Origin of the sequence: Acinetobacter sp. Brlt_5, assembly GCF_051949055.1 — a bacterium.
Lineage (GTDB): Bacteria > Pseudomonadota > Gammaproteobacteria > Pseudomonadales > Moraxellaceae > Acinetobacter > Acinetobacter indicus.
The window spans coordinates 1-82135 of record NZ_JAYJLP010000016.1; the positions used below are offsets into that span (position 1 = coordinate 1).

Annotated in this window: 65 protein-coding genes and 5 pseudogenes; 31 read left to right on the top strand and 39 right to left on the bottom strand. The window is 43.4% G+C overall.

The genetic code is table 11. The features are described from left to right. Positions 1-74 precede the first annotated feature (74 nt). Both VF685_RS10990 and VF685_RS10995 read left to right on the top strand, forming a co-directional pair. A protein-coding gene (locus tag VF685_RS10990; RefSeq protein WP_119285041.1) for an IS3 family transposase occupies positions 75-1240 on the top strand; the annotation gives its coding sequence in 2 pieces (ribosomal slippage) (positions 75-333 and positions 333-1240; 1167 coding nt in all). A gap of 32 nt (positions 1241-1272) precedes the next feature. After that, positions 1273-1479: pseudogene (locus VF685_RS10995) on the top strand (DUF523 domain-containing protein); the annotation flags it as partial. Positions 1480-1605: 126 nt separating this feature from the next. Here VF685_RS10995 and VF685_RS11000 read toward each other — a convergent pair. Next, complete coding sequence (locus VF685_RS11000; protein WP_038350081.1) at positions 1606-2394, bottom strand: aminoglycoside adenylyltransferase domain-containing protein; 789 nt, start codon at positions 2392-2394, stop codon at positions 1606-1608. Positions 2395-2671: 277 nt separating this feature from the next. Here VF685_RS11000 and VF685_RS11005 point away from each other — a divergent pair. Then, a protein-coding gene (locus VF685_RS11005; RefSeq protein WP_099046175.1) for an IS3-like element ISAba14 family transposase occupies positions 2672-3816 on the top strand; the annotation gives its coding sequence in 2 pieces (ribosomal slippage) (positions 2672-2936 and positions 2936-3816; 1146 coding nt in all). A gap of 64 nt (positions 3817-3880) precedes the next feature. Then, positions 3881-4384 (top strand): annotated as a pseudogene (locus tag VF685_RS11010) (IS3-like element ISAba14 family transposase); the annotation flags it as partial. Positions 4385-4659: 275 nt separating this feature from the next. On the opposite strand, the gene VF685_RS11015 reads toward VF685_RS11010, so the two are convergent. From VF685_RS11015 to VF685_RS11030, 4 genes are all read right to left on the bottom strand, one after another. Next, positions 4660-5664: a transketolase family protein gene (locus tag VF685_RS11015; RefSeq protein ID WP_100535580.1), complete on the bottom strand. Its 1005-nt coding sequence runs from the start codon at positions 5662-5664 to the stop codon at positions 4660-4662. 13 nt (positions 5665-5677) lie between these two features. Beyond that, the gene (locus tag VF685_RS11020) at positions 5678-6523 is read right to left on the bottom strand and encodes a transketolase (protein WP_104484451.1); all 846 of its coding nucleotides are present in this window, start codon (positions 6521-6523) and stop codon (positions 5678-5680) included. Positions 6524-6538: 15 nt separating this feature from the next. Beyond that, positions 6539-7837, bottom strand: coding sequence for an MFS transporter (locus tag VF685_RS11025; RefSeq protein WP_180046511.1), 1299 nt, complete (start codon positions 7835-7837; stop codon positions 6539-6541). Between the two features lie 83 nt (positions 7838-7920). Next, on the bottom strand, positions 7921-8670 hold the full coding sequence (locus VF685_RS11030; protein WP_104484449.1) for an SDR family NAD(P)-dependent oxidoreductase: 750 nt from the start codon (positions 8668-8670) through the stop codon (positions 7921-7923). A 180-nt stretch (positions 8671-8850) separates the two neighbouring features. Here VF685_RS11030 and VF685_RS11035 point away from each other — a divergent pair, with 180 nt between their 5' ends. The 15 genes and pseudogenes from VF685_RS11035 (at position 8851) to VF685_RS11105 (ending at position 27416) form a co-directional block, all read left to right on the top strand. Next, positions 8851-9738, top strand: a complete 888-nt coding sequence (locus VF685_RS11035; protein ID WP_104470991.1) for a LysR substrate-binding domain-containing protein — start codon at positions 8851-8853, stop codon at positions 9736-9738. Position 9739: 1 nt separating this feature from the next. After that, positions 9740-9853: pseudogene (locus VF685_RS11040) on the top strand (IS6 family transposase); the annotation flags it as partial. A gap of 824 nt (positions 9854-10677) precedes the next feature. Further along, on the top strand, positions 10678-11793 hold the full coding sequence (ribBA, locus tag VF685_RS11045) for a bifunctional 3,4-dihydroxy-2-butanone-4-phosphate synthase/GTP cyclohydrolase II (RefSeq protein WP_104473595.1): 1116 nt from the start codon (positions 10678-10680) through the stop codon (positions 11791-11793). 19 nt (positions 11794-11812) lie between these two features. Beyond that, positions 11813-12283: a 6,7-dimethyl-8-ribityllumazine synthase gene (ribH, locus tag VF685_RS11050; RefSeq protein WP_005181338.1), complete on the top strand. Its 471-nt coding sequence runs from the start codon at positions 11813-11815 to the stop codon at positions 12281-12283. Positions 12284-12287: 4 nt separating this feature from the next. Beyond that, positions 12288-12737, top strand: a complete 450-nt coding sequence (gene nusB, locus VF685_RS11055; RefSeq protein WP_005181335.1) for a transcription antitermination factor NusB — start codon at positions 12288-12290, stop codon at positions 12735-12737. Positions 12738-12753: 16 nt separating this feature from the next. Continuing rightward, positions 12754-13671 carry a thiamine-phosphate kinase gene (gene thiL / locus VF685_RS11060; RefSeq protein WP_286385284.1) on the top strand — a complete coding sequence of 306 codons (918 nt, stop codon included), beginning with the start codon at positions 12754-12756 and terminating at the stop codon, positions 13669-13671. Between the two features lie 22 nt (positions 13672-13693). After that, positions 13694-14170: a phosphatidylglycerophosphatase A family protein gene (locus VF685_RS11065; protein WP_162182857.1), complete on the top strand. Its 477-nt coding sequence runs from the start codon at positions 13694-13696 to the stop codon at positions 14168-14170. Positions 14171-14188: 18 nt separating this feature from the next. Further along, complete coding sequence (glmU, locus tag VF685_RS11070; protein WP_440203630.1) at positions 14189-15553, top strand: bifunctional UDP-N-acetylglucosamine diphosphorylase/glucosamine-1-phosphate N-acetyltransferase GlmU; 1365 nt, start codon at positions 14189-14191, stop codon at positions 15551-15553. A gap of 12 nt (positions 15554-15565) precedes the next feature. Continuing rightward, positions 15566-17404 (top strand): glutamine--fructose-6-phosphate transaminase (isomerizing), encoded by a 1839-nt coding sequence (gene glmS, locus VF685_RS11075; RefSeq protein WP_016658866.1) that lies wholly within the window; start codon positions 15566-15568, stop codon positions 17402-17404. Positions 17405-18193: 789 nt separating this feature from the next. Beyond that, the gene (locus tag VF685_RS11080; RefSeq protein WP_104483766.1) at positions 18194-18997 is read left to right on the top strand and encodes a TnsA endonuclease C-terminal domain-containing protein; all 804 of its coding nucleotides are present in this window, start codon (positions 18194-18196) and stop codon (positions 18995-18997) included. Next, positions 18984-21104: a Mu transposase C-terminal domain-containing protein gene (locus VF685_RS11085; RefSeq protein ID WP_205779270.1), complete on the top strand. Its 2121-nt coding sequence runs from the start codon at positions 18984-18986 to the stop codon at positions 21102-21104. Before VF685_RS11080 ends, VF685_RS11085 begins: the two co-directional genes overlap by 14 nt. Further along, a complete protein-coding gene (locus VF685_RS11090) occupies positions 21101-22783 on the top strand; it encodes an AAA family ATPase (RefSeq protein WP_104505725.1) in 1683 nt (560 codons plus the stop codon). Before VF685_RS11085 ends, VF685_RS11090 begins: the two co-directional genes overlap by 4 nt. A gap of 73 nt (positions 22784-22856) precedes the next feature. Further along, a complete protein-coding gene (locus tag VF685_RS11095) occupies positions 22857-24362 on the top strand; it encodes a TnsD family Tn7-like transposition protein (RefSeq protein WP_440203631.1) in 1506 nt (501 codons plus the stop codon). After that, positions 24359-25957 (top strand): Tn7-like element transposition protein TnsE, encoded by a 1599-nt coding sequence (locus tag VF685_RS11100; RefSeq protein WP_440203632.1) that lies wholly within the window; start codon positions 24359-24361, stop codon positions 25955-25957. The genes VF685_RS11095 and VF685_RS11100 overlap by 4 nt, the downstream gene beginning before the upstream one ends. 88 nt (positions 25958-26045) lie before the next feature. Then, positions 26046-27416 carry a phosphomannomutase CpsG gene (locus VF685_RS11105; RefSeq protein WP_104490508.1) on the top strand — a complete coding sequence of 457 codons (1371 nt, stop codon included), beginning with the start codon at positions 26046-26048 and terminating at the stop codon, positions 27414-27416. A 57-nt stretch (positions 27417-27473) separates the two neighbouring features. Here VF685_RS11105 and galE read toward each other — a convergent pair whose 3' ends face one another. From galE to tviB, 17 genes are read right to left on the bottom strand one after another with little or no spacing between them, the layout of a single operon-like run. Continuing rightward, the gene (gene galE, locus VF685_RS11110) at positions 27474-28490 is read right to left on the bottom strand and encodes a UDP-glucose 4-epimerase GalE (RefSeq protein WP_168382163.1); all 1017 of its coding nucleotides are present in this window, start codon (positions 28488-28490) and stop codon (positions 27474-27476) included. Then, positions 28483-30147 carry a glucose-6-phosphate isomerase gene (gene pgi, locus VF685_RS11115; RefSeq protein WP_440203633.1) on the bottom strand — a complete coding sequence of 555 codons (1665 nt, stop codon included), beginning with the start codon at positions 30145-30147 and terminating at the stop codon, positions 28483-28485. Before pgi ends, galE begins: the two co-directional genes overlap by 8 nt. Then, on the bottom strand, positions 30147-31403 hold the full coding sequence (locus VF685_RS11120; protein ID WP_104490001.1) for a nucleotide sugar dehydrogenase: 1257 nt from the start codon (positions 31401-31403) through the stop codon (positions 30147-30149). Before VF685_RS11120 ends, pgi begins: the two co-directional genes overlap by 1 nt. An 18-nt stretch (positions 31404-31421) precedes the next feature. Then, positions 31422-32297, bottom strand: a complete 876-nt coding sequence (gene galU / locus VF685_RS11125) for a UTP--glucose-1-phosphate uridylyltransferase GalU (RefSeq protein ID WP_104489058.1) — start codon at positions 32295-32297, stop codon at positions 31422-31424. A gap of 24 nt (positions 32298-32321) precedes the next feature. Further along, the gene (locus VF685_RS11130) at positions 32322-34196 is read right to left on the bottom strand and encodes a polysaccharide biosynthesis protein (protein ID WP_440203634.1); all 1875 of its coding nucleotides are present in this window, start codon (positions 34194-34196) and stop codon (positions 32322-32324) included. A 42-nt stretch (positions 34197-34238) separates the two neighbouring features. Further along, positions 34239-34769 (bottom strand): acetyltransferase, encoded by a 531-nt coding sequence (locus VF685_RS11135; protein ID WP_156188687.1) that lies wholly within the window; start codon positions 34767-34769, stop codon positions 34239-34241. Further along, a complete protein-coding gene (locus tag VF685_RS11140) occupies positions 34762-35772 on the bottom strand; it encodes an MraY family glycosyltransferase (RefSeq protein ID WP_440203635.1) in 1011 nt (336 codons plus the stop codon). The genes VF685_RS11135 and VF685_RS11140 overlap by 8 nt, the downstream gene beginning before the upstream one ends. 14 nt (positions 35773-35786) lie before the next feature. Further along, on the bottom strand, positions 35787-36734 hold the full coding sequence (locus tag VF685_RS11145) for an NAD-dependent epimerase/dehydratase family protein (RefSeq protein ID WP_168370279.1): 948 nt from the start codon (positions 36732-36734) through the stop codon (positions 35787-35789). Continuing rightward, complete coding sequence (locus VF685_RS11150) at positions 36724-37857, bottom strand: glycosyltransferase family 4 protein (protein ID WP_440203636.1); 1134 nt, start codon at positions 37855-37857, stop codon at positions 36724-36726. Before VF685_RS11150 ends, VF685_RS11145 begins: the two co-directional genes overlap by 11 nt. 18 nt (positions 37858-37875) lie before the next feature. Next, on the bottom strand, positions 37876-38991 hold the full coding sequence (locus tag VF685_RS11155) for a hypothetical protein (RefSeq protein ID WP_440203637.1): 1116 nt from the start codon (positions 38989-38991) through the stop codon (positions 37876-37878). A gap of 1 nt (position 38992) precedes the next feature. After that, the gene (locus VF685_RS11160; RefSeq protein ID WP_440203638.1) at positions 38993-40342 is read right to left on the bottom strand and encodes a phenylacetate--CoA ligase family protein; all 1350 of its coding nucleotides are present in this window, start codon (positions 40340-40342) and stop codon (positions 38993-38995) included. 48 nt (positions 40343-40390) lie between these two features. Beyond that, the gene (locus VF685_RS11165; protein WP_440203639.1) at positions 40391-41479 is read right to left on the bottom strand and encodes a glycosyltransferase family 4 protein; all 1089 of its coding nucleotides are present in this window, start codon (positions 41477-41479) and stop codon (positions 40391-40393) included. Between the two features lie 42 nt (positions 41480-41521). Then, on the bottom strand, positions 41522-42601 hold the full coding sequence (locus VF685_RS11170; protein WP_440203640.1) for a glycosyltransferase family 4 protein: 1080 nt from the start codon (positions 42599-42601) through the stop codon (positions 41522-41524). 15 nt (positions 42602-42616) lie between these two features. Next, on the bottom strand, positions 42617-43591 hold the full coding sequence (locus VF685_RS11175; protein WP_440203641.1) for a polysaccharide pyruvyl transferase family protein: 975 nt from the start codon (positions 43589-43591) through the stop codon (positions 42617-42619). A gap of 6 nt (positions 43592-43597) precedes the next feature. Beyond that, positions 43598-45115 (bottom strand): hypothetical protein, encoded by a 1518-nt coding sequence (locus VF685_RS11180; RefSeq protein WP_440203642.1) that lies wholly within the window; start codon positions 45113-45115, stop codon positions 43598-43600. A 13-nt stretch (positions 45116-45128) separates the two neighbouring features. After that, positions 45129-46151, bottom strand: coding sequence for an NAD-dependent epimerase/dehydratase family protein (locus VF685_RS11185; RefSeq protein ID WP_440203643.1), 1023 nt, complete (start codon positions 46149-46151; stop codon positions 45129-45131). 21 nt (positions 46152-46172) lie between these two features. Further along, on the bottom strand, positions 46173-47450 hold the full coding sequence (tviB, locus tag VF685_RS11190) for a Vi polysaccharide biosynthesis UDP-N-acetylglucosamine C-6 dehydrogenase TviB (protein ID WP_440203644.1): 1278 nt from the start codon (positions 47448-47450) through the stop codon (positions 46173-46175). A gap of 316 nt (positions 47451-47766) precedes the next feature. Here tviB and VF685_RS11195 point away from each other — a divergent pair, with 316 nt between their 5' ends. The 4 genes from VF685_RS11195 to VF685_RS11210 all read left to right on the top strand — a co-directional run bounded on the left by VF685_RS11195 (position 47767) and on the right by VF685_RS11210 (position 53102). Further along, positions 47767-48870, top strand: a complete 1104-nt coding sequence (locus VF685_RS11195; RefSeq protein ID WP_440203645.1) for a polysaccharide biosynthesis/export family protein — start codon at positions 47767-47769, stop codon at positions 48868-48870. Then, positions 48870-49298, top strand: a complete 429-nt coding sequence (locus VF685_RS11200) for a low molecular weight protein-tyrosine-phosphatase (protein ID WP_004814137.1) — start codon at positions 48870-48872, stop codon at positions 49296-49298. The genes VF685_RS11195 and VF685_RS11200 overlap by 1 nt, the downstream gene beginning before the upstream one ends. 17 nt (positions 49299-49315) lie before the next feature. Beyond that, positions 49316-51502, top strand: coding sequence for a polysaccharide biosynthesis tyrosine autokinase (locus tag VF685_RS11205; protein WP_440203646.1), 2187 nt, complete (start codon positions 49316-49318; stop codon positions 51500-51502). Positions 51503-51647: 145 nt separating this feature from the next. Further along, positions 51648-53102, top strand: a complete 1455-nt coding sequence (locus tag VF685_RS11210; protein ID WP_440203647.1) for a capsule assembly Wzi family protein — start codon at positions 51648-51650, stop codon at positions 53100-53102. A gap of 99 nt (positions 53103-53201) precedes the next feature. Here VF685_RS11210 and VF685_RS11215 read toward each other — a convergent pair whose 3' ends face one another. Together VF685_RS11215 and dapB are read right to left on the bottom strand one after the other, a co-directional pair. Beyond that, entirely contained in the window at positions 53202-53846 is a 645-nt protein-coding gene (locus VF685_RS11215; RefSeq protein ID WP_440203648.1) for an START domain-containing protein, read from the bottom strand. A gap of 56 nt (positions 53847-53902) precedes the next feature. Further along, complete coding sequence (dapB, locus tag VF685_RS11220) at positions 53903-54724, bottom strand: 4-hydroxy-tetrahydrodipicolinate reductase (protein WP_016658892.1); 822 nt, start codon at positions 54722-54724, stop codon at positions 53903-53905. A gap of 248 nt (positions 54725-54972) precedes the next feature. On the opposite strand from dapB, the gene VF685_RS11225 reads away from it, so the two are divergent. Further along, positions 54973-55245, top strand: a complete 273-nt coding sequence (locus VF685_RS11225) for a hypothetical protein (RefSeq protein WP_160241781.1) — start codon at positions 54973-54975, stop codon at positions 55243-55245. A 72-nt stretch (positions 55246-55317) separates the two neighbouring features. Here the strand turns inward: VF685_RS11225 and dnaJ are convergent, their stop codons facing one another. The 4 genes from dnaJ to VF685_RS11245 all read right to left on the bottom strand — a co-directional run bounded on the left by dnaJ (position 55318) and on the right by VF685_RS11245 (position 61292). After that, positions 55318-56427, bottom strand: coding sequence for a molecular chaperone DnaJ (gene dnaJ / locus VF685_RS11230; RefSeq protein ID WP_104472330.1), 1110 nt, complete (start codon positions 56425-56427; stop codon positions 55318-55320). 106 nt (positions 56428-56533) lie between these two features. Then, on the bottom strand, positions 56534-56911 hold the full coding sequence (locus VF685_RS11235) for a hypothetical protein (RefSeq protein WP_005181203.1): 378 nt from the start codon (positions 56909-56911) through the stop codon (positions 56534-56536). A gap of 131 nt (positions 56912-57042) precedes the next feature. Continuing rightward, positions 57043-60189, bottom strand: a complete 3147-nt coding sequence (locus VF685_RS11240) for an efflux RND transporter permease subunit (RefSeq protein ID WP_440203649.1) — start codon at positions 60187-60189, stop codon at positions 57043-57045. Positions 60190-60191: 2 nt separating this feature from the next. Further along, complete coding sequence (locus VF685_RS11245) at positions 60192-61292, bottom strand: efflux RND transporter periplasmic adaptor subunit (protein WP_075174688.1); 1101 nt, start codon at positions 61290-61292, stop codon at positions 60192-60194. Positions 61293-61445: 153 nt separating this feature from the next. Between VF685_RS11245 and VF685_RS11250 the strand changes: the two genes are divergently transcribed. From VF685_RS11250 to VF685_RS11260, 3 genes are all read left to right on the top strand, one after another. Beyond that, the gene (locus tag VF685_RS11250; RefSeq protein ID WP_440203650.1) at positions 61446-62057 is read left to right on the top strand and encodes a TetR/AcrR family transcriptional regulator; all 612 of its coding nucleotides are present in this window, start codon (positions 61446-61448) and stop codon (positions 62055-62057) included. Positions 62058-62196: 139 nt separating this feature from the next. Beyond that, positions 62197-64881, top strand: a complete 2685-nt coding sequence (ppc, locus tag VF685_RS11255) for a phosphoenolpyruvate carboxylase (RefSeq protein WP_163143335.1) — start codon at positions 62197-62199, stop codon at positions 64879-64881. Positions 64882-65180: 299 nt separating this feature from the next. Further along, positions 65181-66491: a solute carrier family 23 protein gene (locus tag VF685_RS11260; protein WP_168382135.1), complete on the top strand. Its 1311-nt coding sequence runs from the start codon at positions 65181-65183 to the stop codon at positions 66489-66491. A 242-nt stretch (positions 66492-66733) separates the two neighbouring features. Here VF685_RS11260 and VF685_RS11265 read toward each other — a convergent pair whose 3' ends face one another. The 6 genes from VF685_RS11265 to ilvD (VF685_RS11290) all read right to left on the bottom strand — a co-directional run bounded on the left by VF685_RS11265 (position 66734) and on the right by ilvD (VF685_RS11290) (position 73197). Then, a complete protein-coding gene (locus tag VF685_RS11265; RefSeq protein ID WP_005181183.1) occupies positions 66734-66910 on the bottom strand; it encodes a hypothetical protein in 177 nt (58 codons plus the stop codon). A gap of 406 nt (positions 66911-67316) precedes the next feature. Next, complete coding sequence (locus VF685_RS11270) at positions 67317-67604, bottom strand: chorismate mutase (RefSeq protein ID WP_168382136.1); 288 nt, start codon at positions 67602-67604, stop codon at positions 67317-67319. Further along, positions 67585-68907, bottom strand: coding sequence for a hypothetical protein (locus VF685_RS11275; RefSeq protein ID WP_286385321.1), 1323 nt, complete (start codon positions 68905-68907; stop codon positions 67585-67587). The genes VF685_RS11270 and VF685_RS11275 overlap by 20 nt, the downstream gene beginning before the upstream one ends. 79 nt (positions 68908-68986) lie before the next feature. Next, complete coding sequence (gene ilvD / locus VF685_RS11280) at positions 68987-70672, bottom strand: dihydroxy-acid dehydratase (RefSeq protein ID WP_168384788.1); 1686 nt, start codon at positions 70670-70672, stop codon at positions 68987-68989. A gap of 293 nt (positions 70673-70965) precedes the next feature. Next, positions 70966-71169 carry a hypothetical protein gene (locus VF685_RS11285; protein ID WP_067731511.1) on the bottom strand — a complete coding sequence of 68 codons (204 nt, stop codon included), beginning with the start codon at positions 71167-71169 and terminating at the stop codon, positions 70966-70968. Between the two features lie 198 nt (positions 71170-71367). Further along, positions 71368-73197 carry a dihydroxy-acid dehydratase gene (gene ilvD / locus VF685_RS11290; RefSeq protein ID WP_163143341.1) on the bottom strand — a complete coding sequence of 610 codons (1830 nt, stop codon included), beginning with the start codon at positions 73195-73197 and terminating at the stop codon, positions 71368-71370. A gap of 423 nt (positions 73198-73620) precedes the next feature. Here ilvD (VF685_RS11290) and fmt point away from each other — a divergent pair, with 423 nt between their 5' ends. Then, a complete protein-coding gene (gene fmt / locus VF685_RS11295) occupies positions 73621-74583 on the top strand; it encodes a methionyl-tRNA formyltransferase (RefSeq protein ID WP_317305212.1) in 963 nt (320 codons plus the stop codon). After that, a complete protein-coding gene (gene rsmB / locus VF685_RS11300) occupies positions 74580-75884 on the top strand; it encodes a 16S rRNA (cytosine(967)-C(5))-methyltransferase RsmB (protein WP_160240752.1) in 1305 nt (434 codons plus the stop codon). The genes fmt and rsmB overlap by 4 nt, the downstream gene beginning before the upstream one ends. Before the next feature lie 79 nt (positions 75885-75963). On the opposite strand, the gene VF685_RS11305 is transcribed toward rsmB, so the two are convergent. The 3 genes from VF685_RS11305 to VF685_RS11315 form a co-directional block, all read right to left on the bottom strand. Continuing rightward, on the bottom strand, positions 75964-76074 hold the full coding sequence (locus VF685_RS11305; protein ID WP_005181164.1) for a methionine/alanine import family NSS transporter small subunit: 111 nt from the start codon (positions 76072-76074) through the stop codon (positions 75964-75966). Between the two features lies 1 nt (position 76075). Further along, positions 76076-77563: a sodium-dependent transporter gene (locus VF685_RS11310; protein WP_440203651.1), complete on the bottom strand. Its 1488-nt coding sequence runs from the start codon at positions 77561-77563 to the stop codon at positions 76076-76078. A 522-nt stretch (positions 77564-78085) separates the two neighbouring features. Further along, entirely contained in the window at positions 78086-79537 is a 1452-nt protein-coding gene (locus tag VF685_RS11315; protein ID WP_005181161.1) for an aldehyde dehydrogenase family protein, read from the bottom strand. A 137-nt stretch (positions 79538-79674) separates the two neighbouring features. On the opposite strand from VF685_RS11315, the gene VF685_RS11320 reads away from it, so the two are divergent. Beyond that, positions 79675-79863, top strand: coding sequence for a hypothetical protein (locus VF685_RS11320; RefSeq protein ID WP_227554598.1), 189 nt, complete (start codon positions 79675-79677; stop codon positions 79861-79863). Between the two features lie 48 nt (positions 79864-79911). Here VF685_RS11320 and VF685_RS11325 read toward each other — a convergent pair. Next, positions 79912-80073: pseudogene (locus VF685_RS11325) on the bottom strand (transposase); the annotation flags it as partial. On the opposite strand from VF685_RS11325, the pseudogene VF685_RS11330 reads away from it, so the two are divergent. Next, positions 80061-80300: pseudogene (locus VF685_RS11330) on the top strand (TIGR04219 family outer membrane beta-barrel protein); the annotation flags it as partial. The pseudogenes VF685_RS11325 and VF685_RS11330 sit on opposite strands and share 13 nt — an antisense overlap. A gap of 78 nt (positions 80301-80378) precedes the next feature. Here VF685_RS11330 and VF685_RS11335 read toward each other — a convergent pair. Further along, positions 80379-81740, bottom strand: coding sequence for an aromatic acid/H+ symport family MFS transporter (locus VF685_RS11335; protein WP_005181158.1), 1362 nt, complete (start codon positions 81738-81740; stop codon positions 80379-80381). Between the last annotated feature and the right edge of the window lie 395 nt (positions 81741-82135).

Here is an 82135-nt window from a genome sequence, read left to right on the forward strand (position 1 = left end):
CACTCTATTGATGTGTGCTTAAAAAACAGGAGGGTTTAACTTGGTAAACTATACATACTCATTAGGAGTTTACCATGAGCAAGAAACAGAAGACTTACACCGCAGAATTTAAAGCTGAAGCCATAAAAGCCATTGAAGAGAACCAAGGTAATGTATCGGAATCCGCTAGACAACTTGGCATTTCAATGCAAACCCTTTCGAACTGGAATAACAAAGCAAAGGCTGGAACTTTAGCAGGCACAAAACAGTATTCGCCCGATCTAAACGCCTTACTCGAAGAAAATAAGAAGCTTAAACAACAGCTCAAAACAGCTGAAATGGAACGTGAATTTTTAAAAAAGGCAGCAGCGTACTTTGCCAAAGAAAGTCAGTGAGGTACGCCTATATGAAATCGCAAAGCCACTTATTTCCGATTATTTTAATGGCTCGATTACTTCGTGTATCCGTTTCTCGCTTTTATGATTGGCTAAAGCGAGGCATGAGTAAAAGATCAATTCAGCGAAATCAGCAGACAATTTTGGTCAAAATAGCCCATGAAGAAACCAAACAAAGCTATGGCTATGTTCGATTAACCAAGCATTTACAAGCGCAAGGTATCAAAATAAGTACGTATGCTGTGCGCCAAATAAAAAAATCAAATCAGTTGTATTGTAAGCGCCATAAGCGTTTCAAAAGAACCACGAACAGTGATCACAACCGTTCTATTTATGACAATTTACTCAAGCAACAGTTTTCAATGACGAAGCCTAATCTTGCGTGGTCGAGTGACATTACCTACATTTGGACGGCTGAGGGCTGGTTGTACTTGGCAGCTGTCAAAGATCTTTACACGAAACAGGTTGTTGGCTATAGCTTAAATGAGCGCATGACAGCCAAGCTTGTTTGTGATGCATTGAATATGGCTATTCGCAATCAGAAACCTGCTAAAGATCTCATTGTACATTCAGATAGAGGCAGCCAATATTGCAGTAATGAATATCGAAACTTACTTGAGAAATTTGATTTTCAGGGTTCAATGAGCAAAAAAGGCGACTGCTTTGATAATGCACCGATAGAGAGTTTCTGGGGCATACTCAAAAATGAACTAGTCCATCATCGCAACTACAAAACAAGGGAAGAAGCCAAAGCGGATATTACAAAATATATAGAGTTATTTTATAATCAGCGAAGAATTCAAAAAGGCTTGGATTTTAAGACACCAAATCAAATGGCAGAAGACTTTTATCGGTTAGCTGCCTAGAATCTCCCAAGTGAAAGTCTCCTGCTAATTCAGCACACATCACTTTAAAAAAAGTTCAATTATTAAAAGCTACTCTGGTAGTGCTTAAAGAAAATAGCCCTTCATGTGGTAGTTCAATGATTTACGATGGTCAATTTAATGGGAATAAGATCTATGGCAATGGAGTTACCTCCGCTTTGCTTAAACGTCATAATATAAAAGTCATTTCAGAAGAAACTTTTTGGCAACTTTTACCCTAGTTCCTCCGCTTTTATTTAAAATCTTCATGCAACTCCAACCACGCCCCCCTTTGCAATATCAAGTCTCTTCGGTATTTAGAGATATAGTGAGGTAATAATCTAAGAAGCATATCCATTACTTCCACATCAGTTAAAAAGTAGTGGTTCAATTTTATGCTGTAATTCTTTAACAATTTTAGCAAGCTGATCATGTAAAACTAACCAACATTGCTCATGACCTTGCCCAATATATTCATCTATTATGAGTTGCAAAATGTCTTGATCTATCTGACTTAAGAATTCTAAAAACCATGTCGCAGCAACATCCTTGGCAACTATTGTTTTATGATCTAATGTATAAGCTATACGGCATAGCGCTAAAATTTGATTACATTCATCCTGATCGTCTTTCCAATGAGCAATAATTTGTGGATAAGTTTTTTGCATGGCAAATATTAATTGTTCATAGCTAATTGGATTTAACCAATCGCAAATATCAGGTCCAAAGATAGTAATGTTATGTAATTGGGCAGTTTTAAGTAAAATACTAATATCTGGATCAGATTGACTATAAAGTAATTCACCTTTGAGTAATTCTTCTCTCAACCACTCGCCATATTGTAGCTGATATGTATATGGATGATTTTTATTGGTAATACTCCCTTTTTCTAATATCGTAATTTCTAAGGCACGCGCTGTAGCATGACCAATCGGAACAGATATATTTAGAAAATTCTGCGCTAATTGTTTTCTTTCCTGATCGGTAATTTCACGTTCAATAATAACTAAAATATCAAGATCACTTTTATGTTTTAAACCACCATCAACATACGAACCATATAAATAAATAGCATAAAGCTTATCTTTAAAATTTTTTTGTAAAAGCTGTTTTACACTTTCAACTTGGCGACACTCTTCATCATTTAAGCTTTGCATATGATTTTTAATTTAAAAAAATAAGTAATGAATTCATAGAGCATTATACAGAATAAGTGTAAATAATTTAATCAATTAGTAAATAACATACTATTTTTACAATATATTTACTTTCAATATAGAGTTTAATACATAAAACTCTATCAATCAAAAAAAGCTTGAAACAACATCTGAATAGTAAGAGTCATTTCCTCCTCACTTAGAGATGGATCCGGAAATTTGAACAACTCCTATAAGTGATACTCTGCTCCTCAAATGATGTTATAAACATCAATATATGGAGTATTTTATGGCACGTAGACCAAGAAGAAATCATTCAAACGACTTTAAGGCTAAGGTAGCACTTGCTGCGATCAAAGCAGAAAAAACACTTGCTGAATTGAGTTCTGAGTTTGATGTTCATCAAAACCAAATTATTGACTGGAAAAATCAATTGATCTCAGCTTCCTCACAAGCTTTCGATCAATCAAAAGCTCCATCAGAACCTCCCATTGATCTTAAAAAGTTACATGCAAAAATCGGTGAGCAGGCATTAGAAATTGATTTTTTAGAAGGTGTGTTGAAGAAACTGGGCCGCTTCAACCACAAAAGTTAATCGATCACTCACTTCAGATTTCAGTATCTAAACAAGCTAAGTTACTGAAAGTCTCTCGTGGTTGTTATTATTATCGCCCAAAACCTGTTAGCTCATCAGATCTGAAGCTGATGCGATGTATTGATGAATTACATATGCAATATCCTTTTGCAGGCAGTCGTATGATGCGTGATTTGTTGAATCGTCAAGGGCATCATATAGGACGACGTCATACACGTACTTTAATGAAGAAAATGGGTATTCAGGCGTTATATTGCAAACCAAATTTAAGCCAGGCTAATCAAGCTCACCGTAAATATCCATATCTGCTCAAAGGATTGGCTATTCAGCGCAGTAATCAAGTGTGGTCTACTGATATAACGTATATCCCTATGGCAAAAGGCTTTGTTTATTTATGTGCTGTGATTGATTGGCATAGCCGCAAGGTACTTGCGCATAGGGTATCGATTAGTATGGAGGTGGATTTTTGTATTTCGGCTTTAAATGAAGCGATTGAAAAATATGGATCACCTGAAATATTGAATACAGACCAAGGCAGTCAGTTCACCAGTGATGCATTTATTGATGTATTGAAATCAAATGGCATTCAAATCAGTATGGATGGTAAAGGTCGATGGGTAGATAATGTGATGGTTGAACGATTATGGCGGAGCGTTAAATATGAAGAGGTGTATCTCAAAGCTTATAGCAGTGTCACAGATGCGAAAAAGCAATTGAGTGCATATTTTGAGTTTTATAATCTGAAACGACCTCATTCGAGTCTAGACAAAATGACACCAAATGAGTTTTACTATGATCAGCTACCCCAACAAAACAAGGTGGCTTAACTAGAGCGGAATATCACTTATAAATACGCTTTTAGTTGTTCAAACAAGTGGAACCACCTCTGTTATTCAGCGCAGTAATCAAGTGTGGTCTACGGATATAACGTATATCCCTATGGCAAAAGGCTTTGTTTATTTATGTGCTGTGATTGATTGGCATAGCCGCAAGGTACTTGCGCATAGGGTATCGATTAGTATGGAGGTGGATTTTTGTATTTCGGCTTTAAATGAAGCGATTGAAAAATATGGATCACCTGAAATATTGAATACAGACCAAGGCAGTCAGTTCACCAGTGATGCATTTATTGATGTATTGAAATCAAATGGCATTCAAATCAGTATGGATGGTAAAGGTCGATGGGTAGATAATGTGATGGTTGAACGATTATGGCGGAGCGTTAAATATGAAGAGGTGTATCTCAAAGCTTATAGCAGTGTCACAGATGCGAAAAAGCAATTGAGTGCATATTTTGAGTTTTATAATCTGAAACGACCTCATTCGAGTCTAGACAAAATGACACCAAATGAGTTTTACTATGATCAGCTACCCCAACAAAACAAGGTGGCTTAACTAGAGCGGAATATCACTTATAAATACGCTTTTAGTTGTTCAAACAAGTGGAACCACCTCTGTATTTGTTCCTATAAGTACACTAATAAGACATAAAAAATTACTTTTTTTCATTGCACAATCCCTGCAAATTTTGAATATAAGTTTCCCTAAACAGCTAATTGAATAAGCTATTTTGAATGATTAAATTGGATTAAAAGTGGTGTGATAAAATTGCAGCATGGCGGGACTCCTGTCATACACCATGCTCAATTCACTAACAGAGTTGGACTCTCTTAGGTTAAGTGATTTTTAATTTTTGCTTTAACGGCTTCTGTAGAAATACCATAACGATCATGTAGTGTTGGTAATGCGCCTGCATCTAAAAATGCATCAGGTAAACCAATCATATCAAAACGTGGATGTTGCCCATTTCTTAATAGCAAGGTTCCAACTGCTTCACCTAAGCCCCCAACCACAGAATGATTCTCAGCAGTTAAAACTGGACGACCTCCTTTAGCCACTTCGTCTAAAATGGTCTGTTCATCTAATGGTTTAATCGTAGGTACATGTAATACAGAAACCTCTACCCCTTCTTTTTCTAGCTCTTCCGCTGCCTCAAGCGCACGCATGGTCAGTAATCCAGTAGAAATAATCAAGAGGTCTTTACCAGGCTTAATGACTTGGGCCTTACCCAATTTAAATTGATAGTTATATTTATCCAGTACCAATGGAACTTGACCACGCAACAAGCGCATATAAACAGGACCTTGATGAGCAGCAATCTGCGGAATAGCCTGTTCAATTTCCAAGGCATCACATGGATCAATGATCATTAGATTTGGCATTCCACGGAAAATGGCAATGTCTTCTGTTGCTTGGTGACTTGGTCCATATCCTGTAGTTAAACCAGGAAGGGCTGCTACAATTTTCACATTTAGATTATCTTCGGCAATCGCCATACAGATAAAATCGTAAGCTCGGCGTGAAGCAAAAACAGCATAAGTCGTGGCAAAAGGAACGAAACCTTCTCGAGCTAATCCAGCAGCAGCGCTCATCAAGAGTTGTTCGGCCATTCCCATTTGAAAGAACTTGTCTGGATTTTGATTCGCGAAAATATGTAAATCTGTATATTTGGATAGATCTGCTGATAATCCAACAATATCATCACGCTCTTTCGCTAGTGCATTTAAAGCATGTCCAAATGGTGCAGACTTGGTTGGTTGCCCTTCTGCAGCAATAGAAGCAATCATGGCAGACGTTTTTAATTTTTTCTTAGGAGAGTTCGCTAATTGGCTCATGGATCTAGACTCCTTATTTGCCGTAATGGGTTAATATATTTAAAGCTTCATCCCATTCACGTTCATCCACGCGAATAAAATGTGTTTTTTCACGGCTTTCTAAAAATGAAACACCTTTACCCATTTTGGTATCGCAAATAATGACCCTTGGGCATGTTCCTTCGTGACTTTTCGCTTGATCGAAAGCATCAAGTAAAGCTTCCATATTGTTGCCATCTACGCGTTGGGTATACCAACCAAAAGACTGCCAACGATCTACAATTGGTTCAAAAGCTAGAATTTCACTTGAATGCCCATCGGCTTGCTGATTATTCACATCAATAATTGCGATGAGATTATCTAATTTCCAATGTGAAGCTGACATGACAGCTTCCCATGTCGAGCCCTCATTCAGCTCACCGTCTGATAGGAAGTTATAAACAAAGGATTCTGATTTCTTTTGCTTTAATCCGAGGCAAGCACCTACCGCAATGCCTAAACCGTGACCCAATGAACCACCTGTGATTTCCATACCAGGGGTATAAGTTGCCATGCCTGACATAGGTAAACGACTGTCATCAGAACCATACGTTTCTAGTTCTTCAATTGGAATAACTTTTGCTTCGATCAAAGCAGCATATAAAGCAATTGCATAATGACCTATTGAAAGATAAAAGCGATCTCTTCCTTCCCACTCAGGATTGTCAGGCTGATATTTCATTGCATGAAAATAAGAAACTGCAAGTAGATCAGCTGCACCTAAGGCCTGTCCAACATAACCTTGGCCCTGTACTTGTCCCATACGTAACGCATGTTGACGAATGTTATATGCACGTTGCTGGAGTTCAGCAATACGAGCTTCTTTATTAATATTTGACATGATTAGCTTCTCTTATTAACGATTAACCAGTTTTGCTGGAATGCGTAGTACCAGGCTTGCGCCAACAACTAAGACTGCTGTGATTAAGAACATACCTATGGCATTCGAACCTGTATTAGTGGTAATCCAGCCGATGAGAAACGGAGAACAAAATCCAGCGAGATTGGCAAAACTATTGATTCCAGCAATACCTGCGGCAGCTGAAACACCACCTAAAAAGTTAGTTGGCAACATCCAAAACAAAGAAGATGCGGTGAGTACACCTGATGCCGCAATACATAAACAAATCAGTGATAGGGTTAGATTTGACACAAACAATGTTGCGAAGGTCAGTGCAATTGCACCAGCACACATAGGAATAATTAAATGCCAGCGACGCTCTCTAAAGTGATCTCCGCTACGGCCTGCTAACAGCATTACAACTATGGCACACATATAAGGTAGACTGGTCAACAAGCCAATATGCCAGTTATCACTAATACCCGAGTTACGAATTAATGTCGGCAACCAGAAAGTAATTGCATATTGTCCCATTACGACACAAAAATAGATTCCAGCTAGTAACCACAAGCGTTTATCACTAATGAAGTCTTTAATACTGCTATGCCCTTCTTTCTGTTGATTATCTTGAGCGATTTCTTGCTGAACTAAATTCTTTTCAGCACTTGTTAACCAATGTGCATCTTGAACAGAATCTTTTAGAACTGCGAGGACTAGCAAACCAACAACCACTGTAGGTATAGCTTCAAGTACAAACATCCATTGCCAACCATGCCATCCTTGCACATTGTTCATTTGATCCATGATTAAGCCAGATAGAGGACCACCGATCATTCCTGAAATTGGAATCGCAATAAACCAAAGCACAGTCATACGGGCCCGACGATAAGAGGGGAACCAATATGTAAGATAAAGTAATAAACCTGGCGCTAATCCAGCTTCAGCAACACCGAGTAAGAAGCGTAAGGTATAGAATTGCCACTCTGTTTCAACAAATGCAAAACAGCCTGACAAAATACCCCATGTGATCATGATCCGAGCAATCCAACGTCGAGCACCAACTTTATGCAGCACAATATTGCTCGGCACTTCACATAAGAAATATCCTATAAAGAAAATACCTGCACCGAGTCCATAAACAGCTTCACTAAACTGTAAATCACTCATCATTTGAAGTTTGGCAAAACCAACATTTACACGGTCTAGGTAAGCACAAAAATAACAAAGCATTAAAAATGGCATCAACCGAAATGCAATTTTTCGATATGCAGATTTACGAATAGCATCTGTATCAGATGAAAATACAGTATCCATCATGCGAGTCCCTTTACATTTGGCCACAATATCCTCTCGTGGCCATGTCTCTATTTTGAATTTTTTAATACTAATACTGAGTTTTAGTGAATCAGCATTCCGCCATTTACGTCTAAAGTTACACCTGTTAAATAGGCTGATAGATCACTGGCTAAAAATAACGCTGCATTGGCAACATCTTGTGCTTTACCTAAGCGACCAAGTGGAATTCCTGCAAGAATGTCATGACGACGATCATCATTCATTAAACCACCCGTAATGTCTGTTTGAATCAGACCTGGTGTAAGTGAGTTGACACGAATATTATCTGCACCAAACTCGCGAGCCATCGCTTTACCTAATCCTAAAACCCCAGCTTTGGCAGCACTGTAATGTGGACCTCCAAAAATACCACCACCTCGTTGTGCCGAAACGGATGATAAACACACAATACTTCCTCCACCGTTTTCTTTCATTGAGGGAATTACAGCCTGAGACATAATGAGCGTTCCACGCAGACTGACATCCAAAATACGATCATAATCATTACGCTTGATATCTAATGTTTTTACAGGTTGGGTAATGCCTGCGTTATTGACCAAAATATCAATTTTACCGTAGTGTTGAAGGGCTTGTTCCACCGCAGCGTGTGCTTGTTCTTCATTAGCAACATTTGCTGCTAGACCTAAATGACCTTCGCCCAATGCTTTAGCCGCATGCTGGCTTTGCGCAAGATCTAGATCAACAATAATGACTTTGGCGCCTTGCTGTGCAAAGACTTCTGCTGTTGCACGACCAATACCACGTTCAGATGCTGCACCTGTGATTAACGCTACTTTTCCTTGTAGTAACATGTCTATTCCTCTTTTCTTCAACATATTTATTCATCGCTAGATTCTCTTTTTTCACAGTGAGCAGCAATAAGGTTAAACTCAACTAGGCATGAATAATATTCATGCCTATGATATTTTTAGTTAATATTCGAAAGAAAAATGGAATTTTAAATGAATAATAGTGAAAAAAATTACAACCAAGTGCCTGCAATAAAAACCTTACAAGCGTTTGAACAAACTGCTCGATTAGGAAATGTGGCAAAAGCAGCAGAGGTTTTGAGCCTTACACCATCTGCTGTCAGTCATCAAATAGCAAAACTAGAAGAAATGATTGGTCAAAGTCTATTTATACGTGGTGCAAGAGGTGTTACATTAACTCCTTCTGGGGAGCGTTATTATCAAGAAGTTACTAATATCCTGCATAGCCTTGTATTAGCTACTGAACAAGCATCAAATAACAGTCCAAAAGATAGCTTATATATCCATTCTTCTCCAAGTTTTGGCCTATTGTGGCTAATGCCACGCCTTGAATCATTTAAAGAAAAATACCCTCTCATTCAGGTGAACTTGTCCTGTTCTTATGAAAATCTTCATTTTACGCGTGATAAAATTGATATTGATATTCGTCATGGCATTTCGAATTGGACAGGTGTCGAAATTAGAACGGTTCGGAGTGAAAAATTAGAAGTTCTTGCATCGCCAAAATTACTTGAACGTAGTCCAGTATTTAGGCCCAAAGATTTATTAAAAAAAGAGCTAATTTTATCAAAATCCACTCTGGTGACATGGCCTCAATGGTTTGCACACCAAGGCCTAAGTATTCCTGAATTTCCTTATACTTTTAGTTTTGATCGCTCTTACATGTCACTTGAAGCAGCCACACATGGCCTAGGATTTGTTTTAGAAAGCAACTTACTTACTCAGAATTATTTGGAATCAGGAAAGTTGGTTAAAGTATTTTCTGATGATTTCTCTATAGCTATATCTGCTCATCACTTAGTTTATCCTCGCACGCATGAAAACATTATGAAAGTGAACCATTTTTTAAACTGGATTAATGAAGAAATTAACAAAAGTAGTGAATGGTAAAACTTTTAAAGGTATTGAAGTCATGCGTGCACTACGTAAAGGACAACCATCATCATTCTACTATGGTCAGCCTCAGGGTGAAGTGTGTCTAATCAAAAGGGTTTCCGGTCTCTAAGCACTTTTTAAAGGGAACATCATCGACTCAAATCTCTATTTGCAACAGTGTCTCTCCGACAAACCCGGTACGGTTCACCTGGACAAATTCAAACAGAGAATCTCCAGATGATCCAAAATAGGATTGAGCATAATATTCATTTATTGAATTGAATATAAAAAATTTTCATGCGGATCAAGAATCATTATATTAAATTATATAATGTTGTTATTTCTCATGAAAATTAGCACCAAAATATAGGTGACTTTTATTGATTAAAATTTCCAATATGAAGTGACCAAAATACCCTTAAATGATCTAAATTTCTAAAAATTTCACCCCACTAAAAACTACACATAATAAATTAAATCATACACTTATAGTTAACATCATTTAATGGTATAAATCTCGGTGACCTTGCCAAGGTTGGGGTCGCGAGTTCGAGTCTCGTTTCCCGCTCCAAATTTAAAAGGCCCTAGTCGAAAGATTAGGGCTTTTTTTATTGCCCATTCTAAAATTTTTGAACCTCACCCCAAGCCTGTTCGCCATTCCTGTTTTATCTGGCTGATTTAAATCGTAGTCTAAATGTATAAAAGCGTTTTTAAAAAACTCCCAGTTTTTACGGGCTGCTGTTTATATTTTTATACAGATCAATTGCTTAAATATTCTGCACAATTCAAGCTTTTTCCAGACGCCGGCCCTTTTCAAGCCAGCAGCCACTGTGTATAACAATGAAGCAGACCGGGAAACGGATAAGCATAGGCAAAACCTACGAAAAAGCGTTAGACTATGCCACAATTAATGTCATGAAAATGTCCGTTGAGACAAAAAGAAGGTGAAGGTTGATGCCGCTCAATACAGTTGAAGAGCTCGTAGCAGATATCCGTGCAGGAAAAATGGTTATCCTGATGGATGATGAAGATCGTGAAAATGAAGGCGATTTAGTCATGGCTGCCACGCATGTTCGCCCGGAAGACATCAACTTTATGATCACCCATGCCCGCGGTCTGGTCTGCCTGACCCTAAGCCGTGAGCGTTGCCAGCAGTTAAACCTGCCACTCATGGTCGATGCCAACGGCGCCCAGCATGGCACCAACTTTACCCTGTCGATTGAAGCCGCAGAAGGCATCACCACCGGAATTTCCGCGGCTGAACGTGCGCATACCATTCGCACGGCGGTTGCCGCCCATGCCAAACCGGCCGATATTGTCCAGCCGGGTCATATTTTCCCGCTGATGGCACAACCAGGTGGTGTGCTGCACCGCGCCGGTCATACTGAAGCCGGCTGTGACCTGTCCCGTTTGGCCGGTCTAGAGCCAGCATCAGTGATTTGTGAAATTATTAAAGAAGATGGCACCATGGCGCGCCGTGCCGATCTGGAAGTGTTTGCAGAAAAACACGGTCTGAAAATGGGCACCATCGCCGACCTGATCCATTACCGCATGACCAATGAACAAACCGTTGAGCGTCTGGATCAGCAGACTATTGATACCGAATATGGCAGCTTTGACCTGTATCGTTACCGTGAACTGGGTAACCCGGATATTCATCTGGCGCTGGTCAAAGGTGAGCCAAAAGATGGCGTGACCACCGTTCGCGTGCATGGTTTTAACCCAACCCGTGACCTGCTAAAACTGAACAAGCAGGATGGTGAACCGGCCTGGAATCTGGACCGTGCCTTAAAAGAAATTGCCAATAGTGATCGTGGCGTATTGGTCTGGATTGGCCAGCGTCATCTGCAGGATTTAGGTCCGGCACTGGACAGCTTAAATGCACCGAAGAAAAGTAAATCCAATGCGGCGCTGTCTCAGCAGTATCAGACCATTGGGGTAGGTGCACAGATTTTACGTGATTTAGGTGTTGAAAAAATGAAGCTGCTCAGCTCGCCATTACGTTTCAATGCCTTGTCCGGCTTTAACTTGGAAGTGGTGGAATACGTCACCGCACAACAAACAACTTAAGAAATCATCGAGGTTTGCTATGGCAGTTCGCCGTATTGAAGGTATGTTACATCTCGCGAGCGAAGGCCGTTACGCGATTTTAGTTGGTCGTTTTAATAGCTTTGTGGTGGAACATTTGCTGGAAGGTGCCATCGACACATTGAAACGTCATGGTGTATCAGAGGATAATATCACTGTTGTTCATGCACCTGGTGCCTGGGAACTTCCGGTTGTTGCGAAAAAACTGGCAGCATCTGATCGTTTCGATGCCATTATTGCACTGGGCGCGGTGATTCGTGGCAGTACGCCTCACTTCGACTTTGTTGCAGGCGAATGTGCCAAAGGTTTAGGCGTGGTTGGCCTGGACACTGGCTTACCGGTCATTAACGGTGTATTGACTACGGATAGTATCGAACAAGCGATTGAACGCTCGGGTACAAAAGCAGGTAATAAAGGTAGCGAAGCTGCTTTAACTGCAATTGAAATGGTTAACTTGTTAAAGGCTATTTAACGCTATGTCGCAAACACTTCAAGCAACTTATGCAGCAAAACGTAAAGCACGTCGTTTTGCTGTACAAGGAATTTATGAATGGCAGATGAGCCACAATCCGGTGCACGAGATTGAAGCACGCACGCGTGTCGAAAATGCCATGCACAAAGTGGATCTCGGCTATTATCATGAATTGTTGACTCAAGTGGTTGCCAATCATGAAGCATTGGATGCGCTCTTAATCCCTGTGCTTGACCGCGAAATTGATGCCCTTGACGGCGTTGAACTCGCAACCCTTCGTCTGGGCGCCTATGAATTGAAAGAACATCTGGAAATTCCATATCGCGTGGTTTTAGACGAAGCCATTGAGCTGGCAAAACATTTTGGCGGTGCAGACAGCCATAAATACATTAACGGTGTTCTTGACCGTTTGGCCAGCTCATTACGTGCAGCAGAAAAACAGCAATCTAAATAATTGACAGATTGATGCGATGGCTGAGTTTTCCATTATTGACACCTATTTCAATCGGCAGCACCGCAGTTCTGTCGACTTAGGTGTTGGTGATGACTCGGCCGTGCTGACTCCTCCCCCACAGCAACAGCTGGTGATTTGCGCCGATACGCTGGTTGCTGGACGACACTTCCCATTAGATACTGATCCACATGCCATTGGCTGGAAATCTGTTGCAGTCAATCTCTCTGATATTGCTGCCATGGGTGCCAAGCCGCACAGTATTCTACTGGCCTTGAGCCTATCCCAAATTGATCACGACTGGCTGAAAGCCTTTAGCCAGGGTCTGTATGATTGCTGCGATCAATTTGGGGTGCGCTTAATTGGTGGAGATACCACCCAAAGTCCGCATTTAACCTTATCCGTGACCGCCTTGGGCTGGATAGATACCGGTCAGGCGATTACCCGCGCCGGTGCCCAGCCGGGCGATTATATCTGTGTCAGCGGCACCGTCGGTGATGCCGCCTTTGGTCTGAAACATCCGGGACATGCGCTACAGCAGCGTCTGGATTATCCAACCCCGCGCTGCGAACTGGGCCAGCAACTGAAAGGCCTGGCCTCAAGCATGATTGATGTTTCAGATGGTCTGGCCCAAGACTTGGGACATATTCTTAAAGCCTCAAAGGTTGGCGCCACCCTAGATCTGGATCTGTTACCGCTTAGCGATACTCTGCGTCATTTACCTGACACACAGCGCTGGCAATATGCGCTGGCTGGCGGCGATGACTATGAACTGTGCTTTAGCATCAGCCCGCAGCATTTTGAACAACTTTTACAACAACCGCTGAATGTCCGCGTTACCAAGATTGGACAAATTCATGCAGCACCCGAACTTCATTTTGTGCAGAATGGCGTAGATCATTCGCTCCAATTCCAGGGATACCAACACTTTGCCTAAACCTGCCATTCATTTTAAAGCGATGAGCTGGCCCGACCGCCTGGTTGTCTTCTGTGGGGTCGGGTTTGGATCAGGCCTGTTACCCAAAGCTCCCGGCACCTTCGGCTCAGCCTTTGCGCTGCTGTTTATTCCGCTGTGGCTGTGGCTTGGTTTTGCCTATTCGGTTGTGGCGATTCTGCTGATGTCACTGGTCGGGATTTATATCTGCGGGCAAACCGCACGGGTGATGGGCGTCCATGATGATGGCCGTATTGTCTGGGATGAATTTGCCGGACAGTCGATTACCTTTTTACCGCTGATCTATTTTGGCCAGATGAATACGCTATGGGTCATTGCAGGCTTTGCCCTGTTCCGGCTGTTTGATGTCTGGAAACCCTGGCCCATCCGGGTGATTGACCGTCAGGTCGATGGCGGCTTTGGGATTATGCTGGATGATCTGATTGCCGGACTCTGGGCAGCAATCTGTATTTTAATTTATCTTTATTTTATTTTGGTTTAGCAATAACTAGGATTATACATGTCTACCACCGTGATTATTCTTGCCGCAGGGAAAGGAACGCGTATGCGCTCCAGCCTTCCGAAAGTGCTTCAACCCCTTGCAGGACGCCCGCTTCTGGGTCACGTGATTGAAACGGCACAACAATTACAAGCAGATAATATTATTACCATTTATGGCCATGGCGGCGAACAGGTACAACAGGCCTTTGCCCATGAAACGGTTCAATGGGTGGAACAGGCCGAGCAGCTCGGGACCGGACATGCGGTCCAAATGGCGCTGCCGGTACTGGGTCAAGATGGTGTTTCAATTATTTTATCCGGTGATGTGCCGTGCATTAGCCAGGCCACCTTAGAGCAACTGGTCGAGGCCAGTCAGGCTACCGGTATTGGTCTGGTGACGCTGAACCTGCCAGATGCGACCGGTTACGGCCGTATTGTACGTGACAATGGCCAGATTCAGGCCATTGTTGAACACAAAGATGCTTCTGAGACACAGCGCCAGATTCAGGAAATCAATACCGGCATTTACTGCGTTAGCAATGCCAAACTGCATCAATGGTTACCAAAACTGTCCAATGACAACGCACAGGGCGAATACTACCTGACCGATATTGTGGCCATGGCCATTGCCGATGGTATGCAGGTGGCTTCGGTGCAGCCGGAACGGGCCTTTGAAGTCGAAGGTGTCAATGACCGGGTGCAACTGGCCGCATTAGAACGTGAATTTCAAAGCTTCCAGGCCAAACAGTTAATGCAGCAAGGCGTGCATCTGATTGATCCAAGTCGCTTCGACTTACGTGGTTCACTCAAAGTAGGTCAAGACGTCCGTATCGACATCAATGTGATTATTGAAGGTGAAGTCGAACTCGGTGATCGGGTTGAAATTGGCGCAGGCTGTGTGATTAAAAACAGCAAAATTGCGGCCGGCACCAAAGTCCAGCCGTATAGCGTCTTTGAAAATGCTGTTGTCGGTGAAGATGTACAGATTGGTCCATTTGCCCGCCTGCGGCCGGGTGCAGTGCTGGCCAATGAGGTGCATATTGGCAACTTTGTTGAAGTCAAAAACACCCAGATTGGTGTTGGCTCCAAAGCCAATCACTTTACCTATTTAGGCGATGCAGAAGTCGGCGCCGGTTCCAATATTGGCGCAGGCACCATTACCTGTAACTATGACGGCGCCAATAAATTCAAAACCATCATTGGCGATGCGGCTTTCATTGGCTCAAACAGCTCGCTGGTGGCACCAGTAACCATTGGCAACGGCGCAACGGTGGGTGCCGGCTCGGTAATTACCCGTGATGTGGCTGACCATAGCCTGGCCTTTGAACGCTCAAAACAGTTGAGTAAAGATAATTATCAACGTCCCCAAAAACTGAAAAAATAAGAGGAAAAGATTATGTGTGGTATCGTCGGTGGCGTTGCAGAACGTAATATTAGCAATATCCTGATTGAAGGCTTAAAGCGTCTGGAATACCGTGGCTATGATTCTGCCGGTCTGGCGCTAATCAATGGCGGTCATGTATTACGTGAACGTCGTGTCGGGAAAGTGGCCAATCTGGAACAGGCGGTTATTGAAGCCGAATTAACCGGTTCGTTGGGGATCGCACACACACGCTGGGCGACTCATGGCAAGCCAACTGAAAACAATGCCCATCCGCATATTTCGGGCAATGTGGCAGTGGTGCATAACGGGATTATTGAAAACTTCCAGGAACTCAAAGATGATCTGGAAGCGCTTGGTTATGTATTTACCTCGCAAACCGATACCGAAGTGGTTGCGCATCTGGTCAATGATGCCCTGAAATCCACCCCAAGTTTACTGGAAGCGGTGAAACAGGTAGTGCCACAGCTCAAAGGTGCCTATGCACTCGGTATTATCCATACCGATCATCCGGATGAACTGATCACGGTTCGTGAAGGTTCACCACTGGTGATTGGTGTCGGGATTGGCGAGAACTTTATCAGCTCGGACCAGCTGGCCTTGTTGCCAATCACTAACCGCTTTATTTATCTGGAAGAAGGCGATATTGCCCGTTTAACCCGTGAAACCATCGAAGTTTTTGTGGATGGTCAGCTGGTGAACCGTCCGGTGAAAGAGCTGGATGCAACGGTCAGCAATGCCTCTAAAGGTGAATACAAGCACTACATGCTCAAAGAGATTTATGAGCAGCCAGAAGCCATTCAGCAAACCATTTCTCAGGCCTTAAATGGCAATGCGCTGCGTGAAGACTTTCTGGCCCAGGCCGAGCAGGACTTCGCCAGCATCCAGCAAGTGCAGATTATTGCCTGCGGTACCAGTTACCATGCCGGCATGATTGCCAAGTACTGGTTTGAACAGCTGATTGATGTGCCGTGTCAGGTCGAAATTGCCAGCGAATACCGCTATCGCACGCCGGTAATTGTTAACAATACCCTGTACATCTGTATTTCCCAGTCAGGTGAAACGGCCGATACCTTGGCTGCACTGCGCGATACCCAAAAACGTGCTGCGGCCAAAGCGCTGAACATTTGCACTATGGCAATTTGTAACGTAGCCACCTCATCAATGGTACGCGAAACCCATCACAGCCTATTAACTTTGGCTGGACCGGAAATTGGCGTAGCATCAACCAAAGCCTTTACCACACAGCTGGCTGCGCTGATGCTGCTGATTCTGAAGATCGGTCAGGTCAAACAAAGCATTGCTGAAAAAACGGTTACCGAGATTATCGCGGAGTTGTGGCATACACCAAAAGTGATTCTGGATACCCTGCAACATAACCCGGCGATTCTGCACTTATCCGAGCTGTTTGTGGAAAAGAACCACTGCCTGTTCCTCGGCCGTGGCACCCAGTTCCCGATTGCGCTTGAAGGTGCCCTGAAGCTGAAGGAAATTTCCTATATTCATGCCGAAGGTTATGCCGCCGGTGAACTGAAACATGGTCCGCTAGCTCTGGTCGACAATGAAATGCCGGTGGTGATTCTGGCACCAAAAGATGACATGCTGGATAAACTGAAATCCAACATGGAAGAAGTACAGGCCCGTGGTGGCGAGCTGTTTGTGTTTGCTGATGAGCACAGCGGCATTAAAACCAAAGAGCGTCAGCATGTGGTACATATTCCATCAATCAGTGCGGTGCTGGCGCCAATTGTTTACAGTATTCCGGTCCAGCTGCTGTCCTATCATGTTGCGGTACTGCGCGGTACCGATGTGGATCAGCCACGGAACCTGGCCAAATCGGTGACGGTAGAATAAGCACAACAGAAAAAGGCTGGTTCTGTGTTCATATAATTATGTTTGTATCAAATAATTAAGTTTAGATTTAATTATTTTAGTTTGTACATTGATGAAGCACACAAATAGCATATCCAACCCTTTAGATATGGTAGTTTTCTGCCAGATCTAAAGGGTTTTTAATGTAAAAATCTAAATTAAAATGGATATCATCACAAAAACAAATTTTTTTAAATATCAAACATATTCAAAAACATATACTAATTTAAACCTCTTATTTAACCACCTAATAAGTATCATTTTTTAAAATCCCCCTGCAACATCCTTCTTCTTCAAGGTATTTTTTGCCTTTTCTAAGCAAAAATAATGTTCTACACATTAAAACTTTGAGACAAACTTAATTACACTCATAATTTAATTTTAAAATTATTAAACAAACTTTATTTTAAAAATAAAAAGACACGAATCATAAATATCAATAACTTACATAAAAAATTCAAACAAACTTAATTAAACTCCAATACTTAAGCATAGAATTTAGCCATAAAATTAAAATCAGGAATAAATAGCTATGTTTACTAGGATGGATTTTGAATGATTTTGCCTATCATCAATACCTCTAAGATTTATTAATTGGGTATTACAATACTCATTTTAATTTTAAGTTATTGATTTATATAATTAATACATAAAAAATTATAAAATTTTGTTTGTATATAAATATATTTAAGTTTGTATATTTTTGCCAAATACAAAATCAACTCCCTTCAGATATGATTAATTATCCACCAAAACCCACAGGTCTTCTGTATGGCAAAAATTATAAAAAACTATGAAGAACTAGTAACAGAAGGGTATGGCCAGGGCCATGGACGCGATTATAAACCTTGTAAAACTGTTCAAAACTTCAGTTCAATTGGTCGCTCTCACAGAGTACAAGGCCGTGTCAGTAAACGTCTTCATCACTTATTTTCTGATCTAGAGCTATCCACTTTTTTACTACTTGATTGGAATCAGAACGTTACAGATATTCGTGAACATTACCCTTTAGATATCTATGATCTTAACTCTATATGTTCTCGTTATCGGATGAAAAAGGTATCGGTTGATTATATACCGTTTACCCTATCTTCAGATTTTTTAGTTGATTTTGGTAAATTTTCCATAGCACTTGATACTCTTTACAGTAAGGATCTGAATAAAGCTCATGTTATTGAGTCATTAGAAATTAAACGTCGTTACTGGGAAGAAGAGCACAATACGCCGTTCAAGTTGATTACTGAAAAAGACATTCCTGCTACGGTACTAGAGAACATTAAATGGTTGTATGTAGAAAAAAATGACCTTGAAATAACAAGTCACATGATTGATCTAGCAGTTTATTTTATGGAAGAAATTAGCCAGTACCCTCAAAGCTCATTAATCCAATTTTGTAAGCATTCTGACCAAACTCAAAAAATGGGTATCGGAGCGACGCTCGCATTGTTTAGAAAATTATTTGCCCTGCGAATACTTCAATTTAATCTAGAAATTTCGTACTTGGAGCTTAAACTCTCTGAGATTCATGCAAGTAATTTGCTCCAGGATGAGAATACAGTCCATGCAACTAATTAATTCAGTTTACATCTTGAATTCAACACAATACCGAATACTCAAATTTTTACCGCAGTATACGGTATGGATTGCGATTGATAATAAAAATGCTTTCCCTGAACTCATTTTGTCCAAGGAGCTTAAAATCCTCTCAGAGGATCAAAGCCTGATACCAGCACAAGATCCTTACGAATACTTAAAACGATTAAACTTGAGTAAAAATTCTATTCAACTCAAAAAAAGAGATGAAAACTTTTCCATTATTCAAGATCTAATTAATGATGAGCACGTGCTTATCAATGCAAAAATTAGGACTGCAAAAATTAAAACTCTACATCTAGAAAAAGAGGTATCAATTAATAAAATTCTACGACTACTAAGACGCTACTGGCAGCGTGGTCAAACTATAAATGCTTTGGTACCAGATTATGAAAACTCAGGTGGAAAAGGCCAAAAAAGAACGATAGGTGATAAAAAAATTGGCAGGCCACGCATCTATGAATCAAATGAAGGTAAAAATGTCACTGAACAGGTTGAATTATATTTTAAGAAAGCCATCGAAGGGTATTTAGTTCCTATCAAAAAACAATCCATTAATGAAACTTATCTTCGGTTTAAAAATTTATTTTCTAAGCACTTTCCTCAAGTGCAAGCTGCAGATATTCCGACATACGCTCAATTCTATTATTTTTATAATACACAATATAGAAATGGTAAAAATTCAAAGAGAGTTCTAACCAATCAGAAAACCCTGAAAGATCACAAACCTCTGACTTCAACAGCGACCAAGCAAGCAAATGGTCCTGGTGCACGTTATGAGATAGATTCAACAGTCGCTGACATCTACCTTGTATCATCACGAGATCCATCACAGATTATTGGCCGACCTACCGTATATATTGTTATCGATGTATTCAGCCGGATGATTACTGGGCTTTATGTCGGCATGGAAAACAGTTCCTTTAATACAGCCATACAATGCCTCAGCGTTGCAATCCAAGATAAAGTGACATTCTGTCAGAGTTATGGCTTGCAAATACAACCAGAAGACTGGCCTATTTATGGTTTACCTGGTGCCATACTTGCAGACCGCGGTGAATTAATTGGCTATCAAATTGAACTTCTTGAAAAAAACTTTTCTGTTCGTATTGAAAATGCGCCACCGTATCGAAGCGATGCCAAAGGTATTGTGGAGAGGGCTTTCGGAATCATTCAGTCACGCTTTAAATCCTACGAGAATATTGGTGTTGTTTCTGGATTCAAGGAAAAAAAGAAAGGCGGACATGATTATCGACTAGAAGCTTGTCTAACTCTGGAAGAGTTCAGAAAAATCATATTAAGCTGCGTCTTGTTACGCAATAATTTTGATATTTTGACAAAATATGATCGTAGTGCCGATATGCCGACTGACCTACCTTCTATCCCCCTTAAGCTCTGGCAGTGGGGTCTACAGCACCGTACTGGGATGTTAAGACAAGTGGATAACAAATCACTATATGTTGGCTTGTTACCTAGGACCGACGCCTCCTTAAGTGACAAGGGACTTAAAGTCAAAGGCTTACTCTATCAATGTCTGGAAATGCATCAACAAGGCTGGTTTATTCGTAACACGACCAAATCCCGCCCGAAAAAGTTGCGGATTGGTTTTGACCCATACTCAGTAAATACCATTTATGTTTTCTTTGATGAAAATAAGTTGGAATACTGGGAAGCGCACTTAAGTGATGCCTCACGTCAATATCAGCATCTGACCTGGTGGGAAGCTGAACAAATTCAAAAAGCAATCAAAACTGTTGAAAAACAACATTCACAACTAAAGTCCGTAGCCATCAGTGAATTGCAGGATTTTACTGACAAAATCATCCACACAGCACAGAGCCGGCAGGCTCAAGCAGGAGTTCACCAACTTTCTAAAGCACAACGTACTCGGGATATTCGTCAGAACAAACAAGAAGCAATTCAGGTGGAACGTGAGGAACATCTCCAAAATAGGTCCGTCAATTCTATCCGGACTATCCACCCCAACCAAGACAATCCTCCAACACCCCCATCTCACAGCAGCAATCTGGATTTGACCAGTCAACCAGACTTAATGAGACAATTATTTGAAGAGGACGATGAAGAATGAATAATAATGAACTCGCGGTCAACACATCGATAGAAGACATCTATGGGGATAATCCTCTCATTACTCAATTACCGCCCATTCTTGACACGAAGTCGGTTATTAAACACCTACGAGGGAAACTAAAATTTATTCCAGAGCAGCGTTTTTTGCCTCAACCAGAAAGAATTCATCTAATTGCTCAACTGCCTCATGATTTTTTTCAACCACTGACCAAACATCTATCCCTTGAGCAAAAAATTTCTATTATGATTCGGCAAGGTTATGTGAGTAGAAACATCACTAATGGTGATAGACATCGACATTTACACGCTGCTTTTCAGCAACTAGAACCATCAAATGAAAGCTGTTACCGCTATGCACCTCCAGAGTCGACTGCAACTACCATGTCAATTATAGGATGTTCGGGAAGCGGTAAAACAACGACAATGAACAAAATTTTGCGTTATTACCCGCAAGTGATTGAACATAGAGAGCTGGGATTAAAACAAATTGTTTACCTTAAAATTGATTGTCCGCATGACAGCTCTTTAAAAAACTTATGCTCAAACTTTTTTAGAGCAGTAGATTTAGCATTAGGAGATACAAACTTCGAGCATCGTTTCACCAGAAGTCGCTTAAATGTGAATGCCATGCTGCAGCAGATGAAAATTATCGCAAATAATTATTCAATTGGACTTTTAATCATTGATGAAATCCAGCATTTGAATACAAAAAAATCTGGCGGGGCTGAAATCATTCTTAATTTCTTTGTCACCCTTGTGAATGTGGCATCCATTCCAATTGTGATGATTGGGACACCCAAAGCCAATGAAATTCTGCAAGAAGACTTAAGATCAGCTAGACGCAGTGCAGGATTAGGCTCTTTAATCTGGGAACCTATGCGCAATGAAGCACCCACTCCCGATCCTAGCACCCCTGATCAAATGATCATTTCTGAATGGTATGCTTTCACCAACAAGCTGTGGCAATATCAATGGGTTCAACAACCAGCTGAACTGACCGATGAATTAAGAAACACTTGGTATTATTATACGCAGGGCATTCCAGATTTAGTGGTTAAACTGTTCTGCTTGGTGCAGATTCATGCAATCACCATTGGTCTGGAAAAAATTACATCTGAACTTTTTAAAAAAGTCTACGAAGAACAATTACAGCCAGTCCACGATATTTTGGATGCACTCCGCTCAGGCAACCCCACACGTATTGCACGGTATTCTGACTTAACTATCCCTCAAGTTCAAATTGAGGAATATGTTGAACAACACCGTTTAAAAGCTGCATTAAAAACGGAAATACAGCGTAAAGATCTAGGACCACATTATTCCACACTTATAGGTATGCTAACGGCCTTAGGTCACCCCGCTGCTACAATAGATCTGCATGTCACTTCTGCATTAAAAAAATATCCAAACGAGAACTTACAGGTACTACTCCAGCATATTCTGGAAGTATTAGACGGCTCTGTAGCAAAAGATAAATTGGACCAGCCTCAGACCACAACTTCGGTAAGAAAACCAAGAACATCACGCAAAGTCATGAAAGCAGAAGAATGGAAGAGCACTGAAGCCAATGACTTACGGAATTTTTTCAGTCAAGCACAAGAAAAGGAAGTAGATGTTTATGAGCTATTAAAATCATCTCACTATTTGTTTGATCCCACCTCTCCTGTGTTGCATTAAACAAAAAATAGAGAGTAAGTGTATTATGATTTCAAATTTTCCAATACCATATCCAGATGAGTTAATTTACAGTGTGATTGCACGTTATGCTATTCACAATGGAATTTTAAGTCCCAAATACCTTACTGAAGAATTATTCAATAATAGAAATTTGACGCCAACTTACGATTTACCGTCGTACATAGACAAATTGGCCAGTTATCTACCAGATTGCTATGATGCACTCCATTTAATCAACCACCACACCTTATTGCCAATTTATCAACCGTTTCAACCTGATACAGTGATGCGTTATGCTGTACATGTATTACAGGGTGAACAGTATCAATCATTACATACCAAGTTGGGAAAAAATGCGTCGCGAATCAAGTCTGTGAATTTTTTTCGGTTCTGTCCGCATTGTTGGCAAGAACAGATGGAACAATATGGTGAAGTGTATTGGAAACGTAGCTGGCAGATTACAGGATATGAATATTGTATAAAGCATGAATCTGCCCTTTTTGTCAGCTCTGTTCCTTGCAATGGGCTAGACCGAAGATTTTATAATGCTCATTTAAATGTCCTTATTGACTCCTCACAACTTTTTATTAATTCACAAGACTTAAAGCGTCATCTAGAGTTAGCAAAAATAATCGAGGATCTACTTATGCAATCTAGCCATATTGCAGTACAAGATGTTTCGATTTTATCAAATGCCTACTTCAATCTATTGAAAGACAGAGGCTTACTGTCAGGTCAAAAAAATATCAACTACGAAAAAATTCGTCACCTTGTCTTAGATTACTGGGGCGAAAGCTTTCTTAAATACTATCATTTAGATGATCTTCTTTCTGAGAACTGCTGGCTCAAAAATATGTGCAGGAAACATCGTAAAGCATTTTCTTATCTTGAGCATTGCATTGTATTAAAATCGCTGGTTCCAGAGCAAAAACCAATTGAAACATATAAGCAATATGTTAGCTTAGCATCAATAGAAAAAACAAACTTAGATCGGCAGCACGAAGCTCCCCCTGTATGGGTTAATAATAAAGTTGATAAGATTTTATCTAAAGATCAAAAACAATGGACAAAATTAATTCAGAAAAATTCTGTTAAGCAGGCACGTCAATGTGATCCTGCACTTTACGCTCGGTTATATCGTAATCATAAGAACTGGCTATTACTGACAAATAAATCTGCTGTGATATTACCTTCAGCCATTCCCAAGCCACGTGTCGATTGGAAAAAGCGAGATCAACAATTGATTAAACAACTCATCAAAATCCGGGATCAATTATTAGAAGATCTCGACTCTCCACAATGGACAAAAAAGTTTTTTATTAAGCAACTTGGCTCGGTAAGTATGATTGAAAAAAACTGGAGGTTTTTACCACTCACCACCGCCTTTCTAGAGCGTTACGCAGAATCTGTAGATTGTTATCAAATACGCCGTCTTACACGAACATTTATTCGTCAACACACTGACAATCAGTTCTATCCACCGAGTGTTTTTCTTCGACTATCCGGATTAAGTCCTGAGCGATTAACGCCAGAAGCTCGTAGATTTTTTAATAATATTGAGAGAGAAATAAAACAATGAGCGATTGCCCAATCGAAGAGTTACCGAAGAATTTGATTTATTATACTGCAACAGAAATTAGTCGACGTGGTCAAACTCGGTTTGATATTAATACTCACTTTTTTAATCCAACTATTAATCGTTCTATTCAGCTTAAATTACCAATTGAGAGTATTATTCTTTATGATTACCTCACCCCAATTGCAGATTCTGAGCCAAAGGAATTATTTTTCCATACACTTGAACGTGTAAATTTCACAGCATTCAAAACAATCACTCTATTGGGGGATGAGCATAAAAAAAGAGATCAAGGCCGGATCTGTTTTGAGTTTGATTACTACTCAAAAGTATTAAATAAAAATCTTATTATTCAAATACCGAAACTCATTCTTGCTCGGGATCTATTCTTTTCACATCCTTATCTTTTACGTGCAGCACTGTTTGCGGAAAACTATTCAACAGATATTCTAGTGGATACGAATGATGAAAAAGCTATTCATATTACTATTGCGCAAAACAAAAAAATTCTGAGCGCAGATATCTCTGATCCTCATTTTTTGAAAAAATTGGCCTTAATTCTTTTACAACCTGATTTAAATAAAGCCTTCCTTAGTATTTATCAAAAAACAATTATTGATCAAAACAATGCTAAAAATTTTAATTTCGATATGAATACTCCTGAGATCAAAAATATTGATCTAACAGTAGATGGAATTTATGATAAAGAAACTGGTATTTACAGAATTGAACGCATCACATCTTTCAAAAATTTGGAGACTGGGATTGATAGACCTGTACAATTTCATTTTACTACAAGAAAAATGATACAACAGGTCAAAAATCCTCAAGTTCAAAGTTCAAATAAACCAAAACTAACAAATTCCTCTAAAGAGAAATTGAATCAAAATGCTGATGCAGATATCGATCAGCGGTTGATCAAGCTAAGAAACCTACCTGCAGAAATTTATACTATAGAAGACTTAAAAATTTCTTTAGAAACGCCGCCTACTAAAACTACAGTACGGAAGAAACTACTAAAGAAAATGGAGGAAAATAAAAATCAAGATGAAGGATTTGCAGGAGGAGAAGGAGATATCGAGGGCACAATACCTGGATTTACAATCGAATCAGACACTCAACTAGAGCGAATCACGCATAAAGACTTGATTAAGGTGTTGGACCAAATTGAAAAAAAAGGATATGACGTTAAAGAAATCAAGAACTCTCCATTTAAAAAATATAAACTTTTTAGAGGGCATAAGTTTTCTAATGGCACTCAACTAAGATACTTTTATGTCTATAGAATCATCAATACAAACAATGATGAAAAATTTTATCTATGTGAAATTGATACATCAGATGGAAAAAAGAACATTTCTACATTATTACTCCGATATGAAAAAAAAACTCAATTATTAATTGAGACCGATTTGGAAAAATTGAACAATTCAATACTTTCTCAATCGCTCAGTTGGCCTAAAAAGTTTCTATCTGAGATAAGAGGTATTACTGCCTTTACTACGATTAATCATCCTTCTAAACAGAAACAACTAGAAGATGTAAATTATTACGCTGACTGGGCTCAACGGATCTTAGCAAAGGTAAAATCGATATAAAAGTTAAACGGCAACTTGGCATATAGGAGCTATTTTCCTTCTATAATCATACCTTCCTTACTTCGCAGGAATTATTTCGAGAATTTAGATGACCCAACTGACTTGCTTTAAAGCTTACGATATTCGCGGCAAACTAGGCTCTGAGCTGAACGAAGAGATTGCCTATAAAATTGGCCGTGCCTATGGCCAGATTTACCAGCCAAAAACTGTGGCGATTGGCTGCGATATCCGTTTAAGCAGTGAAGACTTAAAACAGGCCACCATCAAAGGCCTGAATGATGCAGGCGTCAATGTCCTTGATCTGGGCATGACCGGCACCGAAGAAGTCTATTTTGCCGCCTTCCATCTGGATGTCCAGGGCGGGATTGAAGTCACTGCCAGTCACAACCCGATGGACTATAACGGCATGAAACTGGTACGCGAAAATGCCCGTCCAATCAGTGCCGATACTGGCTTAAAAGAAATTCAGGCCTTAGCAGAAGCTGGTACATTTACCGAAGTTACAGCCAAAGGAACCACCCAGTCCTACAATATTTTGCCGGAATTTGTAGATCATCTGATGACCTATATTGATCCAGCCAAGATTCGCCCAATGAAGCTGGTGGTGAATGCCGGCAATGGTGCTGCAGGTCATGTCATTGATGCAATTGAAGATAAATTCAAGGCCCTGAATGTTCCGGTGGAGTTTGTCAAAATTCACCATGAAGCCGATGGTACGTTCCCGAACGGGATTCCGAACCCGATTCTGGTAGAAAACCGCGACAGCACCCGCGAGGCAGTACTGGCGCATGGTGCAGATCTGGGCATTGCCTGGGATGGCGACTTTGACCGCTGCTTCCTGTTTGATGAAAAAGGCCAGTTTATTGAAGGCTATTACATCGTGGGGCTGTTAGCACAGGCTTTCTTGCTGAAACAGTCCGGTGAAAAAATTGTGCATGATCCGCGACTGGTCTGGAACACCTTTGATGTGGTGGAACAGTATCAGGGCGAAGCAATCCAGTCCAAATCTGGGCATGCCTTTATTAAAGATGTGATGCGTGAGCACAACGCGGTTTATGGCGGAGAAATGAGTGCCCACCACTATTTCCGTGACTTTGCCTATTGTGATAGCGGTATGATTCCATGGTTACTGGCGATTGCGGTGCTGTCTGAAACCGGCCAATCTTTATCAAGTCTGGTTGAAGAGATGATTGCCAAGTTCCCATGCTCAGGTGAAATTAATTTTAAAGTGGCGGATACCCAAGCCACCATTCAAAAGATCTTTGAGCACTATGCCGATCAGAACCCGGCCATTGATCAGACCGATGGCGTAAGTCTGGATTTTGGCGCCTGGCGTTTTAATGTGCGTGCCTCCAATACCGAGCCTTTATTACGTTTGAATATTGAAAGCCGCCGTGACCAGCAACCCAAACCAATGCAAGACTATGTCGATGAATTGACCCGTTTGATTCAGGCTTAACATAAAAAATGGAGCATAAATGCTCCATTTTTTTATTGTACGAGGATCTGAACCTACTTAACGATAGCCATTTGGATTCTGTTTTTGCCAGTTCCAGCTATCGGCCAGCATATCTTCCAGACCATACTGCGGTTGCCAGCCTAGCTCGGCAATAGCACGCCGATTGTCTGCAAAAGAGGTTGCCACATCGCCCGCCCGGCGTGGCGCCAGTTCAAATGGAATCTGTACCCCATTGACCTGTTCAAAGGTATTTTTCACCTGTAACACGGAAATCCCGTTTCCGGTTCCAATATTCCAGGCACGACAGCCCTGGGCATTTAAACGGTTATTCAGTGCGCATAAGTGTGCATTGGCCAGGTCCACCACATGGATATAATCGCGGACGCCTGTGCCATCGACGGTATCGTAATCGCTACCAAAGATTGAAAGCTTTTCACGACGACCGACAGCCACCTGGGTCACATAAGGCATCAGGTTATTTGGAATGCCTTGCGGATCTTCACCAATCTGGCCACTTTTATGCGCACCAACCGGATTAAAATAACGTAATAAGGCAATTGACCAGCGCTCATCAGCAACTGCCAGTTTTTCCAATAACTGTTCAATAATCAGTTTGGTATAGCCATAATTGTTGCTTGGCATCCCCGTTGGCATTTCTTCATTTAAAGGAGAGGTATTGGCTTCATCATACACCGTTGCAGAGGAACTAAAGACCAGTTTAAACACCCCTGCGCGTTGCATCGCCTGGGCCAGACTGATAGAACCCGCAATATTATGCTCAAAATAAGCCAGTGGAATTTGCTGACTTTCCCCCACCGCTTTAAGACCGGCAAAATGAATCACCGCATCAATCTTGTGCTGCTGGAACAGCTGATCCAGACCAGCACCATCCCGAATATCCCCTTCAATAAAATGGAGACTTTTCTGGGTCAGTGCTTGTACCCGTTGTAATGATTCTGCCGAACTGTTCGACAAGTTATCCAGCACCACCACCTGATGCCCGGCATTGAGCAGCTCCAGACAGGTATGCGAACCAATATAACCGGCGCCACCGGTGACCAGAATATTAGCCATCTGATTTTCCTAATAAAATATGTAATAAACCCTGTGTCGAAGCATCCAATGCCGATACATCCTGCTGCTGGCCATTTAAAATTGGCAACAGCTGATTGGCAATTTCCTTGCCCTTTTCTACGCCCCACTGATCAAAGGGGTTAATATTCCAGATCACCGACTGGACAAACACCTTATGCTCATACAAGGCAATCAGCATCCCCAAGCTATACGGGTTCAGTTCCTGGATTAAAAAGGTTGAACTCGGCTGATTACCGGCATATTGCTTATACGGTGGCAGACTGCCTAGCTCGGCCTGATCCAGTGCCTGATTGCCAAAAGCCAGTAAGCGTGATTGTGCCAGACAGTTAGACAGCGCCAGATGGTGCTGCTCGACCAGCGCCTCTGCACTTTCTGCATAGGTAAACTGGTTAGCATTGTAACGTTTGACCGGGGCAATAAAATCACAGCTGACCGCCTGTGTCCCTTGATGCAGCAGCTGATAAAACGCATGCTGGGCATTCGGTCCCACTTCACCCCAGACAATTGGACAGGTATCCAGTTCGACTGCTTCGCCACTGCGCTGAATCGATTTACCATTCGATTCCATTTCCAGCTGCTGCAGATAAGAGGCAAAATATTTTAAGCGGCCATCATAGGGTAAAACCGCATGGGTCTGAATATCCAGAAAATTATTATTCCAGATCCCGAGTAGGCCCATCAACACCGGAATATTCTGTGCAAATGGTGCGGTCTGGAAATGCTGATCCACTGCATAGGCACCGGCCAAAAAGGCTTTAAAGCCTTCTACCCCAATAATTAGCGCAATTGGCAAGCCGATACAGGACCAGAGTGAATAACGGCCACCCACCCAATCCCACAGCAGGAACTGGTTTTCTGGCGCAATGCCCCATGCGGTCATTTTATCGGGCTTGGTCGAGACCCCAACAAAATGATGCTGTAATACACGTGCCTGTTTACCCAAGGCTTTTTCCAGCCATAAACGGACGGTTTGTGCATTGGACAAGGTATCAATGGTACCAAAAGATTTAGAGGAAATAATAAATAGCGTGGTTTCCGGACGCAGCTTATGCAGTAAATCTGAGAGCTGGCTGCCATCCATGGTCGAAACGAAATGCACGCTCAGTGGCTTGGCACTTGGATGTTTAAAATCGGACAGTGCCTGAGTCGCCATCAAAGGTCCCAAGTCTGAACCGCCGACGCCGATATTGACCACATCCTGAATTACTTCACCGGTCGCACCGCGGCATTGTCCGGCATGAATTTTTTCTACCAGCTGATACATGCGCTGTAGCTGGGTCTGTACCTGCTGTGCCAGTTCCGGATGAGTACTGTCCTGTTCTGGCAAACGCAGCGCCCAATGCATGGCTGCACGCTGTTCGGTATAGTTAATCGTATCGGTGGAAAACAGGGTGTTGATCCAGCCCGATAAGTCATGTGCCTCAGCAAAGCGAATCAGCTGTGCCAGTACTTCGGCATCGATCCGCTGCTTGCTATAATCGAAAACCAGCGATTTTAAACGTACGGAGAAGTGCTCGAAACGCTGCGCATCCTGTGCAAATAAATCGGTTAAATGGCGCTGTTCAAACTGATTTTTTAAAGTCTGTAACTGTAATAACAGTGAATCACGCGTATGTACCGCTGCTGAACTGCTCATTAGCGTCCTACTCCCATATAGGCAAAGCCTTGCGCTTTGACAAACTGCGGATCATAGATATTACGGCCATCTAAAATTAACGGATGCTGCATACTGTTGAGCAGGGTTTTATAGTCCGGACTCCAGTAATGTTTCCAGGCGGTTAACAGGCACAGCGCATGGCTGTCTTTGACGGCTTCATACTGGTCCTGACACAAAATCAGGTCATCGCGTTCACCATACAGTGCCTGAATTTCTGGCAAGGCTTGCGGATCGTGTAATTTAACCGTAAGCCCTTGCGCCCAGAGTGCCTTGAGCATGGCGTGAATCGGTGAATGGTGTACGCGTGAGGTATTTTCCTTAAAGGCTGCACCCCAGATGGCAATGGTTTTGCCTTTTAAATCACCCTGATAATAGTTCCACAGTTTGCGAAACAGCAGTTCTTTTTGCTGCTCATTAATCTCCCAGACCTGGGCTAAAAGCTGACTTTTGACCCCGGTGGTTGACACGGTATTGGCCAGGGTCAGGACATCATGCGAGAAGTTTTCTCCGCCAAAACCGGCACCCGGGTACATATAAGACGCGCCAATCCGGCTATCCGCCGCCATGCCCTGACGCACATGCTCAATATCAATACCCAGTTTTTCGGCCACCACAGCCAAGTCATTGATATAACTGATCCGGGTCGCCAGCATGCCGGAAATACTCAGCTTGGTAAATTCCGCATCCAGCACCGGCATAAACAGATATTGCTGCTTGCGTGGAAATAGTGGACGTAAAAACTCTTGCACTTTGCTCTGTACCTGCGGGTTCATACAACCCACGGTCAGCTGCTCCGCCTGGGTGATACTGGCCAGCGCATTGCCTTCCTGACTCATATCTGGCAGATACACCCAGTCATCTTCAGGCAGTAGCTGTTTCAAACGTGCCGTACCCTGCAAGCCGAGGGTCGAGGCATTGATCATCAGTTTTGGATGAATGATCGGACGCTGCTGGAGCTGCTGCAACAGTTCAATCAGCAGCGGTTCTTCAGCCGGATTCAGGCTAAACAGATAGACATCAATCTCCAAACCCAGCTCTTTCAGGCTACAGTAATGCAGAAAGCCTTGGGCATGTTGCTGCTGCAGCAGCCGGTTGACCGCCTCATCCTGAAAATCAGGCGCTTCCGGGCTATCTTGCTCGAAAATGTCACACCAGTAGACCTTGTGCCCACATTCTGCCAATAGCGCCGCCATCACCCCGGCATAAAGCGTTCGACCAAAAACTGCAACCTTCATGCTGACCTCTGCCCCGTATTAGTCTTTTAGTTCTTGAATCAACTGTTTAAATGCTGCACCTAAACTTGGGTGATCCACCCCGTAGTGCAAGACTGCCTTTAAGTAGCCGAGTTTGCTGCCGCAATCAAAGGTCTGGCCTTTCATGCGGTAGGCTTCGACGGTTTCCAGCTGCTGTAATGCAGCAATGGCATCGGTCAGCTGGATTTCATTCCCGGCCCCTTTCGGTGTGGTAGCCAACAGCTGCATAATTTTGGCTGGCAATACATAACGCCCGATCACGGAAAGATTAGAAGGTGCAGTACCGACCGCCGGTTTCTCGACAATGCCTTGCATTGCAGCGCTCTGACCTTCTGCAGGGGCAGCGGCAACATCCACAATGCCATACTGATCGACCAGATGCTCCGGCACAGCTTCGACCATAATCTGCGCTGCTTGGGTGGCATTAAAACGTTCAATCATTAAAGCCAGATCATTTTTTTCTGCCTGATCTTTGACCAGCACATCTGGCAATAACACGGCAAAAGCTTCATCACCGACAATATCTTTGGCACACAGCACCGCATGACCCAGGCCCAGCGGCTGTGGCTGACGCACACTGACCACGCTGACCTGCGGCGGTAAAATTTCGGTAATTTCTTTTAGCAAATCCCACTTTTGCTTCTGCTCTAATGTGGTTTCCAGTTCAAAGTTACGATCGAAGTAGTTTTCAATTGACGCTTTGGAAGAATGTGTGACCAGAATAATCTGTTCAATACCGGCAGCAACCGCTTCACGCACCACATATTCAATCGCTGGACGATCGACCACCGTTACCATTTCTTTAGGAATAGATTTACTGGCTGGTAAAAAACGGGTACCCAAACCTGCAACAGGTAAAATCGCCTTCTTAATCATATACTTTAACCTGATCTCAATATTTTAATTTACTTTAACTTCTTTACCACGTTGATAGCCATCAACATAGTGCTCCAGCTGGCTTAATGCCCAATCAATATCCGATTGCACCGCAGTTAAATCATTGAAGCGCTCAAAGACCTGCAATAACTCATCCAGAGGATACATTTTTTCATAAGAACGTAAAATCCGGCTGTGTTGCGTCACTTCGGTATTATCGGCATCAATCAGTAATTCTTCGTAAAGTTTTTCACCGGGACGTAAACCGGAGTACTGGATTTCAATATCACCATCCTGACTGTCGGCTTCACGCACTTTCAGGCCACTGAGCGCAATCATCTGACGGGCCAGATCCTGAATCCGTACCGGCTCGCCCATATCCAGCAGGAACACATCGCCACCATGACCCAAGGCACCAGCCTGAATCACCAGCTGTGAGGCTTCAGGAATGGTCATAAAGAAACGGGTCACATCCGGATGGGTCACGGTAATCGGGCCGCCTTTGGCAATCTGCTGTTTAAATAATGGCACCACAGAACCCGATGAACCGAGCACGTTCCCAAAACGTACAATACTGATCTGGGTCTGGTCCTGCGCTTCTGCCATGGCCTGACAGTACAGCTCGGCCATACGTTTCGATGCACCCATGACATTGGTCGGACGTACGGCTTTATCGGTTGAAATCAGTACAAAGGTTTCAACGCCATTTTTGACGGCTGCATTCAAACTAAAAGCGGTACCAATTGCATTATTTTTCAGGCCAGCAATCGGGTTACATTCTACCAGTGGCACATGCTTATAGGCCGCCGCATGATAGACGGTCTGCACCGCATACTGTTCAATAATCCGTTCCAGTTTAGCCTGATCCAGAACCGTACCCAGAATCGGGATAATTTCGACATTGGATGCCAGACGCAGTTCTTTATCAATACTGTACAGGGCAAATTCGGTCAGCTCATAAATCACCAGTTTCTGTGGCTGGTTTTTAATAATCTGGCGGCATAGCTCGGAACCAATTGAACCCCCAGCACCTGTGACCATTACCACTTTATCTTTAATATTTTTTTCCAGCAGCTCTGCCACAGGCGGCACCGGATCACGGCCCAGCAAGTCAATAATATCAACTTCCTGAATATCGGAAACGCGGATTTCACCATCCACCAGTTTGGTCAGGCCCGGAATTTCAGTAATTTTTAAATGTGCCGGTTCCAGAAATTTAACGATTTCACTTTTGCGGCTACGCCCCACAGAGGGTAGAGCAATCAGGATTTCATCAATCCGCAATTTACCAAAACATTTAAGCGCTGTTTCCGGCAAATAGACATCAATCCCGCCAATATTCTGTCCACTTAAAGATGGATTATCATCAATAAAGAAAATGGGTAAATGTTCATTAGAGCGGTTTAAGGTCGCAGCGACCTGCTGGCCAGCATTGCCTGCCCCATAAATCGCGATGCGTTTTTTCGGTACGCCCGCCTGCACATAAGAACGGACAATAAAACGGATGATCCCACGGCTAAACCACACCCAGGCGAACATCATAAAGCCGAACATCAATGGAATTGAGGTTGGAATAAAAGCATCTGTTAAATAGGCCAAGGCATAGAGTCCCGCTACCGCCAGAAAGGTCGCTAGCCCCAGTTTGACCATAAACACTTCATTGTAGGTACGTACAATAAAGCGGTACACCCCAAACACAAACAGCAGGATAACCGCAATTGCACTGACCCACAGTGAACCAAACGGAATATTCGGCACCACCTCTGCACCAAGGTCAAACTGACGAATGGCATAACACAGCCAGATTAGCACTGGAAATACACAGAAATCCAGAATGACCAGAAAAGCCAATTTGGCAGCACGGGGGGATTCGACGAGAGGAATAACGATGGATTTCATATAGTTTTCAATAAGTCATATCTTAATTTAAAGAATTTGTTATTAAGATTTATGTCCAATACGGGTTCCCACCTCTAAAAAAGAGCCAGACGGAATTCTCTGTCCGCCTGCGATGTTTACGCCAACACTTAAATGACTAAAGTGTTCGATCACCACATCATGATCTAGCAAGGTCCCAATATTAAGAAGCACACCATCTTGAATAATCGTATTCGTGCCAATTATACACCCTGCCATAATACTTACCCCCTGACCAATTTGAGCAGAAGGTGAAATTACAGCCTGTGGATGTATGATAGTGGCGAGTGGTATTGATAAATCAAGCAGTAATTGTTGCCATTTTTGTCGTATTTGGTTATTTCCGACCGCAACAATTGCCTCCACATTTTCTTGCTGAAGCTGAGACAAGTTTTGAATATTTGAGATGATTGAATATTGGCCTACTTGTTTTTGCTCAGGCCAGCGGTCATCCACAAAGTAAATTTGCTGCCATTGTGCAGATAACGCTGCTACTTCAGCAATGGATTGACCAAAGCCCCCTGCCCCCAGAATCAGCAGATTTTTTTTAGGCATCTGGATGTCCTGCTTTTAATTTCATTGCAATTAATACAAGCGGTAAATAGGCCACCAATACCATAAATTCCGGATAAGCCAATGGCTGGGTAACGGTATAATAGGCTAGTGGCAATAACCACAATAGGTTAATCGCTGCTACAGCCAATGTCACAGGCGTATGACTACCCCATTTACGCGATAAGATTTGATAACTATGACTACGATGGGCATCATACATTTTATAGCCGCTCAGCACGCGCTTAATAAGCGTATAGGTAGCATCCACCACAAACACCCCTAAACAAATAATCCATGCACAAAAAAGGGCTAAATTTTCTTTGAGGGCGATGAGCGCCAAAATACCCAAAGTGAGGCCGAGAAATCCGCTACAGGCATCACCCATAAAAATTTTAGCCTTGGGAAAGTTCCACAGTAAAAAGCCAAATACACAGGCTGCCAATAACCAGTGTATGTCGGAGTTTAATGTTGTATTCAGTACATAATACAAAATGGCCATACTAACGACAGTGGTAATGGCTTCGACACTGGCAATGCCGTTAATGCCATCCATAAAGTTATATAAGTTTAATAACCACACCAAAAACAGTACAGCAATAATATTGGCACTAAACCCAAGTGCTAGACCATTAAAAGCTGTAACTTCGCTAAAGCCTCCTAAGCTGATCACCACGCTAATCGCCACTAAAAAATGTATGGCTAAGCGCAGCATAGAATTGATATGGCCATGGTCATCTAAAAAGCCCAGTAAAGCGATAACAAAACCTGCAGCCATGAGGGTTAAACCAATATGTAGAGTCAATTGTTGGCTATAGATCAACACCGTAAGTGCCAATAAGTAGCTACACACCACCGCAACCCCACCACCGCGGGGCGTGGGTACACTGTGGGAGCTACGTTCATTGGGGTTGTCTATTATATTTTTCTTGAGGGCGTAGGCGCGCATGAAATAGGTCATCGCAAACGCAAGTAAAAAGAAAATAAAAAGGGATAGCATGGACATATTTGTGACTAGGCTCAGTTTTGATGCGCTGTGTTAAACATTTTTTCTAGGCTTGTATCGACATTATACGGTGCTGTCCAACCTAAAAGTTGTGTATTTTTAGTGGTATCTACCACCAGTTCTGAACATAAACGTGAAGCCACTGCTTTTTTCCCCACCAAGCTTGCCATAAAGCTGATCAAGCTTTTTGGTACAGGTAGCATTAGCAATTGATTATTTTGATATTTTGCTAATTTTTCAAATAATTGTTTGACTGAAATGTCATCCTGATCACTGGCTAAAAATACTTCACGGTTCGCATTTGGGTGGGTCATACAAGTATGAATAAGGTCAGCCAAATTATAAACACTCACCATACTGCGTTTATTGTCTAAGCAACCAATCGGTAAAGGGAGTTTTTTACTTGCCAAGTTCACCATACTTTTAAAGTTGGCTTTTACGTTTGGTCCATAAATGAGTACTGGACGAATAATAACAACTTCTAAGCCAGTATTCTTAGAAAGCTCTAATAAGGCTTGTTCTGCTTCATATTTAGATAAGCCATACGGGTCATCTGTGTGGACATCGTCATTAGGACAAAAGGCTTGCGTGGTGGTTTGTTCACCATTGACTTTAATGCTGCTTAAGTAAATAAAGCGTTTAACGCCACTTTGTACTGCTTTTTGTGCAAGGTTTAATGTGCCTTGTACATTGGTTTGGCGATATGCTTCAAGTGGTGATGATGCAGTTTCATGCATGACATGCGCACGACCTGCACAGTGAATAATAACCTCAACCTCACTCAAATCAATATGGTCTAAATTGTCATTTAGGTCAAAATTGATATTACTAATATTTGGATGATCAAATGTTTGGGCTTTACGTGTATGCGCTAAAACTGAATCGCCTTTTTCAGCCAAGAATTGTGATAAGTATTGACCGAGGAAACCGTTACTGCCTGTAATTAATATTTTATTTTGCATGTGAATTCTGCACTAATTTTTCATAAATATTCATATGTGTTTTTACAACTTGCTTTATATCAAATTTCTGCTCTGCTAAAAGCCGGGCATTATGGCCAAACTCTAAACACAAATCATCATTAGTGATTAATTTTTCAATCGCATTTGCTAAGCTTTGTTCATCTTTTACCGTTACTAGAAAACCTGTTTTATTATTTTCTATGGCTTCACGACAGCCTGGCACATCTGTAGTTACAATAGGCCGCCCCAAAGCTTGCGCTTCTAACAATACCTTTGGCATGCCTTCACGATATGAAGGTAAAACTACTACCGTAGCCTGACTTAAAACTTCAGGCATATTGCTTTGATGTCCCCACCACTCCAAATCTCCTTTTTGTACCCATTCATTTAACTCTTGTTCAGTTAAGGAGGCAGGATTATCAGGATCAATACCGCCAACTAAAACAAATCTTACGTCAGGGTATCGTTCTTTCAATAATAGGACACTCTTATGAAATTCATATACACCTTTATCTGCCAATAAACGACAAGCCATTAGCACTATTTTGTTTCTTAAAGGCAGCGGCTGAATATCAAATTGTTGTAGATCTACACCAGAGCCAGGAATTAGTACTGTCTGTGACTCTGGAATCGCTACATATTGGCGTAATATTCTTAAATCATCTAAATTTTGAACAATAACTGTTTTATTTTTAGCACTCAGCGCAAGTCGATATAGAGGAATGATACCTAAGCGTAGAATTTTAGCTTTTAACATGGTATTAGTAAAAATAAAGCCAAGCCCTGAAATTGCATAAACAATAGCAGGCACTTTAGCCAAAATTGAGGCCAAGCCACCAATAAGCACAGGTTTAATAGTAACCAAATGAACCACATCTGGTTGAATTTTTTTAAGTTTATTTTTTAAATCAAAAAGTAATTTTAATGTTTGAGCGGGATTAACACTACCTCTTTCAAGGTTGATAGGATGAACTTTTAGACCTAAAGATTCAAGATAACTCATTCTACCAGTATCTTTAGCAAAAATATGTACTTCATGCCCTTGTTTTAAAGCTTCAAGCGCTATAGGCAACCTGTGAGAGATAAAAAACCAGTCTATATTTACAATATATATAATTTTCATATTAAACCTAAATTTATATCAAGTATTTTTTCTAACTTTATATCTGTATAAAACATATATCATCAAATAAATAAATATAGGCATAAACATCCATTTTTGACGAGTAGCAATACCAAGGTTTGCTGTAGTTAGTGCAAGAACTGTACATACTAAAAAAGCATATATAACTAACCAGAAATTCACCCCCTCAAAAAAGACTTTTAATTTAGCCTTATATAAAGTATATGAAAATATGACTAATAAAATTGTATTCTCGATTGATGTCAATAATGTTAATCCGCTATATGCATCAAAAGGTAATGGTCTAAAAACATAAGTAAACATTTGCAATGGATAGCTCATCGAAGAAAGATCAAAAGAAGATCCCCCCCCTTGGTTTAAACTTTGACGATTATCAACATAGTCAGACACTCCTGTTAAAGATACATCGTCTAATCCCACATACTCTTTTATAAAACCTAATGCTGAATAAAGACTGAGTAAAACTATAAAAACTGTGATTGTTTTTATAATTAGATTAACTCTAGATACAACAACAATATAAAGAAAGTAGGAAATTATTATCATTAATGCTATATGTGGCCGAACCATAAAAATGGAGAAAAATGCCAACGGCAATAAAAGCTTGAATTTATTATTAACTACAGAATATAAAAAGAGGCAAACCCCAAAGAATACTATTGAGTCCTTCCCTAATGCTGAACTCCAAAAACTCATGGAAGGAATAAAAAGAACCAAAAACCAAAAAGACCCTAAAAACAATAAATATGGCTTTAATACTTTATATAAAAATATTAAACCTAGCACACCAAAAATATTAAAAAATAAAAAAGAGTTTAAATAACTGGCATCAAATAGTGTATAAAATAATCCTGAAACAAAAACTACAAATCTTGAACCAGGATAAAACTCATAGTAACCTAAAAGAGTTTTTTCATAATAAGCTATTGAGTCAACTGTATTAAAAAAACTAAAAATATAATAAATCAAACAAAACAAAGTATGCCAAATGGCTAACGCAGAAACAATTAAAATATCTCTTTTTTCTCGAAACCCAATAATAAATGATAACAAAATAGTTACTATAACCAACATTATAGTCAATAGTAATTGATAGTAGTCAAAAGTAAACATTTTATTTACCTATTAGGTTCTTAACAATTCGAAACTTCCCACTTTTCTCTTTATCAATAACTTCAACATATCTAATATTTAATTCAATCTCATCACCAACTCTTTCTCTCAATGCCGAAATAAAATTAGACTCTTGTGCAGTGTTATACTCTTTATTGACTACAAGCTTTACTTCAATATGATCAATTCTATCTTGAATAAGTTGGAAGCATACGATACCTTTTGTATCTTTAGTAGAATTACTAATGTTACCTAAATTCACTTTGCCATGAGTGGGTGAAAGAATATAATCGTTAGTACGCCCCTCTAGCTGCTCTACTAACGGAAAAATAGAGCCACATTCGCATTGCTTTGAAGCGTCACCTAAAGTAATTGAATCCCCAATTCTATATCTTATGAGTGGTGTACCGTGGGTTGTAAAAGACGTCACCAATATTTGCCCTGATTGTGCTGGCTCTAAATTATCATCTACAACTTCAAAAATTCCTGTTAAAGGATGAATATGTAAATGCCCAGCACTGCATTCTAAAATAAATGGCGCCCCCTCTGAAGAGGCATACTGATCTACTAACTTACATCCTAAAACCTCAGAAATCACCTGTCTATGTTCTGCCAAGACCGTTTCTGCTGTTGGGAAAAAAACTTTCGCTTTACCTGTATACTTTAAACCTTTAGCCTTTGCAATTTGACAAATTTCAAAAACACTCGATGGAAAACCAACCAAAAAGTCAGGTTGAAATTCATTTAAAGACTTCCAATACACATCAAAATTTTTTTCGTTGATTAAAAAAGTGGAATAGAATCTAATTTTATTGACAAAATCGTAATGTGAACAAATACCTTTCTCTATATCCTTTTGAGTGATTAAATTTTTACCAGAAAACCAAGCTGTTTTTTTACCTAGCTCATAACCGTGTTGTGCACGAAAATGATCAAGTATCGCAAAGCGTTCTTGCATATCTTTTTTTGTATAAATTACTTTCATAGAGGCACCTGTTGTACCTCCTGTTAAACTCACGATACCGTCTGACTCGCTTATAGTCTTTATTTTATTTAAATGATTAATAATATCTTCTTTTTCAAGAATTTTAACACGCTCTAAAATGTCTAATTTTTCTTCTTTATACCATTCTGAATTATTTATAACATAAGAAAAAAAATTGTCTTTCTTGATATTAATTTCCTGTTCTAATTCTTTTTCTGAAAAATTCTCTACTTTTTTATAGTACTCTCTAAAAGAGTTATAACTCCCACCATGTCTGATCTTATATTGATAGACATTAAATAATGTAACGGCTAAATTTTGAATAAAATGAGGGCTAAAACGAACCAGACTTTCTTTAAGTGACATTTTCAAGCTCAATATTTGTATAAATTAAACAATATAAATAATCAACGTTTACTTGCTTAGTATGCTACTATATAAATCTAAATGAAGTTTTGCTGATTTAGAAATTGAATACTGAGTAGAACTCTGAATCGCATTTCTAGAATACTCTTCTATAAGTTTAGGTTGATTAATAAGATGAATTATAGCATCAGCCAAAGCCTTTGAATTTTTAGGAGGTACAACTATACCATTTTTACTATTCTCAATAACTTCAGCACATCCACCAACATCTGTTACAATACAAGGCAACCCAGACACTGCAGCTTCCGTTAAAGCTATAGGTAACCCTTCCCAAGCCGAACTCATAAGAAACACATCTGCTTGGTATAGAAATTCTGGAATATTTGTTTTAACACCAACAAAATCAACAATATTTTCCATTCCATTATTTTCAATAAAACCAATAAGTTGGGATTTTAAAACAGGGGCGCCTTCACCTGCTATTCGTACTTTAAGTTTATTTTTCAACTTTTCATCTAATAAAGTCAGAGCTATAAGCATGTTCATATAATCTTTTTGCTCTGATATGCGACCAACCATTACAATATTAATAATATCATTTGGTGATCTAATACGCTTATATCCAATAAATTTATCTTCTGAAACAGCATTTGGGATTGTATTGATATTACGCATAGTATAGCTTTCTAAAGCTTTAGCACATTTGTTGGAAATACCAACATATTCATCTACAAGTCGATTGAAAACTTGATATAAAAGTTTTCCCCACCGTGGTTCCATAGAGTGATGGGTATAAACAACAGGAACTGAGCTTAAAGCAGTAAATATTATCCCAAAAGCTAAATGAGTATGACAAATATCAATATTATGATCAGAAATATACCTTTTGATACGAAGCATACCTAACCATGGTTTTTTACGAGTTTCGTTACCAATGATATAAATATTGACTCCTGAGGACTTTAAATCATTTAGAAAATTCTCTTCATATACAGGATCTCTACCTACATCAGATGCATTACTTAAAAATGCTATATGTAAATTATGACCTTGGCTAGCTAAACACTTAGCTAAATCTTTTACATAAACTTCAGCACCACCAGATGCAGGAGCAGATATAATATGAAGAATATTCATGTTTTACTCAAAAATAATTAATAAAATTTAGACATGTAAAGATTAAAGACTATCTAACAGCTTAATCCATTGCTCAATTATAGATCGTGGCTGATAAATTTTGGCTTTCTCCTTACTTTTGAAATTAATTAACTTTCTTTTTTCCTCATTTTTCATCAAGTCAATTAATGAAGATGCAAAGAGATTAATATTATTTTGAGGAACGAGAATAGAGTCTGTATCAGCTAATATTTCTGCAGGACCAGTTTCACAATCAAATGCAACTACAGGCAAGCCAAAAGCCTGAGCTTCTAAGAGAACCATAGGAAATCCTTCAAAACGTGAGCTCAAACATAAAATTTCAGCTTGCTCATAGTAATTTTTTACATTACTAGTATTACCTACTAACTCTACACTACTAATCAAATCATTATTATAAATAAAATTAGTCAACTTTTGTCTATCTTCTCCCTCACCAACAATTTTCAATTTCCATTCGGGCATAAATTCATGAACATGGAGCCATGCTTCTAGTAACATATCAAAACCCTTAACGTGAGTAAGTCGACCAACAGCTAATACAATTTTTGTATTTTTTTCTGTTGTATAATTTTGAATAATCGGGAACGGGCAAGGATTTGATATAGCAATAACTTGTGCATTGATATTTTTTAAATCATTTTGCCATAAAATTTTATCTTTTTCAGTTAAAGTTATCACATAATCACAATATTTTGCTGCAAGTTTTCGGGATAGATCTCTAAATTTGACTCCATTATTGTTATTAAAATTAAAATGCTCCCAAGAAATATGTTTAACTCTTAAACCTAATAAAGCTGGTATGGTGAAAATACAGGCAATACTGTCAACTACGATTAAAGTATCAATCTGTTGCTGTGTAACAAATTTACGAATACGCCACACAGTACCCAAAAAATTTTTTTTGAAAGAAATCTTTTGGGGATAAAGTGAATATATCTTAATATCATGTTTTAGCTCAAAAAAAGGCTGCTTTCCATCAGTAAGACTTAAAATGGATACTTGAAAATTTTTCTGAGCTAATACATTGGAAATTAATGTAGTTACTCTTTCTGTGCCGCCTGAATTACTTAAATTTCCTATTAAGAAGCAAACTTTTTTCAAAATAACACCTTATAATTAATTACTGATAAAAGTACTAACTGTTTTCTTTAATTCATTTGCTAAGATCAAGTAATCTGATTTATTAACTAAAGTAGTATTTTCATCAATTAAGCCTGTAATTGAAAAATTAGGTGAAATCTCTTTTGTTTTTCTATTTACATTAATTGTATGAAATAGCTCAGACAACCCCTCCATACGACATGCATCAAATTCCTTTTCAAATCCATTCAAGTAAATAACAGGTGTACCCAGTGCTAAACACGGTAAAGCACAATGTATACGCGAGGTAATGACTAATTTAGCGGTTGAGTATTTTTTTAATAGCTCTTCAGCTAAAATAAATTTCTCATCCTCTGTATAAGTATCTTTTGGTAGCTCTTGTTTTATATATTCAGCTTGATCTAATAAACTTTTAGAAAATATTTTTTTCATAAAATAATTAGTTAAATTCATATTAAAAATATCACCTTTTATAATACCTTTAACTAAACTTTTAGTATTAGTAAAAATACGTTCCTTATTTGGAAAACCATATAAGGGGTCGACAATATAAATTTTCCCATCATTTTCTATAGAATCTTTTTTAGCATAAGAATCTAAGGTTAATGTAAGGCAACCCGTAAAATAAGCTTTGATGCCTTTACTTTCTAATAATCTAACTGTGTAATGATCACGACAGCCTATTGGCTCATGTTTTTTTAAATATGCAATACCTGACTCACTTAACATACGATCTGCAGCTGAGCTATTAATATGTAAAGAAACAAATAAAGGCTCTAATTGAGATGAAGGCACCCAAGTCTCAGGATGATGAGTAAACCATCCATTTAAAATAATTTTAGATATCTCACCATTATATTGCCCTAAACACTCACGGTTTACATAACTATCAACCTGAGGTAAAAACTGCTTTGCAGCCAAACTTTGAATATAATCGCCAATATTAAACCAGCGATCTCCCTCAGCATATGTCATAATAGAATATTTCATTAAAAATCACCCTTTGTTTTTTCTTAGCAATTTTACTATTAATTGACAAATACTTTCTCTTTGCTGAGAGTCAAATAATAGAAAAAATGCCCAAACCACTATAAAAAAAATGCCAAAAATATTTAAAACAATCAAATTTAATAAATTTTCACTTACATTAAATGAGCTTAGCATTAAAAAAGACAATGAACCCATACTTAAAAACATTACAACTGGCAACATTACCTTTTTTAAATAATTTTTAAAAAAATTATTACCTACTATCTCACTTACAAAATATATTCTTAAAAACAATAGAATCAGATTTAAGAGTAACAAAATATACCAAACATCATAAATATCAAATTTAAAATATAATAAAACATAAGATATAGGCACACTAAACATCATCACAAAGAAAACACAAAACTGATACCGTCTAATATTCCCTTCGGCCTGTATTAACATCCACAAAGGCCCCGCCATTACTTCAAGTAGAGATATAATTGCAGAGATTTTAATAATCCCTTCAACATAAACTGGAACCCTATTCAACCAAATTAATAATATCTCATGTGCATAAAAAATTAATGGCAAACCAGCTATTGCATAAAATATAACACTCACTTTTGTTAAAGAAAAAATTTTTAAATCAACACTTTCATTACTTACAAAAGTTTTCATTAAATAAGGGGAAAATGCTTTTTGAAAATTACTTGTGACTGTTCCAATTAAAGCATTTAATTGATTTGCAATACTTAAACTCCCATTAACAACAACACCATAAAAAATGTTTGCTACTAATGGAATCCCTTGAACACTAATTACAACACCAAAACTACCAAAGACATTCCAAGAAATAAAACCTAAAATTTCTTTATAGGATACTAAATTCTTGATCAGCTGAAATTTACAAAAATAAATCCTAAATCTACAATATAAAAATAAAGTAATAAAAATAAAAAAACTAGAAATCAATAAAAACAAACTATAGTGGTATAGTTTTTCTGGAAAGTAAGACAATAAAAATACTGAAAACAATTTCAACAGTCCTTCAAGAACTGTAATGAATGCATAAAATGAAAATCTTTCCATCGAGATTAGACACGAATGAAAATTTAATGACAAGAAGTTGATAAAAAAACTACCTACCATTAAGTAATAAATTTGATTTGCCACCTCAACTCTATTAAGTGGTATATTTAAAAACTTAAAGAAAAAAATATCTTTAAAAAAAATCAATATAAAAGCCAGAAAAATACCTAAAGCAAAAAAAACTATATTACTCACACTATATATTTCTATTAATTTAGCTTTATTTTTATCGGCCAGATTAACATTTAAAAATCTTTGAACTGAGTTAGTGATAGAGTTATTAAAAAAACCTAAAAGCAGCACCACCCCCCATACTAACGAGTAAACTCCAAAATCAACAACACCCAAATACTCTAATAAAAGTTTGGTTGTAAAAAGTGTAATTACTATTAGTAGCAACATTCGCATATATAAGAATGCTGAATTTTTGAAGACTCGCTTATCAATCATATGATTTTTATAACTAAAGCTTAGAGCTATACCAGTTCATTGCTAAATCAATACCCTCTTGGATATCATATTTAGCCTCATAACCTAGCATTTTTTGAATTTTTTTAATATTGGCTTGTGAATGTCGGACATCACCAGCACGAAACTCTCTATAAATAGGATCTTTAGTGTAAGTCACTCCATTTTCATTGAGTGCTATTTTAATCGCATTAAATAAATCATTTAATGTTGTTCTGTCACCCACTGCTACGTTATAAACTTGATTTTTTGCTTGTTCATTTTGTGTGGTTGCTGCCAAAATATTGGCTTGTACCGTATTTTCAACAAAACAGAAATCACGACTGGTTTCACCATCACCATTAATGAATACATCATCACCCGCAATCACAGCTGCTGTCCATTTTGGAATGACTGCAGCATAGGCCCCATTTGGGTCCTGGCGCTTGCCAAAGACATTAAAGTAACGCAAACCAATTGCCTTAAAACCATATGTGCGTGCAAATACATCTGCATATAACTCATTTACATATTTGGTTACCGCATAAGGCGAAAGTGGGTTGCCAATATTTTCCTCCACTTTTGGCAATGCAGGATGATCACCATAGGTAGAACTACTGGCGGCATAAGTAAAGCTAGATACATTTGCATCACGGGCCGCCACCAACATATTTAAAAAACCTGTAATGTTGGCTGCATTGGTGGTAATTGGGTCCGCAATAGAACGTGGCACAGAACCTAAAGCCGCTTGGTGCAAGACATAGTCCACGTTTGCACAAGCCTTCTGGCAGTCTTCTAGGTTACGAATATCCCCCTCATAGAACTTAAAATTTGCCCATTGTTCAGGTGTCACTAAACTTTGTACTTCATCTAAATTATGCTGGTGACCTGTAGCAAAGTTATCTAGCCCTACCACAGTTTGGTCTAATTTTAACAAGGTTTCTAGAAGGTTAGAGCCAATAAAACCTGCTACACCTGTTACTAACCAGGTTTTAGGATTTTGTTTTAATTGCTCACATACAGTCTGATATTGGCTCATTCTTATACAGGTCCCTAAATATTATAAACGGATGTCAGATTCAGATTGTTCTAATACATATTTTAAGTCATATAAAATATGTTCTGGTTTGGCTAAAGCACGAATATCTGTAGCTCCCATTGCTTTAAACTGCTCATGCGCAACTGCTAAAATGACGGCATCGTACTGGCCTTGTTCTAGGCTTGCAATTGGGGTAATACCGTATTCATGTTGTGCTTCTTGGGTATTAACCCAAGGATCATAAACATCTGCCTGAATATTATATTCCTGTAGCTCATTGACAATATCAATAATTTTGGTATTGCGAATATCCGGGCAATTCTCTTTAAAACTCAAGCCCAACACTAAAACCTTAGCCCCTTCCACCTGAATCTTTTTCTTGATCATTGCTTTTACCAGCTGGGTGACTACATAAGCTCCCATACCATCATTGAGACGGCGACCTGCCAAGATAATTTCAGGATGATAACCAATAGACTGCGCTTTATGGGTTAAATAATACGGGTCTACCCCAATACAGTGGCCACCAACCAAACCCGGGCGGAATGGTAAAAAGTTCCACTTTGTACCCGCGGCTTTCAGCACTGCTTCGGTATCAATTCCCATTTTATTAAAGATCACAGCCAGCTCATTAATGAGTGCGATGTTGACGTCACGCTGGGTATTTTCAATAACTTTTGCAGCTTCCGCGACTTTAATACTGGTTGCTTTATGGGTACCCGCTTCAATAATCAGGTTATAAACCTGATCAACAAAGTCTGCAACTTCTGGAGTAGATCCTGAAGTAATTTTTAAAATATTGGTGACACGATGCAACTTGTCCCCCGGATTAATTCGTTCTGGGCTATAACCGGCAAAGAAATCCTGATTAAATTTTAAACCTGAAACTTTTTCCAATACCGGAATACAGTCTTCTTCAGTTGCGCCAGGGTATACAGTAGATTCATACACCACCACATCGCCTTTTTTTAACACCTGACCAATACTGGTCGAAGCCTTAATGAGCGGAGTTAAATCGGGTTGTTTATAGTCATCAATTGGCGTAGGAACCGTCACAATAAAAAAGTTGCAGCTTTTTAAATCATCCAAATTGGCGGAATAAGAAAGTTGTGTTGCCTGTTGTAGCTCTTCTGGTGATACTTCTAGAGTATGGTCTTGACCACTTTGTAATTCTTCAATCCGTTTTTGATGAATATCGAAACCAATTACTGGAACCTTTTTTCCAAATTCCACGGCAAGTGGCAAACCAACATAGCCTAAACCAATTACGGCAATTTTCAGGTCAGAGAGCTTTAGCATTTTAACGCCTTATTTATATACTATACTTATGAAGAGTAAATCTTTCGGCGGGAATGTTAGCAGAAAATCATGAATGTTCTGTTATGATTTTTAGCCAAAAAATCTAAAATGCTTCCTTTTGTGTCAGTTTTTTGCAAATGATCTTTATTTAATTTTACGGTGTCTCACAATTTAGATACTTTTTGCCTCATTTTTCTGCCTGTGCTTGCGTATACTTTCGCAATCTACTTACAATTTGTTATATACCCTTAAAATAACTTCGGTAAACTATTTTTTATTTTTTATGATTTTAGAAAAATCGAGAACGGGAATACGTGTGAGACAATTTAAATCTATAATTCTACTGTCTTTTCTGGTGACAGCAAGCGGGTGCGCGGTCACCTCCGGTTTACAGACCTATGACTTACCTTCTGAGGGTGTCTATCAAACAGACTTGGGGACTTCGGTGAATGTGGTCCGGCTCACTCAAGATACTGTACTCGGTTTGCAACCGGCCGTACACAATATTCAGCAAGATTATGCCCACCTGTTTACCCAGTCACATCGCAACTATAACCTTAGTCCAGGCGACATTCTGTCGATCTATTTATGGGCCTATCCTGAAATTACACCTGCTTCTACGAATGTGGGTAGTGATGAATCTGCACGCGCTAATGGTTATCAAATTGACTCTCAGGGCTATATTCAATTCCCGATTATTGGTCGCTATAAAGCTGCCGGTAAATCTTTAAGTCAGGTAAACCGTGAGCTGCGCAGTCAGTTATCCCGTTATTTAAAAACGCCTGATGTAGTAGCACGCGTTCTGTCTTATCAGGGCCAGCGTTACTCGGTACAGGGTAATGTAATGAAAGGCGGCCAATTCTATTTAAGTGACCAACCGACCAGTGTCTATACCGCTTTAGGTCTGGCGGGTGGTGTCAATGCCCAGCAAGGCAATAATGCTTCTATTACCTTGGTGCGTCAGGGGCAGACCTATCATTTAAACAGTATTGAACTGGAACAAGCCGGTTTCTCTTTACATAACCTGCTCATTCAACCGAATGACACCCTCTATGTAAACAGCCGCGAAAACCAGAAGATCTATGTGATGGGAGAATCGGGCAAAAACCAGTCCTTGCCTATGCGTGATCAGGGCATGAGCCTGAGCGATGTGCTCGGTGAAAGTCTGGGATTAAATCCATTGTCGGCCAGCCGCAGCAAAGTTTATGTGGTACGTAGTCAACCAAGTGGTGCGCAAACCGAAGTCTATCATCTGGACTTAACCAGTATTGCCGACTTTGGTCTGGCCAATCAGTTTAAAATGCGCAGTAATGATATTGTTTATGTCGATGCATCTGGTCTTGCGCGCTGGCAACGTGTCGTGAATCAGATTATTCCATTCTCAAATGCTTTATATAATTTAGACCGTTTGGGGAACTAATGAAAATTAACAATATTCTGGTGGTCTGTATTGGCAATATTTGCCGTAGCCCGATGGCGGAATACTTTTTAAAACAGGAATTTCCGCATTTACAAATTGAGTCTGCCGGTATTTCCGGGCTGGTCGGTCATGCAGCCGATGACAAAGCCAGCCTGTGCATGCAGCGTTTAGGGATTGATATGAGCCCGCATGTGGCCCGAAAGCTGAATGCCGAGCTGGTCAAGAAAGCTGACCTGATTTTAGTGATGAGTCAGAATCAGCAAAAACATGTGGAACAGACCTGGCCCTTTGCCAAAGGTAAAACCTTTAGGCTCGGGCACTGGCAAAGTAAAAATGTGGCCGATCCTTACCAGCATGATCAGGCAGTATTTGATGAAACCTGCCAGCTGATTCAGGCCTGCATTGCAGACTGGAAAAAATATATTTAACTTTCGAACAAAAGACTATGAGCCAAAATACCAATACAGAAGATACCATTGACCTGAAGGAATTGTTTTTCTCCTTAATTGCCCAGTGGAAACTGATTGCTCTCTGTGTCATTTTAAGTTTGGTCTGTGCCTTACTTTATTTAAGAACCACCCCGGACACCTATCAGGTCGATGCACTGGTTCAGGTCGAAGAAAATAAAGGAGCATCTGCCGCCTTATTGGGCGATTTGTCCGATATGATTGAGCAGAAATCACCGGCTCAGGCCGAAATTGAGATTTTAAAATCGCGTCTGGTACTCGGTACCGTCATTGATCGCCTGAATTTAAATATTCGCATTCACGGTACAGAAGACGGTTTCTGGAGCCGCTTACTGAATAAGCATGAATATGACAGTGAATATTCGGGCAAATCCGTGCTGTTTAAAGACAACCAGAAAAGCTTTGATGTACGCAGCTTTGAGATTCCAGATTACTATCGTGATAAAAATCTACTACTTCGTTTCTCACAAGGTAAATTTAGTTTAACCGATGAAGAAACTGAACAAGTGGTCTTTTCTGCCCCACTGAACCAGACCAGCCAGTTACAGTCTGAATATGGCCTATGGAAAGTCGGTATTTATAGTCAGGACAGCTTTGATAGCACGTACCTGATCCAAAAGCAAAGCCTGCCTGCCGCGGTTCGTAGCTTGCTCGCTGACTATTCGGTGGCCGAAAAAGGTAAACTGACCGGTGTGCTGGGCCTCAACTACCAGGGTACTGACAAGCAGCATATTACCCAGGTGCTCAATGCCATTTTAGCAGCCTATAGTCAACAGAATATTGAACGTCGCTCGGCTGAAACCGCACAAACCTTAAAATTCCTGGAAGATCAGCTGCCGGAGCTTAAACAACAACTCGATGTCGCTGAACGTGAATTTAACCGTTTCCGCCAGCAGTACAATACAGTCGATGTCACCAAGGAGTCAGAGCTGTATCTGACCCAAAGCGTGACCCTGGAAACTCAAAAAGCCGAGCTGGAACAAAAAGTAGCTGAAGCCTCAGCTAAATATACGGCTGAACACCCAATCATGCAGCAAATGAATGCCCAATTAACGGCCATTAATAAAAAGATTAATGAATTAGATGGAACATTAAGACGCTTACCAGAATTGCAACGCCAGTATCTGCAACTGTTCCGCGAAGTGGAAGTAAAACAGCAGCTGTATACTGGCCTGCTCAATTCTTATCAGCAGTTACGTATTGCCAAAGCCGGTGAAATTGGTAATGTGCGTATTGTTGATACCGCGGTTGAGCCAATTGCCCCTATTGCTCCAAAAAAGTTACAAATCCTGATTCTGTCAATTGTTCTGGGCGGTTTCCTCGGTACACTGCTGGCCTTATTACGTAATATTCTGCGTAGTGGCGTTAAGGATTCTACCCAAATTGAAAATGAACTGGACTTGCCGGTGTATGCCACTGTACCGCGTTCGCCTGTACAGGAAAGCCGGATTAAACTGCTGAAGAAGAAAAAGAATATTCCAATTCTTGCGGTTAAAAATAGTGATGATATTGCCATTGAAAGCCTACGCAGCATGCGTACTGCCATTCATTTTGCCTTAAGCAGTGCCAAGAACAATATTATTATGGTTTCTGGTCCTGCACCGGAAGTCGGTAAATCCTTTATTTCAACCAACCTGGCCACCATTCTGGCGCAAAGCCAGAAACGGGTACTGATTATTGATGGGGACTTGCGCCGCGGTTATTTGCATAAATATTTTAATCAGCAAGCTCAACCGGGTCTGGCAGAATACTTAAATGGTCAAACCGAATTAAGCCAGGTCATTAAAGCTACGGAAGTATCCGGTCTAGATGTAATTGCCCGTGGCAAGAGTCCAGCCAACCCGTCTGAACTGCTCAGCACCACACAATTTGCGACGATGCTGAATCAGCTGTCAGAACAGTATGATCATATCTTGATTGATACTCCACCAATTCTGGCCGTCACAGACGGGATTATTATTTCCCAGCATGCCGGGGTGAATCTGGTGATTGCGCGCTATGCCAAGACACAAATGAAAGAGCTTGAATTGACCATCAACCGTTTTGAACAGGTGGGTGTGAAAGTCAATGGTATTATCCTGAATGATATTCAGCGCTCCAGTGCAGGCTATGGTTATGGCTATAACTATTCCTATGCCTATAAAGCCAATAAGGATAATGACTAATTTTGCAGTGACCGATTGCTTTAAAAATCTCGCTACGGCGGGATTTTTAATCTTTCCAGATTACAACTCTACTCAACAGTTTGCATTGAAAAAATAAACTCGTCCGCCTATGGTGTGGAGAGCAAAAAACTCCTGAGAATCAAAAATGCGTCTATCAAAAATATTGCTTGCGACCCTTGCCCTCAGCTCATCCCTGACCTTTGCTCAAGGGATTGTGCTGAATGACCAGAACCTGCGTACCGACCTGAATTGGCTGAATCAGCAAGGGGTGATTCAAATCAGCACCTCCACCTGGCCCATGAGTGGCGATGAAATTCAGCGCGCCCTGTCTCAGGCGAAAATCAGCAACTCTGTCCAGCAAAAAGTAGTGGATGCTGTCCTCACCCATTTAAATGCCGATAATCAGCTTCTGAAAGCTGCGCTGTTTGCAGAAACTGATCATAAGTATCTGCCTCAAGCCTTTGCTGATCAGGAAAAATCACAATATCAGGCTGGTCTGGAACTGAATGCTGGCGGCAGCCAATGGGATGCCCGGTTACGGGTGAATGCCGAAAAAGACCCTCAGATTGATCATGATCAGGATGTGAATGTTGAAGGCTCTTATATTGCCGGGAAACTCTGGAATCAATGGCTGATTGCCGGCCAGATTCCGACCTATTGGGGACCAGGTCATGAGGGGAGTCTGATTCGTGGCGATGCCAGCCGCCCAGTCTATGGTATTACTGCACAGCGGGCAGAACAGACTGCTTTTAGCAGTAAATGGCTGTCCTGGATTGGGCCATGGCAATATCAGGCCTTTGCCGGTCAGCTGGACCATTATGATGCGGTTCCAGATGCCAAACTGATTGGCCTGCGTGTCACTGCTCAGCCGCTCCCCTATCTGGAACTGGGTGCTTCACGCGCCATTCAGTGGGGGGGTGAAGGACGTCCGGAGAACTTTGATTCTTTATGGGATGCAATCATTGGTAAAGATAATGTCTATGGGGATACAGTCAATCCATCCAACCAGATTGCTGGTTTTGATGCGCGTTTAAACCTGCAACCTTTAGTGCAAATGCCGCTGGGTATCTATGCCCAGTATGTCGGTGAAGATGAGGCCGGCGGCCTGCCCGCGAAAAAAATGTATCTGGCCGGGGTGGATTATTCATCTAGCTACCAGAATATGCCCTACCAGCTGTATAGCGAATGGGCTGACACGCGTACCAATGGCAAGGCACAAGGGATTTCCTATAATCATAGTGTTTATACCGATGGTTTCTATCAGCATGGTTATTCATTGGCCCATGCAATGGGCGGCGATGGCCAGATGATTGCTGTCGGCGGTGATATCCGTTTTGATCCTTTAAACCGTCTGCATGGCCGGGTGCTGTTTGCTAAATTTGATCAAGCAGCCAATCGACCAGGTAGCCGTCAAACAAACTATGCTTTTCCTGAGCAAGATGAGCTAACAGCTTTAGATATCACCTGGACACATTATCTACGTCCGGATATTCCACTTAAACTGAATGGCTGGCTGGGGGATTCAGACCTGCACGGTAAAGATGGCGGTGCCTCAATCGGCATTGAATTCCCGCTGGAAAAAGGACTGTTTAGCTACTAAGGCAGTTAAATCTCGTTTTAAAGACTCAGATCAGCGGTATTTCAATACGCTGTCTGAGTCTGCTAATGCCTGACCCGTCTAGCACCAGACGGGTATTTTTTATCTTAAAATCGCCGGTAAGGGTCGCTCGCGGCCCAGCAAACTCAGCTCAAGTTTCATTTTTTGCAGCATCTGATAAGGCTGCTGCTGCACAAACATATTCACAAAACTGGTTGGAATCGAACCGGCCGGATCGGCATAACCATAGGTAGACACCTTAACCCGGTTGGCCCCCAGTTTTTGAAAGGTCCAGTCGCCTTCATAATGGGTTAAACGTACATAGCTCGGGTTTAAGGGATAACCCTGGCTGACCGCCTTGTTCTGAATATGAATCACGCCTTGGGCATCTTTAAACATTCTGCCTTTGACCACCAGATCACGGTCTTTTAACGGAAAAGGAAAATCCAGCACCATATACAGCAGGAACTCACCTTTCTGGTCATCACGCGACAGTACCTTAACGCTGCCCATATACGGCACCCAGCTAATGGCATGTTCGACATCTAGAATCAGGCTGGCGGCTTTTTCAATCGAGACCGGAAAAGTGGTTTCTGCCTTGTACAAAAATACCGGGTTTTGCGGATGCTGATAGGTCCAGACCTTAATATTATTTTTATGAATATTGAGTTTGGCATTCTGCAAATTCTGGGCGGGTACACTCGCCGCCATGGCGAGCGCACCGGCCAATACAATCCATTTTTTCATTCCATTGTTCATCTTATTTTAGTTTTAGTGTTGTTATAACGGATTTTACAGCGGTTTTAAACTTGAATATCGTTAAAACCCAAGACATCTTTCATGTCATATTTACGCGCATCACGACCGACCACCCAGGCAGCAGCACGCACGGCACCGGCAGCAAAGTTCATCCGGTTGGTGGCTTTGTGGGTAATTTCGACGCGCTCGCCTTCACCAATAAACATGGCGGTGTGTTCACCGACAATATCGCCGCCACGAATGGTCTGGAAGCCAATGCTTTGACGCTCACGTGGCCCCGTGTGCCCTTCACGATGATAGACCGCATCTTTTTTCAGGTCACGGCCCAGGGTTTCTGCAATTGCTTCACCCATCATTAAAGCAGTACCGGATGGCGCATCGACTTTATGACGATGGTGCGCTTCAATCACTTCAATATCTACCGTATCGCCAAATACTTTAGAAGCAAGTTCTAAAAGCTTAATTGAAACATTCACACCCACTGAATAGTTGGCTGCATAGACCACCGGAGTTTGCGTTGCCGATTCATCCAGATAGGCTTTTTGTTCATCATTCATGCCGGTGGTGCCAATCACGATCGCCACGCCTGCTTCACGACAAATTTTCAGATGGTTCACTGTGGCTGCCGGTGCAGTAAAGTCGATGACCACGTCACACTGCTTCACCACCTCTTCCAGGCTGCCAACCACTTTTACACCCAGGCTGCCAATGCCCGCAAGCTCGCCTGCATCTGCACCGATTAAGCTACTTTCCGGACGTTCCACCGCAGCTGCAAGTTGATAACCGGCCTGCTCAACGGCTTGAATAAGGATGCGTCCCATACGGCCACCGGCACCTAATACACCAATGCGTGGAGTTGCTGACATAACATATTCCTGATGTTGATTCGAAATTGTCCTTACTATATCAAAACTCCCTGCCCAGACTAAGCCGGCAGTCTAAAAAAGCCAAAAAAAACTAAGATGACTCAACCGTAACCCGCGCACCCGGTAATTTAAAAATAGAAATTGAAAAGAAAGTTCTGATTTCTCGCGTTTTTTCACGAAAGTGCAAAATTGCTGCAGCAGACTAGCCGTCACGAATGAATAGAATAGAGATTATAAGGAGATCAAGCATGCATTCGAAACAACTGGGGATGGCAGTGTGTATGGGGCTACTGATGAGCTCGGCTTGGGCAGAACCACCATTACAACCGGGTGATACCTTGGAAAGCCTGTCTCAAGTCCGCATTACCACCACTTTACAGCCAGCAGTATCGGCAGAAGAAGCAGCACAAGTGGCGTTAATTGATGCAATTGAAGAAGAACAAAGCGAACAGAGCACCGAGATGGCTGTATCTCAGGAAGATGCACTGGTGGCAGAAATTGACCCGGTAGAAGGGGTTTAATTTTTTATTCGCCATAAAAAAGGGAGATGATGTTCATCTCCCTTTGTGTTTGAGCGCGCTGTTTCAACTGGCTTAGTCAAACAGGCGGTCAAAGAATGACTTTTTCTTTGGTGACGAATTGTTGTTATCGCCATCCAGCGTCGCTTGCAGTTCTTTCAGTAATTCACGCTGACGCGAAGTCAGGTTCACAGGGGTTTCCACCACAATACGGCACAGCAGATCGCCGACCATGCTGGTACGTACCGGTTTCACGCCTTTACCGCGCAGGCGGAACAGTTTACCGGTTTGGGTACCTTCCGGAATTTTCAGGCTCACCCGGCCATCCAGCGTCGGAATTTCAATTTCTTTACCGAGGGCAGCATCGGCAATTGAAACCGGCACATCCATATACAGATCGGCACCATCACGCTGGAAGATTTCATGCTCGCGCACCACCACTTCTACGTACAGGTCGCCGGCCTGGCCATCACGGATCGCTTCACCTTTACCGGTTAAACGTACCCGGTCGCCATTGTCGACACCGGCTGGAATGGTAACTTCCAGAGTTTGCTGACGGTCAGATACCCCTGAACCATGACATTTGTTACATGGGTTCTTGATGATTTTGCCCTGGCCACGACAGGTGCTACAGGTCTGCTGCACCGAGAAGAAACCTTGCTGCATACGTACCTGACCGGCACCATGACAGGTTTTACAGGTTTCAACATCATTCGGATTTTGCGAGCCTTTACCATCACAGGCATCACACGGTGCAGGTGCGGTAAAGCTGATGGTTTTTTTCACCCCTTTAACCGCTTCTTCCAGGGTCAGTTCCATCACATAGCGCAGGTCCGAACCACGGCGCGCACGTTGCTGACGGCCACCGCCCCCAAAGGCACCACCAAAAATATCGCCGAACTGGCTAAAGATATCTTCGGCACTAAAGCCACCGCCGAAGCCACCACCGCCCATGCCGCCTTCAAAGGCCTGATGGCCCATACGGTCGTACATGCTGCGTTTTTCGCTGTCCGACAGCACTTCATAGGCTTCTGAAGCTTCTTTAAATTTTTCTTCAGCTTCCGGGTTATCTGGGTTACGGTCCGGATGATATTTCATCGCCAACTTACGGTAGGCTTTTTTAATTTCATCATCACTAGCGGTTTTAGCAACACCCAAAACCTCATAATAATCACGTTTAGCCATGTCTGGCGATGCTCCTCACGGAATTTTATTTAAGACTCAACTGAGGTCTGAAATTGGGGTTTATCCCAGATTTACAAGGGCAGGCAGCGAAAAAAATTTAGGCTGCTTAAAACACCGCCTTGTTTTTCATGAATTTACTTAAGCCTTTGATCCAGGCATTGAGTAAATATAAGAAGGCAATGGCGCTAAACACCACACCGGCAATGGTGGTCGCAGTGACCCAGGTGGCATCATTCCAGGCATAGAAAAATAGCGGAATAAACCACAGGGCAGCAAATACCGCCAAAATGGAGTAGATCATGACATTGCGCATGACCCAGAGTGCCTGGGCCTGTAACCAGACTTCGGTCTGATCGACCATCACCACTTTACGGGCCAGCCAGTAGGCAAAAATGGCGCTAATTAAGGTAAACAGGGCGAAAAACATGAAGACGTAAGAAAGAGCAATCGAACGACGTAACTTGGCTAAGCTATCTTGCTGCATGTGTGCTTCAACCCCATTTACTGCATGTTTGGTTTTATAATATGCAGTAAATTTACCTATTGAAAATTGTAAAAATGAAGGTGCTACTATATTGAAATTTTCAAGCTTTCGCACCTTATATTGACACAAAATCAGGCCATATTCTGATTTTTTTTCACTTTAAACCACTGCGCATACAGGGCCGGCAAAAAGAATAAAGTGAGCAGCGTCGCAATAATCAATCCGCCCATGATGGCCACCGCCATTGGGCCAAAGAAAATACTGCGCGACAGCGGAATCATGGCCAGCACGGCGGCCAGTGCCGTCAGCACAATTGGACGGCAGCGGCGCACCGTGGCATTGATAATCGCATCCCATGGCGCTTCACCGGCCTGAATATCCTGCTCGATCTGGTCAATCAGAATCAGCGAGTTACGCATGATCATCCCCGACAGTGCGATGGTGCCGAGCATGGCCACAAAACCAAAAGGTTTATTGAACAGTAGCAGAAACAGCACCACCCCAATAATGCCAAGCGGCGCGGTTAAAAACACGATACAGGCCCGTGACATGCTTTTAAGCTGCAGCATCAACAGGGTAAACACCACCGCCAAAAACAGCGGCATACCGGCATTGACCGAGCTTTGCCCTCGCGCCGATTCTTCCACCGTCCCGCCGACTTCTAACAGATAGCCATTGGGCAACTGGCTGCGAATCTGCTGTAAGGGTTCGCTTAACTCCCCCACCACCGTGGCCGGTTGTAAACTGCTGCTGATGTCAGCTCGTACGGTAATGGTCGGTAAACGGTTACGGTGCCAGATCAGGCCTTCTTCAAAACGGTATTCAATCTGGGCAATCTGGGCCAGCGGTACACTATTGCCCTGTGCGGTTGGCACTGCCAGGCTGCTGAGCGAACCAACATCGACCCGCTCGGCTGCATCACCGCGCAGGCGGATTTCAATCAGCTCACGTTTTTCCCGGTACTGGTCAATCGCGCTGCCCAGAATGGAACTGTTGAGGAAAGTAGCCAGATCAACACTGCTGACGCCCATTTGTCGCGCCCGGTCCTGATCAATCTGTAGATGAATCACCTTGCTTGGCTCACCCCAATCCAGATGGACATTGGTGGTGTTCGGATTGTCATCGACCTGAGCTGCGACCTGCTGTGCCCATTGCCGCACCTGAGCCAGATCTTCACCGGAAACCCTGAACTGGAGTGGATAGCCAACCGGCGGACCATTTTCCAGCAGCGATACGCGGGTACGCGCTTCCGGTAATAATTTACGAATCTGCTCATCCAGCGAACGGCGAATTTCATCCCGGTCTTCTAGCGATGAAGCCAGCACCACAAACTGGGCAAAACTGGTTTGCGGTAACTGCTGATCGAGCGGTAAATAAAAACGCGGCGAGCCAGTGCCCACATAGGCCACATAGTTATCAATCCCCTCCTGCTTGGCCAGGAACTGCTCGACCTTTTGCACTGCGGCTTCGGTGGCTGTTAAAGAAGCACCTTCTTCAAGTTTCAGATCAACCAGAATTTCGGCCCGGTTCGAGGGTGGAAAAAACTGCTGCGGTACCAGCTTGAACATCAAAATCGACAGCACAAAAATGCCTACCGTAGCGGCAATCACGGTTTTGCGATAGGTCACACAAGTATCGACCCAGCGGCGAAAGCCCTGATAAAAACGGGTCTGATACGGATCATGCTGCTCACCGACATGATGCACCACAGGCGCTGGAGCGGGCTGCTTGCGCAGGCGTGCCCACAGGCGCTGATACCAGCTGGCCTGTTGTGGCTGCTGATTAAAATCGGGCAGCAGTTTATCACCCAGATACGGCACAAACAGCACCGCGGCAAACCAGGACACCACCAGTGCAATGGTCACCACCTGGAAGATGGAGCGGGTATATTCGCCGGTACTGGACGCGGCCGTAGCAATCGGTAAAAAGCCGGCCGCGGTAATCAGGGTACCGGTCAGCATTGGAAAAGCGGTGGTTTTCCAGGTAAAACCGGCCGCCTGAAGCCGGCTATAGCCTTGCTCCATTTTAATGGCCATCATCTCTACCGCAATAATGGCATCATCCACCAGCAGACCCAGCGCCAGAATCAGGGCACCGAGGGAAATCTTGTGCAGGCCGACATCAAACAGGTTCATGCCGGCAAAGGTCATCGCCAGCACCAGTGGAATCGAAAAAGCCACCACCAGACCGGTACGGAAACCGAGCGAGAAAAAGCTGACCAGCAGCACGATAATCACCGCCTCGGCCAGCACCTTCATAAACTCATTGACACTGTGCTTGACCGCCACCGGCTGATCCGAAACTTTTTGCAGCTGCATACCCAGCGGCAAGGTCTGCTGTAGCCGCTGGAATTCAGTGGCCAGATTCTCCCCCAGCGCCAGAATATCGCCGCCTTTACGCATGGACACGGCAATGCCAATCCCGTTTTCGCCCATAAAACGCATCCGCGGCTGGGCCGGATCACTAAAACCGCGGTAAATCTCCGCGACATCACCCAGCTGAATGGTGGTGCCATTGACCAGTAGCGGCATCTGCTGCAAGGCTTCAACACTGTTCAGCTGGCCGCTGACCCGAACCTGAATCCGGTCGGTTTCGGTTTCAAAAAAGCCGGCACTGGCCATGCTGTTCTGCTGCTGCAACGCCTGCTGGATGGCGGTAACCGGGATACCGAGCTGGGCCGCTTTGGTGTTGGACAGTTCAATCCAGATTTTCTGGTCTTGCAGGCCAATCAGTTCGACCTTGCTGACATCCTTGACCCGTTGCAATTGTAGCTGCAGGCGGTCGGCATATTCTTTTAAGGTGGCGTAGTCAAAATCTTCGCCGGTCAGCACATAAATATTGCCGAAGGTATCGCCAAATTCATCGTTAAAAAACGGCCCCTGCACGCCTTGGGGCAATTCATGCCGGATATCATTGATTTTCTTGCGTACCGTATACCAGATATCCGGAATTTGCCCGGAACGCAGCGAATCTTTGGCAATAAAGGTCACCATTGATTCTCCCGGACGCGAATAAGCCAGAATCCGCTCGTACTGCCCGGTGGTCATCAGCTCTTTTTCAATCCGGTCGGTGACCTGCAAGGACACTTCCTTAGCGGTGGCACCCGGCCAATAGGTCTGCACCACCATTACCTTAAAGGTAAACGGCGGGTCTTCACTCTGCGACAATTTGGAATAGGAATACATGCCAATAATGCCGAGCAGCAGCATGAAATACAGAATCAGGCCCTTGTTTTTTAAGGCCCATTCCGACAGGTTAAAGTTTAGCGGTGCGCTCATGCTTAACCCCCTGCCTGAATCTTGACGGCACGGTTTTCCCGGTCAATCGGATGGATTTTTTGCTGGTCGCGTAGCAGATGCACCCCACCCACCACCACATAGTCCGTTGGCTTTAGCCCACTCAGTACCGGTACGCTGTCACGGCCATAGGCACCCAGCTGTACATCTACTTTACGTAGCTGATGATTGGCACCCACCACCAGGACATAGGCCTGCTGACCATTGGCCGAGACGCTGGACAGCGGTACGGTCAGCTGCTGCTGTGCATTGCCATTTAAAAACACCCGCGCACTTTGTCCCAGCTGGATGGCCGGATTGGCAGCACGTAGCGCCACCTTGACACTAAAAGTACGTGACTGGTCAGCTGCCGGTGAAATCTCCCGCACATAGGCTTCAAAGCGCTGATCCGGCTGTGACCACAAGGTGACTGTGGCCGGCTGACCGACTTTAATCTGGCTCATGGCCTGCTCCGGCACGCCAATCACCACTTCACGTTCACCGGAAATTGCCAGCTGATAGGCTGCCTGACCGGCTGCCACCACCTGCCCCACTTCAATATTGCGTGCGGTAATCACCCCGTTTTTATTGGCCACCAGCCGGTTATATACGGTCTGGTTCTGCGCCACCGCATAATTGGACTGCGCCTGTTTCAGCGCCGCCACGGCAGATTTGTACTGATTGTCGATGGCATCGTATTGCGAGCGGCTAACCGCATTCATTGGCAACAGCTGCTGAAAACGTTGCAATTCATCTTGGGCAATTTTGGCGGCCGACTGGGCACTGTCGAGCTGGGCGCGCGCTGCATTCAGCTGTAACTGGGCATCTTTAACATCTAAACGTGCCAGCACCTGCCCGACCTTGACCTGATCGCCAACATCGACATAGCGTTCCACCACCTGACCACCGACCCGAAAGGCCAACGCGGTCTGCTGACGCGCCTGCACCTCACCGGCATAGCTTTTTTGTGCCTGATGACTGGAGGTGGGCTGGGCCACCATCACATAGGGAATATTCTGTTCAGTGCTGGCGCTGTCCTTGCTGCAACCGACCAGGGTGCTACACACCAGGATCAGGCTGAGAACTACCGTGTTAATCGTGCTCATGCGGTTGACTCTTATTTGTCAGATGTTTTTCAGGCAAAATAGCAATATATTAAAAATGATCAATTTTTAATTAATATACCGATGAGTACATTAATTGCAAGAAACAGCAAAACACAATGACTGTTTTTATTTTATTTAGGATATTTTCAGCAAATGAACGTCGGACGTCCCAAAGATCTCGAAAAACGCCAGCGCATTCTGGAATCGGCTAAATCCTTGTTTTTAAAGCAGGGCTATCATGGTTCGAGCATGAATGAAATTGCCCGCGATGCCGGCGTGACCAAACTGACGGTCTATAACCATTTTCAGGACAAGGCCACCTTGTTTACCTGTGCCATTGAAGATACCTGTGAAGCCCTGATTATGGCGCGTCCGCCGCAGCTCAGTGCCGACAGCAATTTCCAGCAGGCGCTGGCGCAGCTGTGTGCGCTGTCCCTGGAAATTGTCTATTTACCCGAAGCCATCAAGCTGGAATATCTGCTGCTCGATTTGGCCTCACAGCAAAGTCCGCTGTTACAGCAGTTTTATCAGGCTTCGCATCAAAAGCTGAACCAGGTCTGGCAGCACTTTTTCCAGCAGGCCATTGCGTTAGAGTTCATCCCCAACAGGCCACTTGAGCAGTTGATCCAGTTGATCCTGTCACTGTTGCTCGGTCAGCGCCACCATGAAATTCTGCTCGGAATCCGCCCGATTCCGGCCGCCGAGGAACAGCAGCAGCTAATCCAATCTAGTATCCAGCTGTTCCTGCAAGCCATCTCCGAGTAGCCGGCTGCCTAAGGCTTGAACAAAACCGGCTTTTTTGCAGCGCTTCTGGATAAAAATTATCCGACTTTCGCCTGGTGCTGGCTTGGATTGTCACGAATTCCGGGTATAGTCAAAACAGGAACTCTGGAGAGGGAAAAAAATGATTCAACAAATTGCTGCTCCATTACGCGAAGATGTGCGTCTGCTGGGAAATTTACTGGGCGATACTCTGAAACAGCACGCCGGACAAGATTTGTTTAATCAGGTCGAACAGATTCGTGCGCTGGCCAAAGGCGCCCGTGATGGCCAGATTGAAGCAGAAAAACAACTCGAACAACTGCTGTCCAGTCTGGAAGATGAAGAAATTCTGCCGCTGACCCGTGCCTTTACCCACTTTTTAAATTTTGCCAATATTGCCGAGCAGTATCATGTGGTGCGTAGCCGCCGCCAGAGCGAATTTGATGACAGCGCGCCCTCCCCGAATCCACTCGACCATCTATTTCAAAAATTCCAGCAGCACGATATTTCTGCCGAGACCTTGTTCCAGCAAATTTGTGAACTGAATATTGAACTGGTCTTAACCGCACATCCGACCGAAGTCAGCCGCCGCACCCTCATTCAGAAATATGATGGCATCAATGCCTGCCTGTCGGCTTTTGACCAGCAGAAACTGACGCCGCGTGAACGTCAAGCCGTACTGGAAGAACTGAAACAGCTGATCAGCTCGGCCTGGCAGACCGATGAAATTCGTCAGCATCGCCCGACACCGATTGATGAAGCCAAATGGGGCTTTACCACCATTGAACAGACGCTGTGGAATGCAGTGCCTAAATTTATCCGGGAACTGGACAACATGGTGCAGGCCCAGTGTGGCCAGCAGTTGCCACTGGAAATTGCACCGCTGCGCTTTGCCTCCTGGATGGGCGGTGACCGCGATGGCAACCCGAATGTGACCCATCAGGTGACCCAGGAAGTGCTGTGGCTCTCGCGCTGGAAAGCCGCCGATTTGTACCTGCGCGATATTGAAGATTTGCGCTGGGAACTGTCGATCCAGCAATGCAGTCCGGAGCTGCTGGCTGCCATTGGTACGCCGCATCCTGAACCGTATCGTGAATATTTACGTGAGACGCGCCAGCGTTTAACGGCCACCCGTGACTGGCTGGCGCAAAAGCTGCAAGGACTGGATGCTGATGACAGCCAGGTGATTAAAAGCAAACAGGAACTGCTGACCCCGTTATTGTTATGTCACCGCTCGTTAATGGCCTGCAACATGCCAGAAATTGCCAATGGCAAGCTGCTGGATTTCATTCGCCGGGTCAACTGTTTCGGGATTGAACTGCTCAAGCTGGATATCCGTCAGGAATCTGGCCGGCATCGTCAGGCCATTTCGGCAATTACCGAATATCTTGGTCTGGGCAATTTTGAAACCTGGACCGAACAGGCGCGGCAGAATTTCCTGCTACAGGAACTGCAAAGCAAACGTCCGCTGTTGCCTAAATACCTGCAGGAACCGAAACAGAGCCTGATTGAACGTCCAGATGTACAGGAAGTGTTTGCCACCATGCGGACTCTGGCCGAACAGCCATCGGAATCGCTAGGTGCCTATATTATTTCCATGGCCGAATATCCAAGTGATGTGCTGGCGGTGTTATTGCTGCAAAAAGAAGCCGGTATTCAAACGCCGCTACGCGTGGTGCCGCTGTTTGAAACCCTGAAAGATCTGGACGGCGCAGCCAATACCATGCACACCCTGTTTGGCATGCACTGGTACAAGCAGCATATTCAGGGCAAACATGAGGTGATGATTGGCTACTCCGACTCGGCCAAAGATGCCGGCTTTATGTCGGCGAACTGGGCCCAGTATCGTGCCCAGGAAGAACTGACCGCTGTGGCACAGCAGCACGGGGTTCAGCTGACCCTGTTCCACGGCCGTGGCGGTTCTATCAGCCGTGGCGGGGCACCGACCCAGCAGGCCCTGTTCTCGCAACCACCAGGTTCCATTTCCGGCGCGATTCGCGTCACCGAACAGGGCGAAATGATTCGCTTCAAGTTTGGTCTGGAAGAAATTGCCTTACAGAATCTGGAAATCTATACCGCTGCAACACTGGAGGCGACCTTGCTGCCACCGCCGGTTCCTAAACAGGAATGGCGCCAGTTAATGCACAGCATGACCGACCTGTCGGTGCAGGTCTATCGCCAGACCGTGCGGGAAAATCCGCATTTTGTGAAATACCTGCGTACCGTGACCCCGGAACTGGAGCTGCAAATGCTGCCGCTTGGTTCACGTCCGGCCAAGCGTAAAGTCAGCGGCGGCATTGAATCGCTACGTGCCATTCCCTGGGTGTTTGCCTGGACCCAGATTCGCCTGATGCTACCAGCCTGGCTGGGTACTGGTGCTGCCATTAACCAGGTCATTGCCCAGGACCAGCAGGCACTGCTGGAAGAAATGCTGCGCGAATGGCCCTATTTCCAGACCCTGGTGGATATGCTGGAGATGGTTCTGTCCAAGGCCGATGGGCATATTGCGCTCTACTATGAGGCACATCTGACCGAAGATGAAGAACTGAAAGCCTTGGGCGCCGAGCTGCGTCAACGCCTGAAAGATGCGGTCCAGACCTTGCTGGCGCTAAAAGGTGAGTCACAGCTACTCAGCAGCAATGATGTGCTGGATCAGTCGATGAAAGTGCGTAAACCATATTTGCTGCCGCTACATCTGCTGCAGGCCGAACTGATGAAACGCCGCCGCCAGTATCTCAACAGCCAGCAGGCCGAACATAGTCCGGTAGATCATGCCTTAATGGTCACCATTGCCGGTATTGCCGCCGGATTACGCAACACCGGCTAAGTCAAATTGGCAAAAACATACAGCACATGTTCTGCATGTGCTGTATTTTTAAGCAGTCATAAAGCTGTCATTTCTTTTTTTATGAATAAAATAATTATTATTTATACATTCCCTCCAGCCAAAGTCGATGAATTAATCTACTGATTTCATACTATTTTTATATTGAAAAATTTTTACCCTACGGTAAAAAACAAAGCAAAGTCATAGAATTAATTTGAACAAAAATTTTGTATCTCCGATTAAATCTTTTAAAAAACAGGAGTATGATTGGCACAATTTGTCTTTAGAGTGCTCAAAATATGTCCAATTGGTTTCCCAAATGGCGCCCGTATCAAGGCAGTATCGATGCACGTCCTGTAGGTACCAATGAGTATCTTCCACCTGCGCAAACCGTGGTCCTGGGGGTTCAGCACGCGTTTGCCATGTTTGGTGCGACGGTACTTGCACCTTTCCTGATGGGCTTTGACCCAAACCTGGCCATTCTGATGTCCGGGATCTGTACCATCCTGTTCTTTATTATGACCGGTGGTCGCGTTCCTAGTTATTTAGGTTCCAGCTTTGCCTTTATTGGGGTGGTAATTGCTGCGACCGGTTATGCCGCATCCGGCACGGGCGGACCCAACCCGAATATTGCGGTGGCAGCCGGCGGGATTATTGCCTGCGGTATTTTATATGCCCTGCTCGGCTTTCTGGTCATGGCCACAGGCACGCGCTGGATTGAAAAATTAATGCCACCTGTGGTCACTGGTGCAGTGGTGATGATCATTGGTCTAAACCTGGCACCGGTCACCGTCAAAGGCGTGGCTGGTAATCCATTTAATATGTGGATGGCGCTGGTTACAGTGCTGTGTATGGGTTCGATTGCGGTATTTACCAGAGGACTGTTACAGCGTCTGTTGCTCCTGGTTGGTCTGCTGCTGGCCTATCTGGTTTACTTTATTGTCAGTAATGTCATGGGTTATGGCACGCCAATTAACTTTGCCCCAATCCAGCAGGCGGCATGGTTTGGCCTGCCAACCTTCCATGGTCCGGAATTTGAAGTCAATGCCATGCTGATCATTGCCCCGGTAGCGCTGATTCTGGTGGCAGAAAACCTCGGTCATATTAAAGCCGTGAGTGCCATGACCGGTGAAAACCTGGACCCGCACATTGGTAAAGCCTTTGTCGCCGATGGTGTAGCCACGACTTTAGCCGGTGGTGTCGGTGCGCCGGGCATGACCACCTATGGTGAAAATATTGGCGTGATGGCAGTGACGCGTGTCTACTCGACCATTATTTTTGCGGTTGCCGGTGTGTTTGCCATTTTCCTGGGTTTATCGCCTAAGTTTGGTGCCATTATTCATACCATTCCAAGCGCGATTTTAACCGGTGCCTCAATTGTGGTGTTTGGTCTGATTACCATTGCCGGAGCCAAAATCTGGATTGAAAACAAAGTCGACTTCTCGAAAAACAAAAACCTGATGGTGGCGGCAGTGACCATTATTTTAGGTACCGGTGACTTTGCCCTGCAATTTGGCAGCTTTAACCTGGGTGGTATTGGGACGGCGACCTTTGCCGCACTGTTACTGAACCTGTTCTTTAGCCTGGGCGAAAAATCAGAAAAAGCATAACTGCCCTGACTAATATACAAAAAACCGAAGCCGGTATGATCAGTACCGGCTTCGGTTTTTTTATCTGAAACCTAAACGCTAGCAGTCAGGTTTCAAGGCAAAATTAAATTATTTTTGCTTTTTCAGGGCTTTTTGCAGCTGTTTCAATTTGCCCTGATGTTTTGAAATCTTTTTCAAACGTGCTTTGATTTTTTGCTTTAACGATTTAACTTGCTTCGCCATGGTATTACTCCCTAGTAAGGCTATTCGCGCTTGTGCTGTTTCACAAAGCTACGAATAAATTTTCTTAATTCACGAGCAGCACTAGTATCCAGTTCTTCACACAGATGAATAAATTCATCGCGTTCAGCACTATTAATACGAATTAAAAGTTGTCCATCTTTTTTGCCTGTCTTTATTTTTTTGATTTGCTCGCTCATTGCTTCACTCCAAAATAAAGACGCTTTAACAAAAAGATGTATATACAATATATATACATTTTCAATTAAGTCAAATCTATCGTGTTAAAATATGTAATAAAATCAATATATTTAGTTTACCAAGAAACTATAGACGCGCGCAAAGCCTGCCGGGCTCTAGCTTTGCGCAGAATGCCGCCATCGGTTTATTTTTAAATTAAAGCTAGATGATTCGTTTGTTTTTCAACCAATCTCAATCTTGAAGCGAAACAGCAGCTCAGATTCATCTCACCTGCTGAGTGCGGATTTCTATGGTTCTGGCTGACGATTAAAGACAAGTAAATAAAGCGCTGGCCACACCAGGAAGATCATTCCGGCCTACTGTGATAAAAACAGAGTGCCAGCGCGTTTTTAATTGTTATCGGTTTTAAGGTCTAAACTGTTTCAGTTCACGCTGAATAAAGTGCTGGAACATGGTCTGGTACAGCTGTTCAATCAGCTGAGCATCGAGCCCCAAGCTGGTGGCCTGGCTACGCAAACGCTCCAGAATCTGGGCCTGGCGTTCCGGGGTATGCATATCGGTTTCTGATTTTTTAAAACGGGTGGTCTGATCAACATAATATTGACGCGCTGCAATCAGCTCCACCAAAGCACTATCAATCACATCAATCTGTGCGCGAGCCTGTTCCAGCGACTCAACTTTCTCTTTTTTCATGTTGTAAGATGTCATTTTCAGCTTCGTTTTCACTTTTGTACTTTTCTTCTAACACATTACTGAAAATACTTTCAATCATCCAGACGCGATAAAGGCTATTAAACACATAACTTTGCCCATCAATCCGCAGCTCCAGCACCGGTAAATTCGGCTGAGACTTCATTTCACAAAGCATGTCATTGTCTTGAAGATACTGTTCAATATCGGCACTGCTCAGTTCAACAATGTTCAACTCACGGCGTAACTGCTCGAAATGGGCTTTAAAAGACAGGTCTTTGCCCTGGGTCCACACCGCCTGCAAAATTCGGTGAATGGCCTGCATACGCTGTTCTTCCGGCACGCTATAAAACAGTCGCGCCATCTGATAGGTGGCATCCTGGGTCGGCCGGCAAAACGGGGTAAAGGCCACTTCGGTGCGTTTGGATAAACGGGTCGCCAGACTCCAGTCAAACAGGTCACGGCCCTGATAACTGAGCGGATAGACATTCAAATGAATATTATAATAATTGGCCAGCTCTTCCTGAATATAGGCCAGTAGTAGCCAGGAAATCGGATCTTCCAGCGCGATATATAAATCCAGCTCCGGGTCCATACGCTGAATTTCATTTAAGGCTTCGGCATCATTAATTAAATGCTCGCGCCATTCAATATGATTGATCAGGAAAATCGGATTGCCGGTCAGCAACTTCTGCTGTTTTAGGCGCCGGGTCAGGCGCAACAAATCATCTACCGCATGATACTGGCGGCCACCAAACTCGAAATAGCTGGCAAGGATGGCGTCCTGATTAAAAATCCGTTCCGGAAAATGCTGTTCCTGATGATGGCGACTGGCCATGGCATACAGGGTGCGCAATTTGCCATACTGCTTTTGCCAGAGCATATGGAATACATCTTCCAGCAAATACAGAAAATCCTGACCGCGTAAAGGCGTATGCCGCAAGATGGTTTCGGCCTGTGCCAAGGCTTCCGGGGTCGGTTGCTCCGGCGTGTCATGAAAACTGAAACGGTGCTGCTTGGACAGGATCTGTGCATCATTCAGGCAATAGTTCTGCCATTCCAGCGCCGACATCTGGTTTGGCGGTTCTGCGCTGTCACTGGAAATAATTACCTTTAACGGCTTTAAGGCATCGGAGAGGATTTCTTCAAGCTGTGGCAGTTCCTGCACCGCCAGATAGCTATACACATCATCTAAACGCAGATGAATACTGAGGCCCTGCTCAATCGGTAACACCGCTTGACGAGACGGTTTTTGATAAAACCAACTCGATCGGATTGGATCAAACCAACGGCGTAACAGTGACATGAGCTGAGCCTCTAAAGGATTAAACGGTGCAATAAAAGATACTACACCGGTTTATAACAATTTGATCTTAAATGATCAATTACACATCCAAATTTAAATCGGTCACGGCGCCGGTGTCTGCCCCTGAGGTCAGTCGGGCAAATTTGGCCAGTGCACCATGCGTATAATTTGGTTTTGGCTTGACCCAGGCCGCCTGACGCGCGGCAATGTCCTGTTCAGACACATGCCAGGTCATTTCACGGGTTTCGGCATTGATGGAGATTTTATCGCCATTTTTCACCAAACCAATTGGCCCACCTTCATAGGCTTCCGGGGTCACATGGCCAATCACAAAGCCATGACTGCCGCCAGAGAAACGGCCATCGGTAATCAGGGCCACAGCATCGCCCAGGCCTTTACCAATAATCGCTGAGGTCGGTTTTAGCATTTCAGGCATGCCCGGTCCGCCTTTTGGACCAACACCGCGAATTACCACCACTTCGCCCGGCTGCACCTGACCGTCGAGAATACCGCGCATGGCACCTATTTCACCTTCAAACACCCGTGCCGGACCTTCAAAATACAGCCCTTCTTTACCGGTAATTTTTGCCACCGCACCGGTTGGCGACAGGTTGCCTTTTAAAATCACCAGATGTGAATCTTTTTTCACCGGTGCATCAAATGGCAGGATAATCTGCTGGCCTTCCGGATAGTCTTCAACATCCGCCAGGTTTTCGGCCAGTGTTTTACCGGTCACGGTCAGGCAGGAACCATCGAGCATACCGGCGTCCAGCATCCGTTTCATCAGCGGCTGAATCCCGCCAATCGCAATCAGTTCAGACATCAGGTATTGACCGGATGGACGTACATCGGCCACCACCGGAATATCCTGTCCAATGCGGACAAAATCATCCAGACTCAGCTCGACCCCGGCCGTATGCGCCATCGCCAGTAAATGCAGCACACCATTGGTCGAACCGCCCAGAGCAATCAGCACTTTAATGGCATTTTCAAACGCGGCTTTGGTCATAATGTCGCGCGGTTTAATGTCCAGACGCAGCAGGTTCATTACCGCTTCACCGGCACGCTGACAGTCAATTTTCTTGTCCTCAGACACCGCTTCCTGTGCTGATGAACCCGGCAAACTCATGCCCAAGGCTTCAATCGCCGAGGCCATCGAGTTAGCGGTGTACATGCCGCCACAGGAACCCGGTCCAGGCAAGGCCACTTCTTCAATCTGTTTGACCTGAATTTCGTTAATTTCGCCTTTGGCATGCTGCCCGACCGCCTCAAATACCGAAATCATGTCGGTATGGCCGGCGCCCGGCTTGATGGTGCCACCATAAACAAACAGCCCCGGACGGTTGAGGCGCGCCAGCCCCATAATACAGCCCGGCATATTTTTATCGCAGCCGCCAATGGCAATCACCCCATCATAGGCCTGACAGCCGACCACGGCTTCAATCGAATCGGCAATAATTTCGCGGGTCAGCAGCGAATATTTCATGCCCTCGGTGCCGTTTGAAATCCCGTCAGAAATGGTGATGGTATTGAAGATAATCCCCTTACCACCAGCGGCATTGACCCCGGCTTCGGCTTCACGCGCCAGCCCATCAATATGCATATTACACGGCGTGACATTGGCCCAGGTTGAGGCAATCCCGATAAAAGGACGCGTAAAATCCTCATCCTGAAAACCGGTGGCACGCATCATGGATCGGGCCGGTGCATTTTCAATGCCTTCATAAACAGGCGCGGAATGTTCTCGGATATTGTCTTTACTCATTTTATTCGTCCTGAGTGTAATTTTTGAGAAGCCTAAATATTGGCTAGGTTTTATCCGATTGTATAGAAAGCAATCTCGACATAAAAGTAAGACTCTGTGTATCTGACTCAGTTATTTTTTATTTTCTTAGATGAGTATTTGAAGTACGAAGTTGCCATACATAATAAAAGACCCGGTCTTTTCAAGCCGGGCCTTTTACTGAGACTGTAAATCAGTCATGGGATGATTTCTGATTAGATTCATCTTTACACTATTTAAAATCAATTACTTATAAATTTTTAGTGTAGGCGTACTTAATTCACCTGATGCAGACCAAGTTCTTCATTGGAAGCCAACACCACAGATGCCAGAATCGGAGCCGCCAAAATCACAGGAACAGCTAAGATCCAAAAGACGACGGTATAATGTGGATCAAAGAAAAATTGAATGCTCAGTGCAGCTAAAATCATAATGAGCGCTAAAATTGCCACAAAGCGGCTAATAAATTTCATGGACATGCGTGTAATCACTTTTGCATTGATACTGTCGCTTTAGTATACACATACTTTTTTTAAGACTTTATCGGTTTTAAGTATCTAAAGCCCTCTCTCCATTGATTTTATTGAAAGTTTAGGTGTTTTACTTAAGTTTAAATCGCTAAGGAATAAAAAAGCACTCCCATCTGGAGTGCTTTTTTAGCTCTAAAAACTTAGCGCTTAGATTTCACGTACCGCGCCTTTGGCCGCACTGGTGGTGTGCATGGCATAGGCTTTCAGCGCTTTAGAAATCTTGCGTGGACGTTCCTCAGCTGGCTGCCAGCCTTTGGCTTCCTGTGCTTCACGGCGCGCTGCCATGGTTGCATCATCAACCGCCAGGTGAATGCTACGGTTTGGAATATCAATTTCAATGCGATCGCCATCTTCGACCAGACCAATCGCACCACCTTCAGCCGCTTCCGGAGAGACGTGACCAATCGACAGGCCAGATGAACCGCCCGAGAAACGGCCATCGGTCAGCAAGGCACAGTCTTTGCCCAGACCTTTAGATTTCAGGTAGCTGGTTGGGTACAGCATTTCCTGCATCCCCGGACCACCACGTGGACCTTCGTAACGAATCACCACCACATCACCGGCGCTGATTTTACCACCCAGAATCGCCTCTACTGCGGTATCCTGGCTTTCAAATACGCGAGCTGTACCATTAAATTTCAGGATGGATTCATCTACACCCGCAGTTTTTACGATACAGCCATCCAGCGCGATGTTGCCGTACAGCACGGCCAGACCACCATCTTTAGAGAAGGCATGTTCAGCATTACGGATCACGCCATTTTCACGGTCGCCATCAAGGCGTGAATAATAACGGTCCTGTGAGAATGCAGTCTGGGTCGGAACGCCACCTGGCGCCGATTTGAAGAAGGTGTACACCTCTTCATTTTCAGTACGGATGATGTCCCATTTATCTAAGGCATCTTTTAAAGTGGCTTCATGTACGGTCGGTACAGAAGTATCCAGCAAACCGGCACGATCCAGCTCGCCTAGAATACCCATGATCCCGCCGGCACGGTGGACATCTTCCATATGTACATCATTTTTTGCCGGAGCCACTTTACACAAGACCGGCACTTTACGCGATAAACGGTCGATGTCATCCATGGTGAAATCAACACCGGCTTCATTGGCCGCAGCCAACAGGTGCAATACAGTATTGGTTGAACCGCCCATGGCAATGTCCAGCGTCATGGCATTTTCATACGAGGCTTTGGTGGCAATTGAACGTGGCAGAACGCTGTAATCATCCTGTTCATAGTGACGTTTGGCCAGTTCCACAATTAAAGAACCAGCACGTTCGAACAGTTTTTTACGGTTGGCGTGCGTCGCCAGTGTAGAACCGTTACCTGGAAGAGATAAACCGAGCGCTTCGGTCAAGCAGTTCATTGAGTTGGCAGTGAACATGCCTGAACATGAACCACAGGTTGGACAGGCTGAACGTTCGTATTCTGCCACTTCTTCATCGGTAAAGTTGTCATCTGCAGCGACAATCATGGCATCAATCAGGTCGATGGCTTTTTCATTACCACGGATTTTGACTTTACCCGCTTCCATTGGACCGCCGGACACGAACACCACCGGAATATTCAGACGCATGGCGGCCATTAACATGCCCGGGGTGATTTTGTCACAGTTTGAAATACACACCATGGCATCAGCACAGTGTGCGCTGACCATATATTCGACCGAGTCGGCAATCAGATCACGTGATGGCAAGGAATACAGCATACCGTCATGACCCATGGCGATACCATCATCGACCGCAATGGTATTGAATTCTTTGGCTACACCACCTGACGCTTCAATTTGACGTGCCACCAGCTGACCAAGGTCTTTTAAATGCACGTGACCCGGTACAAACTGGGTAAAAGAGTTGACCACCGCAATAATCGGCTTGCCAAAATCTTCATCTTTCATCCCGGTCGCACGCCATAAGCCACGTGCGCCCGCCATATTTCTTCCGTGTGTCGATGTTTTTGAACGATAGTCAGGCATGTGTATTTCCAACGAGTTGTGCTTGAGAGGGTGAATCCCCATCTCTGGCTAAAATGTACTGATCTTCAGGTTATCAGTTGAAATTTCGTCACATCATACTACAGCTCAATCTGTCAGCGTGCTGGGTGATCGGGTCTTTTGAACCTTTTATTCTGCGATCTTTCAACTGATGAAAACTGGGGAGACTCGCCTACGGAGCCGATATGATTTGATCATAAAGCATTAGCTCCGGCATTTTCATGAATAATTTTTACCTTTTATATAAACAAAATTTATTGATATTAATTTTTTAAATAAAATTTTGTTTGCAAAGAACAACACCCAGCCGAACTCATGAAGATGCAATCTCTATTTACATGACAATTTAGGCTTAAAAAGGCTTTTCGCATATAATGTGGGGCAAGTTTATATGGAATCTCATGTGTGAAAATTATCTTTGCGGGAACACCAGAATTTGCAGCTGTAGCGCTCGATGCCTTATTAAAAACCGAGCATGAAATTGTGGCGGTCTATACTCAACCTGACCGCAAAGCAGGCCGCGGACAAAAACTTACGGCCTCTGCCGTAAAACAACTGGCGCTGGCACATGATCTTCCGGTATATCAACCGTTACATTTTAAATCATCCACAGAAGAAGGTCTGGCTGCGCAGGCAGAACTGAAAGCCCTAAATGCCGATGTAATGGTGGTGGCAGCCTATGGCCTGATTTTGCCGCAAGTGGTGCTGGATACACCCAAATATGGCTGCCTGAATATTCATGGTTCGCTGCTGCCACGCTGGCGAGGAGCGGCGCCCATTCAACGCGCCATTGCCACCGGCGATGCTGAAACCGGCGTGACCATTATGAAGATGGCGGCCGGGCTGGATACCGGCGATATGATGTATAAAACCCTGTGCCCGATTACAGCCGAAGATACTTCTGCCAGCCTACATGACAAACTGGCCATTCAGGGTGCGGAGGCGATTGTGGCGGTACTGGCTTCGGAGCAGACTTTACAACAGTATCTGGAACAGCGCGAAGTACAGGATGAAGCTTTAACGGTATATGCCCACAAGCTGTCTAAAGCCGAAGCGAAAATTGACTGGTCTCAGGATGCTGTGACAATTGACCGCAATATTCGCGCCTTTAACCCGTGGCCGGTGGCGTTTATTCCGCTGGATGAGCAAAGTAATTTACGGGTCTGGGGATCTGTGCTGTCGAATGAAGCGGTCAATGGCCAGTCGGCGGGGACCATTCTGGCACTGGATAAACAGGGCGTGCATGTGACCTGTGGCGATGGCAAAGCCATCTGTCTGACCAGCCTGCAATGGCCGGGTGGTAAAGCGCTGAATCCGGTCCAGATTGCACAAACCCAGAAATTAAGTATTGGGCAGGTGCTGGCATGAATCAACATCCATCCGGTCAGTCACATCTGAACTTACGCGCCCAAGTCATTCGTACTTTATTGGCCGTCCAGCAGGGCCAATCTCTGGCCAGTATTTTACCGCTGCATCTGACCAAGGTCGCCGAGCGTGACCGGGCGCTGTATCACGAACTGGTCTTGGGCACCTTACGTCAATGGTATGGCCTGAAAAGCATTACCCTGCCTTTGCTGGTCAAACCGCTGAACAATGAAACCGTCGAAACCTGTCTCTATGTCGGGCTATATCAGATTTTATGTACCCGTATTGCCGACCATGCAGCCATTTCAGAAACCGTGACTGCCACCAAGCAGCTGGGCTTTCAGGCACTCAGTGGTGTGGTCAATGCCATCCTGCGACGTGTTTCACGTGAAACATCGGTCTTTGAGCAGGCCCTGCAAGCGGCGCATGGTTTACCTAGCTGGCTGTTTAAACGTCTGAAAAAAGACTGGCCGGAACAGCTGGAGCAGCTGACCCAGGACCTGAAACAGACAGCGCCACTGACCTTAAGGGTCAATCAGCGCAAGATCAGCCGTGAAGCCTATCTGAATAAACTGCTGGGCGCCGGTATTCAGGCACGTCCAGGTGAACGTTCCGATGTGGCAATTATTCTGGAGCAGGCGGTGCAGATTCCGGAGCTGCCGGGCTTTGATGCCGGCTGGTTCTCGGTACAGGATGAACATGCCCAGCTTTGTGCGCAGTTACTGCCAGATTTAAATGGCAAAGTGGTGATTGATGCCTGTGCAGCCCCGGGCGGAAAAACCGCACATATTCTGGAAAAATTTAGTCCGGCCACTTTGGTGGCACTGGATCAGGACCCGAAACGCCTGCTACGGGTCACGGAAAATCTGGAGCGCCTGCAACTGACCGATACGCAGCAGGTCGAAATTCTGGCGGCAGATGCTACGCGCTGGACCGCAACCGAACCGGTCGATTGTATTGTGCTGGATGCACCCTGCTCTGCCATTGGGGTGATGCGCCGTCATCCGGATATTCGCCTGTTACGCCAGTCCGCTGACATTCAGCAAACTGTCGAGCTGCAGCAGCAGATTCTGGAACAGATGTGGTCCCAGCTAAAAGTCGGCGGCACCTTGCTGTATATCACCTGTTCCATTTTAAAAGCAGAAAATGAACAGCAGATGCAGCAGTTCTTTGCCCAGCATGCCGATGCCAAAGAAATTAAAATTGTCACAGACTATGGTGTCGAACAGCAGTATGGCCGCCAGCTGTTACCGGAAGCCGGACGCGGCGATGGCTTCTATTATTGCCGGATCGAAAAAATCTAGACGATAAAAAAAGGAACCCTCAGGTGGTTCCTTTTTTTATTCTACAGCAGCTTAGTCTGCACATGCATGTACCACAGACTTAATCCTCTGGTTCATCTGGATGTTTGCTCAGATGAATCATGGCCAAGATTAAACCGCCCCAGAGCAGGACAGTCGAGATGATCATCATGATAATTGCTTCAGTATTCATCTTAGTTCTCCTCTTCCGCGACTTTGTCTTTCAGACAGCTCAGTACAATGGCACCCACAATAAACAGGGCCAGCGTACCGCCACCCACCAACCATAAGATTTCAGCCGGATAACCGCCATAACCTTCTGCAACAATCGACTTGATGGTTAGGCCTAAAGCCACCAGTAATGATAATGGAGTAATCACGGTTAACAGGAAGTTCCAGCCGGCACCCAGTTTAATACTAGAGTACTGGTTGATATGCGCCTGTAACTGTGACAATAGCGGACGACGGAACCATGACACCAGAATAATCGACAGTAAACCACCACCCACAATACCAATGTTATTGGCAAAGTAGTCAATGATGTCGACAAAGGTAATCGCGCTATGGGTCGAGAAAATCAGGGTCGAAACAATGGCTGAACCACCGGCAATAATGCTGACCGATTTTTTACGTGACCAGCCTAACTTGTCCTGGAAAGCTGAAATCGGCACTTCCAGAATACTGACCATCGAGGTAATCCCGGCAACGGTCAATGAGGCGAAGAACAGGAAGCCAAACAAGTCGCCGCCTGCGCCCATGCTGGAAATAATTTTCGGGAAGGCAATAAAGGCCAGACCAATACCGCCAGATACCACTTCTTCCACGGTTGAGCCTGAGCTGAAGGCCATAAAGCCCAAAGCCGCAAATACCCCGATACCGGCCAGAATTTCAAAAGATGAGTTGGCCAGCGCAACCACCGCACCGGAACCAGTCATATTGGTTTTACGCTTTAAATACGAGGCATAGGTCAGCATGATCCCGAAGCCAACAGACAGCGAGAAGAAGATATGACCAAATGCGGCCAGCCAGACTTTATAGTTGCCCATCGCTTCCCAGTTCGGGGTAAAGAAGGCATTTAAACCTGCGGTTGCACCCGGTAAACGGATCGCCTGAATCACCAGAATCGTGAACAGTACCACCAGTAACGGCATAAAGATTTTATTGGCCAGTTCCACACCACGACGTACACCACCGTAAAGAATGAACATCACCACCGCCCAGACAATCACCAGACCGAAAAATAAGGTCGGTACAAAGCCCAAGGCCAGCCCTTCGCCATTTTGCAAATAGGAATTAAAGAAGAAAGCCTGCGTATCTGCCCCCCATTTCTGGCCAATTGCGTAGTACATATAACTACCGGCCCAGGACAGAACGCTGGCATAGTAAATCCCGATGACCAAAGTCACCATCACCTGCCACCAGCCTAAGGACTCGCTGTTCATGAGCTTTTTATACGCCAGTGGCGGCGCTTTACGGAACTTATGTCCAACCGCGTAATCTAAATATAATAACGGCAAACCGGCAGCAAAAATTGCCACCAGATACGGCACCAGGAAGGCACCACCACCATTTTCGTAAGCCACATAGGGAAAACGCCAAATATTCCCCAAGCCTACAGCTGAACCAATCGCTGCAATAATAAAGCCTGATCGCGCGGACCAGTTTTCACGATTTCCTGACATAAAACACCTAAACCTAGATGCTTTTTTCACTGCTTTTTATGTGGTTTTCTCGCAAGCAAAAAAGCACCATGCAATATTAATCTTGAGTGTTTGATTTAGCCTTGACCTTTTGGGTACTGGTTTCTAAATGACAAACAGGGAGTGGATGACGAAAACTTGCTTAAAGTGCATCGTGAAGACTCCCTTTTATATGGTTCAACAATACTCACTTTTAAAAAATTATTCTGTAATTTCTGCTCCAAATCTTGGGTTTTTATAATCTATCCTGATTCAACCGCTCAATTAATCGGCTTATTTATTGTACAATTTTGGTTATGAATTACCAAACTTTTTGGAATAAATTATGAAGTAAAACTGAAAACTCAATTGCTATCCTTTAAACGGTCATTTATACCCGATGATATAAAATGCCTATCACCTACCCGCACTGCTTTCTTCAGATGCTGTATTTAAATAGATTGCCGTGATCCATAGATGAGGATGCATCAAGCTCAAGCTTGCCCTTGATGCATCTACAAACGATCAACCCGGTTGATGGATCACCAGCAAACGTTCTTCCTGCATATCACGAATTGCCGATTGAATTCCCTCACGGCCCAGACCCGAATCTTTGACCCCGCCATACGGCATGTTATCGACCCGGAACGATGGAATATCGTTAATAATCACCCCGCCAACATGCAGCTGGTCCCAAGCATACAGCATCTGCTGCAGATTCTGGGTATAGACCCCGGCCTGCAAACCAAAGCGGCTCTGGTTAATCCGTTCAATGCCCTGCTCAAACTGTTCATACGGCTCCAGAATAGCCACCGGACCAAAAGCTTCATTCTGGTAAATTTCTGACTGAGGCGAAACCTGCTCCAGCAATGTCGGCTCGAACATCACTCCCTGCTGTTCACCGCCCACCAGTATCGTCGCGCCTTCTGCTACGGCCTGATCCAGCCATTTTTTCAGGCGCACGGCTTCATTCTCTTTAATCATCGGCCCAACCAAAGCGCTGTCCAGCCGCGGATCAGCCGCCCGTAATGACTGCAAACGGCTGACCAGTTTATCTTTAAGCTGTGTGTAAATCGCGCGATGTACCAGAATACGCTGCACACTAATACACACCTGCCCGGCATGGTTATAGGCACCTCCAATTAACCGGTCAACCAGCGCATCATTGACCTCGGTATCGGCCTCAATCATCACGGCAGCATTGCCGCCCAGCTCCAGCGTGACCTTTTTACGTCCGGCACGCGCTTTCATGTCCCAGCCCACCACATCGGAACCGGTAAAGCTCAGCAGTTTAAAGCGGTCATCGGTGACCAGCACATCGGCCTGCTCACGCGGACAGGGCAATACCGAAAAGGCCCCAGCCGGCAAATCGGTTTCCGCCAGAATCTCGGCAATTTTTAAGGCAGAAATCGGGGTTAGACTGGCCGGTTTTAAAACAAAGGGACAGCCGGCAGCAATCGCGGGTGCAATTTTATGGGCAGTTAAATTCAGAGGAAAATTAAATGGACTGATCAGCGATACCGCGCCAATCGGTACCTGTTTACTGATGCCCTGATAACTGCAAGCCGCGGCAGTTACTGCCAATGGCATCATCCGGCCCTGATCCATCTGGGTTACTGCATCCGCAGCCAGTTGAAAGGTATTGATTAAGCGCTCTACTTCAGCAGCGGCAGCCCTTTTCGGTTTACCGCCTTCAATAATCAGCAGTTCGGTGAGCTCGGCCCGGCATTCCTGAAAACGCTGCACACAATGCAGCAGGATTTTCTGTTTCTGAAACGGTTTTAATGCCGCCATCGCCGCTTCCGCCTGGACTGCGGCCTGAATCGCCTGCTCCAGCGTCTCTGCATCGGCCAGCGCCACACGTGCATAACAGCGCTGCAGATACTTATCTTCGACCTCTAGCCACTGGCCGGTCACATGCGGCTGTCCAGCCAGATATAAAGGATAATCGTGCGGATGATCAGTGTGCGTAGCCATGTGCAGGTCCTCTATTTTTTGCATGATGCGTCAATGCAATTTATACCAATTCCCGATATGATGCGCCGAGATGTTTCCCGGTTCCATCCTCCACAATAAATTTATTCTGAGAATATACAAGCTCTACAGGGATTTTTATGCGTACACGTCCAGCATTGTGTTTCATCCTCGGTCTTGGCTGTTTTAGCGCCGCACAGGCCGATATTATTGGTGTTAAAGGTAGCGTCGATTACTGGCATTATAACAGTGACTTATCGAGTGCCTTGGGCCAACCCGAGATGAAAGATGACTCCAGTTTGTCTTTTGCCTTGGCGGTTGAAATATAATTTTATTGATCAAAACTAAGAGCGCATTCTCGCTCTTTTAAGGGCGAGTTAGCTCTTTTTTAATGACATGGACTTTTTAGCATTTTTTTCTGACGTTGGTGTTCTTTGTTCTTCAATGTATTTTTTCACTACATCCAAACTTGCGCCACCACAGGATACAGCGCAGTAACTAGGCGACCAAAAGTGATTGCCCCGAAGCTGGGGTAAAACTGCCTTTTACCGGTTTAAGTGCCGAAGCCAGCTATGCCAAGTTTGATGATACTGTCATTAGCGATGCGCAGGCAGAATTGAAATATAATTTTATTGATAATTTACTGGTCGATGTCGGCCTGAAAGCCGGTTACCGCATTCTAGATGTGGAGCTAAACGAAGGTGATGAACGTAATCTCCAGCTGGATTTCAAAGGTCCTTATCTCGGGCTGGAACCACATTTCTAAAACAACAAAACATCTTTTTCCCTTTAAACAAAAAGCCTCTACTGAGGCTTTTTGTTGGTTTAGATGAATTACATCAGTTTAGCTATAAGAGCGACTGGCCTTAGACACCACCGGTGGTGTTTCAGTAACCGGCTCTGAGGCTTTCTGGATGCGAATCAGGGCAACTGCAATTGCACCAATCACCGCTGGAATCGCCACCGCCAAGAAATTCAGTTTATGCGGTAATTCCATACCCAATAGCACCCCGATAATAATCGGGCCGACAATTGCACCTACACGGCCGACCGCAGAGGCACAACCAATCCCGGTTGAACGCACCGCTAGTGGATAATACTGCGCCACAAAGCTGTATAGCAGAATACTACTACCAATCGCGGAAGCCCCAGCCAGCGCCACCAGTAGGTAGATCACCGGTTGTGGCGAGTTAAAGCCTAATCCAACCAGCGCCACAGCCCCCATCAGGAACATGCCAATAATCACCGGTTTTAAATGGAAACGGTCTGCCAGAATCCCGCCGCCAATGGTGCCAATTACTGCACCAATATTCATTGACATCAGGAACATCAAGCTGCTGCCCAGCGAGTAACCGGCGGCCATCATCAGTTTTGGTAACCAGCTGCCCAGTGCATAGACCATCAATAAACACATAAAGAAGCAGCACCAGAACAATAAGGTACTCATGCCACGGTTTTGCTTAAATAAGGCGGCAATAGAGGCATCCGGCACCTGTACTTCATTTAAGACCAGCTGGGTCTGCGCACTGACTTTTTCTTCTGGCGTGATTTTCTGAATAATCTGGCGCGCTTTTTCATCCTGCTGTTTTTTCACTAAAAAGGTCAATGATTCAGGTAAAAACTTCCACAAGATCGGTAACAGTAACAGTGGAATACCCGCGATATAGAACATCACTTCCCAGCCAAAACTTGGAGTTAACCAGGCACCCAGTAATGCAGCCATAATACCGCCGACCGCATAACCACTAAACATGGTCGTCACCAAGGTACTGCGCAGTTTTTGTGGTGCATATTCAGAGGTTAAGGCCACCAGATTCGGTAATACTCCGCCAATTCCTAAACCTGCAATAAAGCGCAAAATTCCGAATTCAGTCGGGTTAGATGCGAAACCGCCCCAGAAGGTAAAACCGCTAAATAAGGTCACACAAATTAAAATGACATTTTTACGGCCAATCTTATCGGCCAGCATGCCAAAAAACATGGCACCGAACATCATTCCGGCCAGGGCAGTACTGGCCAACATGCCTGCTTGCACAGCAGTCATATTCCATTCTTGCATCAGTAGTGGTAGGGCTACGCCATTAATCGCCAGGTCATAACCGTCAAAGATGACTACAAATAAACACCAGAGTACGACGTTTAAATGAAAAGGTTTGAACTTCGCCTTGTCCACTACAGCATTCACATTCATTGTTGTTGCTGTCATTAATCCTCACCTCCAATTGTGAGATTTTATTCTTAATATGAAAAAATGAACAATCATTCACTTTTGTCTATAAAATGAATGATTATTCATTTTTTGTCTATGGATAAAAGGTCTAAATGATAAATTTTTCTTAAAAATCAGATTTGATTTAGCAATAAAGCTCAATTTCAGAGCAGAAAATTTAGTTATAAATCTTACAATTAGTGGAAACTTATTCTATTTTTTAAAATTTTTATATTACAAAACAGTGAAATAAAAGCTTCATCATTGCAATTTTTAAGACAGGCTTAAATGACAACTTCTACCACACAAATTTGCAAATAAATGTAAAAATTGTGTCATAAAGCCAGAAAAATACTATCCAAGTCGTAGATGTAGAAACTAGAAATTACGCC

What these genes read in the sequence shown, in the direction of transcription:
- VF685_RS11000 (WP_038350081.1), bottom strand. Translation starts at nt 2,394, where the DNA reads ATGCAAAGCTTAAATGATGAAGAGTGTCGCCAAGTTGAAAGTGTAAAA.
- VF685_RS11015 (WP_100535580.1), bottom strand. Translation starts at nt 5,664, where the DNA reads ATGAGCCAATTAGCGAACTCTCCTAAGAAAAAATTAAAAACGTCTGCC.
- VF685_RS11020 (WP_104484451.1), bottom strand. Translation starts at nt 6,523, where the DNA reads ATGTCAAATATTAATAAAGAAGCTCGTATTGCTGAACTCCAGCAACGT.
- VF685_RS11025 (WP_180046511.1), bottom strand. Translation starts at nt 7,837, where the DNA reads ATGGATACTGTATTTTCATCTGATACAGATGCTATTCGTAAATCTGCA.
- VF685_RS11030 (WP_104484449.1), bottom strand. Translation starts at nt 8,670, where the DNA reads ATGTTACTACAAGGAAAAGTAGCGTTAATCACAGGTGCAGCATCTGAA.
- ribBA (WP_104473595.1), top strand. Translation starts at nt 10,678, where the DNA reads ATGCCGCTCAATACAGTTGAAGAGCTCGTAGCAGATATCCGTGCAGGA.
- ribH (WP_005181338.1), top strand. Translation starts at nt 11,813, where the DNA reads ATGGCAGTTCGCCGTATTGAAGGTATGTTACATCTCGCGAGCGAAGGC.
- nusB (WP_005181335.1), top strand. Translation starts at nt 12,288, where the DNA reads ATGTCGCAAACACTTCAAGCAACTTATGCAGCAAAACGTAAAGCACGT.
- thiL (WP_286385284.1), top strand. Translation starts at nt 12,754, where the DNA reads ATGGCTGAGTTTTCCATTATTGACACCTATTTCAATCGGCAGCACCGC.
- VF685_RS11065 (WP_162182857.1), top strand. Translation starts at nt 13,694, where the DNA reads ATGAGCTGGCCCGACCGCCTGGTTGTCTTCTGTGGGGTCGGGTTTGGA.
- glmU (WP_440203630.1), top strand. Translation starts at nt 14,189, where the DNA reads ATGTCTACCACCGTGATTATTCTTGCCGCAGGGAAAGGAACGCGTATG.
- glmS (WP_016658866.1), top strand. Translation starts at nt 15,566, where the DNA reads ATGTGTGGTATCGTCGGTGGCGTTGCAGAACGTAATATTAGCAATATC.
- VF685_RS11080 (WP_104483766.1), top strand. Translation starts at nt 18,194, where the DNA reads ATGGCAAAAATTATAAAAAACTATGAAGAACTAGTAACAGAAGGGTAT.
- VF685_RS11085 (WP_205779270.1), top strand. Translation starts at nt 18,984, where the DNA reads ATGCAACTAATTAATTCAGTTTACATCTTGAATTCAACACAATACCGA.
- VF685_RS11090 (WP_104505725.1), top strand. Translation starts at nt 21,101, where the DNA reads ATGAATAATAATGAACTCGCGGTCAACACATCGATAGAAGACATCTAT.
- VF685_RS11100 (WP_440203632.1), top strand. Translation starts at nt 24,359, where the DNA reads ATGAGCGATTGCCCAATCGAAGAGTTACCGAAGAATTTGATTTATTAT.
- VF685_RS11105 (WP_104490508.1), top strand. Translation starts at nt 26,046, where the DNA reads ATGACCCAACTGACTTGCTTTAAAGCTTACGATATTCGCGGCAAACTA.
- galE (WP_168382163.1), bottom strand. Translation starts at nt 28,490, where the DNA reads ATGGCTAATATTCTGGTCACCGGTGGCGCCGGTTATATTGGTTCGCAT.
- pgi (WP_440203633.1), bottom strand. Translation starts at nt 30,147, where the DNA reads ATGAGCAGTTCAGCAGCGGTACATACGCGTGATTCACTGTTATTACAG.
- VF685_RS11120 (WP_104490001.1), bottom strand. Translation starts at nt 31,403, where the DNA reads ATGAAGGTTGCAGTTTTTGGTCGAACGCTTTATGCCGGGGTGATGGCG.
- galU (WP_104489058.1), bottom strand. Translation starts at nt 32,297, where the DNA reads ATGATTAAGAAGGCGATTTTACCTGTTGCAGGTTTGGGTACCCGTTTT.
- VF685_RS11130 (WP_440203634.1), bottom strand. Translation starts at nt 34,196, where the DNA reads ATGAAATCCATCGTTATTCCTCTCGTCGAATCCCCCCGTGCTGCCAAA.
- VF685_RS11135 (WP_156188687.1), bottom strand. Translation starts at nt 34,769, where the DNA reads ATGCCTAAAAAAAATCTGCTGATTCTGGGGGCAGGGGGCTTTGGTCAA.
- VF685_RS11140 (WP_440203635.1), bottom strand. Translation starts at nt 35,772, where the DNA reads ATGTCCATGCTATCCCTTTTTATTTTCTTTTTACTTGCGTTTGCGATG.
- VF685_RS11145 (WP_168370279.1), bottom strand. Translation starts at nt 36,734, where the DNA reads ATGCAAAATAAAATATTAATTACAGGCAGTAACGGTTTCCTCGGTCAA.
- VF685_RS11150 (WP_440203636.1), bottom strand. Translation starts at nt 37,857, where the DNA reads ATGAAAATTATATATATTGTAAATATAGACTGGTTTTTTATCTCTCAC.
- VF685_RS11155 (WP_440203637.1), bottom strand. Translation starts at nt 38,991, where the DNA reads ATGTTTACTTTTGACTACTATCAATTACTATTGACTATAATGTTGGTT.
- VF685_RS11160 (WP_440203638.1), bottom strand. Translation starts at nt 40,342, where the DNA reads ATGTCACTTAAAGAAAGTCTGGTTCGTTTTAGCCCTCATTTTATTCAA.
- VF685_RS11165 (WP_440203639.1), bottom strand. Translation starts at nt 41,479, where the DNA reads ATGAATATTCTTCATATTATATCTGCTCCTGCATCTGGTGGTGCTGAA.
- VF685_RS11175 (WP_440203641.1), bottom strand. Translation starts at nt 43,591, where the DNA reads ATGAAATATTCTATTATGACATATGCTGAGGGAGATCGCTGGTTTAAT.
- VF685_RS11180 (WP_440203642.1), bottom strand. Translation starts at nt 45,115, where the DNA reads ATGATTGATAAGCGAGTCTTCAAAAATTCAGCATTCTTATATATGCGA.
- VF685_RS11185 (WP_440203643.1), bottom strand. Translation starts at nt 46,151, where the DNA reads ATGAGCCAATATCAGACTGTATGTGAGCAATTAAAACAAAATCCTAAA.
- tviB (WP_440203644.1), bottom strand. Translation starts at nt 47,450, where the DNA reads ATGCTAAAGCTCTCTGACCTGAAAATTGCCGTAATTGGTTTAGGCTAT.
- VF685_RS11200 (WP_004814137.1), top strand. Translation starts at nt 48,870, where the DNA reads ATGAAAATTAACAATATTCTGGTGGTCTGTATTGGCAATATTTGCCGT.
- VF685_RS11205 (WP_440203646.1), top strand. Translation starts at nt 49,316, where the DNA reads ATGAGCCAAAATACCAATACAGAAGATACCATTGACCTGAAGGAATTG.
- VF685_RS11210 (WP_440203647.1), top strand. Translation starts at nt 51,648, where the DNA reads ATGCGTCTATCAAAAATATTGCTTGCGACCCTTGCCCTCAGCTCATCC.
- VF685_RS11215 (WP_440203648.1), bottom strand. Translation starts at nt 53,846, where the DNA reads ATGAAAAAATGGATTGTATTGGCCGGTGCGCTCGCCATGGCGGCGAGT.
- dapB (WP_016658892.1), bottom strand. Translation starts at nt 54,724, where the DNA reads ATGTCAGCAACTCCACGCATTGGTGTATTAGGTGCCGGTGGCCGTATG.
- VF685_RS11225 (WP_160241781.1), top strand. Translation starts at nt 54,973, where the DNA reads ATGCATTCGAAACAACTGGGGATGGCAGTGTGTATGGGGCTACTGATG.
- dnaJ (WP_104472330.1), bottom strand. Translation starts at nt 56,427, where the DNA reads ATGGCTAAACGTGATTATTATGAGGTTTTGGGTGTTGCTAAAACCGCT.
- VF685_RS11235 (WP_005181203.1), bottom strand. Translation starts at nt 56,911, where the DNA reads ATGCAGCAAGATAGCTTAGCCAAGTTACGTCGTTCGATTGCTCTTTCT.
- VF685_RS11240 (WP_440203649.1), bottom strand. Translation starts at nt 60,189, where the DNA reads ATGAGCGCACCGCTAAACTTTAACCTGTCGGAATGGGCCTTAAAAAAC.
- VF685_RS11245 (WP_075174688.1), bottom strand. Translation starts at nt 61,292, where the DNA reads ATGAGCACGATTAACACGGTAGTTCTCAGCCTGATCCTGGTGTGTAGC.
- VF685_RS11250 (WP_440203650.1), top strand. Translation starts at nt 61,446, where the DNA reads ATGAACGTCGGACGTCCCAAAGATCTCGAAAAACGCCAGCGCATTCTG.
- ppc (WP_163143335.1), top strand. Translation starts at nt 62,197, where the DNA reads ATGATTCAACAAATTGCTGCTCCATTACGCGAAGATGTGCGTCTGCTG.
- VF685_RS11260 (WP_168382135.1), top strand. Translation starts at nt 65,181, where the DNA reads ATGTCCAATTGGTTTCCCAAATGGCGCCCGTATCAAGGCAGTATCGAT.
- VF685_RS11265 (WP_005181183.1), bottom strand. Translation starts at nt 66,910, where the DNA reads ATGAGCGAGCAAATCAAAAAAATAAAGACAGGCAAAAAAGATGGACAA.
- VF685_RS11270 (WP_168382136.1), bottom strand. Translation starts at nt 67,604, where the DNA reads ATGAAAAAAGAGAAAGTTGAGTCGCTGGAACAGGCTCGCGCACAGATT.
- VF685_RS11275 (WP_286385321.1), bottom strand. Translation starts at nt 68,907, where the DNA reads ATGTCACTGTTACGCCGTTGGTTTGATCCAATCCGATCGAGTTGGTTT.
- ilvD (WP_168384788.1), bottom strand. Translation starts at nt 70,672, where the DNA reads ATGAGTAAAGACAATATCCGAGAACATTCCGCGCCTGTTTATGAAGGC.
- VF685_RS11285 (WP_067731511.1), bottom strand. Translation starts at nt 71,169, where the DNA reads ATGTCCATGAAATTTATTAGCCGCTTTGTGGCAATTTTAGCGCTCATT.
- ilvD (WP_163143341.1), bottom strand. Translation starts at nt 73,197, where the DNA reads ATGCCTGACTATCGTTCAAAAACATCGACACACGGAAGAAATATGGCG.
- rsmB (WP_160240752.1), top strand. Translation starts at nt 74,580, where the DNA reads ATGAATCAACATCCATCCGGTCAGTCACATCTGAACTTACGCGCCCAA.
- VF685_RS11305 (WP_005181164.1), bottom strand. Translation starts at nt 76,074, where the DNA reads ATGAATACTGAAGCAATTATCATGATGATCATCTCGACTGTCCTGCTC.
- VF685_RS11310 (WP_440203651.1), bottom strand. Translation starts at nt 77,563, where the DNA reads ATGTCAGGAAATCGTGAAAACTGGTCCGCGCGATCAGGCTTTATTATT.
- VF685_RS11315 (WP_005181161.1), bottom strand. Translation starts at nt 79,537, where the DNA reads ATGGCTACGCACACTGATCATCCGCACGATTATCCTTTATATCTGGCT.
- VF685_RS11320 (WP_227554598.1), top strand. Translation starts at nt 79,675, where the DNA reads ATGCGTACACGTCCAGCATTGTGTTTCATCCTCGGTCTTGGCTGTTTT.
- VF685_RS11335 (WP_005181158.1), bottom strand. Translation starts at nt 81,740, where the DNA reads ATGACAGCAACAACAATGAATGTGAATGCTGTAGTGGACAAGGCGAAG.